This is a genomic window from Kitasatospora viridis, from assembly GCF_007829815.1.
Taxonomy (GTDB): Bacteria; Actinomycetota; Actinomycetes; order Streptomycetales; family Streptomycetaceae; genus Kitasatospora; species Kitasatospora viridis.
In genome coordinates this window covers 171046-285849 of the sequence record NZ_VIWT01000005.1, presented here as the reverse complement: position 1 = coordinate 285849, position 114804 = coordinate 171046, and the positions used below count along the sequence as shown (strand labels likewise).

Genomic DNA, 114804 nt, shown 5'->3' with positions numbered 1-114804 from the left:
GGCGGCTGTTCGTCGACGTCACCGCGCGGCTGGCCGCGCCCGCGAGCCGGGCCGCCCTGCTGGAGATCCAGGGCCGGGGCGACCCGCTGGTGCGGGACGCCCTGGAGACCATCCTCGAACGCGAGGACTTCGTCCCGCTCCTCCCACAGATCCCGCAGTCGGCGCCCGCCGGACCGCCGCCGGGCGGTGCGCGCGCACCGCTGGAGACCGATCCGGCCGTCGTCACCGCCCTGGTCGAGCGCAGCCGGGCGTCCATCGCCGCCCTGGAGCGCGACATCCAGGCCAAGAGCGGGCCGGCCCTGTTCGACTTCCTGCTGGAGGCCTTCGAGGAGCACCGGCGGGTGCTCGGCGACCCGGTGAGCATCCAGGCGATCATGGCGGGCATGGAGAGCACCTGGTGGCTCAACGACCAGCTGCGGGAGTGGCTCGGCGAGAAGAACGCGGCCGACACCCTCACGCTCTCCGCCCCCGGCAACGTCACCTCCGAGATGGGGCTGGCGCTGCTCGACGTCGCCGACGTGATCCGGCCGCTGCCCGAGGTGGTGGCGTTCCTGCGCAACGTCGCGGACGGGGAGCTCGCAGAAGCAGGCTCCCCGACCGGAGACTTCCTGGACGAGCTGGCCGGCCTCCCGGGCGGGCCCGCGGCGCGCGCGGCCGTCGAGTCCTACCTGGAGCGCTACGGCATGCGCTGCGTCGGCGAGATCGACATCACCAGGCCGCGCTGGCGCGAGCGCCCCGCCACCCTGGTACCGGTGATCCTCGACAACGTCCGCAACTTCGAGCCGGGCGCCGCCGCGCAACGCTTCGAGCAGGGGCGGCGCAAGGCGCTGGCGAAGGAGCAGGAGGTGCTCTCCCGCCTGCGGGCCCTGCCGGACGGGGAGGCCAAGGCGGCCGAGACCAAGCGGGTGATCGACCGGGTCCGCACCTTCATCGGGTACCGGGAGTACCCGAAGTACGGCATCATCAGCCGCTACCAGGTGTACAAGCGGGCGCTGCTGGCGGAGGCCGACCGCCTGGTGGCGGCCGGGGTGCTCGCCGACCGGGAGGACGTCTTCCACCTCACCTTCCAGGAGTTCCACGAGGCCGCGCGCACCCGGCGGGTGGACGCCGGGCTGGTCGCGCGGCGCAAGGAGGCGTTCCGCTCGTACCACGCGCTCACCCCGCCCCGGGTGCTCACCTCGGACGGCCTGGCGCTGTCCGGCGCCTACCGGCGGGCGGACGCGCCGGCCGGCGCCCTGGTCGGCGTCCCGGTCTCCGCCGGGACGGTGGAGGGACGGGCCCGGGTCGTCCTCGACCTGGCGCAGGCCGATCTGGCGGCGGGCGACATCCTGGTCACGCCGTTCACCGACCCCAGCTGGTCGCCGCTGTTCGTCGCGGTCGCCGGCCTGGTGACGGAGGTGGGCGGGCCGATGACCCACGGCGCGGTGATCGCCCGGGAGTACGGCCTGCCCGCGGTGGTGGGCGTGGCGGGGGCCACCCGGCTGATCCGGGACGGGCAGCGGATCCGGGTGCACGGGAGCGACGGCTACGTCGAGCTGCTGACCTGACCGACCCGCGACTTCCAGAACATAACGGTCTGTCATCTTCGCCTTGGCACATGCCTGTTGTGGGTAGGTACCCGGTCCGGCCCGCGGATCGCGGGCCGTCGGGATCGAGACGGCGTGCGAGGTGTCGGTGGCGAGTGGTCCAGGCAGCGCGGCCCGCGCGGACGCGCTGCTGCAGCTCAGGGGGGTCAACAAGCGCTACGGGCAGGCGCACGTGCTGCGCGACGTCGACCTCGACGTGGCCGCGGGCGAGGTGGTGGTGCTGCTCGGCCCCTCCGGGTCGGGCAAGTCGACGCTCTGCCGGTGCGTGAACCGGCTGGAGACCGTCGACTCCGGCGAGATCGTGCTGGACGGCACCCCGCTGCCCGCCGAGGGCCGCGAGCTGGCCCGGCTGCGCGCCCAGGTCGGCATGGTGTTCCAGTCGTTCAACCTGTTCGGGCACCGGACCGTGCTGGACAACATCACCCTCGCGCCGGTCCGGGTGCGCCGGCTGGCGCCCGACCGGGCCCGGGCCCGCGCGTTGGAGCTGCTCGACCGGGTCGGGCTGGCCGACAAGGCCGACGCCCACCCGGCCCAGCTCTCCGGCGGGCAGCAGCAGCGCGTCGCGATCGCCCGGGCGCTGGCGATGGACCCCCGGCTGATCCTGTTCGACGAGCCGACCTCCGCGCTGGACCCCGAGATGATCGGCGAGGTGCTGGAGGTGATGACCGAACTCGCGGCCGAGGGCATGACCATGCTCGTGGTGACGCACGAGATGGGGTTCGCCCGCCGCGCCGCCGACCGGGTGGCGTTCATGGACCAGGGCCGGATCCTGGAGACCGCGCCGCCCGAGGCCTTCTTCGACCGACCGGAGTCCGACCGCGCCCGCGACTTCCTGGCCAGGATCCTGCGGCACTGACGGCCGGCCCGTCCGGCCCGTCTGTCCCGTCCGCCTCGTCCGCCCGTCCGCCCCGTCTGCAAGGAGACCCGCGCATGACCACACGCTCCGCCCTGGCCGTTCCGGCGCTGCTGCTGACCATGACGGTCGCGGCCGGCCTGACCGCGTGCAGCAGCTCCAACTCCGAGCAGCTGCCACCCAAACCCGGTGCCTCCGGGGACAGTTACCAGCAGGTGATCGACGCCGCGCCGGTGGCCGCCGCCGCGGACATCCCGGCCGGCAGCCTGATGGCGAAGATCCGGGCCCGCGGCACCCTGAACGTCGGCGGCACCGACGCGGCCGCGCTGTTCGCGCTCAAGGACCCGGTGAGCGGCAAGGTGACCGGCTTCGACGCGGGCCTGGCCGACATGCTCGCCAAGTACATCATCGGCCGCCCGAGCACCAACCGGGTGCAGGTGGACGTGACGACCCGTGAAGTGCTGCTGCAGAACGGCACGGTGGACTCGGTGATCGCCACCTACACCATCACCCAGGCCCGCGCCCAGAAGGTCGGCTTCGCCGGCCCGTACTACTCCTCCGGCGACGCGATCCTGGTCAAGTCCACCGACCACAGCATCACCACGGCCGCCGACCTGAACGGCAAGTCGGTCTGCACCGAGACGAGTTCGACCGCCGCCAACGACATCAAGCAGTTCGCGCCGAAGGCCACGGTGGTGCTCTTCCAGACCAACGCCGAGTGCCAGCAGGCCGTCGAGCAGGGCCGCACCGACGCCTACGTGCTGGACCAGGCACTGCTGCTCGGCGACGCGGCCCGGGACAAGAACGTCAAGGTGGTCGGCCAGCCGTTCACCGACGAGCCGTACGGCATCGGCGTGCCGCTGAGCTCGCCCGACATGAAGGCCTTCGTGAACAACTGGCTGAAGCTGATCGAGTCGGACGGCGAGTGGGCCAAGCTCTGGAAGGCGACGATCGGCACCGCCCTGTCCGGTGACGCCCCGACGCCGCCCGCCATCGGCTCGGCCGCCGGGAGCTGAGCCCGGTGCCGACGCAGGTGCTCGGCCCGCTCGGCCACGGGCTGCTGACCACCGTGCTGATGACCGCGCTGGCCTTCGCGGGCGCGCTGCTGCTGGGCGTGCTGCTGGCGGTCTGCCGGATCAGCCCGGTGCCCCCGCTGCGGCTGGCCGGCGCGGCCTACGTCACGGCGTTCCGCAACATCCCGCTGCTGGTGCTGCTGGTGCTGTTCGTCTTCGGGCTGCCCGAGATCGGGCTGCTCTACTCGCTGTTCGCGACGGTGACGCTGACCATGGCGCTGTACTGGGCCGCCTTCGTCTGCGAGGTGGTGCGCTCGGGCGTGCGGACCGTGCCGCGCGGGCAGATCGAGGCGGCCCGGGCGCTCGGCCTGACCTTCACCCAGTGCCTGCGCCACGTGGTGGTCCCGCAGGCGCTGCGCTCGATGGTGCAGCCGCTGGGCAACGTCTTCATCGGCCTGGCGCTCGGCACCTCGCTGGCGGCGGCCGTCGGCGTGCCCGAACTGACCGGCCAGGCGCAGCTGGTGACGCTCAAGTACGACAACCCGTTGACCAGTTTCGCGCTGACCACGGCGGTCTACGTGGCGATCACCCTGACCTCCGGGCTGATCACCGGCCGGATCGAACGCAAGGTGGCCATCAAACGGTGAGGGGCACGCGGTGAACGACGACAGCCAGCTCTTCGATCCGCCGGGCCCGCGCGGCCGGCGCCGGATCCGCAACGCCACCGCCGTCTCGGTCCTGGTGCTGGCCGCGCTGCTGGCGCTGGCCCTGCGCCAGTTCGCCGCGCACGGCCAACTCGCCCCCGCCCAGTGGCAGATGTTCACCCAGTGGCCGATCATCCGGTTCCTGCTCGACGGCGTCGAGCAGACCCTGCTGGTCACCGGGGTCGCGGCCGGCCTGGCGCTGCCGCTGGGCGCGCTGATCGCGCTGGTGCGGCTCAGCCGCAACCGGCCGGCCCGGGCGCTGGCCCGGGCCTACGTGGAGCTGTTCCGGTCCGTCCCGCTGCTCCTGCTGCTGTACGTCTTCCTGTTCGGCCTGCCCCGGGCCGGGCTGACCTTCCCGGTGTTCTGGCAGCTGGTCATCCCGATCGTGCTGGGCAACGCCGCGGTGCTGTCCGAGATCTTCCGGGCCGGTGTGCTGGCCCTGGACCGCGGCCAGTCCGAGGCCGCGTACAGCCTGGGCATGACCTACTGGCAGGCGATGACCTGGGTGGTGGTCCCGCAGGCCGTCCGCCGGCTGGTCCCCACCCTGGTCAGCCAGTTGGTCCGGCTGCTGAAGGACTCCACCCTCGGCTACGTGGTCAGCTACCTCGAACTGCTGCACAAGGCCCAGGTGCTGGGCGAGTACTACCACAGCGTGCTGCCCACCTACCTGGTGGCGGCGGCCTGCTTCGTGCTGATCAACACCGCGCTGTCGGGCCTGGCGGGCTGGCTGGAACGCCGCACCGGCCAGCCGGCCCAGGGCAGCTGACCATCAGTCAGGTGTTCGACACGGAGTGCGGCGAAGCCGTTCCGCGCCCCCGGAAATCCCAGTAGCCTGAGCCCTCCCGCGCTACGGGGGACTCGATGTGCCACGGGGGGTGTGCGAATGAGCGTCCGGGAACCGCGCTCCGGGGGGATCCCGGCGGAGCATCCCGGGGACGCCGACGAGGACGAGCGGCGACGGCTGTCGGTCTTCGACCTGCTGGGCCTGGCCGCCGGCGGGGTGGTCGGCTCCGGCTGGCTGCTCAGCGCCAGCCGGGCCGCCGGGATCGCGGGGTTCGACGCCGTCTGGGCCTGGGCCATCGGCGGCGCGCTGATGCTGGTGATCGCGATCGTCATGGTCGAGCTCGGCACCGCCGCCCCGAAGACCGGCGGCCTGGTCTTCCTCCCGCTGCAGAGCAGCGGCGCCCTGGTGGCGACGGTGGTCGCGGCCGGCCTGTGGACCCTCTACGCGATCAACCCGGCCAGCGAGGCCGCCGCCATGACCGACGGCCTGTCCGCCTGGGTCCCCGGGCTCTTCGACCCGTCCGGCAACGCCCTGACCGTCGAGGGCTTCCTCTGGTCCACGCTCTTCATGGCCGTGATGGTCGCGGTGAACCTGCTCGCGCCCCGGCTGTTCGCGAAGGTCAACTTCCTGCTGACGGTGTGGAAGGTGCTCGTCCCGGTGCTGATCGTGGTGCTGCTGCTCGCCGCGGGGTTCGACACCCGCTGGGTGACGGCGCAGCGCCCGGGCGTCGGCCACGGGCTGGAGGCGGCGCTGGCCGCCGTGGTCGGCAGCGGGGTCATCTACGCCTACCTCGGCTTCCAGGGCCCGCTGGACTTCGCCGGGAACATCCGGCGGCGCGGCGTCGGCGAGGGGGCCCGGCTGCGCTGGTCGGTGTACGGCACCATCCTCGGCTCCATCGTGCTCTACCTCTCGCTCCAGGTGGTCTTCCTCGGCCACCTGAACCCCGCTCAGAAAGCCCCGCAGACCTCGCCGTACACCCAGTTCGCCGTCGCCGCCTCGCTCCTCTGGGTCACCCCCTTCATCCGGCTGGACACGCTGCTCTCCCCGCTCGGCGCCGGCCTGGTCTACACCCACGTGCTCACCGGCGAGGTCGCCGCGCTCAGCCGGGCCCACCTGACCCACCGCGGGCTCCAGGTCGCCCGGAACGCCTCGCTGCGCCTGGGCGGGCGGCTGGTGGACGTGTACTGGATGGTGCTGCTGGTCGACTTCGCGATCGGCTGGGTCGCGCTGCTGCTCGTCGGCGGCAGCTGGGGCACCCTGATCACGGCCAGCAGCGTGCTCACCCTGATCGTCTACGCCGTGCCGGGCGTGACCCTGGTGGCGCTGCGCCGACACCTGCCGCGGGTCTCCGGTAGGCGCACGACGGTGCGCCGGGTGCTCGCGCTGCTCAGCTTCCTGCTGACCGGTCAGGTGCTGTACTGGGCCGGCTGGTCCGCGCTGTGGCCGGGACTGGCCGCGCTCGCCGCCGGGTGCCTGCTGCTGCTCGGGCTGCCGATGCTGGCCCGCCGGCACCTGCCGCTGGTCGGCGGGTGGTTCCGGCGCTACGACGCCAAGGAGCACGTCACCAGGTTCCGCGACTGGCGCACGCCGAGCTCCGGGGCCGCGCCCGCGATCTGGCTGCTCGGCTACCTGGCCGTGCTCAGCCTGCTGACCCTCGCGGCGAACTCCCGGATCGGCTTCCGGGAGCACTGGGTCGGCAGCGTGCTGGGGGTGGCCGCCTCGGGGCTGGCCTTCCACCGGCTGGTGGTGCTCTCCGAGGACTACGCCGACCGGGTGCGGCCCTCGCTGCCGACCCCGACCCCGGCCCTGCCCCGGCCCCGCGCGGCGGGCGAGGACCCCGACCGGATCAGCGCAGCGAGCGGATGACGGCGCTGGCGGCCGCCTCGAACCCGCGCCGGCGCAGCACGGTGACCACCTCCTCCCGGCGCGGCCCGTCCGACCAGCGGCCCACCGTGGCCCGCAGCAGCAGGTAGCGGCGCTCCTCCGGCATCGCGCTGCCCTGCAGCCCGGCGACCACCTCCACCACGTCCTGCGTGGTGATCCGCTGCTCGTTCTCCAGGTAGCGCTCCAGCAGGTCCCAGCCGTCGTCCTGGAGGCCCTGCGAGTACAGCCGGTCGGCGATGTCCGCGACCACCGCGCGCCAGTGCCTGAGCTGCTCGGCCGAGCCGGACGGGTCGGCCAGCTCGCGCCGGGCCGCGTACACCGCCTCGGTGTCCCGCGCGGCCCGCAGCGCCTTGAGGTAGTCGACGAACACCTCGTTGCCGGTGCCGGTGGCGATCACCCGGGCGGCGAGCCGCTGCGCGATCCGCTGGGCGGCCCGCTCGTGGTCCGGCCGCCGGTCGACCCGGCCGAGCAGCACGGCCAGCTCCTGGCCCGACCGGCCGTCGACGTGCTCGGCGGCGGCCCGCCGGAGCAGCCGACCGCACCTGGCGCTGGCCTCGGAGTCGTCCAACCAGGCCGCCAGGTCGTCCAGTTCGGCGAGCGAGCGCGGCCCCTGGGCACTCTCGGCGCCCCGGGCCACGATCTGGGCGAGCAGGGTCTCGGTCGACCTGCCGAGCACCTTGGAGCCGTCCCACGCCCGGACGAGGTCGGCCAAGTCCTGCAGGTCGGTGCGGGCGGCGACGTGCCGGCCGACGTCCTCGTACCGGCCGCAGGACTGCCGGGCCAGCTGTTCGCACAGCCTGATCAGGTTGTCGCGCGACCAGTGCCGGCCGACGTGCTCGACCAGGGTGTCCGGGCCGCCCGGGCGGTCGGCCAGCAGCACGGCGGCCAGCTGGATCGCCGCCTTGCGGGTGGTCGGCAGCTTGAGCTCCGCGTCGATCCACTTCTCCAGGATCCGCTCGGAGGGGCTCAGGTGGTGCAGGGCGCCGACCAGGTCGTGCAGTTCCACCGGGCTGGTGTCGGGGTCCCGCTCGGTGCCGCCGGCCCGGCCGATCGCGTCCAGGGTGCGCCGCAGCAGCTCGTCCGCCTCCTGCTCGCAGCCCTCGTCGCGCAGCGCGAGGTAGAGCAGCGCCTTGTCCAGGTTGGTCCGCCCCGAGCTGGTCCGGGCGAACACCTGCACCGTCCGCTCGGCCAGTTCGGCCCGGCCGTGCCCGCGGCACTCCCGGATGAACGCGGCGACGTCCAGGGTGGTCCGCTGGCAGGCGACGTCGTGCACGATGCCGTCGCGCAGCGCCCGCAGCCGGGCCACCTCGGGATCGTCCAGCCCGGCCGCCCCGGCCGGCCCGCCCAGCCGGGCCTCGGCGGCCGGCACCGCGTCCCACTGACCGATCGCCAGCTCGGCGGCCTCGCTGACGGAGCGGCAGAGGGCGGCGATGGCCAGCACGTTGACGGCGTCCCGGTTGCGGAAGTGGGTGGCCGACTCGATCAGGTCAGCGACCGAACGGGTCAGCGCGAAGGCGTACAGCGCCCGGATCGCCGTGGCCGGCTGGGCCTGCTCGCTCCACGGGGTGGCCGGCTCCTCGCCCTCCCGGATCGCCTGCATCCGCCGCACGAAGCCGCGCACGTCGCCCCGGGTCACCCACTCGTAGCCGAACTCCGGGGACCGGGCGGCGGGCGGCCGCTGCTCCTGCGGCGTCATCCGCGCAGCGCCTGTTGCACGCGGTTCCAGTAGCGGGCGAAGTCATGCGGCTCCGCGTAGCGGGAGTTGGCCTCGGCGTCGATCCGCTGGGCGATCAGCCGGCTGCCCTCGTCCGCCTCCCGGTGCAGCAGTGCGACCACCTCGCCGGTCTTGCGCGGATCGGCCAGCAGCTCCTCCAACTCCGAGTCGTCGTAGGAGCGCAGGGTGCGCACCCACTGCTCGGCCTCGACCGGGCGGCGCGGCCGCTGGTTGCGGGCGGAGCTGGCCATCCGGTTGGTGAACAGCGGGGTGCTCTCCCGGGCGTCGTTCAGCGACATCCGCGGCACGTCGTGCGGGGTCGGGCAGACGTGCATCTGCTGCTTGACCGCGTCCCGCACCAGGCCGAGGGTGAGCCGGGCGTGGTGGTCCTGGGTGCCGGTCCGCAGGACGTTCAGCAGGTGGCCGCTGAACGGCGTGCACTCGGCGAGCTCCCCCGGCAGGGCCGAACACCCCTCGGCCGAGGCGTGGTCGGCGTTGCGCAGCGCGGTGAGCACGCAGGTGCCCTGGTCCAACTCGCCGAGCACGCCCGGCAGCAGCGGCTCGTCGCCGAGCTGTGGCAGCAGGTTGGAGCGGCAGCAGTCGGCGATCAGCACCTTGAGCCGGGCGCGGGACCTGCGCATGGTCCGGTAGACGTACCAACTCGACAGCCAGGTCCAGGGTTTGCCGTCGTACGAGGAGCCCACCGAGAAGTGCACCTGGGCGCCCGGCAGGTCGCCCCAGTAGGCGCCGTGGCCGACGTAGACGACCAGCAGGGTGTCCTCCGGGCCGGCCGCGTCGGCGGCCAGCTGGAGTTCGGCCATCACGCCGGCGGCGGTGTGCACCTGGGACTCGTCCAGCACCCGGCAGGCCCCGGGCCCCCACATCGGATCGCCGGTCAGCACCTCGCCGTACATCCGGGCGCTCGCGCCGATCCAGGAGTAGCCCGGTATCCCCGAGTCCGCGGCGTACCGGGCCGGAGCGATCACCACCGCCCGGGAGGCCATCTCAGTCGCCCGCGCCCTCGGCACCGCCCGGCGGTTCGGCCCCGCCGGCCTCGTCGACGCCGTCGGCTTCGTCCGGCAGTGGCTCCTCGCGGATCTCGGTCTCCGGCGGGTCGAGCCGCCCGCGCCGCCAGCGCGCCACGGCCGCCCGCACCTGGTCCACCGCCGCCCCGACCGCGATCTCGGTGCCCTTGCCGACCACGGCCACCAGCACGATCTCGGCGACCCCGCCGATCAGCACCGCGCCCTGGTCGACGGCCCGTGAACTCCAGGGCGCCCCGGTCGCGTTCGCCAGCTCGGCGAGCAACTCGTCGGGGTCGTCCAGGCCCAACTGGCCCTTCACCGTCACCGAGATCCTGGTCGCCACGCCCGAGCCCCCTCACCCTGGTACCAGTCGCCGACGGTAGCCCCGCCACCGCCTTGCGTCAATCGATCGGAGGGGCGATCGGAGGAGCGGGAGGAGGAGCGGAAGGACGGGCGTGCGGGAGCGGCTACGCCTTGGCGCTCGCCCGGGCCCGGTAGGCGGCGGCCTTGACCCGGTTGCCGCAGGTCCGCATCGCGCACCACTCGCGCCGGTGGCCGCGCGAGTGGTCGAGGTAGACCTGGGTGCACTCGGGGCGGGCGCACTCCCGCAGCAGTGCGCCGTCCGCGCCGCCGAGGATCTCCACCGCCTCGCGGGCGAGCGCGGTGAGCCCCTGGGCGACCGAGCCGGTGCGGGTCACGCCCCCGTCGCCGAGCCGCAGGGTGACCGGCAGGCCGGCCGCGTGCCGGTTCAGCAGCGCCACCGGCTGGGCGGGCAGCGGCCGTTCCTCGATCCGGGCGGCGACCAGCTGGTAGATCGCCTCGCGCACCTCGACGGCGATGTCGAGGTCGACCTGGTCGGCACCGGGCGCGGCGTCCAGCATCCCCGCCTCGACGAACCAGTCGTCGAGCAGTGCGGTGGTGGCGAGCTTCTCGGTCGGCGCCTCGCCCCGCCGGGCGCGCAGGGTGCCGACGAAGTCCAGCGGGAGCGTTCCGCAGGGAAAGGCATGATTCACGTCACCATGTTGACCGGTGACGCGGTGGGACGCAAGCCTGCGGCGGTCGGCCCGGGCGCACACAGCGCCCGGGCCGACCGACCGTCAGTCGTCAGCCGTCAGTGACCGACCGTCAGCCGACGGTGAGCCGGAACGGACCGGCCAGCACCGAGTAGCCGTCGTTGGCGAGGTAGTACACGTCGTACTGGCCCGCGCCGTTCAGCTTGCCGGTGGACAGGGTCACCGCGCCGCTCTGGTTCGGCGTGTAGGCCCAGGTCAGCGAGGACTGCGCGCCGGGGGTGACACCGGCCGGGTAGACGCCGACCCAGTTCTTCGCACCGGCCTGCGCGGCGGTCGGCACCGAGTAGCGCAGGGTGACGTTGCCGCCGTTGGCCACCGCGTTCAGGTCACCGGTCAGGGTGGGGGTGGTCGCGGTGGACGGCGCGAAGGCGGCGTTCAGCGGCGTCGCGTAGGTGTCGTTGGCGGTCAGGCCCGGCAGGCCGAGCGCCGACTCGATGGTGCGGCCGATGCTGTAGTGGTCGTAGTGCATCGGGCTGCTGGTGCCGGCCGGCACGGTGCCCTGCGAGCCGAGCACCACGGTGGCGACGTGGTCGTAGCCCTCGCTCTCGCTCTCGTCCCAGGTGAGCACCAGCAGCGAGCGCTGCTGGGTCCAGGCCGGGGAGTTCAGCACCGGGGCGAGGGTCTGCTTCAGCCAGCCGTCCTGGGTCTGCAGGCTGGTGGCGTTGCCGTTGCCGGAGGCCTCGCCGTCGTAGTAGTCGTCGGCGGCGATCCAGGAGAAGTTCGGCGTGGTGGCGGCCGACTGGAGGTCGGTGGTCAGCTGCGTGGTGTCGAACAGGTGGGCCGCGCAGCGGGCCGCGTTGCCGCTGATGTCGGTGTAGTTGATGAACGGCGCGTCGTCCGGCTCGTACTTCGCGTCGTACTGGGTGGTGGTGTTGCAGGGCGTGCCCATTCCCTGCTCGTAGGCCTTCCAGGTCTGGCCGGACGCCTCGATGGTGTCGCCCAGGTTGCGCTGGGGCGAGTTGATGTTGGGCCAGTAGGTGGCGCCCTTGGTGTAGGTGTCGCCGCCCGCGATGGCCAGGTAGTTCTCGTCGCTCGGGTGGTAGACGCCGTGGGCGTCGGTGAGGGTGGCGCCCTGGGACATCAGGCTGTGCATGAACGGCGTGTCCGCCGGGTCGTTCATGACCTCGGAGTAGTCGGTGTTCTCCATCATCACGTTGAACACGTGGTCGTAGCCGGGCACGGCCGACACCGGCGGGGCCAGCGGGGCCGGCGCGCTGACCGGGGTGTCGAGGCTGAGCGAGAGGTTGTCCAGGTAGCCGGTCTCGTTCGTGGTGGAGAGGAACTGCACCTCGACCTGGATCGAGCGGGTGCCGGCCGGGACGGCGCCGGTGCTGGTGCGGGCCAGGAACTTGGTCGCCAGGCCCCGGTCGGTGGCGGAGACGGTGGGCAGCTTGGCGGTGGCGCCGAGCGGCTGGCCGTTGCCGTCCTGGAAGTGCAGGCTGACCGCGGCGTAGCCGCCGTACGTGGTCCAACCACCCAGCCAGGCGCCGAGGTTGTAGTGCACCCCGCCGCCGTCGATGGCGGCGGCGGCCGAGGAGACGTCGACGGTCTGCGCCATCGAGCCGTCGCCGAAGTTGCCGGGACCGAAGAAGGCCTTGCCGAGGGTGTTGCCGTCGCTCGGCTGCCCGAAGGAGCCGACCGTGGAGCACATGACGTCGATGCCGCCGGCCTGGACCGTCCAACCGGGCACGGTGGTGGCCGCCGCCCAGTCGTTCGAACAGGAGCCGCCGGCCTCGGCGTTGCCGTTGACGATCAGGTTGCCGCTGCTGACCGCGGCCTGAGCGGTGCCGGGAACGGCGACCACCAGGGCGGCGAGCATGGGGAGAGCGGCGATCGGCCCGCCGAGGGAGCGCCAGCGCAGACTCATGGGGGATACCTCGTCCCGTTGAGGAGGGTGTGGTGCCCCGGCGGTGCACCAGGGCAGGACATGGGTATCGGCCGGTGCTGTCCAACGGAAGAACGCCGACCGAACTTGGTCAGACAAGTTCCCGCCAACGCCTCCGGACGGGCTCGAAGGTGGCCACGGCGTGGGTGAAAGGTGTCCACTCCGTGGGCCTGCCGCCAGGTCGGGAGCCGCGGACGGAAATTCGCACGGCCGCTCGATCGGCGGGTGGTAGGTTCTCCCCCGTGCCGAAGCTCAATCAGATCATCGCGGTGGAAAAGGGCGTCAAGTCCAAGTCGTTCCAGGAGCTGACCCAGGCTCACCACGACTTGCAGAAGCCCGCCCTGCTGGCCGGGATCTCCCGGACCTACCAGCCGAAGGACGAGGAGGGCGAGCAGCTGCCGCCCGAGTCCACCAAGGTCCAGGTCAAGGCCGAGGACGTGCTGCGCGCCACCTCGAAGACCCTCACCCGGCTCTTCGACGTGACCGCCACCAAGGACTGGGCCAACCTGGCCGCCCGCGCCGACGTGGTGGTGGACGGCGCCGTGCTGCTCCCCCAGGTGCCGGTGACCTACCTGCTCTTCCTGGAGAAGCAGCTCACCGACCTGCACACCTTCGTGCGCAAGCTCCCGGTGCTGGACGCCTCCGAGTCCTGGAACGTGGACCCCTCGACGGACTCCTGGAAGACCGACGCGGTCCGCACCATCCGCACCAAGAAGGTCCCGCGCAACCACGTGAAGGCCGAGGCCACCGAGAAGCACCCGGCCCAGGTCGAGGTGTACTACGAGGACGTCCCGGTGGGCTACTGGACCACGGTGAAGTTCTCGGGCGCACTGCCGGCCCGCCGGGTCAACGAACTGCTCGACCGGGTCGAGAAGTTGCAGCAGGCCGTGAAGTACGCCCGCGAAGAGGCCAACGGCGCCGAGGTCGACGACCAGCGGGTCGGCGACGCGGTGTTCGGCTACTTGTTCAAGTAGCCCCACGAACGCCCCTCGCTCGCAGCGAGGGGTGCGCTGAAGAGCGCAAGCTGAAACTGAAACGTTGAAGCTGATCACGGGGTATCGGTTGGGGGTTCGACTCCCTCCCCCGGCACACCTGCCGGGGTGGCCCAAGCTGGTAGAGGCGGGCCCCGTCAAACTCAGATTATCGCTCCAGTCTCAGCATTCGCCGCCGAACGCCGGATCGACCGGGTACGGGCGACCGTCGACGGATATGGGTTCAAGTCCCGTCTAACCCTCTCTCCTGGGTTGGTAGTTCAACGGTAGAACACGTCGACTTGAGAATGACCCGCACCCTTCAACGTGCCGGCGTCAGCAATTGGGTGGCACCTCAGGGGCCCGGGAGCTGGATATCGCTCCCGGGTCCCGTCACATCTGGCTCCCGTCAGGTGCGATGGTCCGGCCGGCCCCCTGGCCTCACCAGGCCGCCTCCCGGTAGTCCTTGAGGAAGACGCCGGCCACCGGGTCGCCGGCCTCGCCGCGGACGATGGGGTCGTAGACCCGGGCCGCGCCGTCGACGATGTCCAGCGGGGTGCGGAAGCCGTGCTCGGCGATCCGCGCCTTCTTCGGCGCCGGGTTCTCGTCGGTGATCCAGCCGGTGTCCACCGCACACATGTGCACGCCCTGCTCGGCCAGTTCGGCCGCACTGGTGCGGGTGAGCATGTTCAGCGCGGCCTTGGCCATGTTGGTGTGCGGGTGGCCGGAGGTCTTGTTGCGCACCTCGAACCGGCCCTCCACCGCGGTCACGTTGACGATGTAGCGGCGCGGGTGCGGGGAGGCCAGCAGCAGCGGCAGCAGCCGGTCGCAGAGCAGCGCCGGCGCCAGCGCGTTCACCAGCTGCGTCTCCAACACCTCCGCCGGATCCAGCTCGCCGAGCCGGGCCGACCAGGAGTTCGCCACCGCCGGATCGGGCAGCAGACCCGCCTCGTCCACCGGCAGCGCCAGGCCACCGGCCGGCCCGCCCATCGGCCGGAACCCGGGCGAGTGCACGACCGCGACACCGGCGGGCAGTTCGGCCCGCTCCCCCGCCGCCAGCAGCGCGTAGGCCTGCGGCGGGCGGCGCAGGGTCTGCGCGGCGTTGTTCACCAGCGCGTCCAACGGGCGGCCCTCGGCGCGCAGTTGCTCGCACAGCCCGAGCACCTGGCGCGGGTCCCGCAGGTCGATGCCGACCACGGTCAGCCGCCCCAGCCAATCCGCACTGCCCTCGGCGGCCGCGAACCGGCGCACCGTGTCGCGCGGGAAACGACTGGTGACGACCAGTTCGGCCCCGTCGCGCAGCATCATCAGCGCCAACTGGAAACCGATCTTCACCCGTCCACCGGTCAGCAGCACCCGACGACCCGTCAGATCGGTGCTCAGCGCGCGCCGGGCCGCGTTGTCGGCCGCGCAGCCCGGGCAGAGTGAGTGGTAGAAGTCGTCGACCCGGTGGAAGAACTCCTTGCAGACGTAGCAGCGCCGGGGCCGCCGCAGCTCGCCGACGGCGCCGGCCCCACGGGGTGCGGGCAGCGGGGCGTCCGCCACCCGCTCCGGCGCGCCGGTCGCGGTGGCGGCGAGCAGCGCGGCGTCGGCCTCGGCCGCCGCCTGGCGCCGCAGCTTGCGGCGGCGCTGCCGGCCGTCCCGCACCAGCACCGCGGCCAGCTTCTCGGCCCGCACCCGTGCCGGGTGGTCGACCGGCAGCGCCCGCAGCCGGTCCACCGCCCCTGCGTAGGCGGCCAGTTCTGCCTCGTCGAACCTTCTGTCGAGCTGTTGCACCGGCCCTCCCGTGGCTCCGCATGGTGGTCCCGGCCGCACGCGGGCGCGCGGACGGGGCCACCGGCCACCAGGGCGGGGCGCCCGCCTGCGCGGTTCGCCCCGGCCGGGTGCACCGGATGCTAGTGGCGCCGACGGGGCCGCGCCGAACGGATTTCCGGGCCCGCCGAATTGCGGGCCGACGGGCGCGGCCGGTCAGTGCTGCTGCGCGGCCTTGATCTGCTGCCAGGAACTGGGCTCCAGCGTCGCGGCGTTGGTGGCCAGTCGGGCCTTGGCCGCGGTCGGGAGGGCCGGCTTGCCCGCCGTGTAGAGCCAGGCCTGGAACAGGTCGCCGAGCTTCTTGCCGCTGATCCGCTCGGCCAGCGCCTGGAACTCGGGGATGGTGCCGTTGCCGTAGCGGTGCTCGGCGGGCCAGGCCTTGAGCAGCTTGAAGAAGGCGTCGTCCCCGATGGTGTTGCGCAGCACCTGGATGGCCAGCGCCCCGCGGTCGTAGACCGCGTCGTCGAACTGGTTCGCCGCGCCCGGGTCGCCCGGCTTGACGTTCCAGAACGGGTCGCCGGCCGGGTGCGAGCTGTACACGTAGTCGGCCAACTGCTGGGCGGTGCCCTCGTCCTGGTAGTCCGACCAGAGCCACTGGGCGTAGGTGGCGAAGCCCTCGTTCAGCCAGATGTCGCTCCAGCGCTCCAGCGAGACGTCATCGCCGTACCACTGGTGCGCCAACTCGTGCACCACGACGGAGGGGTTGGCGCCGTTCGCGAACTGGCGCGGGCTGTAGAACGGCCGGGTCTGGGTCTCCAGCGCGTAGTGGGTGGGCACGTTGGGCACGTAGCCACCGGCGGTGCCGAAGGGGTAGGGGCCGAAGTAGCCGCTCAGCCAGTCGACGATCTCGCCGGTGCGCTCGACGCTGGCCCGGGCGGCGTCCCCGTTGTCGCCGAGGTCGGGGCTGTAGGCGTTCAGCACCGGGATGCCGCTGGGGCTGGTGCCGGTGGTGATGTCGAACTTGCCGATCGCCAGCGTGGCCAGGTAGGTGGCCTGCGGCTTGTCCTGGCGCCAGTTGTAGCGGGTCCAGCCGAGTTGGGAGCTCTGCGAGCTGAGCACGCCGTTGCTGATCGCCTGGGTGCCGTCCGGCACCAGCACCGAGACGTCGTAGGTGGCCTTGTCCGAGGGGTGGTCGTTGCTGGGGAACCACCACCAGGCGGCCTCCGGCTCGTCCGCGATCACCGCGCCGTCGGGGGTGCGCTGCCAGGCGTCGAACCCGTAGGTGGAGATGGTGGACGGCACGCCGGAGTAGCGGACCACCACGGTGTTGCGGCTGCCGTCGGCCAGCGGCTTGTCGGGGGTGACCTGGATCTTCTGCACGCCGGTCACCGCGACCTTCGCCGGGTGCCCGTTGACCAGCACCTGACTGACCTTCAGCGCCAGGTCGAGGTCGAAGCTGGAGAGGTCCTGGGTCGCGGTGGTGAGCAGGGTCGCGGTGCCCTCCAGCTGGTCGGTGGCCGGCTGGTACTTCAGCCGCAGGTCGTAGTGCGTGACCCGGTAGCCGCCGTCCCCGTAGGTCGGGTAGTACGGGTCGCCGGCGCCCGGCGCCCCCGGTGTCGGGGTGGCGGCGGACGCCGGGACGGCGAGCAGCATGACGGCCGCTGCCGCGGCGGAGACGAGCAACTTCTTGCGCACGGGACCCTCCGGTTCGGTCGTGTGGTGACACCGGTTCAGATCCCTGTCCCGTCCGGGCATGGACTACGCGCGATTTATGAGGTGTTCACGCTAAGAAATGCGCCATTGTCGAACCGCCCGCCAGAACCGCCCGCCGGAACGGCCCGCCAGAACGGCCCGCCAGTGACGACCCGCCCGGACGGCCCGTCAGGACCGCCCCAGCCGGTGCCCGCCGAACGCGCTGCCGTGCCCGCCCTCCGCCTCCCGCCACCACGCGTCCAGCGCCGCCTGGTCCATCCCCGCCCACTCGGGCGTGCCCAGCACCATGGCCTGCCCCAGGCTGCGCCCGAGCTGCACGGTGGCCCGGCCGAGCGGCGCCCGGTCGGCGCTGTAGGCGGCCAGCGCCGCCGGCAGCTCCTGGTGCGCGCGCAGCGCCCGCTCCAGCGCGACGGCGTCCTGCAGCGCCTTCACCGCGCCGCTGCCGGTGGTCGGCCGGGCGATCGAGGCGGCGTCGCCGAGCAGCGCCAGCCGGCCGCCGGCGAACCGTGGCGCCGACATGTCGTACATCGGCTGGAGCAGCCGCTCCGCGTCCGCGGTCCGGCCGATCACCTCCTGCCAGAACGGCGGGAAGTGACGCTCCACCAGCTCCCGCTGGTGCTGCACCAGGTCCTCGGGGATCGCCTTCGGGTGGGTGGAGGCCGGGTCGGCGAAGCGCTGCGCGGCGGCGGCCGGCGGCGCGCTGTAGAAGACCCAGTTGACCACCGTGCCGGTGCCGTCGCGCCCGGGGATCCGGTAGGCGATCAGGTGCCCGCCCGGGAAGCCGACCGAGGTGGCGTCGGTCTCGGCGAAGGCCCCGGCCGGCTCCGGCAGCTCCGCCACCGGAAGCGTCCCGCGCCAGGCCAGGAAGCCGCCGAACTCGGCGACGGCCGTCGGGTCCAGCGCCGCCCGCACCCGCGAGCGGTAGCCGTCGGCGCCGATCACCAGGTCGAACCGCTCCTCGGTGCCGTCCGACAGCCGCAGCCGCGCCCCGTCCGCCGCCGGCTCGACGGCGGTGACGCCCACGCCGAGCCGGAAGTCCACGCTCTGCGGGAGCCGCCCGCGCAGCTCCCGCCAGAGCGAACCCCAGCTGTAGGAGCGGAACGGGAACGGCAGCTCCCCGATCTCCCGCCCGGCCCGCCGCTCCCCGTCCCGCACCACCCACGGCCGCCGGGTCAGCCGCACCCACGGCATCGCGCCGTCCAGGTAGCCGGCCGCGGCCAGCTCCGCGTACCGGTCCGCGTGCACCGCCAGCCCCACGCCCTGGTCGGCCAGCCGCTCGCCGGCCCGCTCGAAGACCACCACCTCGCCCGCCCCCGCCCGCGTGACCGCGAGCGCACCCGCACAGCCCGCGATGCTCCCGCCCACCAGTGCAACCCGTTCACCACGCACCGCGACCCCTCTCGGCAGACCTCGTCCCGTTCGGCGAGCAGCCCTACCCCGCCCCCGGCGGCGGGAAAACCTCGGGGCGCCCGAACGCGCGTCTGTTAGCGTCTGCGGTGGCCGGCCGCGGGCCTGTGGTGCGACTTCCGGAGATGCCTTTTCAGCATGAGTTCGCAGTTCGTTCCCGTTACTCCCCGGCCGGCCGACCTGACGGGAGCGGGAGTGGAGACCTACGAGGACCTGATCGCCGCGGACGACGTGCTGCTGTTCGTCAACGCCGCGATCACGGCCACCGGGCAGCGCGAGTTCCACAGCGGCGCCGGGGAGCAGCGGATGTCGCTGGACTTCCTGCACGAGTACCTGCTCGGGAACTACCGGGAGCTGTACGCCGCCGTGCTCGCCCTGGACATCAACGACCACAACGCGGCCCTGATGGTCCGCAAGCTGCTGGTCACGGCCGGCGACGCCACGCCCGGGCAGCGCGCGCTGGAGGGCCGGCTGATCGCCCGTCGGCTCTCGCTGCTGCCGCCGCAGCGGGTGTACCGGCTCTTCTCCGAGCTGCGCCGGGCCCGGGTGAACAACCGGCGCACCCGGGCGATCGTCCGGGACTGGCTGGCCGCCCGGCCGGACCCGGCGCTGGACGCGGTGAAGTACCGCGGCGGCCTGAAGCAGACCCTGCGGCACGCCCACCTGGCGCCGCCGCGCGCCGAGTTGGGCGGGTTCCTGTTCACGACCGCGGCCAAGCAGCCCGGTTTCACCGAGCCGCTGCTGGACGCCTGGCGGCGGGCGCACTACGAGCAGGCGGCGGTCTACGAGCTGCCCTACACGGTCGCCGAGGGCTTCGCCGCCAAGCACCGGATCCCGCGCGACGCCTTCCTGGAGCGGATCGCGCCCCGGCTCACCCGGCTGGAGCGGCTGCGGCTCCAGGAGTCCGGCGCGGCGGCCGACCTGGCGCGGATGCCACTGACCCGGCTGGCCTCCTACGTGCTCTCACTCCCGCTGACCGACCGTCAGCAGCGCCGGGCCGAGCTGACGGCCGCCCTGACCGCGGCGGCCCGCCGCGCCGCCGGTCCGCTGCACGGGAGTTGGGGCCGGGTGGCCGCGGTGCTGGACGACAGCTTCTCCAGCTACGGCTCCGGCCAGAAGCGCCGCCGCCCGCTGGCCGCCGCCCTCGCCTGCCACTACCTGCTCAAGGCGCTGGCCGGCGAGTACCGCGGCTACTGGACCTCGGGCCGCACCGACGCGCTGCTCGCCCACCCGAGCGGCCCGACCCCGCTCGGCCTGCGGATCCTGGACGCGCTGGAGGGCGCCCCGGACCGGCTGGTGATCGTCTCGGACGGCTGGGACAACGCGCCGCCCGGGCTGGCCGCCGAGGTGCTGCGGATCTGGCGCACCCGCCTGGACCCGCAGGGCCGCACGGCCGTGGTGCACCTCAACCCGGTCTACGACGCGGACGACTTCGACGTGCGCCGGCTCGCGCCCACCGTCCCGACGGCCGGGCTGCGCAACGCCGAGGACCTGCCCTCGCTGGTCGAGCTGGCCCGGTTCGCCGAGGGCCGCACCGGGCTGGCCGAGCTGCGCGCCCACCTGGACGCCCGGGTGGCGGCGTTCCTGGGAGACCCGTTGCCGGGCGAGGCCTTCCCGGCCGAGGAGGAGTCGTGACCAAGCTGGAGCTGACCGGGCTCACCTCCGGCCCCGCCCAGGTCTGGGGCGCGGTCCGGCTGGTGCCGCTGCTGCGCGCGGAGCCGATCACCGACCTGCGCCTGCACCGCCGGCTCTTCCCCGGCCAGGAGCTCGGGGTGGTCGAACTCGACGCGCGCACCGCGTACTTCTCCTACGTGCCGCACGGGTTCGTGGCGGACTGGACCGGCGACGGCAGCCCGGCCGCCGCCTACGGCACCCAGGTCACCCCGCCCGGCCCTGACCTGCCGTCACCCTCCGCGCTGCCGCTGCGGATGCACCGCCGGCTCGCCCGCCGCGAGGGCCCGGGCCGGCTGCGCTTCCTGCCCCAGCACCTGGCGCTGGAGGGCTACCTGGCGCTGCACTTCGGCGGGCCGGTGATCGCCTGGGCCGAGTGGTCCCAGCGGGCGGTCCGGCAGGGCCTGTCCCCGCGCGCCGAGGAGGCCTACCTGGGCCACTCGGTGCGCGGACTGGCCGACGCGCTGCGGGTGTTCGAGATCCACCCGGGCCAGTGCGGAATGCTGCTCTACCTGGCGGACGCGCTGGCGGCGGCCTTCGTGGTGCCGCACCCGGCCGACTACCGGGCCCTGCACACCAGCCTGTTGCACGACCTCTACGGCGAACTGGTCCACCACTACGCCACGCTGATGCCGGCCGTCACCGACTTCCGCCCCCAGCTGGGCGGTTCAGGCATCACGGGCTTGGCCGAGCTGCGCCGGGCCGCCGAGCGCGAGGCCGAGCACTGGCGCACCGCGCACGACCGGCTCTTCGCCGCCGACCTGCTGGAGACCGAGTACACCGCCCGGCAGGTCCACCGGATGGGCCCGTTCACGCTGCGCCGGCTGCTGCCCTCGCTGGTGCCCAAGCGGGAGAACCACCTCGGCGAGACCATCACCCACCGGGACGGCCGGCTGGCCTACCTGAAGACCTTCCGGCTCTCCGAGAAGCAGGTCCGCCGGGCCCACCTGCTCTCCCGGCTGGCCGCCAACGACTGGCACCTCGGCCGCACCGCCGAGGAGTTCGGCAGCTCCGAGGCCGCCTTCGGCCTGCGGCTGGAGTCGGCCGGCTTCGGCCTGCTGCTCCGCCAGGACGTGCTGGACCACTACCGGGCCGTGGTGCGTCGCGGCGGGTGACCGACGCCGACCGGCCGGCCCCCGCGAGCGGGGCCGGCCGGTTGACGAGTGACCGGACGGTCAGACCAGGTCGAACCGGTCCAGCTCCATGACCTTGGTCCAGGCGGCGACGAAGTCCGTGACGAACTTCTCCTTGGCGTCGTCGCTCGCGTAGACCTCGGCCAGCGCGCGCAGCTCCGAGTTGGAGCCGAACACCAGGTCGGCCCGGGTGCCGGTCCACTTGACCGCACCGGCGGCGTCGCGGCCCTCGAAGGTGGTGGAGTCCTCCGAGGTCGGCGCCCAGCTGGTGGCCAGGTCGAGCAGGTTGACGAAGAAGTCGTTCGTCAGCACGCCCGGGGTCGAGGTGAGCACGCCGTGCGCCGAGCCGCCGTGGTTGGCGCCCAGCACCCGCAGGCCGCCGACCAGCACGGTCAGCTCGGGGGCGCTCAGGGTGAGCAGGTTGGCCTTGTCCAGCAGCAGGTACTCGGCCGGCAGGCGGTTGCCCTTGCCCTGGTAGTTGCGGAAGCCGTCCGCGCTCGGCTCCAGCGCGGAGAACGACTCGACGTCGGTCTGCTCCTGGGTGGCGTCGGCGCGGCCGCCCCGGAACGGCACCTCGACCTCGAAGCCGGCCGCCTTGGCGGCCTGCTCCACGCCGACGCCGCCGGCCAGCACGACCAGGTCGGCCAGCGAGACCTGCTTGCCGCCCGCCTGGGCGGAGTTGAACGCCTGCTGGACGCCCTCCAGGGTGCGCAGCACCGAGGCGAGCTGGTCGGGCTCGTTGACCTCCCAGCCGATCTGCGGCTGCAGGCGGACCCGGGCGCCGTTGGCGCCGCCGCGCTTGTCGCTGCCGCGGAAGGAGGAGGCCGAGGCCCAGGCGGTGGAGACCAGCTGGGCGACGGTCAGGCCGGAGGCCGCGATCCGGGCCTTGAGGTCGGCCACGTCGGCGGCGTCGACCACCGGGGAGGTGACGGCCGGGATCGGGTCCTGCCAGAGCAGCACCTCGCTCGGGACCTCGGGGCCGAGGTAGCGGGCGATCGGGCCCATGTCACGGTGGGTGAGCTTGTACCAGGCGCGGGCGAAGGCGTCGGCGAACTCGGCCGGGTTGGCCAGGAACCGGCGGGAGATCTGCTCGTAGGCCGGGTCGAAGCGCAGCGACAGGTCGGTGGTGAGCATGGCCGGCTGGTGGGTCTTGGCCGGGTCGTGCGCGTCCGGCACGGTGCCGGCGCCGCCGTTGTCCTTCGGCTTCCACTGGTTGGCGCCGGCGGGGCTCTTGGTCAGCTCCCACTCGAAGCCGAACAGGGTCTCGAAGAAGCTGTTGTCCCAGGCCACCGGGGTCGCGGTCCAGGTGACCTCAAGGCCACTGGTGATCGTGTCGCCGCCCTTGCCGGTGCCGTAGCTGCTCTTCCAGCCCAGGCCCTGCTCCTCCAGCGGCGCGGCCTCGGGGTCCGCACCGACCTTGTCGGCCGGGCCGGCGCCGTGGGTCTTGCCGAAGGTGTGGCCGCCGGCGATCAGCGCGACGGTCTCCTCGTCGTTCATCGCCATCCGGCGGAAGGTCTCGCGGATGTCGCGGGCCGCCGCCAGCGGGTCCGGGTTGCCGTTGGGGCCCTCCGGGTTGACGTAGATCAGGCCCATCTGCACGGCGCCGAGCGGGTTCTCCAGCTCGCGGTCGCCGGTGTAGCGCTCGTCGCCGAGCCAGGTCTGCTCCGGGCCCCAGTAGACGTCCTCCTCGGCCTCCCAGACGTCGGGGCGGCCGCCGGCGAAGCCGAAGGTCTCGAAGCCCATGCTCTCCAGGGCCACGTTGCCGGCCAGGATCAGCAGGTCGGCCCAGGAGAGGTTCTGGCCGTACTTCTTCTTGACCGGCCACAGCAGGCGGCGGGCCTTGTCCAGGTTGGCGTTGTCCGGCCAGCTGTTCAGCGGCGCGAAGCGCTGCTGGCCGGCGCCGGCGCCGCCGCGGCCGTCGCTGATCCGGTAGGTGCCGGCGCTGTGCCAGGCCATCCGGATGATCAGCGGGCCGTAGTGGCCGAAGTCGGCCGGCCACCAGTCCTGCGAGGTGGTGAGCACCTCGGCGATGTCCCGCTTCACCGCGGGGAGGTCCAGCGAGTTGAAGGCCGCGCGGTAGTCGAAGTCACCACCGAGCGGGTTCGCCACGGCCGGGTTCTTGGCCAGGATCTTCAGGTTCAGGCGGTTCGGCCACCACTGGCTGTTGGCGCCGCTCTGGGTCGGGTGCGGCGCTCGGCCGTGCACGACCGGGCAGCGGCCCTCGGCTGCTTCAAGGTTCTCAGACATGGGAATCCTTCCTCCGCTCCCGCCCCTGACCGGCTTGCCGCCTGGTCCGGACCGGGATCGCTCTACCCCTTGGCTATCGCTGGAACCGATCCTACGATGGACAGGGTCTAAGTCAAGAAGAACACCAGCACCGGAGCCAATCGGAGCCCGGACATCCACTGATAAAATTCCGTGAATTCCCCTGAGCCCGAATAGGTGGACTGATATGAGCGACCTGCTGGAGCGACTGCGAGGGCGCGGCTGGCGACTGACCTCCCAGCGCCGTGTCGTTGCGGAGGTCCTCGACGGCGACCACGTGCACCTCACCGCCGACGAGGTGCACGCCCGCGCCGCGCAGCGGCTGCCCGAGATCTCCCGGGCGACGGTGTACAACACGCTGGGCGAGCTGGTCTCGCTCGGCGAGGTCATAGAGGTGTCCACGGACGGCCGGGCGCGCCGGTACGACCCCAACGCGCACCAGCCGCACCAGCACCTGGTCTGCTCCGAGTGCGGCACGATCCGCGACGTCCACCCGGCCGGCGACCCGATGGCGCAGCTGCCGGCCGCGGAACGGTTCGGCTTCTCGGTGGCCTCGGTCGAGGTCACCTACCGCGGGCTCTGCCCGGACTGCCGCGCCTGACGCCCCTGCCGCTCTCACTCGCACCGGCCCCTCACGGCTCCCAGCTGTGCAGGGGCCGGAACCGTTTCCTGCGCCCCAGGGTGTGAACTCGGCGGTCAGCGTACACCTGCGACCGCGCCGCACTCCGGTAATCGGCGAACCTTTCACCGTTTCGTCCGCCCTCGGCCCACCGGCGGACACTGCGTCACTCCGGCCCGCGCCGCGGCCCCTTCCGGCTGCCGCGCGCCCCGAGTGCGCCCGCGCGCGCTCGCGGCGCGCCCTGCGCACACGCGCCGGTTGGCCCATCAGGCTTGTGCGGAAACGAAGTTGAGGATCCGTCACATCTGAACCACGGCTCTGCAATAGCCGCTTCCGAACTGGTCGGATCCGGCCACTTCGGGTCTAGGATCTGCCAACACCACGGCCACGGTCGGTCGTTGATGATCACTTCGCGGATCGGCAGCAAATCCGATCAGGCATGTAAACCGTCACAGACAGCCGCCCCCGAGCGGCGAATGCTGGCTGGTGGGCCGCCCGCGAGCAGCACGCGGACGGCCGGCCGGTCCCGGACGAACGGTGGGAGTGCACGTGCAGGTGGAAGCAGTGGACGCGGTCTACGAGTTGGTGATCAACGTGGACGTCCGCCGGTCCACGTCCTACGACGACCCGGGCAAGTCGCGGATGCGCCGGCTGCTCTACCGGATCCTCGACGAGGCCTTCGCCGCCGCCGCGGTGCCGGCCGGCTCGGTGCACCGGGAGGACCGGGGCGACGGGATCCTGGCTGCGGTGGCCGGCTCGGTGCCGCCCGCCCGGGTGCTCGGCCTCTGGGTCACCGAGCTGCACGAGCAGCTGCGCCGGGAGAACCCCGGGCTGCGCGTGCCGCTCGGACTGCGGGTCGGGCTGAACGTCGGCCCGGTCACCCACGATCCGATGGGCATCTGCGGGCGGGCGGTGGACCTGGCCTGCCGGCTGGCCGACTCGCCGCCCGCCCGGCGGCTGCTCGACCGGGAGCGGGCCGACCTGGTGGTGGCCGCCTCGGAGCCGCTCTACCAGGACGTGGTCCGCCACGGCGGGCGGTTCATCGAGCCCGCGGACTACCTGCCCGCGCCGGTGCGGCTGAAGGAGCTGGACACCCGCGGCTGGTTCCTGTTGCCGGGGCGGGCCAAACCGGCGCCGCTGGCGGCGGACGCCGAAGGCCCGGCGGACGCCGCTCCCGGGCCCGTCGGCGCCGCCGAGCCGGCCCCGGCCCCGACCCCGACTCCCACCCGGGCCGCGCAGGTGACCGTGCACGGCGACCACAACGAGAGCCACGGCAACACCTACCTGGCCCCGGTGCACATCGGCCGCACCACCCCGGACGCCCCGAACGGCGGGCCGCGCCGTGCCTGAGCCCCAGCCGAGCCCGGAGCGCCCCGAACCCGACCACCCGCAGGCCGACCTCCCCCAGGACCCGCCCGAGCCCGACCCCGGGGACCGACCGGACGGCGAGCCCAGCGAGCAGGACCGGGCTGCCACCCGGTTCCGCGACCTGGCCCACGACCCGCTGTTCGCCGAGGCCGAGCAGGACGGGCCCGGCGACCTGGCCGCCGCCGCCCGGGCGCACCGGGAGGCCCGCGCCTCGCTCGGCGTCGGCGGCGACTGGAACAGCTTCGAGAACGCGCGGTTCGAGCGCGCCACCGTCGGCGGCCACCACCAGTACTTCTTCGCCACCCGGCAGAGCGCCGCCGTCACCGGCGGGCCGGTGCCGGAGGCCGAGCTGCGCCGGGTCCGCACCGTCTACCGCGAGCCGGAGGGCTACGTCGAACTGCGCCGGGCGCTGCGGGCGCAGCGCGTGGTGGTGCTCGGCGGTGCCCCGGGCACCGGCCGTACCTGCACCGCGCTGGCGCTGCTCGACGAGGTGACCGGCCGGCCCGGGTGGCCGACCGGCACCGACCGGGTGCTGCGGGTGGACCCGGCCCTCGACCTGGCGGCGCTGACCGAGCTGGTGACCGGCGCCGAGCAGCGCGAACACCTCGGCCACCTGCTCGAACTGCCCGCTCATGCCGATCTGACGGGTCATCAGGAGTTTCAGCTGGACGCCCTGTCGGCCGCGCTGCGCAAGCGCGACTCGTACGCGATGGTGGTGGTCTCCGGCGCCGGCACCCGGCCGGCCGGCCGCTACGGCCGGCTCTGCCCGCCCGCACCGACCGACCAGGTGCTGCGGGCCCGGCTCGCCGAGCAGCTCACCGAGAGCCCCGAACTCCTGCGCAGTGCCGAGCAGTTGGCCGAACTGCCGGAGCTGCGCGAGGCGATCGGCCTGGAGCGGCTGCGGCCGGTGGAGGCCGAGCACCTGGCCGACCGGATCGCCGGCCACCTGCTCGGCGCCCGGAGCCGCGACGAACTGCTGGCCGACTGCCGCGAACTGGCCCGGCAGCAGGCCCACGAGTGGTTCGCCGCCGTGGACCAGGAGCTCGCCGCGCCGGGCGACGCCGCGGGCCTGCTGCACCCGGCCGCGACCCGGATCGCGCTGGCCGTGCTGAACGGCGCCCCGCACAGCACGGTCACCGAGGCCGCGCACCTGCTGACCTGGGAGCTGGCCCTCGCCCGGTCCCCCGAGACGCCGCCCGCCCGGCCACTCTTCTGCGACGACCCGATCCGCGACCTCGCCCTGCTGCGCGCCGAGTTGGCCGACGGCGAGGTGGCGGCGGCGGGGCTGACCGTGCCGGCCCGGCTGGTCCGCTACCAGGGCCGGGCACTGCCGGCCGCCGTGCTCACCGAGGTGTGGGAGCGCCACCACGCGGCCCGCCCGCCGGTGGTGCGCTGGCTGCGGATGCTGGCCGACGACCCGCGCCCGCACCTGTGGATCCGGGCGGCGATCGCGGCGGGCGAGCTGTGCGCCCGTGACTTCTCCTACGGCTACCAGGAGTTGGTCCGCCCGCTGGCGGGCGCGGACACCCCGCGCCGCCGGGTCTTCGCCGCGCTGGCGCTCGACCAGGCCGCCCGCCACCCGAGCCACCGCGCGGTGGTGCACCGGCTGGTCCACGACTGGGCGGCGGGCGACCTGGACCGGCTGCGCTGGACGGCCGCCGTGGCGCTCGGCTACGGCAACGCGGCCGGCTCGGTGCGGCAGGCGCTCGACGCGCTGGGCCGGATCGGCACCCGGCGGGAGGGCGCGCAGGCCGCGATCGCCGCGGTCAACGTGGTCCGGCTGCTGGCCGGCGGCGAGGACGCGGCGGTGCTGCGCCGGATCGGTGAGTGGACCGGCCGCCGCCAGGCCGCCTACCAGGACCTGGGCCTGCTCTGCGTGGTGAAGCTGGCCAGCACCGAGCTGAGCGAGGTCTGGGACGACCAGGCCGCCCCCGAGCTGGCCCCGGCGCAGTCGCTGCCGCTGCCGTTGGCCCTCGCGCTGCTGCGCCCCGACCGGGCCCGCCCGCTGGCCGAGTTGCTCTGGACGGCGCTCAACACCCCGCGCTCCGCCGAGGCCGCCACCGAGGTGCTCCAGGACTGGCTGGACGCGGCCGCCGAGGAGCTCGCCGCCGCCGGAGAGCCGGCACCGGACGGCCCGACGGTGCTCGCCGGACTCGCCGCGCTGCTCCCGCCGCTGCTCACCGACCAGCGCGACCGCCGTCGGCTGGACTGGCTGCTGCGCCGGATGATGAACGACCCCGACGACCCGCTGCCCAAGGACCGGGCCCAGCAGCTCTGGCGCGCGGCGACCACCGGAACCACCCGCCCCGACCCGGGAGCGGCCCACCGCGGAGGTGAACCCGATGCCCGGGGATGACCACGACCTCAGCCTGCCCGACCAGTTGGCGGGCCCGTTCCTGCGCGAGTACGTGCCGACCGGCGGCCTGCCGCAGCCGCGCAGCCAGATCGCCTCGGTGGTCTTCTACGGCAAGGGCGCCTACAGCATCGTCACCGCCCGCGGCACCGAGCACTTCGGCAGGCGGCTGATGGCCCGTCCGGTGACCGTCTGCGAGATCGCCCGCGGCACCCATGTCACCAGGCTGGAAGTGGAGTTGCCCGCACGCGGCGGCGCCACCTTCTTCCGGGTCGAGGTGGACGCGCACTGGTCGGTGACCGACCACCTGGTGGTGGTCGAGGAGCGGGTCACCGACGTCGCCGAGCGGCTGCACGGACCGGTGGTGGAGCGGCTGCGCCAGATCTGCGAGCAGTACCGGGTCGACGAGGTCCCGGAGGCCGAGCGGGTGGTCGGCGCCCGCTGCCAGGACGGCGGCTGGGACGACCTCGGCCACGGACTCGGCCTGCGGGTGCGGCTGTTCGTCCGGTTCACCACCGACGAGAAGACCCTGGCCCAGGCGGACGGACGGCGCGACCTCGCCTGGGAGGACGAGCGGCGCCGGCACGCGCACGACGGCGACCTGGTGGCCGAGCGCCACCGGGTCGAGCTGCTGCAGATGCGCATGCGGGCCTTCCAGACCATGATCGAGCGCGGCCAGTGGAGCCAACTCGCCTACATGCTGGCCGAACGCCCCGAGGAGGCCCGCGCCTACCTCGAACTGCTGCGCCAGGAGGCCCGGGCGGACCGGCGCGGGCTGCTCGACACCACCCTGGGGCTGATCAAGGACGGGGTGATCCAGTCGCCCGAGCTGGAGGAGCAGGTGACCGGCCTGCTCAAGGAGGGCGGCTTCCAGATCCGGGGCAGCCTCAACCGTCCGCCCCGGCGCTCGCTGGAGCCGGGCCCGGGCCCGGGCAAGCAGCCGGGCCCGCCCGACTACACGCCGACCTGGGTGGACGGCGCCGGGCAGGGCGCGTGGGACGGTGCGCCGTCGCAGGAGTGGGACGCCGAGCCCGCCGGGCCCGACGAGGAGTGGCCCTGGGAGACCGGGGACGGTGCCCGATGAGCACCGACCCCGCCATCCCGGCCGCTCCCGTCATCAGCCCGGCCCTGGACCCCCGGGAGGTGGCCGAGCGCCTGCTGGCCACCGTGCGCGAGGACATCGGGCGCGCCGACACCAAGGCCGCCGTGCTGCTCTCCACCGCCCTGGCCCTGCCCGCACTGCTGCTGGACCACCACACGGACGGCTGGCCCGCCGCGCCCGCCACCGTCCTGCTCTCGGTCGGCGGCGCGCTCTGGGCGGCCGGCGCCTGGGCGCTGGTCCGCGCGGTGCTGCCGCGCACCGGCACGCTGCGCCCCGCGCCCGCCCGGCCCGCCGGCGGCCCGCCCGGTCCCGTACCGCCCACCGCCGCCACCTACTTCGGCGACCTGCTCGGCACCCGCGACCCACGGGTCCTCACCGCCCTGGTGGTCGAGGCGGCCCGCGACCCGCTGGCCTGGCTACTGGTGCAGGCAGTGGACGTCAGCGCCATCCTCGCCGCCAAGTACCGCCTGATCCGCCGGTCGGTCGCCCTGCTGGCCCCCGGCGCCCTGCTCACCGTGGCCGGCCTGCTGCTCGGCAGGTAGCCGCCCCCGAACCGCCCACGCACCCGCGCATCCACACACCTGCACACCCACACACCCGCACATCCGCACATCCGAGGAGCCAACGTGGGACACCTGGAGCCCCCGACCGTCCTGCGGCGGGCCCCGGCCGCCCGCCACCGCGTGCGGCGGGCCGCCGCACTGCTCGCCGCCGCCGTGCTCGCGCTCGCGCCGCTGACCGCCGGGGCCGGCCCGGCCGGCGCCGACGGCACGCCGGCCGCGCCACCCGCACCGATCGGGCCCGTCAACTACGTGGTGGCGGTGGACGAGTCGGGCAGCATCCAACCCGACGAGATGGCCCAGGAGAAGGACGCGGCGCTGCGGATCGCGCTCGGCGACGTCTCCCCCGCCTCCACCGTCGCCGTGCTCGGCTTCGCCAGCTCCAACACGCCGGACCAGCACGCGGTGGACGTGGTCTGCCCGCCCACCGCGCTGGACACCGCCGGGCGCGACAACCTCGGCGGCTGCGCGGGGCAGTTGCGCGGCCGGCAGCAGAGCGAGGGCTGGGACACCGACTTCCCGGCCGCGGTCTCCCAGGCCGTCAGCCTGCTCACCACGAACACCGACCCCACCACCCCGCGCGTGCTCTTCCTGCTCACCGACGGGAAGTTGGACGTGCCGAACAGCCCGCAGTACGGCGACCAGGCGCACCGTCAGCAGAACGCCCAGCAGGCCCTGGTGACGGAGCTGCAGCACGCGGCCGACGCCAAGGTGCAGGTGCGGCCGCTCGGCTTCGGCTCCGACGCGGACCAGAACGAGCTGAACCTGATGGCGGCTTCGGGCTACCAGAACGGGTGCGTCGACCTGCCGGACGCCAAGCCCCGGGCCACCCTGGTGCCGGACTCGGCCGCGGTCGGCGCCGCCCTGCAGACCGCCTTCGCCGCCGCGCACTGCCTGCAGAGCACCACCGGCACCAGCGGCCACCCGCCGGTCGACCTGTCGGTGCGGATCTCCCCGCTGGCCACCGTCGGCAGCATCGTGGTGGACAAGGGCGACCCGGCGGTCACCGCGACCTACTACGACCCGCAGGGCCACCAGATCACCGGCACCGGCGACGCCTACGGCTCGCACTTCGAACTCGCCGGGCAGGGCCAGTCGGTGGAGTCCCTGCGGATCACCGACCCGGCGCCGGGCACCTGGCGGATCCACCTGGACGCGCCGGACGGCCACCGCGGCCAACTCGCCACGGTCAGCGTGCTCTGGCACGGCGAGCTGCGCAGCTCGATCACCATGGACCCGCCCTCACCCGCGGCCGGCGCGCCGGTGACCGTGACGGTCCGGCTGCAGACCCGCGACGGCTTCGCCGTCACCGACCAGCAGGACCTGCAACAGCTGGGCATCACCGCCCAGTTGACCGGTGACGGGTTCTCCCCCGTGCCGATCCCACTGACCGACGCCGTCCCCGGCACCAGGAACGGCAGCTTCACCGGCAAGGTGACCGTGCCGACCGGCGCCACCGGCCGGCTGAACGTGACCGAGACCCTCACCTCACCCGGACTGACGGCCGATCAGGACCGCGCCGAGGGAAGCATGGTGGCACCACCGGTGAACCTGCTGAGCGCGGCGCTGACCCCGCCGACCGGCTCCGCGCACCCCGGCGACCACCTCACCGCCACCCTCGCCGTGCACAACGGCGACCAGGTGCCGCACACCCTGGCCCTGCGGGCCGAGGACCTGGCCGGCGGACTGCTCACCCCCTCCCCCGCCCAGGTCACCGTCGCGCCGGGCAGCTCGCCGGTGTTCCGGATCGCGCTGCTGGTCGGCTCCCGAGTTGCCTTCGGGCGTCAACTGGACGGCGGATCAGCCCGGTTGGGCGGAAAGCTGGTGGTGCTGGACACCACCGACCAGGGCCGGCCGCTGGCCGATCCCTCGATCGCGCTGACCGTCACGCCCCGGCCGAGCTTCGTCCAGCAGTACCAGTGGTACCTGCTGGCGGGCGCGCTGCTGCTGACCGCCCTGCTGCTGGCGGCCACGGCCGTGTTCCGGCACGGCGCGATCAGCCGCCGGCCGGTCGGCCTGGTGCTGGTGCTGCGCGACGCCGAGGGCCAGGAGGTGGTCCGCCGCGCGGCCCGCAACGGCCCGCACGGCTGGTTCGAGTTCGACATCCTCGAACCGCGCAGCCCGTTCCCGCAGATCGTCAACCGCACCGGCGGCGCCTACCGGGTGCAGCGCCACCGCGACGGCGGAGCGGTGCTGGAGGAGCGCGGCCGGCCCGGCGGACGGGTGCTGCCCGGCCAACCGGTGGCGCTCGCCAACGGCCTGGCGCTGGACCTGGCCGAGAGCCGGTCCGCCGCCCCACCACCGATCGACACGGACGAGGGCCTGCTCTGACCCGTCCCTCCGACCCGACCAACCACCCCAACTGCCAAGAGGCGGAACCATGAAGATCTTCCAGCCGATGCTCTTCGTCGGCCTGGGCGGCACCGGCACCCTGGTCGGTGCGGAGCTCGAACGCCGGCTGCGCGCCGAACTCTGCGGACCGGACGGCAGCGCGCTGAGCCACCTCGGCGGGCTCCAGCCCTACCAACTGCCGGACTGCCTGCAGTTCGTCTACGCCGACTACAGCGAGGCCGACCTGTCCCGGGTGCCGGTCAACACCGTCGACCAGTCGCTGCGCGCGGCCTACCGCCGCACCTCGCACATCACCCACGACCTGCTGCCCCGGCTGGAGTTCGACAGCTCGCCGGAGGTCACCAAGATGCTCCGGGCCCGCCAGCACAAGGAGACCGGCACCTGGCTGCCGCCGCGCGACGGCGAGCCCCGGGTCGCCCCGCTGCGCAGCGGCGCCGGCCAACTGCCCACCGTCGGACGGGCCGCGCTCTTCGCCACGCTGAGCAACGGGCCGCGCCCGGTGCTGGAGCCGCTGGACCGGGCGATCGACGCGATCGCCCGCTCGGCCGGCGTGCTCGGGCAGCTCGGCGGCGGCGAACTCACCGGCTGCGACGTGTTCGTGGCCTTCTCGGTGGCCGGCGGCACCGGCTCCGGCATCTTCCTGGACTACCTGCACCTGATCAGCCACGCCTTCCAGGAGAAGGGGTACGCCGGCGCCAAGATCTACCCGCTGGTGGTGATGCCCTCCGCCTTCCCGCAGGCCGGCGGTGGCGGGCGGGAGGCCGAACTCAACTCCGCCCGGGCGCTGGTGGACCTGTTCCGGCTGGTCGACGAGCAGAACGCGCCGACCGCCGGACCGGACGTGGGCCTGGAGCTGGAACAGGACTCCGCCCTGCGGATCCACTACCCCGAGCTGGCCCCGATCCGGCTGCGCTCCGGCACGGTGCCCACCGCCTTCCTGTTCAGCCGCACCGCCGGCATCGAACCGGAGGACCTGCGCCGCTCGATCGTCTCGCTGATGATGTCGCTGATCGGCACCGAACTCGGCGACGGCCGCGGCCCGGCCCGGGTGGACGACGACTCGCAGACCTTCGCCGCCAGCTTCATCAACGAGAGCGTGCGCCGCGCCTCGCCGGCCGCCTCCGGGATCGGCCGGCAGGGCGTCTCCACCAGCCTGGTCGCCTCGGTGACCGCGCCGATGGACGAACTGGCCTCGCTGATCTCCGGCCGGGTGCTGCGCAACGCGGTCGAGCAGCTCGGCGACCACGCCCGCCCGCCGGCCGTGCCGCTCGAACAGCTGGTCACCCAGGCCTTCGTGGACTCCGGCCTGGAGGAGCTGCTGCGCCGCGAGGCACTGCCGATCCCGCTCCCCGACCCGCTGCCGCGCGGCGGCGCCGCGATCGAGGCCGCGCTGGCCACCCGGCTGAGCGACATGCTGGCCCAACTCGACGACCTGCAGCGCCGGGTGTCCCAGCGCACCGCCGACCTGGCCGGCTCCTTCAACCCGCGCCGGGCGATCGAGCGGCTGCTCCAGCACGGCGACCCGTTCCTGCTCGACCGCGCGCTGAACGGCGACCCGCAGGACGGCAGCGAGATCGGCCGGCTCGGCTTCCTGCGGATGCTGGAGAGCCGGGCCGTGATGCCGGCCGCGCCCGCCGGGGTGCACGGCCAGCCGCCGAACGCGCCGCGGATCCGCCGCCGGCTGGCCGGGCTGGCCCAGGCCCGCTGGGGCGACGAGGAGGTGCGCACCGCGCTGAACGCCCAGGAGCGCTGGTACCGCTGGCGCACCCGGGTGATCTGGCACGAGGGCTGGCGGGCCCAGCAGCCGCGCTGGGAGCAGACCGCGCGCGGCGCCCGGGCCGAGGCGGCCCGCCTGGTGTCCGCCTTCCAGCGGTTCGCCGAGGCCGAGCGGCGCGCCTTCCGGGACCAGTCGATCACCCTCTACTCGGACCGCACCGGCGTCTCCTACCTGCTGCCGCCGCAGCGCGACCTTCGGCACTTCTACGAGGACCTGACGGCCCGCCTGATCATGCGCGAGGGCCTGCCGGAGACCGCCCGGGAGGCCGACCTGGTGCTGCGGATGGTCGACGGGCCGGCCTGGCAGCGGGCCCACCAGCGCAGCCTGCGCGACCCCGACGGCTCGGTCGCCGGCGTCAAGGGCCAGCTGGAGGCGGCGGTCCGGCGGCTCTTCGCGGAGAGCGGGCGGCTGCTGGAGGAGCTGCCGCTGCTGCCCTCGATGAGCGTGCTGCTGGCCGCGGCGGCCGGCGACCCGGAGGCCGGCGAGCAGGTCTCCCGGCAGGCCCGGGAGCAGTTCGACGGCAAGCTGCGCGGGCTGCTGCCGGCCGGCTTCACCCCGCAGGGCAGCGGGCCGCTCAAGGTGCTGGTGGTCTACCCGCGGGTCAAGTCCACCGACGAGGTGGAGACCTTCCTGCGCAAGGTGCTGCCGCTGCCCCGGGACCCCCGGATGACGGTGCAGTTCCGCAGCGTGGAGACCGAGTCGATCACCGTGGTGCTGTTCCGCAGTCAGATGAGCCTCACCCAGGTGCCGGAGGCCCGCGAGGTGCTGCGGCAGTGGGCGATCGCCAAGGACTCCGAGCGCTCCGAGGACGTGCTGCGCTGGCGCCAGCGCCTCGGCCACCAGGACGACTGGCTGATCAGCACCGAGACGGACCGGCAGGCGATCCTGCACCGGCTGCTCTGCGCCCTGTGGAACGGCCAGGTGGACGTGTTGGAGGGCACCGAGGAGTCGCCGGAGCGGATCCGGGTGCGGCTCTTCCCGGAGGACGGGCCGGACACCCCCGGCGTCTGGCTGCGCCTGGGCTCCTACCCGGACGGCATCTCCAGCTGGGCCGAGCTGCTGCGGGTCTACGAGCGCTGGACGGTGCTGGACGGCGAGCGGAACGTGCAGTTCTTCTGCCAGGAGCTGATGACCGCCCAGCCGGTCGACCTCAACCGGTCCGGCAGCAAGCCGCACCCGCTCTTCGTCAAGCTGGTGGAGGAGATCGCGCCGCACCAGCTGCGGCTGCTCGCGGAGCGGCGCGAGCGGGACGGCGCCCGGATCGACGGCTGGGTGGAACCGCTGCTGCAGTTCTGGCGCGAGACCCTGCCGGCCGCACTGGACCTCAGGTTCACCGACCGCAAGGCCGCCCAGCCGACCCTGCGCACCCTGCTGGAGGCGATCACCCTCGGCCGCCCGCCGGCCGCCCGGGAGCCGGAGCCCGCCCGGCGGTCGACCGGCGAGGAGTTCGGCACGGTGGGCGTGCCGGAGGAACCCGCCGGGCGGGCGCCGGGATTCGACGGGCCGGACACCCGTGCCCGCGACTACGGCTCCTCCGGTGATCACGGCTCCTCCCGGATCGAGCCCGGCACCGACGACTGGGAGCTGGAGAACGGCTGGGGCGGTGAGGAGCGGTGACGACCAGTCAGCAACCCGGCGGCCCCGTGCTCCGCTTCGACCTGCGCGCCGCCCCCTGGGACCTGGCGGACCGCGAGGGCCTGCGGTTCGCCATCGAGGACCAGCTCGCCGCGCTGGAGGAGCCGCTGCGCCCGTCCGGCACCCACCACCGGGTGCTCGTGGTGGACACCCCGAGCGGTCTGACGCTGCGTCAGACCTGGTACGAGCAGCTGCTCGCCTACCAGGCGACCGGACGGGTGCGGCTGCTCTGCCTGCTGGTCGGCCCGCTGCCCGAACGCGAGGCGCCGGACGGGTCGGACGGACCGGATGGGCCGGCCCAGGCGCCGGACGGCTGGCCGGGCGCCCGCCGCCTGCGCCGCCCCGGCCTGCTGCGCTCGACGCAGGCCGCCGTGCTCTGGGTCGGCGACCTGCGCGCCGCCCCCGCCGGCGGCGCCCGGACCGCGCCCGACGACCCGTACGCGCTGGCCGTGCTGGTCGACCTGCTGCTCGCGCCCGAGCTCTTCGACGAGGTGCTGGACCGCACCGCCGACGGCGCCCACGGGGTGGCCGCACCGGCCCTGCGGGTGCTGGAGCAGGACCTCGCCCCGCAGGCCCGGGCCCGGGCCTGGAGCGAGGCGCTGAAGCAGTTCGCCGGCGGCAACGAGCCGGCCGCCCCCGGCGCGCCGGCCCGGACCAGGACCAGCGAGCCGGCCCTGCTCACCGAGCTGCGCGCCGCCACCGCCGCCGGTGGCGCCCCCGTGCACCGCGACCCGGCCGGGCCGGTGGCCCGGGCCCGCGCGGCGGTGGAGGAGTCGCTGGCCGAGGCCGCCCAGGAGCTGGAGCTGCTCGGCGGCCCGGCCGGCCTGGCCACCGGCGCCGGCCGGACCGAGTACCGGGCGGCGCTGACCGACGCCGAGGCGGCGCTCGCCCGACTGCGCGGGTACGTCGCCCGGGCGCTCGCCGACGGCGGCCCCGGGCTGACCCCGTCCGGCGCCGAACTGACCCAGCGGCTGGCCGAGTTGGGCGTGCAGGTGGAGCCGCCCCGGGTGACCAGGGAGCGGATCGCGGAGAGCCTGCGCGGCTACGCGCTCGGCCTGCTCGGCGAGGGACTGCCGCTGCGCGCGGCGGCCGAGCGGTTCTCCCGGCTGGCCCACCAGGTGGCACCGCTGCCCACCGCCCGGCTGGCACCCCGGCTGGACGAACTCCAGCGCTCCCACCGGCGGGCGCTGACACCCGCACCGGTGCCGGTGCCCGGCGGGGCGGCGCTGCCGCTCGCCGCGCTGGCGGGGCTGCTCGGCGGGCTCTGGCCGTGGCCGCTCGGGCTGCTGGCGCTGCTGGCGCCGCTGCTGCTCGGCGGCGGCGCGCTGCTGGGCGCGAACCGGCTGGGCACCGCGCGCGACGGACTGCCCCGGGCGCTGCGGCTCGCGGCGGCCGGCCTCGCGGGCGCACTGCTCGGCGGGCTGCTCGGGGCGCTGGCCGACCCGCCACCGGTGTTCGGCGCCATCGCCCTGCTGGTCGCCCTGGTGCTCACCGGCTGGCTGCTGCTGCACTCCTGGCGGCGCGAGGTGCGGCGCTGGGGACTGGCCGGCGCGATCGCCCCGGCCCGCACCGAACTGGTTGGCCTGGAGACCCTGTTGACCGAGGTGGCGGCGGCCTGCTGGGCGGTCGAGGAGCGCACCTACTGCGCGGATGCAGCCACCGCCGTGGTCGGCGTGCTGCGGGCGGCCGCCCGGGCCGCCGAGCAGGAGGCGGCCGAACAGGAGGCCGTCGCCGAGGAGCAGCCGGCCGGCGACCCCTGGGCCGCTGACGACCCGTGGACCGCTGACGACCCGTGGACCGGCGACGACCCGTGGGCCGCGGCCGACCGCACCGACCGGGCCGGGGACACCGGAGCTGCCGAGCCGGGGAGCGACGACGAGTCCACGGGGGGAAGCTGGCTCGACACCGAGGGGTGGGGCGAGGAGTGGGACGAGCCCGCGCCCACCCCGACCGTCCCCACCGCCGCCGCCGGCGCTGCCGCGCCGGTGCCCGCGCCCGACCAGGCCTGCGACCTGCCGTTCGCCCTGCCGAGCCGCCCGCCCGGCAACGGCCCGCGCTGGCTGGAGCGGGACGACGGCGACGGCGGCGCCGAACTGGTCACCACCCTGGTCGGCGACCTGGCCGACGCGGCCGTGGCGGCCCTGGAGCCGTACTGGGGCGTGATGATCCGCGGCCGCACCGGCCCGCAGGCCGAGCGGCAGACCGCCGAGCGGGTGCGCGAGCTGCTCGCACTGGCCCGCACCCACCTGCACCGCCACGGCGTGCTGCCGCCCCCGCCGTTCGCCCAGCCGCACCGGCTGCGCAGCGGCCCGGCCGGGCTGCTCGGGATCGACGCCAACCGGGTGGCCGACGCGGCCGGCCCGCTGGCCGACCGGGCCGCCGCCGTCCAGCTCACCTCGGTGGACCAGCAGGCCCTGCTCAGCCGCGACCCGGCCGCCGCCCGCTGGGTGCACTTCGCCCCGGCCGCCGCCCGGCCCGCCATCGAACGGGCCGCCGGAACCGCCAAGGTCGCCGAGGGCACCGAGGTGTGGACCAGCACCGGCCGCTACGCCGGCCTGCTCTGCCTGCTCCCGCTGCGCCCGGACGCCGTCCTGACGGTCCACCAGCGCGAATCGGAGGACGACCCGTGGTGAACCCGCCCACCGAACCGGCCGTCCCGACCACCGAGGTCGCCGGGGACACCGAGCCGTGGACCAGCACCGGCCCGCTCCGCCTGCGCTGCCTGCTCCCGCTACGCCCGGACGCCGCCCTGACCGTCCACCAGCACGAACCGGAGAACGACCCGTGGTGAACCCACCCACCGAACTGGCCTTCCTGACCACCACGGGCGAACGCCGGCGACGGGCCGCCCGGTTCGGCCCCGACCGGCCCGCCGGGCCGCCGGGGCTGACCGCCCGGCCGGTGCTGCTGGACGGCGCCCGGACCTGCCTGCAGATCCGGGTGGCCGGCCCGGGCGACCGGACCCGGGCGCTCGACCTGCTCGCCACCCAGACCGCCACCGCCCTGCGACTGCACCGGCAGTTGGCCGGTGACAAGGCGGCCCTGCTCTTCCCGGAGCCGCTCGGCCACGACCTCGACGCGGCCGAGCCGTTCGTCCTCTACCGGCCGCCGCGCGGGCAGCGGGCGGCCGACCTGAGCGGCCTGTCCAACGGTGCGCTGCGCACCGTGGAACGGGACTTGGTGCGGGCGGTGCAGCTGCTGGAGCGGTTCGGCCTGGTGCACCACGGGATCACCCCGGGCACCGTGCGCTGGGACGGCAGCAGCGTGCAGCTCTGGGGTCTGCACGCGGTGACCCGCCCGGGCCGGCCGCGCGCGGCCGGCGGCGCGCCGCCGTACGCCGCGCCCGAGGTGCGGCTGGGCACCGGGGCGGCCGACCCGCGCGACGCGCTGTGGAGCTGCGCCCAGCTGATGTACCACCTGCTCACCGGCCGGCACGGCGACCCCGACCGGGCGCCGGGCGACCTGGCCGAGTACCCGGCCCTGGCCCACCCGCTCGGCCAGGCCTTCGCCCCGCGCGCCGCCGACCGCCCGACGCCCGCCGAGCTGCTCAAGCTGCTCGACCCGGCCCGCCTGCCGCAGGACCCGCCCCGGGACGAACTGGCCACCGGACAAGCCGAGTTCGACCGGGTCACGGCGCACAAGCGGTCCCTCCCCGCAGCCGGGGCACCGACACCGTCGAGCGAAGAGGCACCGGCACCGGCACCGGCCGCGGAGCCCCCGCGCCGCTGCCCGTACTGCCTGGAGCCGATCGCCTTCGACCCGCGCGCGCTGGTCGGCGCCGACGGCACCGGACCGGTCGACCCGGCCGCGGTGGGCGAGGGCCTGCGCCAGGCCGACCGGCTCTACGGGCTCTTCCAACGCTGCACCGCGGACCCGGAGATGGCCCCGCACGACGTGCCGGTGCCCTACCTGGTGAACGGCCGGCCGCTGACCATCGCGATGGTCGGCGAGACCAGTTCCGGCAAGAGCCACCTGCTGACCCAGATGATCGCCGAGATCACCGACGGCCGGCTGGAGCCCTACGGGATCAGCTGGCGGCCCACCAACCGCGACCTGACCGCCGAGTTCGCCCGCGACCGGGTGGCCCCGCTGCGCTCCGGCGAGGTGCTCGGGCACACCGCCGTCGCCGACGACCACGCCGAGTTCGTCGAGGCACTGCTGCTCACCGACGCGCAGCACCGCACCAGGCCGGTGGCCTTCTTCGACCTGGCCGGCGAGGACCTGGTCCGCACCAACCGGCTGCTCGGCTTCCTGCTCGACGTGGACGCGCTGATCTTCGTCGTCGATCCGGCGATGGCCCTGCCCTTCGCCGGGCTCGACGAGATCCGCTCGGAGACCGGAGTGGAGGTGCAGCCGAACGGCGACCAGGCCTTCGCAACCGTGCTCAACCGCCTGGCGAGCAAGGGCGCACTGCCTGACGTTCCGTCAGCCCTGGTGCTGGGCAAGGCCGATCTGCTGCGCCTGGAGCACCCGGTGGACCGCTGGCTGGACGCCCCGCCGAACCTCCCGTTCGACCCCGCCCGCCAACGCGCGGAGAGCCGGGACGTCTTCGCCCTGCTGCACCAGCACGCCGGCCGGGCCTGGCTGCGCCCGTTCGACTCGCTGCGCCGGTGCAGCCTGCACGTGGCCTCCGCCACCGGCGGCCGCCAGCACGACGGCCGCTACCGGCGCCGGGTCCGGGCCCAACGGGTGCTGGAGCCGCTGGTCTCGATCCTGGCCATGCACGGCATGGTCTCGGAGGTGTCGCGATGACCGACCGGGACGCACCGGGGCAGGTGGACCAACTGGTGGTCCGCTGGCTGGGCGGGCAGGACAAGGGGCTGGGCGCCGCCGGGTACTCCGTCACGCCCGAGCGGGCCGCCGAACTGCTCGACGCGCTGGGGCCGTTGCTCCGGGTCGAGGACAGCCGGGCGCAGCCCAGCCTGGTCCGGGCCAAGGTGGGCAGCGAGGTCGCGCTGGTGCGGCGCTGGCCGGTCCGGGACCGGCACGGGCGGCCCAGCACGGCCAGCCACCTGCTGGTCGGCCCGCTGGAGGCGCTGCCGATGCGCGAGTGCCTGCTGCTGCGCGACTGGCCGGTGGCGCCACCGGAGTTCGCCGAGCAGGAGTCGGGGCAGCTGCCCCGGCTGCCGGTGGCGCGACTGCGGGCCGCCGCCTGGGAGCGGCAGGCGCAGACCGAGGCGCAGCTGCCCGTCGTGCGCACCGCGCTGGTCGCGGCGACCGCCGCGCTGCTCGCCGACCCCCGGCGCCACCTCTCGCTGCTCGGCCCGGGCCTGCCCGACTGGCCGGCGCACAACCACGCCGCGCTGGTGGTCTACGGCCTGCACGGGATCTTCGGGCCGCGGTGGCTCCAGCAGCACTGGACCTTCGCCACCTACGACACCGTCGACTCCCACCGGCTGCTGGTCACCACGGTGCCGCAGTGGCGGCGGGCCGACGGCCGGGACCCGCTGCTGACCCGGCTGGATCCGTCCCAGCCGCTCCCCCGGGACCTGCCGCACGAGCTCGCCCGTCAGCTGGTCGGCCGGTTCCTGGAGCGCCCGCGGGAGCGGCCCCTGCTGGACGAGCTGGCCCAGCGCTGGAGCGAGACCCGCCGGCCCCCGGACCGCCGGCTGCCCGAGCTGGAGCGGGTCCTGCGGGCCACCGCCGACCGTGCGGCGACGCCCGGCGCGGGCCGGCCGGCCCAGCACCCCGATCCGGTCGGGCCGCCGACGCACCCCGAGCCGACGCATCACGAGCCGACCCGTCAGGAGCCGACCCGTCAGGAACCGGAGCGTCAGGAGCCAGCCCGTCAGGAACCGGCCCGTCAAGAACTGCCCCGTCAGGACCCCGAGCAGGCGCTGTTGGAGCAGCTGGCGGCGGCGGACGACGACTGGGCGGCGGCCGCTCCCGCGCTCGCCGCCGTGCGCCGGCTCGGTCTCGGCCAGGCGGGCGCCGCCGAGCTGTGCCGGCTGGTGCTGGCGCAGCAGCTCTGGTTCTACCCGGCCGGGCCGGACCCGCGCGACGAGCGCAGGCAGGTCACGGACGCGGCGGAGCTCTTCGCCTGGGCGGTCCGGCCGCAGCTGCGCGACCCCGCGCAGGAGCGGCGGGTGTCCGACTTCCTGCACGTGCTGGCCGAGCGGGCCGACGACGTCGACCGGGACCTGCTGAACCTGCTGCTGGACCGGGACGATCCGCCCGACCTGCCGCCGCGGGTCTGGTGCCGCCTGCTCCGCGACCTGGCGCCCCGGCCCGCACGGTCGGCCGCACAGTCGACCGCGCAGTCGGCCGCACAGCCCAGCACACAACCCGGCGAACCGTCGCCTACCCCGACCCCGGTGCTGGCCCCGGAGGACCCGGAGTGGGTCGACCCGGACTGGGCGGACCCGCCCGTCCCGTCGAACCCGCCACCCCCGCCGGCCCCGCCGCCGGTCCCCTCGGCCAGACCCTTCGCCTACCTGGACGACCACCCGCCGGCCCGCCGGGAGCAGTCGTCACAGCGGAGCCAGGGCTGGCTGATCACCGCCGCGGTCGGCGCACCCGTCCTGGTGGTGGTCCTGGTGCTGGTCCTGGTGCTGTCCGCCCTGTTCCACTGAAACGGGACCGGGCGGCCCCCACCAGGGGGACCGCCCGGGAGCGCGGTGGAACCGCGGACCGATCAGACCGCGGCCGGAGCCGGGAAGGTCGGGTACTCCACGCCGGAGACGTACTGGACGACCCGGACCACCTGGCACGAGTAGCCGAACTCGTTGTCGTACCACAGGTAGAGGATCGCGTTGTCGCCCTCGACCTTGGTGGCACCGGCGTCGACGATCGAGGCGTGCCGCGAGCCGATGAAGTCGCTGGAGACCGCGTCGGGCGCGCTGGTGAAGTCGATCTGCCGGCGCAGCGGCGAGGTCAGCGAGACCTCGCGCAGGTGCTCCAGCACCTCCTCGCGGCTGGTCTCGCGGGCCAGCTGCAGGTTGAGGATGGCGATCGAGACGTCCGGCACCGGCACCCGGATCGAGCTGCCGGTGATCTTCGCCTTGAGGTCGGGCAGCGCCTTGGCGACGGCCGAGGCGGCACCGGTCTCGGTGATCACCATGTTCAGCGGTGCCGAGCGGCCGCGGCGGTCGGCCTTGTGGAAGTTGTCCAGCAGGTTCTGGTCGTTGGTGAACGAGTGGACGGTCTCCACGTGGCCGCGCAGCACGCCGTACTCGTCGTTCATCGCCTTCAGCGGCGGCACGATCGCGTTGGTGGTGCAGGAGGCGCAGGAGATGATCTGCTCGTCCGGCTTGATGTCCTCGTGGTTCACGCCGTGCACGATGTTCGGCACGTCGCCCTTGCCGGGCGCGGTGAGCACGACCTTGGCGATGCCGGGCACCAGGTGCTTGGAGAGACCCGCACGGTCCCGCCAGCGGCCGGTGTTGTCGATCAGGATCGCGTCGTTGATGCCGTAGGCCGTGTAGTCCACCGTCGACGGGTCGTCGGAGTAGATCACGGTGATCTCGTTGCCGTTGGCAATGATCTTGTTGTTGGCCTCGTCCACGGTGATGGTGCCCTGGAACTGGCCGTGGATCGAGTCGCGGCGCAGCAGCGAGGCGCGCTTGACCAGGTCCTCGTCGCCGCTGCGGCGCACCACGATGGCGCGCAGCCGCAGGCCGTTGCCGGAGCCGGCCTTCTCGATCAGCAGACGGGTCAGCAGGCGGCCGATCCGGCCGAAGCCGTAGAGCACCACGTCGCGCGAGGCGGCGCGCTGCAGCTTGTTCTCACCGGTCGCGCCGGCCACCGCCTCGGCGGTGAACTCCGCGACCGACAGGCCGCGCGAGTCGGCCTTGTAGTTGGCCGCGAGCAGCGCCAGGTCGATCTGCGACGGGCCCAGATCGAGGGTGGTGAGGGCCTGAAGGAACGGCATGGTCTCGGTGACCGAGAGCTCCTCGCCGTCGATCTGGCGGGCGAAACGGTGGGTCTTCAGGATGCTGACCACCGACTTGTTCACCAGGGAGCGGCTGTGCAGCACGACATTGACATCGCGCTCACGGTGCAGCTTCCCGATGATCGGGATCATCGACTCCGCGATCTCCTCGCGGTGCATCCAGTTCGTGAACACGTCTTCGTTGACAGTCACAGGTTCAATCTTTCGAGGGTAGCCAGGCAGTACCTCCATGCTAGCCAGCGGCGGATCCGTACTCGGCACGGACCCCCGCTGACCAGCATCGCGGCCCCCGATCGGCCGCCGCGGGTCAGTCCCGGGCCCCGACCGGAACGGATTCCGCAGCCGGCGCGGGCGCGGCCGGCAGGGGCGAACCGACCGGCTTCAGCAGCACGGCGACGACCACCGCGGCGACCGCCAGGGCGCCCGCGCCGCAGCGCATCGCCAGGTGCAGGCCGTCCACGAACGACTCGGCGGCGGCGACCCGGACGGCACCCGGCAGCCCGGCCCCGGTGCCGCCGCTGAACGCCCGGGCGATCTGGTGGGCCTGCGCGCCGGTGCCGCCGAGCCGCTCCAGCGGCCCGGTGAGCGAGGCCGTCATCCGGCTGCTGAGCACCGCCCCGAGCGCGGCCACGCCGACCACCCCGCCGAGCTCGCGCATGGTGTTCACGGTGGCGGAGGCCATCCCGGCCTGCTGCGGCGGCACCCGGCGCAGCACGGCGATCGAGACCGGGGTGAAGGTGAGCCCCATGCCGAGGCCGAGCACCATCAGCACCCAGATGTACTCCAGGTAGTGCGCGTGGCTGCCGTAACAGGACAGGCCGGCCAGCGCGAGGGCGCCCAGCCCGAGCCCGGTGACCACCACGTACCTCGGTCCGAACCGGGTGCTGAGTGCGGAGGCCACCGGCGCCGCGACCACGATCATCGCCGTGTTGGGCAGCGCGGCGATGCCGGCGGCGGTCGGGCTCCAGCCCATCAGGCCCTGCATCAGCAGCGGGAGGAAGAAGAGCGCGCCGAACACCCCGAAGCTGATCACGAACCCGCTGAGCTCGGCCCCGACCAGCACCCGGTCGCGGACCATCCGCAGGTCGAACATCGGCTCCGCGGTGCGCCGCTCGACCAGCAGGAAGGCGAGCAGGCCGACCGCCGCGAGCGCGCCGGCGGCGAGCACCCAGCGGTCGGTCCAGCCCTTCCCGGGCCCTTCGACCAGGGCATAGACCAGGCCGCCGACGCCGAGCGCGGAGAGCAGCTGGCCGGGCAGGTCGAGCCCGCGGGCCCGGCCGGGCAGCCGGGGCAGCGTCCGGGCGGCGACGGGCAGCGCGGCCAGGCCGATCGGCACGTTGATCCAGAACACCCCGGCCCAGCCCACGTGCTGGACGATCGGCCCGCCGATCACCGGGCCGACGGTCAGTCCGAGCGCGGAGACGCTGGACCAGGTGCCGATCGCCTTGGCCCGCTCCCGCTCGTCGGTGAAGACCTGCCGGATGATCGCCAGGCTGCCCGGGGTGAGCAGCGCCGCGCCGACTCCTTGCAGGCCGCGGGCGGCGACCAGCGCGCCGATCCCCGGGGAGAGCGCGGCGGCGGCCGAGCCGGCGGTGAAGAGCCCGAGGCCGATCAGGTAGACCCGGGTGCGGCCGAACCGGTCGCCGAGGCTGCCGCCGGTGAGCAGCAGGGCGGCGTAGACCAGGCTGTAGCCCTCCACCACCCACTGCAGGCTGCTGACGCCGGCGTGCAGCCGCTCGCCGATCCGGGGCAGCGCGGTGTTGACCACGACGTTGTCCAGCATCGCCATGAACAGCGTGGCGCAGAGGCAGGCGAGCACCGTCTTGCGGCGCGCGGCGGGCATGTCCATCCCGTCCCCCTAACAGTGTTAGTTCCACTCGATGCCGCCAGCGTGCACCTAACACTGTTAGATTCGCAAGCCGATAGATTTCGCGGGGACGGCCGACGCAGGCGCGAGGAACGCGGGAGGTACTGGTGGACGGAGCCCTGACCAGGGAGGCGATCGCCCGGGCGGCGCGGCGGGTGCTGGAGCAGGAGGGCATCGCGGGCCTGTCCATGCGGAAGGTGGCCGCCGAGCTCGACGTCAAGGCGGCCTCGCTCTACTGGCACGTGCGCAACAAGGAGGAGCTGCTCGACCTGCTCGCCGACGAGCTGCTGGCCGACGCCGAGGCACCGCCGCGCGAGGGCCCCTGGCGGGACCAGTTCCGCGAGTACTGCGTGATCTACCGTCAGCACCTGCACGGCATCCGGGACTCGGCCAAGGTGGTCTGCGGGCGGTTCGTGCTCGGACCGAACATCCTGCGGCTGCTGGAGGAGCAGCTGGACCGGCTGCGCGAGGCCGGCTTCTCGCCCGAGGACGCCGCGCTCGCCACCTACACGCTGAGCGCCTACGTGCAGGGCGTGGTGCTCCAGGAGACGGCGCCGCTGGCCGCCGCGGAGACCACCGGCACCAGCCGCGGCGAGATCGCCGCCGCGGCCGGCGCCGAGCTGCGCGCGCTGCCGCCGGACCGGTACCCCAACCTGACCGAACTGGCCGACGTGATCAGCGGTCCGGCCATGGAGGCCCGGTTCCGGTACGGCCTGGAGCGGGTGCTGGACGGCCTGGAGGCCCGGCGGACCGCGGGCGGCTGACCCGTACCCGCCGGAACCGGGCGGAATCGGGCACGGTTCGTGCCGGTCCCGAACAGGTTCGGCCCAGGGATTGACACCCGTCTTCTGCCGGACGGGCGGCCGTGATACTGATCGGCTGACGCAAACGAACCGACCATCGGATCGACCGCCGAATCGACCATCGGACCGATCACCGGGCCGATCACCGGACCGACCACCGGTCCGGCCGGGGAGGAGCAGATGAACCAGGACCGATCGGGGCGCCGCCCGCCGGGCTTCGTCCAGTTCCGCCTGCTCTGCCCGTGCTGCGCCGGCGGCGTCCAGCACCGCGCCCGGGCCGGCCTGCGCCGCCACGGCGACGGCACGATCACCACCGGCAGCTACGACCTGCCGGAACGCTGCCCCGACTGCGACGGCGTCGGCTGGCTGATCCTCGGCTCCGGCGAGTGGAAGGTGCGCCGCCGAGCCTGAGCCCCGGCGTCAGGCGCGGTCCGCTTCGGTGGCCTCTCCCGGGTGCAGGCCCGGCCAGTCGAGGGCCAGCTGCTGACGGCGCGGCAGCTTGGCGACGATCAGGTCGTAGGAGTCCTCGATCAGCTCCGCCACCAGCCGGTGCGGCACCGAGCCGTCCAGCAGCACCGTGTTCCAGTGCCGCTTGTTCAGGTGCCAGCCCGGGGTGATCCCCGGGTAGTCGGCGCGCAGCCGGACGGCCAGGTCGGGGTCGCACTTCAGGCTGACCTTGAGCGGCAGCCCGTCCAGCGCGCTGATCGCGAAGACCTTGCCGCCGACCTTGAAGACGGAGGTCTCCGGGCCGAACGGGAAGGTCTCCTCGGCGCCGTTCAGCGCCAGGCAGGCGGCCTTCAGCTGATCGGCCGTCAGCTGGTCGGCCGTCAGGTCGGCGCTCATCGCAGTATCACCATGATCACAGTCTGCACCCCGACACCGACAGCCGACAGCCGGCGGCTCAGAGCTCGTCCAGCTCCCCCAGCCCGAGCACCCGCAGCGTGTGGTCGGCCATCTTCCGGTGGCCGACGGCGTTCGGGTGCGCCGGGTCGTCCAGCCAGGCGAAGGCCTCGCCGTCGGGGAACGCGGCCAGCCAGTACGCCTCGTGGTCGACCAGCAGCGCGCCGGTCTCGGCGGCCATCTCCCGCACCGCCTGGCAGTAGGCGGGCAGCTCGGAGCGGGCGGCCCGGCCGGCCAGCGCGACCACCGCGGGGGTGTGCAGCACGATCCGGGCGCCGGCGCTGCGGCGGACGATCTCCCGCAGCGAGTCGCGGAACTCGTCCAGGCCGGCCTGCCCGGCCCGCGCGTCGTTGGTGCCGAGCGAGATCGAGAGCACGTCGGGGTGGTAACGGCCGATCAGGTGGTCGTAGTGGGCCAGCACGTCGCGGGCCCGCCAGCCGGAGACGCCGGTGTTGATCACCGCGTCGGTGAGCCGGTCGAGCTGCCAGTGGATCCGCTCGCCCACGTGCTCGGGCCAGCTGCGCGCGCCGCGGGTGTGCAGCACGCCCTGGGTGATGCTGTCACCGGCGAACACCCAGGTCATGGGCTCTGCGGACAACGTGATCATGGATGGTTCTCCCCCGCTCGGTACGAGGCATGATCATATGCGGAACGACCCGGTCCGCCCAGGGGCGAGACCGGGCCGCCGGGGCCGCGCGGCAGGTCAGGACTCCAGGCTCAGCCAGGTGGTCTTGAGCTGGGTGTAGTTCTCGAAGGCCTCCGGACCGTTCTCCCGGCCGTAGCCGCTGGCCTTGAAGCCGCCGAACGGGGCCGACGGGTCGTAGAGGTGCCAGGTGTTGATCCACACCGTGCCCGCGTCCAGCCGCCGGGCCACCCGAAGCGCCTTGGCCACGTCCCGGGTCTGCACGCCCGCCGCCAGACCGTAGGGGGTGTCGTTGCCGAGCGCGACGGCCTCGTCCTCGGTGTCGAACGGGATCACCGGCAGGACCGGGCCGAAGATCTCCTCCTGGGCGATCCGCATGTCGTTGCGGGCGTCCGCGAAGACGGTCGGCCGCACGTACCAGCCCCGGCCGTCGACGGTCAGCGGCTCCCCGCCGGCCACCAGCCTGGCCCCGTCCTCCTCCCGGCCGATCCGGATGTAGTCCAGCACCTTGTCGAACTCGCGCTTGGTCGCGATCGGCCCGAAGTCGCTGGCCGGGTCGAACGGGTCACCCGTGCGGGCGGCCGCGCACATCGCGGTCAGCCGCTCCACCACCTCGTCGTAGACCGGCCGTTGGACCAGCAGCCGGGAGCCGGCCACGCAGACCTCGCCCTTGTTCCAGAAGATCGCGTAGAACGCGGTGGTGACCGCCCGCTCCAGGTCGGCGTCGGCGAAGACGATGTCCGGGCTCTTGCCGCCGAGCTCCATGGTGAGGTGCTTGAGGGTGTCGGCCGAGTCCCGGATGATCGAGCGGCCGGTGCCGGTGGAGCCGGTGAGCGCGATCTTGTCGATCCGCGGGTCGGTGACCAGCGCCCGGCCGACCTCCGCGCCGCCGCCGGTCAGCAGGTTGTAGACGCCCTCCGGCACGCCCGCCTCCAGCATGATCTCGGCCAGCGTGATCGAGGAGAGCGGGGTGTCCGAGGACGGCTTGTGGATGAAGGAGTTGCCGGCCGCCAGGGCCGGCGCGATCTTGCTGACCGTCAGGATCAGCGGGAAGTTGAACGGGGTCACGGCGGCGACCGCGCCGAGCGGCTGGCGCTGGGTGAAGGCCATGGTCCGGCCGTAGGCGCCGACCGGCTCCACGGTCTTGACCGCGCCCTCCAACTTGGTGGTCCAGCCGGCGAAGTAGCGGAACATGTTGGCGATGTGCGGGATGTCGATGGTCATCGCGTCCCGCCACAGCTTGCCCATGTCCACGACCTCGCGGAAGGCCAGCTCCTCGGCCCGCTGCTCGATCAGGTCGGCGACCCGGTTCAGCACCTTGGCCCGCTGAGAGCCGGGCATCTCGCTCCACCGGCCGTCGTCGAAGGCCTGCCGGGCGGCCTCGGCGGCGAGCGCCGCGTCGGCCGCACCGGCCCGGGCCACCGTGGTGGTCACCTGCTCGGTGGCGGGGTTGACGGTCTCCTGGCGCTCGCCGGAGAGCGCCTCGCGCCAGCTGCCGCCGATCAGCAGCCGCCCGGGCGCGACGGTGCGCGAGTCCGGGCCGAGCGGCGGCGAGCCGGGCAGGGTGGTGGTGGTCATCGTTTGCTTTCCCTCTTTCCAGGAGCTCTGAATTCCAGGCGTTCTGACGGTCGGTCAGCGGTAGCCGTACGCCTGCCAGTTGTCGATCACGTACTGCTGCAGCTCGGCCGGCCAGTTGTGCGCGAAGTCCGAGGCCACCGGCCGCCCGCCCACCGGGAAGCGGTCCGCGAGCAGGCAGTTGTAGACCACCTTGGTGGCGTGGTAGCTGAGCCGCTCGTGCTCGTCCAGGTAGACCGGGATGATGTTCTGCGACTGGTGGGGGAAGAGCGCCTCGCCGTGCTCGGGGTGCGAGCGGGTGGCGAAGGCCCAGATCAGCTGGTTCGGGTCGGCGATGTCGAAGTCGTGCTCCACCAGCAGCAGTTTGGGCACCCCGAAGGCCAGCTTGCCGGACCCGAAGACCACCTCGCCGACCCGCTGGGCCATCTCCTGCGAGGTCAGGCCGGAGCGCTCGTGCCAGTCCGGGGTGAGCGCCACCACCCACCAGTGGCAGGCCGACTCCAGCACGCCCCAGCAGGCGGAGACCGGCAGTTCGGCCTGGCGCAGCACGTGCACCATCTCGGCGGCGTGCGGCATGCCCCAGCCGGTGTGGTCCTCCTCGACCGGCGCGCCCGCCACCGCGACCGGCAGGATCGGGTCGTTGCGGTGGGTCACGGCGGTCACGTGCAGCACCGGCTTGGGCGAGTGGCTGCCCGCGTCGAGGTAGCCGGGGTACTCCCCCATCGGCCCCTCCTCGAAGGTGTCGGTCAGCGAGACGTAGCCCTCGATCACGATCTCGGCGGTGGCCGGCACCAGCAGGTCCACCGTCTCGGCCCGCACCAGCTCCAGCGGCTCGCCGAAGTAGGCGCCGAGGAAGGCCGATTCGTCCTCGCCCTCGGGGATCGGCATGCCGCCGACGAACGGCAGGCCCGGCTCCACCCCGAGCGCCACCGCGATCGGCATCGGCTCGCCCTGCCGCTCCCAGAGCGCCCGGATCATGCCCAGGTGCTGCGGCGGCGGGATCAGGCAGGCCAGCCGGTTGCGGTCGACCAGCATCATCCGGTTGATCGACCAGTTGGTCCAGGACCCGTCCGGGGTCTTGGCGATGTTCATCCCGAAGGACTGGATGTAGCGGCCGCCGTCGCCGTCGTGGATCAGCGGGGTGGGGAACTTCAGCAGGTCGACCTCGTCGCCCTTCATGATGTTCTCCTTGCACGGGCCGGTCTCCAGCACCCGCGGCGGGATCGGCTCGCGCTGCCGGGCGTCGGCCAGCGCGGTCACGATGTCCGCGCCCTTGGCATCGGCCGGCAGGCCCAGGGCCAGCGCGATCCGGCTGTAGACCTGGCCCGGCCGGGCGGACAGGCCGGCCGGGGCGCTGAGCACCCGGAAGCCCTTCTCGATGCCCTTGATGGTGTTGAACAGCGGTGCCGGGGCCCGCAGTTCGTAGGAGCGGCGGGCCACCGCGCCGATCTCCAGGCTCCAGTCCACCTCCTTGTCGATCTCCTGGACCTCGCCCGCTCTCGCCAGTTCGTCGATGAACTCGCGCAGGCTCTTCAGGTGCTTCATGGCTCTGGCCTCCGGTGTCGTACGGTCGGGCAAGGGGTCACTCGCCCCAGCGGGGCAGGTCCGGGACGTCGATGCCGAGCAGGTCCAGGGCCCGGCCCGCGGTGTGCTCGACCAACTCCTCGACGGTGCGCGGACGCAGGTAGAAGGCCGGCACCGGCGGCATCACGATGCCGCCGGACTCGGTGACGGCCGTCATCGCCCGCAGGTGACCGAGGGTCAGCGGGGTCTCCCGCACCAGCAGCACCAGCCGCCGGCGCTCCTTGAGGGTCACGTCCGCCGCCCGGGTCAGCAGGTTGTCGCCGTTGGCGTGGGCGATCGCCGACAGGGTGCGGATCGAGCACGGCGCCACGATCATGCCCATGGTGCGGAACGAGCCGGAGGCGATCGCGGCGCCGATGTCCGCCGGGCGGTGCACCACGTCCGCCATCGCCGCCAGGTCACGCGCCGTCAGGTCGGTCTCGTAGGCCCTGGTCTGCTGCCCGGCGGGGGTGACGACCAGGTGGGTCTCCACCCCCGCCTTGCGGGCCAGCTCCAACACCCGCGTCCCGTACACCAAGCCGGTCGCACCGCTGATCCCCACCACTAGCCGACGGGTCTCCATCGCTCCCCCTGTTCCGGTTTCAGTCAGCGACGCTAGGGGTAGGCAGTAACGCCGCACTATCGCGCGCGGGCGCGGCCGCCGCCGGGCCGAGCAGGCCGCGCAGGTGCGCGGTCTCCGCCGAGAGCAGCCGGCCCGGGTCGGCCGCCAGCACCTCCAGCGAGAGCTGCGGCCGCGCTGCGGCACCCGCCGCCACGGCGGCCAGCGCCAGCGGCAGCCGGCCGCACCGCTCCACCAGGGCGACCAGCGCGGCCTCCTGACCCGTCGTCCGGTCGGTGCCCAGCCGGTGCAGCAGCAGCTCGCGGGCCCCGTCCGGGGTCAGCGCGCCGAGCGGCAGCGGCTCCGCGCCGTCCAGCGCGACCAGGGGGTCGAGCGGGTGACGGCTGGTCACCACGGTCCGGCAGGACGGGCCGGCCGGCAGCAGCGGGCGGATCTGCGCGGCGTCCCGGGCGTCGTCCAGCACCAGCAGCAGCCGGCGGTCGGCGACCGTGCTGCGGTAGAGCGCGGCCCGGCCCGCCGCGGTGGCCGGGCGGCGGTCCACCGGCACGCCCAGGCAGTCCAGCAGCACCAGCACCGCGTCGTGCTCGTCCAGCGGGCCGTCCGGGGCGTGCGCGCCGAGGTCCAGGTGCAGTTGGCCGTCCGGGAAGTCGCCGGCCGCGCCGTGCGCCCAGGCCAGCGCCAGCGTGCTCTTGCCCACCCCGGCCGGGCCGGTCAGCAGCGCCACCTGGGCGCGCCCGGCGAGGATCGCCCGCAGTTCGGCCAGCTCGGCGTCGCGGCCGACCACCCGGCGGGGCAGCCGGGGCAGTTGGCGGGGCAGCGGCCGGTAGCCCGCCGCCCGGCCGGCCGGCAGCCGCTGGGCCACCCGCCAGGTCTCCAGCACGGCGGCCGGAGCGGCGTCGAGCAGCACCAGCTGGTGCACCTCCTGGAGCAGGCGGGTCGGGCCGACGCCGAGCTCCTCGCGGAGCAGCCCGCGGAAGCCGTGGTAGTCGGCCAGCGCCTCGGCCCGGTGGCCCGCCCCGTGCAGCGCCAGCAGTTTGCGCACCTGGAGCGGCTCGCGCAGCGGGTGACGGGCGGTCAGCTCCTGCAGCCAGGGCACCGCGCGGTCGAACCGGCCGGCGCCGAGCGCCGCGTCGATCCGCAGTTCGGCCAGCCGCAGCCGCAACGCCTCCAGGCCCGGCAGGTGCTCGGCGCGCAGCCGGTCGCCGGTGACGTCCTGCAACGGCTCGCCGCGCCACAGGCCCAGCGCGCGGCCGGCCAGCGCGGTGGCGGCGGACCAGTCGGCGCGGGCCAGCGCCTGCTGGGCGGCCCGCTCCAGGGCGGCGGCGTGCAGGTGGTCGGCCTCGGCGGGCTCCGGCAGCTCCAGCCGGTAGCCGCCGGCCTCGCTGCGCAGCCGGGCCGCCGCCTGCGGGCCGAGCCGGCGGCGCAGCCGGGCGAGGTAGTTGAACACCGCCGTCCGGGCGCTGGGCGGGGCGGCGCCGTCCCACAGCTGGTCGATCAGCACGTCCATGCCCACCGGCGTGTTCGCCCGCAGCAGCAGGCAGGCGAGCAGTGCCCGCTGCTTCGCCGCCGGGATCCCCGCAGTCCGCCCCGCCCGGTCCCACACCTCGACCGGCCCCAGCAACCCGAATCGCATGCCCCACGTCCCCCGTGCTCACCTCGTCGTGCCCCGCGCCGTCCAGCATCCGGGCGGGGCCTGACGGTTCGCGGACAGCGGGCTGACAACGGGGTGGGGGCCGGTCAGGCCGACCGGTCGTCACCGTCCAAGGTGACGGCGAGGCCCAGCAGGGTGGCCGCGTGGGCGGGGTCGCCGTCGGCGAGGGCGGCCTCGGCCAGGGTCCGCAGGGCGGCGCGGCGCCCGGGGGTGCCGGGCGCGGCCTGACTGCCGGGGGCGCCCCTGACGATCTCGACGCCCTGACGCAGCAAGTCCCGGGCACCGTCCGACCCGTCCTCGCGCAGCATCGCCGCGGCGGCCCGCGACAGCATCGCGGGCAGCAGCCCGGTCGCGCTCGGCCCGTGCGCCAGCGCCCGCCGCAGCTGCTCGAATCGCTGCCGGACCTCGGCGAAGTCCCCGGCTTGCTGCGCGAGTTCCATCATCCCGCTGCTCGCCCAGACCGCTGCGGCCAGGTTCTCGGTCTGCTCGGCGAGCGCCAGCGCCCGGGTCAGCTCGGCGCGGGCCCCGGCCGGATCGCCGGCCCGCAGCAGCTCGGTGCCCAGCTGTGCGACCACCACCGGCACGTGCCGGGTCATGCCCAACTCGGCCAGGCAGTCCAGCGCCTCGCGGTAGCAGTCGGCGGCGGCCGCCGGGTCGCCGGTGAGCGGGGCGAGCCACTGGGCGGCCAGGTAGCGGCCCCAGCGGTCGCCGAGCAGCGTGAACACCTCGCGGGCCCGCCCGACGTCCGCCCGCGCCCGGGCCGGTTCACCCAGCCCCGCCTCGACGAACCCGCGCAGCAGGAGCGCCAGCGCCTCGGTCCACGGCTCGGCCCCGACCAGCGCCGCCGTCAGCTCCCGGCGGGCCCGCACCGGGTCGCGGGCCAGCAGCGCGTCCAGCGGCTCCACGAACGCCAGCGCCGGGTGCGCCCCGGGCTCCGCACGGTCCGCGTGCTCCCGGGCCCGCACCAGCGCCCGCTGCCCCAACTCGGCCGCCCAGCCCGCGAAGACCATGAGCACCATGGCGTGCGCGGTGGCGATCACCGTCCGCTCGGTGGGCAGTTCGCCGCCGGGCAGGGCGAGCACCCGGTCCACCATCGCGTAGTCGTACCGCCCGCCCTGCAGCATCCACGGCCACATCAGCGCCGCGCAGAGCCGCAGTGCGGTCTCGTTCCGCTCGTCGTCCAGGGCGCGGCGCAGCGCCGCGAACAGGTTGGCGTGCTCGGCCCGCAGCCGGTCCAGCCACGGCAGTTGGTCGGCCGTGCGGAGCAGCGGCTCGGCGGCTCGGGCGAACCCGGTCCAGTAGTCGCCGTGCGCCCGCTGCCAGCGCTCGGCCTCGCCGGCCGCCGCCAACTCCTCGGCGCAGTAGGCGCGGATGGTGTCGAGCATCCGGTAGCGGGTTCCCGTGCCGGCGACGGCCGGCTCGGTGACCTCGACCAGCGACTTGTCGACCAGCGCCGCGAGCACCTCCAGCACGGCGGTGCGCGGGAGTTCGCCGTCCGCGCAGACCCGCTCGACGGCCTCCAGCGTCGCGCCGCCCGCGAAGACGGTCAGCCGGCGGGCCAGCGCCCGCTCCGGCCCGTCCAGCATCGACCAGCTCCAGTCGACCACCGCGCGCAGCGTCTGGTGGCGGGCCGGGGCGGTGCGGTCGGCGTTGGCGAGCAGGTGGAAGCGGTCGTCGAGCCGGGCGGCGATCTCGGCCGGGTCGAGGATCCGCACCCGGGCGGCCGCCAGCTCGATGGCCAGCGGCAGCCCGTCGAGCCGGCGGCAGATCTCCACCACCGCCGCCGCGTTGGCCGCCCGCACCGCGAAGCCGGGCCGCACCGCCGCCGCCCGGTCGGCGAACAGCCGCACCGCCGGCGCCCGCAGCGCCTCCTCGGCCGCGCTGCCCCGGGCGGGCAACCGCAGTGCGGGCAGCGGGAACTGCTGCTCGCCCGGCAGCCCGAGCACCTCGCGGCTGGTGGCCAGGATCCGCAGCTCCGGGCAGTCGGCGAGCAGCCGGACGACCAGCCGGACCACGGCCTCGGCCAGGTGCTCGCAGTTGTCCAGCACCAGCAGCGCGCTGCGGTGCCGCAGCGCCTCGACCACCCGGTCGGCCGGATCACCGGCGGTGCCGGTCAGCGGGGCCGGGCCGACGGTCACCAGCACCGCCTGGGTCAGGTAGGCGGGTTCGCCGACGGCGGCCAGGTCGACGAACCAGGCCTCGCCCGGGCGGGCGGCCAGCAGCTCGCGGACGAACCGGGTCTTCCCCGCGCCGCCGGGCCCGGCGACCGTCACCAAGCGGCCGCGCTCCAGCAGTTCGGCGACCTGACGCAACTCCTCCTCGCGGCCCACGAAGCTGGTCACGAGGGCGGGCACCCGCCGCTGCGGGGCGGGTGCCGGGGCGGGCACCTGGCGCAGCACGTCGAGGTGGATCGCCGTCAGTTCGACGCCCGGCTCCATGCCGAGCTGCTCGGCGAGGTCGGCGCGGACCCGCCGGTAGACCGCCAGCGCCTCGCTCGGCCGGCCCGTCGCCTGGAGCGCCCGCATCAGCTGCCCCTGCAACCGCTCGCGCCAGGGCTCGGCCGCCGCCAGCCGCTCCAGCTCGCCGACCAGCGCGGCGGCCCGGCCGAGGGCGAGCTCGGCGTCGAACCGGTCCTCGGCGGCGAGCAGGCGCTCGGACGCCAGCCGGCCCGCCTCCTCGGCGGCGAACGGCGGGTCGCCGAGGCCGGCCAACGCGGGCCCGCGCCACAGCTGTTCAGCCTCCCGGAGCAGGCTCGCCGCCGGTTCGTGGGCGCCTGCCGCGAGCGCGGCCCGGCCCTCTGCGGCCAGTCGACGGAAGCGCAGCGCGTCCACCTGCTCGGCGTCGACGGCGAGCCGGTACCCGCCGCCCTCGGAGCGCAGCACCCCGGGCTCCAGCGCCGCCCGCAGCCGCGAGACCCGCCGCTGCAGCGCGTTCCCGCCGCCGCCCTCGTCGCCCCACAGGTCCGCCGCCAGTGCCCGCCCGCTCACCACCCGCCCCCCGGCCAGCGCCAGCCGGGCCAGCACCGCCCGCACCGTCGCCCCACCCACGGCGACCGCCCGGCCGTCGCCGTCCCGCACTTCCAGTGGTCCCAGGAGCTCTATCCGCACATTGATCATCATCGCACCGACGAGTCCCGCCAGGGGGTCTGACGGTGCGCCGGCCCCTCCCCGCTACCGGAGCCGACGGTGCGCCAGCTCGACCATCCGCAGCATCACCGCCGCCGGGACCGCCCGGTTCGCGGCGGCGTCCCGTGCGCTCTCCGGCGCCAGCAGCAGGGAGAGCAGGACCGGCACCGGCAGCGCCGGGTGCCGCCTGGCCTGCCCGCGCACGGCGGAGTCGGCGTCCTTAGTCAGCCGGACGGCGGAGGCCGCCGACAGGCGCGGGTCCTCGGCCGCCCGCAGCCGCACCTCGGGGTCGGGGTCCCGGCCGAACCGTTCGACCAGTTCGGCCGTCGAGCGCTTGTCGTCGAGCGCCAGCAGCCGCATCCGGGGCTGCGGGTCCTCGGCGAAGCGCAGCAGGTCCTGCTCGGGGAAGTTGGGGTGGTTGCGCGGGCGCCCCGGGAAGGAGAAGCTGCCCTGCCACCAGGTCCAGACGTCCAGCAGCGCCTCGGGCGGTGCGTCCGCGCAGGACTCGGTGAGGAAGAGCCGCACGATCCGGTCCTCGTCCGCACCGAGCTGCCGGGCCACCTCCGCCGGCAGGTGCGGCGCGCGGGCCACGCTCCGGCGCACCCAGAGCTTCGGCGAGCCGGCCAACTGCCGCATGGCGTCCGGGTCCCCGTACAGGGCGGCGACCCACCACAGGGCGTAGGTGCGGTCCTCCGCCGGGATCTCGGGCACCTGCTCGGCCCAGGCGGCGATCTCGGCGGGCGTCGCGGGCGGCCGGGCGTCGACGGACGGCGGGCGCTCGATCCCCACGGCCCCGCGGCTGGTCAGCCTGGCGGACCGCTCCTCCTCCGCGATCTCGGTCAGCGCCTTGTGCAGGCCCAGGTGCGCGGTGGCGGCCAGCAGGCGGTCCCACTGCTCGGCCGTGAGCTGCCCCGAGTCCACGGCCGTCGCCCACACCCGCTTCACCGGGTGGGTGACGGCGGCGTCCAGCACCCCGTCCGGCAGGTCCCGCCGGAACAGGAAGGTGGCGTGCTCGGCGTCCAGCAGGGCGATCAGCACCTGGGCCGGGGCCGCCCGGTTGACCCCGAGGCCGTTCAGCCAGCCCTCGGCGACCTCTTCGGGGACCTCGGCCTCGCCGAACAGCGGCTCCCACTCCGTCGCGGTGCTCATGCGGCGACCTCCGCCAGGTACGGCCCGAACTGCTCGGCCACCAGCGCCGCCACGCCCCGCGCGTCCCGGCCGCCGTCCACCTCGATCACCCGAATCCCCGCCTCCCGCGCCCGCTCCGCCGCGTCCTGCGCGACCAGCCGGTCGCGCGCCACCCGGTTCCGGTGCGCCCGCACCGGATCGCTCGTCGTGGTGTGCAGCCGCGCGGCGCGCGGGACGGTGCGCAGCTGGTGCTGCCGGAACTCCTCGGTCGGCACCAGCACCACCATCCGCCGCGGGTCGTCCAGCAGCGGCGCCACCAACTCCGGCCGCAGGCCCCAGCCCTCGGCGATCGCCGGCCGCCCGGTGGTCAGCGCCCGCAGGTCGTCCAGCACCCACTCGAACCGGGTCGGGAACCCCGCGAGCACCCCGTCCGCCATCTCCCGCGGCGTCCGCCGCAGCCACACCTCGTCCGGCGCCGGATCCCCCACCGCCTCGCCCAGCGCGAGCCGCCGGGCGACCCGCCGGTCCTGGTGGCCGCGCGCGTCGTGGTAGTCGTAGTGGTAGACCGTCAACCCGAACTGACGGGCCATCAACTCGGACACCGTGGTCTTCCCGGCCCACTGCGCGCCGCCGATCCAGAGCATGCGGTGCAGGCTGCCGTGCGGATCCCAGAAATCGGACATGCGGAACTCCTCCCGTCGGATCCCCCGTGGATCCCCTCCCGAGGAAGCCAAGTGTCCCGATTTGCCCGTGAAAATTGCAGTCTTGTTTTCAGGGGGCGCTCTGACGCAGAGTAGAAGAGTGGCCACCCGTCACGAACCGGCCCGCCCGCCGGCCCCTTCGGACGGCGGCGTGATCCCGTACTCGGCGAGCCACCCGAGCAGTTCCCGGTGCTCGGCGCGGACCAGCCGGCCGCCGGTGAACCGGGCGTCGTCCGTCACCTCGGCGACGGTCCCCTCGGGCGGGCGGAAGGACGCCGCCTCCTCGTCCGTGCCGAACTCGGCCTCGGCCAGCACCAGGCCGTGCAGGGGCGGCTCGAAGACGTCGACGCCCACCGACCCGGCGGCGTAGCGGGTCTTGGACAGCTCCACGGCCGGGAGCACGGTGAGCCGGTCGTACTCGGCGCGGGTCAGGTACATGTTGGTGATCAGCCCCTGCACCGCGCCCGTCCCGCCTGCGGGCACCTTCTGGGTCAGCTTGAACTCCCAGGTGCCGGCCTCCAGGTGCTCGACCCGCCGCAGCCGCAGGCGCATCCCGTCCAGGTAGCGGTCGGTGATCCGCCGGGTGGCGGTGACGGCGGCCACCGCCGGCGGGGCCGCCAGCAGGAACCGGCGCTCCCGCTCGACCAGCGCGTACTTCCCCGCGCGCACGGGCTCCGGCGAGCTCGGCTGGTACTGCTCGGACATGCGGCTGCCCCCTCGGATCGTTCGACGGGCTCGACCCTATACGGAACCACCTGCCTCACTTCCGGGCCACTGCGCCGGTGACGGACGGCCCGCGCCGACTCGGCACTGCGGACGGGCGCCACCCCGGTCATGTTCCGCCTGCGGGGCCTCCCGGAGAGCTGCGCCGAGGCGGTGGACCGGACCTGACGCGAGCTCTGGCTGACGCCGCATCAGGCCTCGGCGTCCTCGCCCTCTGGTCCGCCGCCGCGCTGCTGCTGGGCGGCACCCTGCTACGCGTCCGCGACGCCTGACGCCGCCCAGGCCGCCTCGACCATCCGGAAGACCTCGTCCACCGCGCCCGCCGGGTCGGCCGCGTCCCGGGCCAGCGCGTAGGCGTCGATCGCGAACGCGGCGATCGCCCGGCAGGCGGTGGTGCTCCGCGCGCGCGAGAGCTCGGGATCGGCCGCGATGGCCGCTGCCAGCGACTCGGCGTGACGCAGCCTCATCGACTCCTCGTACGCGCGCAGGGCGGGCGACTCGTCGATCATCTGCCAGACCGGCCCGGCACCCTCCCCCGAGCAGTGGCGCACCAGGGCGTGCACCTCGCGCCGCAGCGCCGGCATCAGCGGCTCGTCCGGCGCCCGGTCGGTGACGGCGCGCACGAGGCGGTCCTCGAAGTCCGCGTCCTGCTCGAACACCAGGGCCTCCTTGGAGGCGAAGTGCGAGAAGACGGTGGTGACGGCGACGTCGGCCTCGGCGGCCACGTCGCGGATGCCCACCGCGTCGTAACCGCGCTCCAGGAAGAGCCGCAGGGCGGTGTCGGCGATCTTCTGGCGGGTCGCGGCCTTCTTGCGCTCACGGCGTCCGGGGGGCACCACAGTCATGCCCTGACGCTACCAGGAACGAACTCCTAACCGTTCCGAAACACTAACCGTTAGTGTTACGGTCGCCGCATGAAGATGGTGAACTTCGCCGAGTTCGGCGGACCCGACGTGCTGCGACTGATCGACGCCGAGAAGCCCCACGCAGGCCCCGGCCGCGTGCGCATCGCCGTGCGGGCGGCGGGCGTGAACCCCGTCGACTGGCGGATCCGGGAGGGCCAGGTCATCGGCGCCCACCCGACCACGCTGCCCGCCGGCCTCGGGCTGGACGCCGCCGGAGTGGTGGACCAGGTGGGCGAGGGCGTCACCGGGATCGCCGTCGGCGACCGGGTGTTCGGCGAAGGCGGCAACACCTACGCCGAGTTCGCCGTGCTGACCGCCTGGGCCCGGATGCCCGAGGGGCTGAGCTTCGAGGAGGCCGCCGGCTACCCCTCGGTGGTGGAGACCGCGCTGCGCGTCATCCGCCAGGTCGGCGTGCGGCCGGGCCAGACGCTGCTGGTCAGCGGCGCGGCCGGGGGCGTCGGATCGGCCGTGCTGCAGATCGCCCGGGTGCGCGGCATCGCGGTGATCGGCACGGCGAGCGCCGCGAACCAGGACTACCTGCGCGGCCTCGGCGCCACCGCCACCACGTACGGCGAGGGTTGGGTCGAGCGGGTGCGCCGGCTCGGCCGCGTCGACGCGGCCCTCGACCTGGCCGGCTCGGGCGTGATCCGCGAACTCGTCGAGCTGACCGGGGATCCCGGCCGGGTGGTCTCGATCGCCGACCTCGGCGCGCCGGAGCTCGGCGTCCGCTTCTCCGGCACGGCGGGCAGCGTCCCACAGGCCCTCGCCGAGGCCGCCCGCCTGATCACCCGCGGCGACCTGCACATCCCGGTCGCGAAGTCGTACCCGCTCTCCGAGGCCGCGGCGGCGCACGCCGACAGCCAGGCGGGCCACACCCGGGGGCGACGGGTCATCATCCCCTGACCCGCGCCCGACCAGGCGTCAGTTCAGCGCCGCTTCACGCCCCAGCGGCCGCCCGCGCCCGCTGCTCGGCGTAGAAGCGGCGCTGCGCGGGCCACATCGCGAGCACCAGCCCGACGCCGAGCACGAGACTGAGCGGCACGCACACCTCCCCCACCGGCCACCTCGTCAGCACGTGGAACGGGATGCCGGCCACGATGCCGAAGAAGACCGTCGACATCGCGTACCCGAGGAACACGAAGGCGAAGTACAAGAATGCGCGGAACTGACGTCGACGCGTCACGGTCATCCGCGTGAGCAACATCGCCGGCACCCACCACGAGTAGAGCGCCACGGCCTCGCCCAGCCCCCACCACTTACCCGAGGCGCCCGCGACGAACGCGCCGAGCAGCAGCGGCCAGAGCCCGAGGACGAGACGGCGCCTGATCAGCGCGATGATCTTCACGGGCCTGATACTTCCCATACACACCTGTGCCGTCAAGGGGATTACGCACCGCGCGGAGTTGGCCCCACAACTCACCAGATCGTGTGCTCGCCGATGATCTCCGCGCCCACCTGCTCGGCCACCCACACGGCGCGCTCCTCCTCGCCCACGTGCACGAAGAGCGTGTGCTGCGGTGTCCACGGGCTGTCGAGCTCCGTGCCGTCGTGGTGCAGGCTCAGCTGGAGGCGGGCGTACTTCCAGGTCCGCTCCAGCCCGAGCTCCGGCACCTCCGGCCAGCAGAACGCGTCCCAGTGCACCGCGATCCGGTCGTGGACGGCGAGCGCGGCCCGCGCCGCGCTCGCGGCACGGGCCGCGCCGGGCAGCTCCAGGAAGAGCGAGTAGGGCCCGAACGGGAGCGGCGAATCCCCCGGCGTCGCCGCGTCCGCCCTGCTTCCCGCTCCGACCTCCGCCTCCGGCACCGCCGCCAACAACCGCCGCACCTCCGCCCGGGTCGCCACGTGCGCCCAGAGCTCGGTGCCGCCGCGCGTGTCCGGCTCGGAGAGCGCCAGGATCCGCCCGGCGAGCGCGAGGATCTCGTCGAGGTCAGCCGTCCTGAGCAGCGGAAACGCCGCGGTGTGTCCCATGGCCCCAGTAGTACCGCCCGTCGCGCCCACCGGACCACCGGTTAACCCGGGTCAGTTCTGGTTCACCGGCCAGACGGCAGCCGGATCGCAGTGAGCCGGACAGGCCAGCAGGTACACCTCGTTGCCGAGGAAGAGCCCGTACCCGTCCCCGAACCCGTACGGCTGCTCCGGCTGGCCGGGATGAACGGCGAACTCCGTGTACTCCCGCACGTGGCAGAGGAACACCAACTCCGCACCGCACGCGCACTGGTACAGCTCGGGCCCCTGCGCCCAGAACGGCGCACCGCCCACCTTGAACGCCAGGGCGCCGTTCCCGTTCTCGTCGGGCGCATCGGTGAACGGACGCAGCGTCAACGGCAGCGCCCGGACGGACGGTTCGACCTCCGCCGGCCGGGTCGCACGACGCTGGAGCAGGATGCGCCAGAACGGTCCCGGACAGGCCGGCTGCGGCGCGTCCCAGAACCGCGGGGCGAGCTGCCGGTCGCCGGACAACGGCGGGTCGGAGGCCTCGTTGTGCACACGGCAGTGGAACACCAACAGGTGATCCCCACCGAAGTGCGCCACGTCCCCGGGGACGTCCAACTGGAAGAACAGCGCCAGCCGCTCCCCACAGAAGCACTCGGGCCACCCCTGCCCCTCATCGAGGAACGGCCACCCTCCCACCGAATCCCGCACCGGCCCGCCCAACGGCTCGACCCCGACCTCGACCGCATAGGCCGGCAACACAACGTCTTCGATCACCCGTTCACTCTAGGACGCCCCACCGACGGGCGATCACCGTGTACGTAGCACACGCCACTGGTCTGCTTCCGCGCGCTCTTGACGATTAGTCAGCTGCGACGGGAACGTGATGCGAGGCCGGGTGGCGGAGGTGCCGCCTCCGCAGACGGGAGAACACCGCAAGTGACGCCGATCTGAAGGGACCCACATGGAACGCCGACCGATGGACCTGGCCACCTACAGCGAATACGCCCAACACGGGCCCTGCTTCATCTGCCGTCTGGTCGACGGCGACCCGGCCTACGCGCACGAGATCGTCTACGAGGACGAGCAGCACCTGGCCTTCCTCGACAAGTGGCCCGTCCTGCCGGGCAAGCTGCTGGTCGTCCCGAAGCGGCACCTGGAGCACGTGGTCACCGACCTGACCGAGCAGGAGTACCTCGCCATCATGCGCACGGTGCGGCTGGTCGCGCTGGCCGCCGAGGACGTCCTCGCCGGCGAACGGACCTACCTGTTCTCGCTGGGGTCGCAGAGCGGCAACAGCCACCTGCACTGGCACATCGCCCGACTGCCCCACGGTGTGCCGTACGAGCGGCAGCAGTTCGACGCCCTCGCCTTCGAGAACGGGGTGCTGGCGTACACCGAGGCCGAGCGAACCGACCTCGCCGAGCGGCTGCGACGGGCCGTCATGGCGAGGGTCGGCGAAAATAACTGACGACCCGTCAGGCTCACGCACGACGGGGCCCGCTGCTCCTGCGCCGGAGCAGCGGGCCCTATGACCGGAGAACTGATCAGGCATCCGGGAACGCCCAGGCCTCGCCCGCCGAGCTCGGCGCCATGAAGTCCCTGCACGAGCTGGCCCTGGCCGAGTTGAAGCCCACTCACACATCGCGCCCGAAAAGCGAGTGACCGTCACCCCGTCCACGGAGTAAGGTATCCACCCGTCAAGTGAGCCTTACACCTGGAGGTCACGTGCTCCCCGAACTCACCCGCACCTGGGCGAACGGCTGGGCGGTCTCGCGCCGTACCCCTGCGCCCGTCGATCACCCCTGGGGGCTCTACCTGGAGGTCAACGCGCCGGGCCAGGTGGGGCGTCACGTGATCACCGATCCGACGCGGGAGGGCGTGCGCGCCGCCGCGGCGACGGTCACCGTTCCCGACACCTGGCTCAAGGTGCCCGCTGACCCGGAGCTCGTCGCCGAATGGCTGCCGGAGGGCTGGGTGGTGGACTTCCCGGAGTGCGGGCACCTCATGGCCACCGACCTCGTGGCCTCCTCCCCCACGCCGCCCGCCGGCTACACCGCCACGCTCGCGACCACCGACGACGTCGTGCACGCGCGGGTCAGCGACCACCGGGACGAACCCGCCGCCCGGGGCCAACAGGCACTCCTCGGCGGGGCGGTGGTGGTGGACCGGGTGTCCACCGAGCCGGCCCACCGGCGCCGCGGGCTGGGCGGCCTGGTGATGCGCAGCCTGGCCGACGACGCGGTCGCGCGCGGGGCGGTGCTCGGCGTGCTCGGTGCGACGGACGCCGGGCGGGCCCTGTACGAGACGCTCGGCTGGCGCGCGCACTCCCGGCTGTCCGCCTGCGTCTACCGTCCCTCCCGGCGCGGCTGACCGCCCCATCCGTCCGCAACCTGCCTGGCAGGAAGGTGGCGCATCGAACCCGTCGACCGCACCCGCACCGACTGGCAAGGTCGGACGCAGCCCGCGAACAGCGGGAGCACCGCACCGGCGGGCTCATTGGGCGGACCGAGGGGACTGAGAGGCGCATCATGGACGACCGCTACGAGCGCCACTGCCTCGCCGACCCGCTGTTCTACGAGGACCCGGCCCGCGCCGAGCGGGCGGACGACCGGTTCGCCGCCGCCACCGTCCCGCTCCCGCCGGGCTGGTCGCGCCACGAGCACGGGCCCTGGGTGAACCTGCGGCCGCCGCACGCGCAACTGCCCGACCAGGGCTGGAAGGTGCACGTGTCGGCCACGCCCGAGGAGGCCGAGCGGGTGGTCGACCTGGTCCTGGCCTACTGCCTGGAGCACGGGCTGACCTGGAAGTTCCTGCGCGGCCGGGGCACCGTGCTGATGCTCAACGCCAAGTACGCGGACCGCCGTTCCAGCGGCAAGCTGATCACCCTCTACCCGGAGGACGACGCCCGGCTGGCCCAGGTGCTGGACCAACTGTCCGCGCTGCTCAAGGGCGTGCGCGGCCCGTACGTGCTGAGCGACCTGCGCTACCGGGACGGGCCGCTCTACCTGCGCTACGGCTCGTTCGTCGAGCGGTACTGCACCGACGAGCACGGCGAGCGGGTGCCCGCCATGCGCGGACCGGACGGCGGCCTGGTGCCGGACACCCGGGGCACGGTCTTCGCCGTGCCCGACGGGGTGCCGGTGCCGGAGCCGGTCGCGGCCCAACTGGCCGCCGACCGCGAGCGGGAGGCCGAGGCGGCCGACGAGTTCCCGTTCTCGGTGACCAAGGCGCTGCACTTCTCCAACGGCGGCGGGATCTACCTGGCCACCGACCAGCGCGACGGCCGCCAGGTGGTGCTGCGCGAGGCCCGCCCGCACGCCGGTCTCGACCACACCGGACGGGACGCCGTGCAGCGCTTGCTGAGTGAGCGTCAGGTGCTCGAATCCCTAGACGGGTTGGACTTCGTGCCCACGCTGTACGAGTACCGGCAGGTCTGGGAGCACCACTTCCTGGTCGAGGAGCACATCGAGGGCGAGCGGCTGGAGGACGTCTTCACCCGCACCTGCCCGCTCGCCCACCCGGCCCCGGACGAGGCGGAGTTGGCCGAGTACACGGCCTGGGCGCTGGACGTGGTCGAGCAGTTGGGCGGCATGCTGGCGGTGCTGCACGAGCGCGGGGTGGTCTTCGGCGACCTGCACCCCAACAACGTGCTGATCCGGCCGGACGGGCGGTGCGCGCTGGTCGACTTCGAGATCAGCTTTCCGGCCGACGGCACCACCGCTCCCCCGCTGGGCGCGCCCGGCTTCGTCTCCTCGGCGGCCCGGCGCGGCACGGCGGTGGACGCGTACGCACTCGCCGCGGTGCGGCTCTATCTGTTCCTGCCGGTGAACAACCTGCTCGCGCTGGACTCGGGCAAGGCCGAACTGGCGGGCCGGGAGATCGTCCGGCGCTACCCGGTTCCGGAGGGCTTCGAGGCCGACCTCACCGGCGCGCTGCGCCGGGCCACGGGCGGCGAGCTCCCGCTGGGCGCAACCGAGTTGGACCAAACCGCACCCCGGCCGGCCTGGCCGCAGGCACCGGCGGCGGACACCGCGGCCTGGCGCCCGGTGCTGGACTCGCTGGCCGCGGGCATCCTGGCCACGGCCACCCCGGACCGCTCGGACCGTCTCTTCCCGGGCGACATCGAGCAGTTCGGGCCGGGCCACGGCGGTCTGAGCCTGTCCTACGGCGCGGCGGGCGTGCTGCACGCGCTGCGGGCGTGCGGCGGGTCGGTCCCCGCCGAGCACGTCGAGTGGCTGGTGACCCGGGCGAACACGGCGCCGGACCTGCCGCCCGGGCTGTACGACGGGCTGACCGGCATCGCCTGGGCGCTTGCCCGGTTGGGTGCGCCGGAGGCGGCCGGCGGCCTGGTCGAGCGGCTGCTCACCACCGCACTGCCGGCCGATCCGGGGCTCGGCTCGGGGCGGGCCGGTCTGGCGATCGGGCTGCTCGACCTGGCCGGCCCGCTCGGCCACCCGGAGTTCGCCGACCGGGCGCTGGAGCTCGGGCACCGGCTGGCCCGGGAGGAGCGGGCGCCGCGGTTGCGTGGCCTGCTGGACGGCTGGAGCGGGCAGGCCGCGCTCTTCCTGCGGCTGCACGCGCACACCGGCGAGCCGAGCTGGCTGCGGGCGGCCGAGGCGGCGCTGGGCCGGGAGTTGGACGAGGCGGAGATCACCGACGGGATGCTCTTCCTGGTCGAGGACCGCTACCACCGCAAGCTCCCCTACCTGGCCGCCGGCGGGGTCGGCACCGCGGGCCTGATCGCCGAACTCGCCCGGCGCACCGGCCCGGAGCGGCTGCCTAACCGGTTGCCGGCCCGGTTCGCCGAGGCGCTCACGGCGGCCGAGCGGGCCTGCCTGCCGGAACTGGTGGCAGCGGCGGGCCTGTTCGAGGGCCGGGCCGGACTGCTGCTGCACCTGGCCAGGACCGGGCGCACGGACGCGGTGGACCGTCAGCTGCGGCTGCTGGAGTGGCAGGTGATGAGCCACCAGGGCCACTTCGCGTTCCCGGGGCGCCGCTCGCTGCGGCTCTCGACGGACCTGGCCACCGGCGCTGCCGGCGTGCTGACCGCCCTGCACGAGGCGGTGCTCGGCCCGGTGCCGCTGCCCGGCATCACCGACCTGGCCGCGCGCCCCGAGCACCTCGACCCGGCCGACCTGCTCACGGCCCGCTGAGACCGGCGGTGCCGGTCGTCCCGGGCGTCCCCCGACCGTGCACGACCGGCACCGCCCACACCCCACACCCCACGCCCCACGCCCCGGCACCTCCACGCCCCAACCCCCACCGACTTCCCCCGGCCCAGTGCCGGGGGAGCACCCGGCCACCGCCCGGTGGCCGGAACCACCACCGAAAGGACCGGATCATGACCCAGATCCTCGCCCTGCAGGGCCTGAAGAGCGAGACCGACTCCACCGCCCTGGTCACCATCACCACCGTCGGCAGCCACTGGAGCAGCGTGGCCCACCTGCGCGTCGAGCTCCCCGTTCCGGACGACGCGGCGCACTGACCCCGCGGCCTCCGGCCGGCCGGAGGTGACGGTTGCCCGCCGACCCCCAGCGGCGGGCAACCGTCCCCCTCCACCAGTCACCGGCGCACACCGCCGGGCGCAGCGGCTCATGCACCCGCTGCGCCCGGCTTCACAGCGTCACCGACACGTCCACCCCGGCTACCCCGGCTACCCCGGCGACCCCGTCCACCGCCTCCGCCGTCGCGTCCGTCACCGCCTCCGCCGTCGCCTCCGCCGTCGCGTCCGCCGGCACGGTCAGCCCCGCGCGCTCGGCCAACGCGCCCGCCTGGAAGCGGCTCTGCGCCCCCAGCCGCTGGAGCAGCTCGGCGATGTGGCGCCGGCAGGTACGGGTCGACATGCCGAGCCGCCGGGCGATGGTGTCGTCCTTCTCCCCGGCGGCGAGCAGCACGGCGATCGTGTCCTCGACCTCGCGGGAGACGGTGCGGGCCGCGGTCGGCGCGGTGTCGTACGGGATCGCCTGGTTCCACTCGTGCTCGAAGAGCCGGACGAAGTAGGCCACCAGCGACGGTTCACGGACCATCAGCGCGCCGCCGCTGGCGAGCCGGGCCGGCACGAAGGCGGTGGCCCGGTCCACCACGACCAGCTGGGACGGCACCTCGGCACGGGTGCGGATCTGCGCCCCGGCGCCGATGATCAGCTCCGCGTAGGAGCGGGTGGGCGGGTCGAACCGGGTGAGGTGCTGGTAGACGCTGCGCAGCCGGACACCGCGCTCCAGCATCCCCAGGTCCCGGGGCAGCGACTCCATGAGTGCCGCCTTGGGGTGCCCGCCGCCCGGCTGGACCGCGAGCACCTCCTCCTCGGCGGCGCCGACCACCGAGGCGAGGGAGGACCGGACCAGGTGCATGTCGTCGAGCACCTGGACCAGTCCGTCACCACCTCCACCCTGCGACTGGTAGACCGGTTCCAGCGAGGCCACCGCGGCGCGCAGCCGGGCAAGCTCCGCCTGGCGGCGGCTCAACTCGGCTTCCTCCAGCCGAAGTCGGGCCTCCTCCTGCCCGGTCAGCCGGGCCGCGGCGGCTCCGGGGCCGACGGGCGCGAGGCTGCCCGGCTCGCCGCCCGGACACGGGATCAGCAGGCAGAGCGCCACCAGTTGGTCGACGGCGCGACGGCACCGCTCCTCGGTGAGCCCGAGTTCCCGGGCGATCCGCGGCGGGTCGGGGGGCTCGATCCGCCGGCTCCGCACCGTCCACTCGTAGACGAGCCGCACTTCGTGATCGAGCAGGGCCCCCTGCCCCGACATCTGGATCGTGTCCGAATTGAGCTGATTCATCCACCCCTCCACAGTCGGCCATCATCTTCCTGTCCCCCACACCCCCCTGGCAAGATCCGCCCGTCGTCGCGACTATCGAACAACTGCTCCGGGGACGACCCGATCACCGGACGCGACCAACGACCGCACCAGCCGTCAAGAGGGATGCCATGAAGGAACGTAGAACCGTAGGCCTCGCGTTCACCGCGCTCGCGCTCGCGGCGGCGATCGGCTCGACCGTGGGCCTGGCGGGCTCCCTCCACCCGTCCGGCGGCCGGGCCACCACCGTTCAGGCCAACACCAGTTGGGGCTGGCCGGCCTGCCCGCCGCCGGGCTGGACCGGGCCGAGCCCGTGCAAGCACACGCCGAGCCCGACGGTGCCCCGCACCAGCTGACCGGCGTCACGCACAGCCAGGGCGGGCCCTCCGGATCACGCCCTGGCGCGACCGCCGGCACCGCCCCTGCCCAGACCCAGCGAGGTACCCAACGGTGGACAACCAGGTCACCGCCGACCCCACCCCGGGGATCGACCACGACACCATCACCTTCTACGGCTGGGCGGTCCGGCAGAGCCGGTTCGACACGGCCGACCTGCCCCGGGCCGGCGCGGAGGCCGGGCTCAGCGCGACCTCCTGCCGCGCCGCCATCGCCGCGCTGCGCCACCGGGGTCTGCTGCGCTCCACCCACGACGACGCCCTGGTGGCGACCGGACCGCAGGAGGCCGCGGCGGCGCTGAGCCGGGAGCAGGCGGAACTGGAGCGCAGCGCCGCCGAGCTGCTGGTCCGCCAGGACCGGATCGAGCAGGCCTGGACGGCCGTGCAGGCGGCGGTGCTCCCGCCGCCGGAGGCCGCCGGTCCAGCTGGTGCCGCTACTTCGGCTGGTTCGGCCGGGCAGGTCGCCGTGCTGTCGGACGCCGCCGTGGCGCGCGCCGCGGTGGGCGACCGGCTGCTGCGGGCCCACCGGGAGGTCGCGTTCAGCTTCCCGGGCGGCGACCCGGGCGCGGCGGCGCTGGCCGCCCTGGTGCTGGGCGAACTGCCGCACGCCGCCCCCGGCCTGCGGGTGCGGATCATCCACCAGCATCCGGCGCGCTTCCACCCGCCCACCCAGCAGTGGGCCAGGGAGGCACTGCGGACCGGCGCCGAGGTGCGGACCAGCGGGGAGAGCTGCGGCCCGCTGCTGGTGATCGACGGGGAGGCGGCCGTGCTGCCCGAGCGGGGGCAGCCGGCGGGTCTGGTGCTGGTCACCCAACCCGCCCTGGTGGCCCACCTGGCGGACTCCTTCGAGACGCTCTGGCACCAGGCCAGCGACTTCCGCAGCGGGCCGGCGGCCGCCCGCACCGTCTCCGACGAGCTGCGGACCACGGTGCTGCGGCTGCTCGCCGACGGACTGAAGGACGAGGTGATCGCCCGCCGGCTGGGCATCTCGCTGCGCAGCTGCCGGCGGCACATCGCGAGCCTGTACAGCTCGCTGGGCGCCGACAGCCGCTTCCAGGCCGGCGTGTTGGCGGAACGCCACGGTCTCACCGGCCACCCGGCGGGCGAGGCGGTCGGCTGGCCCGCGCACTTCGCCCCCACCTGAACGCACACTTCAACCACCAACGCGTGAGCGGCTGCTGACGTATCGTCAGCAGCCGCCCACGGTCAGCCTCTTACGCTTGCGCCACGCGCGCCAGCACGGCCTCGCGCAGTCCGCCCCGGTCCACTTCGAGTGCGGTCAGCACCTCCAGACCCCGGCCCTCGCCGACCGCGAGCAGCCCGAGCAGGATGTGCTCGGTGCCGAACCGCTCCTGGCCCAGCGCCTTCGCCTCGCGCAGCGTCTGCTCCAACGCCCGCTTGGCGTCCGGGGTGTAGGCCGGTCGCGGGTACTGGAACGCCCCGGGGCCGAAGGCGTCGTCGGCCTTGCGCTGGATCTCGGCGACGTCGATGCCGATCGCCGCCAACGCGTCCTTCGCCGGCTGCCCGCCGGCCGCGACCACCCCGGCCTCGTCCAGGATCCGCACCGTCTCGGCGCGGGCCCGGTCCAGCTCGACGCCCTGCTCGCGCAGCACTTCGGCGGCCGTGCCGCTCTGCGCCCCGATCAGACCGAGCAGGATGTGCTCGGTCCCGATGAAGTCGTGCCCCAGGGCGATCGCCTCGTCCTGTGAGAGCACCACGGCGCGGCGCGCGCCGTCGGTGAAGTACTCGAACACCCCTACTCCTCCTTGCCCGTGGCCTTGCGCCTGGTTGCGTGCTTCTCGTGCACCGACTGCCTGCTGACCTGCAGCGAACTGGCGATGCTCTGCCAGGACCATCCCTGGTCCCGGGCGCTGTCGACGTGCACCCGCTCCAACTCCTCCAGCAGTCGGCGCAGTGCGACGACGGCCTGGAGTCCGACAGCGGGGTCCCGACTCGTGACTTGTCCGGCCAGTTTGGCCGTGGTGTCCTCGGCTCCCATGCGTGTCAGGTTGCCCTGACAGACCGTCGGCTGTCAAGGAACCCTGACACGCTCGACGGGACGGGATGGCGGCCCAGATGACTTGGCGGGACTGGGCGGGGCGGGACGCGACGGGACGGCGGCCCAGATGACGCGGCGGGACGAGAAGTCAGACGTGCGGCAGGATCCGGTCCAGCCACCGCGGCAGCCACCAGTTGGCCTTGCCGAGCAGCTCCATGATCGCCGGGACCAGCACCATCCGGACCAGCGTCGCATCCAGGAAGACCGCCACCGCGAGCCCGAGCCCGAACTCCTTGACCGCGATGTCGGGCGTGGCGAGCACCGAGAGGAAGACCGTCACCATGATCGCCGCCGCGGCCGTGATCACTCGGGCCGTCCGCCCGAGACCGCGGGCCACGGCCTCCCGGGTGTCGGCCCCGGCGTCGTACTCCTCCCGGATCCGGGAGACCAGGAAGACCTCGTAGTCGGTGGAGAGGCCGAACAGGATGGGGAAGATGAACAGCGGCACCCAGGCGGTGATCGGGGCGCTGGTCGGGAAGCCCAACTGCGCGTTGAGCCAACCCCATTGGACGATCATCACCAGCACGCCGAAGGCCGCGCCGACCGAGAGCAGGGTCATCACCGCGGCCTTGACCGCGATCACCACCGAGCGGACCAGCACCAGCAGCAGGACCAGCGCCAGCCCGATCACCGCCGCGATCAGCCACGGCAGCCGGGTGCTCACCTGGCTCGCGAAGTCGACGTCACCGGCCGTCGGCCCGCCGACGTGCACCACCAACCCGGTGCCGGCGACGGCGGGCGGGATCACCTGGCCGCGCAGCCGGTCCAACAGCTTCGGCGTGGCCGCGTCCTGGTGCGAGGTGGTCGGGTAGGCGACGAAGAGCTCGGCCGCGCCGTCCGCACTCAGCTCCGGCGGGGTCACCTGCGCCACCCCCGGCGTCGCCGCGACCGCCTTGACCACTGGCTCGATCGCACCCGCAGCGCCGGGCGAGGGCAGCTCGGCCACCACCACGAACGGCGCGTCGAAGCCCGGCCCGAAGCCCTCGGTGAGGATCCGGTAGGCGGTGTAGCCGCTGGTGTCGTGCGGCTCGGTGCTGTTGTCCTCGAAGCTGAGCCGCATCGACAGCGCCGGGATCGCGAGCAGGATCATCACCGCCGCGCCCGCGACCAGCCCGGTGACCGGGCGCCGCTGGATCACCCGGGCCCAGCGCTCGGCCAGCGGGCTGCGCGAACCGGTCCGGCCCAGGTAGGGCAGCTTGAACCGGTCGATGCCTCGGCCCGCGAAGCCGAGCAGCGCGGGCAGCAGGGTGACGGCGGCGACCATGGTCATCAGCACCGTCACCGCGGCTGCCACCGCCGTGGCGTTGAGCAGCTTCTGCTGCACCACGAAGAGCCCGAGCATCGCGATCACCACGGTGGCCCCGGCGAACAGCACCGAGCGGCCGGCCCGGGCGATCGCCACCACCACCGCCTCCTGCGGCTCCGCGCCGTCCGCCAAGCCCTCGCGGAACCGGGTGACGATGAACAACGCGTAGTCGATGCCCACGCCGAGCCCGAGCAGGGTGGCCACGATCGGGCTGAACGAGGGCGCCGGGAAGGCGTACCCGAGCAGGAAGGTGAGGGCCAGTCCGCTGAGGATCCCGAACAGCGCGGCCAGCATCGTCAGGCCCATCGCCAGCAGTGAGCCGAACGCGATCAGGATCACCAGCATCGCCGCGATCCCGCCGATCGCGTCCGCCGCCCCGCCGTACGGGGTCTCGGCGGTGACCACGTCCGCGCCACCGAAGGCGAAGGTGACGCCGGCTCCGCTCGCCGCCTTGGCCTGCGAGATCAGGTGCTTCACCTCCGAGGTGTCCATCGGGTTCTTGTCGGAGGTGGTGGTGGCGAAGCCGATCGTGCCGTCGTGGGAGATCTGCCCGGGGACGTCGTACGGCGAGCGGACGCCGGTGATGTGCGGGGCGGCGGCGACCTGGCCGATCATCGCCTCCACGCGCTGCTTCACCGCAGGGTCGGCGAGCCCGGCCGGCGCCTGGACCGCCAGGGTGAGCGAACTGCCCTGACGCTCCGGGAAGTGCTGCTTGATCAGGCTCTGTGCCTGGCCGGACTGCGAGTTGCCGCCGGTGAAGTCGTTGTCCACCGGCGCCTTGAATCCGAACCCGACCACCAGCAGCACCAGCAGGCCCAGCACCCAGGAGACCAGCACCAGTCGCCGCCGCCGGTAGCAGAACCGGCCCAGCCGGGCGAGGGCAGTCTCGGGCTGGGGGTTCATCGCGCTGCTTTCACTTGAGGACGAAACGTGGGTGGTTTCGCGTGGGGGCGAAACGTGGGCGAGTTTCGGGCGTGGGCGAAACGTGGGTGAGTTTCGCTCTGCCGCGAAACCTCGGGGCGGGCTGGAGTAGGTCGGGGAGTTTCGCTGGTGGGCGAAAGGTGGGGAATTCGGTCCGAGGTGAAGTGAAGCCTCGACGTTTCGCCTGGTGGCGAAGGTCAGTGCTTTCGCTGGAGCGCGAAACGTGGCCGACCCCGCTCAGCGGCGACACCCCCGTTCTGTACTTTCGCCGGAGCACGAAAGGTCACCACTTTCGCCACAGCGCGAAAGGTCGCCCCCCACCCCCACTCCGCGGCCACACCCCACCCTTTCGCACCACGGCGAAACCTCGACCTTTCGCGTGGTGACGAAACGTCAGTCCAGCGCCTCCACCTGAGCCGGCCCGCCCAACGCGTTGCGCCGCTCCGGCATCTTGAGCGTGGTCATCCGCCGCCAGCCGCCCGCCCGCTCGTACAGGTAGACGGCGTGGATACCGGCGGCCAGCGCCATCCGCTTCGCCGTCGGCCAGCGCAGGATGGCGCCCATCTGGCCCATCACCGCCAGGCTGACGTCCCGGTAGGTGCGGATCTCCGCCTTCGCCGTCTCGTTCAGCGTGTCGAGGATCCGCCGGCCGTGACCCCGGGCGGCCAGCCGGAGCAGCTCCTCGTGGCAGTAGGCGAGGTGGTTGTCCTCGTCCGCCGAGATCATCCGCACCGCCCGCCCGAGCTCCGGGTGGTCGCCGAACACCTTGCAGAGCAGCTGCATCTGCTCGGCCGCGCGCTGCTCGGTGACCCGGCTGTGCGCCAGGTAGGTGATCACGTCCGCCTCGGTGAGGGGCTCGTCGCGGCGCAGCCGGGAGTGGGCCAGGCCGATGCCTTGGCGTTCCAGGATCATCGTGTAGTCGGTCGAGTCCGGCACCGGCAGCGGGCTGAGACCGCGCTTGCGGAGCAGCGCGTTGAAGATCCGGCCGTGCTTCTCCTCGTCGGCGCCGTGCCGGGCGATCTTCGGAGCGAGCTCCTGGTCCTCGACCAAGCGGGCGATCCGACCGTTCTCCCATCCGCCCTGGTCCTCGCCCTTGGCGGCGATGGAGCAGAACAGACCGAACGCCTCGTCGTCGGCGTGGATCTCCTGGAAGAGAGTGCGAGCTGAGAGCATGTCAACAAGTCAACGGTCCGTCAGCTGACCCGGCAACAGCTCGCGTCCATCAGGGTCACGGCGGCTCCTACGAGGGTTCGAGGCACCACGGCTCCAGGCCCCGCGGTTCCAGGCCCCGCCGGCCCCGCCCGGACTCAGGCGAGCCTTCAGACCACCTGCGCCACCTTGTACGCGATCCCGCCCTCGACCAGGTAGCCCGACCCCACGCAGACGATGTCGTTCAGCCATGCGTACTCCGGTGCGCCGGTCTCGAAGAGCGGGCTGGTCCGGAAGTAGTAGCGCGCCGGGTCGATCTCGTACCTCTTGGCCGGATCGGCGAGGTCGGCCCGCAGCTCGGGCGGGGTGACCCAGCGGCCGCCGTAGGTGAGGTGCACCAGGGCGCCGTCGTGGGTGCGCAGGGTGAGGCGGACGTCCAGTGCCATCGTCCCGTCGGGGCGGAACAGGGCCCAGTCGCCGCCGCCCGGCAGCACCTCGCCGTGCAGTCGGGGCCCGTGGAAGGTGCCGCCCACGGCGCCGAAGAGGGTCCTGCGGCCGAGCGGGCCGGTACCGAACTCCAGCCGGGGGCTCAGGTCGACGACCAGGTCGAAGAGGTGGCACGTGGTGATGTCGCCGACGGCCTTCACCCGGGGGTCGGGGGGCGTCACGCTGCACGCCCGAAGAGCGTGTGCCGGACCTGGTCGGTGGAGACGCCCGACTGGGCGCAGAGCTCCGACAGGTCGAAGGAGAACCGCTCGCCGGCGATCAGGCCGTCGGCGAAGGAGAACTGGATGAACACCGGCAGTTCGGCGCGCCTGCCGTTGGGCGTCACGCCGAACCGGTCGCCGGTCATGGTCATGCGCGCCGTCCCCCAACAGACCAGGACCAGGGTGTCGTCGGTGACCGCGTGCCCGTCGAGGGTGACCTCGTAGTCGGGGAAGGACGCGAAGAAGCGGGTCAGCGCCTTCTCGTTCGCGGGCAGGCCACGGGCCCTGCTGCCGAGGGGTGGTGACTCCAGCACCATGTCCTCGTGCAGGAGCCGTAGCGCTGCGGGTACGTCCTGGCGGCTCTTGGCCTCGGCCAACGCCTGTGCCAGATCCAGCATCTGATGGCTGTTCATAAAGTAACCGTACGGTCGTCCGTACGTATTTCGCAAGGGTGTGGCAGGATGAGGCCGATGAGCGAGGTTGTGCATGACGGGCGCCTGCTGCGCGGCGCGCGGTCCCGCCGGACGATCGTCCGGCACGCCGTTGACACGGCGTCACTGGAGGGGCTCACCGGGCTCAGCTTCGGTCGGCTCGCGACCGACCTGAACGTGAGCAAGAGCACCGTCCAGACGCTCTTCGCCACGAAGGAGAAGCTCCAGCTGGCGGTGGTCGAGGCTGCGCGCGAGGCGTTCGAGGAGGCCGTGGTGCGCCCCGCACTGGTGCGGCCGCCGGGGGTCGCGCGGGTGCGCGCCTTGGGCCACCAGTGGATCGCCTACGCCGAACAGCCGCTGTTCGCGGGCGGCTGCTTCTGGGCGGCGAACCTGCCCGAGTTCGACAGCCGGCCGGGCCCGGTGCGGGACGTGTTGGCCGGTCAGCAGCGGGCCTGGCGCGAGCTGATCGCCGCCGAGCTGCGCCAGGCCGTCGCCGCGCGGGAGATCGCCGCGCTCGATCCCGAACTCGCGGCCTTCCAACTCGACGCCGTGCTCAACGCCACCAACACCGCGCTGCGCCTGGGCGACGACACGGCCGTGGCCATGGTCCACCGCGTCGTCGACGGGCTCCTCGCGCCCGCGCCCGAAGCCGACTGAGGCACCAGCGCGTAGAGGTGCGGTGCCACGAACACGCCAGCGCTCAGGGCTGGTACGCCAGTTGGGGCACGTCGAAGCAGTTGGTGTCCATGTCCGGCACCTGGGTCACCCAGGTGCCGGGGCCGCCGCCCGGGGTGGTGTCCTGCCAACGGGCGGCGTTCAGGCAGGCGCGGGTGAGGCCGGACGGGCGCGGCTCGGGGGTGAAGTCGGTGGGGATCAGCAGGCCGTGGGCGTCGTAGGTCTGGGGGCGGTTCATGAACCGCTCGGCGCAGGCCCGGGTCGGTGCGGCGCCGCACGAGGCGATCGCGTCGGTCAGCCACTGGGCCGCCGCCCAGCCCTCCAACTCCCAGGCGGAGAGCAGGGGTTCGCGGTCGGGGTAGTAGCGGTGCATGGCGGCGCGGAAGGCGGAGACGGCGGGGTAGGAGGTGTCGGCGTAGTTGCGGCTGGCCGAGGTGGCCCAGAGCACCGAGCGGCAGCCGGGCGCCGACTGGTAGTCGCGGGACACCGTCTGGACCCAGTTCTGCACGTTGGTGACCTTGGCCGCCAGGTGCACGCCGGCGGCGTCCAGGGCCTGGCACAGGCCGGTGTTGCCGCGGGTGTCGAGGGCGTCGAAGAGCACCTGGGTGTGGTCGGCGGCGAGCGCGGTGGCGACGTCCTGGAAGGCGGGCAGGGCCAGGTCCAGCGTCCGGGTCAGCACGTGGTAGCCCTCGGCGGCCAGGCCCTGGGCGACCTGGCGGGCGTAGGAGAGCGAGTCGGCCTGGTTGTAGGCGACCACGGCGGCCCGGTCGGCGTTCAGCCGCTGCTTGAAGAACCGGTAGACCTCGGTGCTCTGGTAGAGCGTGCCGTCCCAGCCGACGCTGCGGCCGTCGCGCGGCGCGTTGCTGCCGTAGATGCCGTAGAGGTGCGGGTAGCGGTCGTACTCGGTGCCGATCGGCTGGCCGCCGACGTCCGGCACCGCCTTGCCGCTGACGTAGGGCGCGCCGGCGTAGTCCAGCGAGCTGCCGGCAGTGAGGGCGAAGACCTGGTCCTGGTCGATCAGCTGGTGCGCGCAGTTCTGGTTGCCGATGCCGCTGCCACCGTCGTCGCAGGTGAACACCTGCACGGTGCGCCCGTGCAGGCCGCCGGCGGCGTTCAGGGCCTGGAAGAAGGCGAGCGCGCCGTAGCGGGGACCGGAGAGCACCTCGGTGCCGAGCGGGCTGGTCAGCGAAGTAATAATGCCGATTCTTAACTGACTGGACGTCACACCCGTGTCACTCGCCGGGTTTCCCGCGCCCGCCGAGGCGCCGACCGTGGGAGCCGCGAAGTCCCGGGCGGGCAGCCGGGTGCCGCAGCCGGCGAGCAGCAGCGCGGCCGCCGCGAGGCCGGCCGCCGCCGCCCGACACCGGATCAGCTGCACCCGGGCAGGCCGGTGGCGCCGCTCAGCGTGACCAGGCCGCAGAGCGTGGCCTGCGAGACCTTCCAGGTGCCGTTGTCCAGCACCGCCTGGCCGGAGGCGTTCGGCTGCACCGTCTGCCCCTGGAGCGAGAGGTTGTAGGTGACGATCGCGGTGGTCGCCGAGGTGAACTGGACGTTGGTCACCTGGGCGCTCACCTGACCCACCCGGGGGTCGCTCGCGAAGCCCTGGAGCAGCGCCTGGAGCTGCTGCCCGTTCTGCAGCAGGGCGGCCTTGGCGCTGAGCGAGGTGCTCGGCGAGAAGAAGCTCTGCCAGTTCTGCGTCACCTGGGTGGTCGCGGCGGCCACATCGGCGGGCGCGGTCCCGGTGGCGGACGCCGAAGCCGAAGCGGACCCCGACGCGGACGCCGACGCGGACGCCGACCCGGAAACCGCCCCCGAAGCCGACGCGCTCCCACTCATCGCACTGGACGACGCCGCCGAAGGGGTGGAGCTCGCGGCGCTCTTGCTCTTGCCGCTGGAGCAGGAGGACACCAGCAGTGCGGCGCCGAGCACGGCCGCCACCGCCTTGAGCACGGGGTCCGTCGGCAGGGTGCGCATCAGGGTTCTCTCCGCCCGGTGGTGCCGGTTCTCGGTCGTGGTGACGCCGCATCAGCTATGACGCGGGTAACACTATGAAGGCCGACCGGCGAACCACGCGCAACAGGAGGGCAGCGGATGGACGGCACCGGCCCCGACCGGTCACCCTCGGCGCTCGCCGCCCGCCTGCTGGCCGGCACCGGCCTCGGCTGGCTGCTGGTGGCGGTGGGCGCGGCGCTGTGCGTGCTCGGCTGGTACGCCGTCTCCGGCGAGTCCCTGACGGCACGCCAGCTACCGTACCTCGCCTCCGCCACCGTGCCCGGCGCGGCCCTGCTCACCGGCGGCGTGGTCTGGGCGGCTGTGCGGGGCCTGGCCCTGGTCGCCGCCCGAGGCCCCGCGCCCGCCTCCGCCACGCCCGCCTCCGCCACCCCCACCACCGACGCCTCCACCGCCCCCGCCCCCGTCACCGCCGCGTCCACCGGCTGGGCGGCCCCGGAGGCGGCGGCCGACCCCGGCGTCCTCGGCGCCACCCTGGTCGCCGCCCCCGGCGGCACGCTCTGCCACCGCCCCGGCTGCCCCCTGGTGGCCGGCCAGGACCGGGCCGTCCCGGTGGACGCGGCCGCCGTGCGCGAACGCGGCCTGGCCCCGTGCCCGGTGTGCGAGCCCGACCTGCTGGCGGACCCGTGACGAGTGCCCCGGACGCCCCCTGATGGCCGCCTGATGGCCGCTCCCGGGCTGGCGATCGACTTCGCGCTCGCAGGGGTGGCCGTGGGGAGCGCGGCGGCGCTCAGCGGGGTCGGGCTGGTGGTCTGCTACCGGCTCACCGGTGTGCTCAACCTCGCGCAGGGCGGCATCGCCGTGCTCACCGCCTACCTGCTGCGCGAGCTGGTGGTGGTGCGGGGCTGGCCGCTCTGGCTGGGGGCGGTGCTCTGCCTGGCGCTGGTCGCACCGGGGCTGGGGGTGCTGCTGCACCTGCTGGTCTTCGGTCCGCTGCGGCGGCGCGGCGCCGGGGTGGGCGAGGTGGTGGTGGCCGGGGTCGGGGTGCTGGTGCTGCTGATCGGGCTGGTGGCCGCCGTCTGGGGCACCGCGCCGCTGGCCGACGTGCCGTCACTCGTGCCCGCGCGCAGCCTCACCCTGCCCGGCGGCCACCTGCTGCGGCTGGACACCGTCGCCCAGTTGGCGGCCGTCCTGCTGGTGACCGCCGTGGTCTGGGCGGTCGGCCGGTTCACCGGGTTCGGCGTCCGGGCCCGGGCGGTGGCCGACGACCCCCGGTTGGCCGAGCTCGCCGGGGTGGACGCGAACGCGGTGGGCGCCGTCGGCTGGGCGTTCGGCGCGCTGACGGCGGGTCTGGTCGGCGTGCTGCTGGCGCCGTTCGTGCTGCTCGACCCGTACGGCCTGCCGCTGCTGGTGCTGGAGACCCTGGCCGTCGCGGTCGCCGCCCGGTTCCGCAGCCTGCCGGTCGCGGTGGTCGTCGGGCTCGCGCTGGGCGTCGGCCAGGCGGAGCTCACCTGGCTGCGGCCGCCCGGCACGCTCGGCCCGGTGGTGGACGCCGCGCAGTCCAACCTCTTCGCCGTCGCCCTGCTGGTGGCCGCGCTGGTGCCGTGGGGCGCGGCCGAGCAGGGGCTGCTCGGCGGCGGCACTCCGCTGCCAACGCTGCCGACGGCCCTGCCACCGACCCTTCCGACGACGCTACCGACGGCCGTGCGGGCCCGGGTGGACTCGTGGTCGGCGGGCCTGGTCGTGCTCGTGCTGCTCACCCCGCTGGCGCTGCGCGGCGACGGGATCCGGGCCGTGCTGACCGTCCCCGGGCTCGGGCTGGTGCTGCTCTCCACCGTGCTGGTGACCGGCGACGGCGGGCTGGTCTCGCTGGCCCAGGGCGCGTTCGCCGGCCTCGGCGCGCTGGGCACGGCGCAGTTCGCCTCCGGCCAGCTGCCGAGCGGGGCGGCGCTGGTGGTCGCGGCGCTCGGGCTGGCGGCGATCGGGGTGCTGGCGGGGTGGCCGGTGGTGCACCGGCGCGGGCTGGTGCTGGCGCTGGTCACCTTCGCGCTGGCGGTGGGGCTGAGCCGGTTCGTCTTCGAACAGCCGTACGCGACGGCCGGGCTGACGGTGCTGCGGCCCGCGCCGCTGCGCGGTGACCGGGCGCTGTACGCGGCCGAGCTGGTGGTGCTCGGACTGGGGGTGCTGCTGGTCGCGGCGGTGCGGCGGGGACGGCTGGGGCGGGCGCTGCTGGCCACCCGCGACCACGAGGCCGGGGCCTGGGCGGCCGGGGTGCCGGTGCCGGGGCTGAAGCTGCTGGTCTTCGCGCTGGGCGCGGCGCTCGCCGGAGCGGGCGGGGTGCTGCTCGCGCTGGCCGGCGGGGCGTTCGACGCCTCGGTCTTCGACCCCGTGCAGGGGCTGGTCTGGTTCGCGGCGATCGTGGTGGCGGGCGTGGACAGCGTGGCGGCGGCCGTGCTGACCCCGTTCGTGCTGACCGGGCTGGACGCGGCCACCGTCCCGGGCGTGTCGGCGGTCGCGGTCGGCGCGCTGGCGGCCGTGGTGGGCCGGCTGCCGGGCGGGCTCGCGGGCTGGGCCCGCCGGGTGCGGCGGGCGGGGGCGGGGTGAGCGCCGCGCTGCGCGCCGAGGGGGTGCGGCGCCGGCTCGGCGGGGTCGCCGTGCTGGACGGCGTGGACCTCGCCGTGCCGGCCGGGCAGGTCACCGCGCTGGTCGGGCCGAACGGCGCGGGCAAGAGCGTGCTGCTGGACTGCCTGGGCGGCGCGGCCCGTCCGGAGGCCGGCCGGATCCTGCTGGCCGGACGCGACGTCACCCGGGCGCCCTGCCACCGCCGCTCGCGGCTCGGCCTGGCCCGCACCTTCCAGCAGGTGGCGGTCTTCCCGGGGCTGACGGTGGCACAGAACCTGCTGGTGGGCGCGGAACAGCACGGCGTGCCGCCGGCTGTGGCCCGGGCGCGGACGGCGGGCGTGCTGCGGCTGCTCGGCCTGACCGCGCTGGCGGCGCGCCCGGCCGCGGGCCTGCCGCTCGGCGTGCTGCGCCTGGTGGAGCTGGCGCGGGCGCTGGCGGGGGCGCCCCGGGTGCTGCTGGTGGACGAGGTGTCGGTGGGGCTGGACGCCGCCCAGGTGGCCTGGGTGGCCCGGGTGCTGGCGATGACGGCGCGCGAGGGGGTGGGGGTGCTGCTGGTCGAGCACGACCTGGCGCTGGTCGCCCGGCTGGCCCGGGAGGCGTACGTGCTGGACGCGGGCCGGGTGGTCGCGTCGGGGCCGGTCGAGCGGGTGCTGGCCGACCCCCGGGTGCGGCGGCTGTGGTGAGCGCCGGGATCGAGCTGCGCGGCGCGCACCTGCGGGAGGGTCAGGTGGTGCGGCTCGCCGGGGTAGACGTGTACGGGCCGGCGGGGCGGCTCGGGTTCCTGATCGGGCGCAACGGCTCGGGGCGCTCGGCGGTGCTGGAGTCGCTGGCCGGCCTGGCCCGGCCCGCGCCCGGCACCGTGCTGCTGGACGGCCGGGACATCACCGCCGTCCCCGCGCACCGGCGGGCCGCGGCACTCGGCGTGGTGCTGGTGCCGGCCCGGCGCGCGGTCTTCCCCGCGCTCACCGTCGCCGAGCACCTCGCCCTCGGCGGTGCCGGGCGCCCGGAGCCGCCGTTCGCCGAACTGCGCCCGCTGCTCCGGCGGCAGGCGGGCACCCTCTCCGGCGGGCAGCAGCAACTCCTCGCGCTCTCCCGGGCGCTGCTCACCGACCCGGCGGTGCTGCTGCTCGACGAGCCGGAACGCGGCCTGGCTCCCGCCGTGCTGACCCGCCTGCACGCCGAACTGCTGGGCCGAACCGCCCTGTTGACGGCCCGCACGCTGCCCGCCTGGGCCCCGCCGGGCGCCCTGGTGCACGTGCTGGAGCGCGGCCGGATCGCCTGGCGCGGCGAGGCGGGGGAACTGCGGCGGCGCCCACACCCCTGACGGCGCGTCATCCGACCCTCAGGGGATCCCCCACCTCCCGTGGGGGATCGTTCAGGGCCGTTCCCGGATGGCCGGGCCCCGCCGGGCCCAGCAGACTCGTCCCCGGCAACCAGGAACGACTCTCGCAGACCGGAGACCCACACCGTGAACACCCGTACCGCTCGCAGCCGTTGGACCGCCCTCGCACTGACCGGCGCTCTCGCCGGGTCGCTGGCGCTGGGCGTCGGGGCGCCGGCCTTCGCCGCGGCGCCCGCCGCGTCCCCGGCGGCCACGGGTGCGAGCACGGCGCTGCCGCCGCTCGACCCGGCCGCGATCCGCGCCGTGCTCGCCGCCCGGCCCGGTGACGTCGTGTCGGGGGCGTTCGTCCGGGTGACCGGGAAGGCCGGCCACTTCACCGGGACCTCCGGCGACGTGAACCCCGACGGCGAGTTCCGGATCGGGTCGATCTCCAAGGTGTTCAGCGCCGCCGTGGCGCTCCAGCTGGCCGCCGAGGGCACGTTGGACCTGAACGGGACGGTGCAGCACTACCTGCCCGGGGTGCTGCCCGCCGACTACCCGCCGATCACGGTGGGCGAACTGCTCAACCACACCAGTGGGTTGCCGGGCGGCACGGTCGGCTGGGGCGACCCCTCGACCAACTGGTTCGCCGACCACCGGTTCGACAGCTGGACGCCGGAGCAGATCGTCGGCGGCCTGGCCGGCCAGCCGATGGGCTTCCAGCCCGGCACCGCGCAGCAGTACAACGGGATGAACACCTTCCTGGAGGGGCTGGTGATCGAGAAGGTCACCGGCGACAGCTACGCGCACCAGGTGCAGCAGCGGATCATCCGGCCGCTCGGGCTGCACCACACCTCCGTGCCGGAGGCGGACGACCCGCGCCTGCCGCACCCGGACGCGCACCCGTACCTGAACATCACCGAGCCGGACGGCAGCACCGGCCGGGCCGACGTCACGGAGCAGAGCCCCTGGCCGTGGGCCGAGGGCGGGCTGATCTCCAGCTCGGGCGACCTGGACCGGCTCTTCACCGCGCTGTTCGGCGGCAAGCTGCTGCCGCCCGCCCAGCAGGCCCTGCTCTTCACCGTCCCGGACGTGCCCAACTTCAACAGCTCGCACTGCGAGACCGGTCCCGGTTCGCGCGCGTGCATGAGCATGGGGCTGGAGAGCATCGTGCTCCACGGCGTCACGCTCTGGGGCAAGACCGGTTCGCGGCCGGGCTGGACCAGCGGGGTGTTCGCCACCCGCGACCTGTCCCGGACCTTGGTCTACTCGGTCAACCCCACCGGGATCAACGGCGAGGAGACCCCGTACATGATGAAGCTCGCCACCACCGCGGCCGGGCTGTCGAACTGACGCGGCGTCAGTCTGCGCGGACGAGGTCGGGTTCGGGGTCCAGGTTGCCCAGCACGGCCGCCAGCAGGCCGGGGAACCGCTCCTCGAACTCGTCCGCGCGCAGCCTGGCGCTCTGCTGCTGGCCCTGCTGGGTGCGCCGGATCAGCCCGCACTCGCGCAGCACCCGGAAGTGGTGCGAGGCGTTCGACTTGGTGATGCCCAGGGCCTGGTAGATCTGCGAGCACTCGGTCTCGCCCTGCCGGGCGAGCAGGTCGACGATCCGGAGCCTGAGCGGGTCGCTCAGCCCCTGCATCACACCGGCGAGGGTGACGTCGGGCAGGTCGGCGTGGAACGTCTCTCTCATGGCAGGCCTTCTCGTGACGCGGGGTGATGCTCCGCCAGATTACGCCAACCCGCCTTCCAATGGTTCAATGATTCTTGTACCGTCGGACCATGAATCCACGGATCTACCTCCTGGCCCTCGGCACGTTCACGGTCGGGACCGAGGGCTACGTGATCGCCGGGGTGCTCCCGGACGTCGCGCACGACCTGCACACCTCGGTCGCGGTCGGCGGGCAGCTGGTCACCGTCTTCGCCCTGGTCTACGCGCTCGCCGGGCCGCCGCTGATCGGCCTACTCCAGGGCGTGCGCCCGAAGCGGCTGCTGATCGGCGCCGCGTTAGCCTTCGCCGCGGCCAACCTGGTCGCCGCCGCCGCACCCGACGTGGCCGCGCTGGCCGGCGCCCGGGTGCTCGCCGCGGTGGGCGCCGCGCTCTTCGCCGCACCGGCCGCCGCCACTGCAGCCGCACTCTGCGGGCCCGGGGAACTCCCCCGGGCGATCGCCGTCACCGCGGGCGGCAACGCGATCGCGCTCACCCTGGGCGCGCCGATCGGCACCGTGGTCGGCGCCGCGCTCGGCTGGCGGGCCGCCTTCTGCTTCGTCGCCGGACTCGGCCTGCTCACCGCGGCGGCCGTCGCACTCGGCCTGCCCGAGGTGCCGGGCTCCCCCGCCGGCGGCGCCGGACGCCTCGGCCTGCTGCGCCGCCCGCCGATCCGCTGGGGCCTGGCCGGCACGCTCGGGCTCTTCCTGGCCGCCTACGCCCTCTACACCTACCTCGCCCCGGTCGCCCGGCGCGCCACCGGCTTCGGCGGCGACGGCTTGGCCGCGCTGATGATCGTCTTCGGCGCGGGCGGCTTCCTCGCGGGCCGGCTGATCCACGCCGTGCTGGCCCGCCGCTCGCTCGCCGTCGTGCTGCGCACCGCGCTGCTGGTGATCGCCGGCCTGCTCGCGGCGCTCACCCTCGCCACCCTCGTGCCCCGGCCGGCGGTGACCGGGGTCATCGCCTTCCCGCTGCTCTTCGCCTTCGGCGCCGCCTGGTGGTCCGGCGGCATCGGCCAGCAGACCCGATTGGCTGCCCTGGCACCCCAACAGCGCACGCAGGCACTCGGGTTGCACTTCTCCGCGCAGTACCTCGGGGTGGCGATCGGCGGCGCGGCCGGCGGCCTGGCCCTCTCCCTCGGCGGTCCCGCCGCGGTGCCGGCGCTGGCCGGAGTGGTCGCCCTGGCCACGATCCTGACGGTCCGTCAGGTCTCACCCGGGCCGACCGCCGGAGCCGGCTCGGTGGTGCCGCCGCAGCGCACGACGGCCACCCGGTGACCGATGCCGACCGCCGCGTCCCGGCGAGCCGACGAGTGCCGCCTCAGGCCGCCACGTCGAACAGCGCGGTGCCGTTGCGGCGGATGTACGCACCCAGCCGGGCCAGCGAGTCGGGCACCGCGGCGCGGTAGGCGGTGTCCAGCTCGCGCATCGCCGTCCGGTCCAGCAGGTCCAGCATCCGCCCGGTGGTGGTGCCGTCCCAGTCGCCCCGCACCGGCGTGCTGGCCCGGTAGGCCGACTGGGCCCGGCTGATCTCCCGCTGGAAGCGGCGGAACACCTCCAGCAGCGGCCCGTCGCCGAGCGCCAGCAGGCTGCGCTCGGTGAGCGCCCAGAAGTCCGGGTCCACCGTGCGGTGCGGGAGCTCGGCGCAGAAGCCGGTCAGCGCGTTGCCGCCGTGCGTGTGCAGCACCCAGTAGCCGAACAGCGCGCCGCGCACCGGGTCCAGGCCGGCCACGATCTCCTTGCTCCGCTCCGGCCCGGCCACCGCGAACTGACGGATGATCAGCGAGACCGAGCGGGCGAGCAGCCGGTCCGGGGTCAGTGAGTCCAACTCCGTGGCGGTGATCGGGACGAGGGGCACGGTCAGGGTCACGGCGACTCCGTTTCGGGCGGGCGGCACGCTTCCAGCCGCCTCCTGCGGGGGAGCATACGCCCGCGCCGACCGGGCGGTCTCAGCCTCGCATGATCCCGCCGACGATCCCGCCGAGCCCCGCGCCCTCGGCCGCGGCCGTCGCGCCGTCGCGGGCCAGGTAGGGCTCCAGGGCGTGCGCCAGGTTGGGCAGCGGCATGCTCTGCAGCCAGATCTGGCCGGGCCCGGTGAGCGCGACCAGGTGGTAGCCGTCGCCGCCGAAGATCTTGTTCGCGATGCCGGGCACGGTGGTGATGGTGAACTGCACCGACTCGTCGAACATCCCGACGTGGCCGGGGTGCACCAGCATGGTCTGGCCGGCCCCGAGGGTGTACTGGGTCAGCTCGCCGGAGAGCTCGATCCAGGCCCGCCCCTGGCCCTCCAGGCGCTGCAGCACGAAACCGTCGCCACCCCACAACCCGCCCCGGAAGGACTGCTGGAGGGCGATCGTCGGGGTGATGCCCGGGGTGCCGCAGACCCAGCCGTGCCGGTGCACCAGCACCGCGCGCCCGGGCGCCACGTCCACCGGCACGATGTGCCCGGGCACCTTGGCGGCGAAGGCCACCAGCCCGGCGCTGCCGTGCGCCTGGTAGCGGGTCAGGAAGATCCCGCCGCCGCTGACCGCCCGCTTGAGCGTGCCGAGCAGTCCGCCGCCGCGCGGCCCGCCGCTGTTGGTGGTCTGCGACATCTGGATGTTGGCGGTCATCCAGGAGAGCTCGCCGTGCGCGGAGACCACCTGCTCCCCCGGCGCCAGCTGGATCTCCAGCACCGGCATCGTGCTGCCCTTGACCTCGGCCTGCATCACACCACCCCCTGGCTCCGGCCGTGCCGGCCGGCGACTTGCGCGGGCTCCCCCCGCTGACGGCCATTGTGCCCAGTCGTGAGCACGGTCCAGCCGTTCGGGACGGGATCGGTACAGAGTGCGGAGGATCCCTTGACCATTTTCTGACATACCGTGAGGAAAACCTTCCTGTATGAATTATTTTTCCTCCGCACGCCACCAACCGCTCCCGGCCCGCGTCTGAGTTGTAGGTGGGGGCCCCGGGATCCGCGGTGCCCCCAGCACAGCCACCCGGGAGGGTCCCGGGGACTGAGGAGGACCGATGAGCGAGCAGGACCCGAGCACGGCCGAGGACGAGGCGCCGCGGAGCACCCGTCGGCAGCGGCGGCGCACCGCGCCGATCGCCCTGGCCGGGCGCACCCTGGTGCTCGGCGTCTCGCTGGCCGTCTTCGGCACCTGCGGGTTCAGCTGGTACACCTTCCACTCGCTCACCACCGGGATCACCACCTCCGACGCGCTCGCCCCGGTCAAGCAGGCGGCCCCGCCGCGCCCCACCGACAGCGCCGGCCACCTGGACAACTCGGTCAACCTGCTGCTGATCGGGCTGGACAGCCGGCGAGACCAGGACGGCAACGCGCTGCCCTCGGACGTGCTGCAGAACGACCTGCACGCCGGCTCCACCTCGGACATCGGCGGCTACAACACCAACACGCTGATCCTCATGCACATCCCGGCCAACGGCGGCAAGGTCGAGGCCTTCTCCATCCCGCGCGACGACTACGTCGACCTGATCAACGCCCCGGGGCAGCCGAAGCTCGGCAAGCACAAGGTCAAGGAGGCCTACGACCGGGCGAAGTACCAGGCCGTCAAGGAGCTGACCGCGAAGGGGGTCACCGATCCGGTGGAGTTGGAGCACCAGAGCCGCGAGGCCGGGCGGCAGGCCACCCTGCTGACGGTGCAGAACATGCTCCAGGTGCCGATCGACCACTTCGCCGAGGTCAACCTGATCGGCTTCTACGACGTGGCCCAGGCGCTCGGCCCGATCGAGGTCTGCCTGAAGAAGGCGGTCAAGGACCCGATCGTGGCGCGCACCGCGACCCGGGCCGGCCACGGCTCGGGTGCCGACTTCCCGGCCGGGCCGCAGCAGCTGAACGCCGCCCAGGCGCTCTCCTTCGTCCGCCAGCGCTACAACCTGCCCAACGGCGACCTGGACCGGACGCACCGTCAGCAGGCCTTCCTGGCCGGGGTGACCAAGAAGCTCAAGGACCAGGGCGTCTTCGGCGACCTGGGCAAGATGCAGAGCCTGCTGGACGCGGTGAAGAAGGACGTGGTGATCGACAGCAGCTGGAACGTGCTCGACTTCGCCCAGCAGGTGCCGAACCTGACGGGCGGCAACGTCGAGTTCAACACCCTCGGCTCGGTGATCAGCCAGCCCGACCTGGGCGGCGGCGACGGGGACGTGAACATCGTCGACGTGGACAAGATCCGCGCCCAGGTGAAGCAGACCATCGGGTACGCCGACGCCAGCCCGGCCGCGCCCACCTCGTCCCCGTCCTCGTCCCCGGATGCGCCGACGTCCTCGGCCGAGCCGTCGCCGTCCCTGTCCGCAACGTCGGCGGACCCGACGTCCGGCGCCTCGGACGGCCCCACCGCCTCCGCCGGAGCCGGCGCCGACAGCACGGACGACGCGACCGGCAGCTCCACCGCCGGCCCCACCAGCAGCCCCAGCGGCGATTCGATCGCCGACGAGTTCAGCGGCAACGCGGTCGAGGGCGGCAGCATCCCCTGCGTGTACTGACCTGCGTCAAGGCCGTGTCAACACCCCGGGCGGCGGGGTCAAGGAGCCGTCAGGAGCGGGCGCCGGGTGGCCGGTGGCGGGGTTAGCGTCGATGGGCGCCCCGCCGCCGCGAGGCCCGAACCGCACCTTAGAACCGCTCCTGGAGCAGCCATGGACCAGCGCAGCACCACCGGCGCCGAGGAACCCGAGCTAGTCATCCCGGTCAGGCCCGGTCCGGCGGGTCTCACCCTCCGCCTCTTCCGCACCCCGCTGGGCGAGCGCACCGCCGTCGCCTTCAGCACCGTCGAGCGGCTCGGCGCCGCGCTCGGCCCGGAGCAGCCCTGGACCACCCTGTGCCCGACCGCGCTGCGCGAGCTCGCCGAACCGCTCGGGGTGGCGCTGCTCACCGTCGACCCGCAACTGGTCGCCCCCGCCCCGCGCCCGCTGGCCCCGACGCCGCTGCCGGCCCCGGTCCCGGCCGGGTAGCAGCCGCGGCTCACGGCCGCAGCGCGGCCCGCACGGCGGCCGCCACCCGTTCGGCCGCGGCCCGGTCCGGGTAGCGGGTGCGCGGCCAGAAGAAGCCGCGCAGCCCGTCCTTCGGGTTGCGCGGCACCACGTGCACGTGCAGGTGCGGCACCGACTGGCTGACCCGGTTGTTCATCGCCACGAACGAGCCCCGCGCGCCGGTGCCCTCCTCCACCGCCGCGGTGAGCCGGCGCACCCGCTCGAAGAACGGACCGGTCAGCTCGGCCGGCAGCTCGGTCAGCACCGCCACGTGACGCACCGGCACCACCAGCAGGTGCCCGGGGAAGAGCGGCCGGTGGTCCAGGAACGCCAGCGCCACCTCGTCGCGGTGCACCTCCACCAGGTCCGAGCCGGCCGGATCCGCCACGAAGGAGCAGAACAGGCAGCCGGTCACGGGTCGTCACCTCCCGCCCGCAGTTCGCTGATCACCGCCCAGAGCACCGAGACCAGCGGCAGCGCCACCACCGCGCCGATCACCCCGGCCAGGATGCCGCCGGCGATCACCGAGAGCGCCACCGCCACCGGGTGGATCCGGATCGCCCAGCTCATCACCACCGGGTGCAGCACGTGGCCCTCGATCTGGCCGATCACCACGATCAGGACGAGCACGACCGCCGCCGTCACCGGCCCGCGCGAAGCCAGCGCCACCACCGCCGCGATCACCATCGCGATCGGCGAGCCGATCAGCGGCACCAGGGTGGCGAAGAACTCCAGCACCACCAGCGGCACCACCAGCGGCACCCGCAGCAGCGCCAGCGCGATGCCGACCAGCACCGCGTTGCTGGCCGCGACGATCACGATGCCGCGGGTGTAGCCGGCGAAGGTGCGCCAGGCGGTCCGCCCGCCGCGGTCCCAGGTGCCGCGGACGCCGGACGGGAGCTGGCCCAGCAGCCAGGCCCACATCCGGTCGCCGGAGTGGGTGAAGAAGATCGAGCAGAACAGTGCCAGCGCCGCGCCGGTGGCCGCCTCCACCACCTTCCCCGCCTGGCTGACCGCGGTGTTGATCAGGGTGGCCTTGTGCGCGGACAGGTAGGAGCCGAGCTTGTTCTGCAGCTGGGTGGCGGTCTGCGGGCGGACGTGGAACGGCGCGCCCTCCAGCCAGTGCTCGATCCGCCCGACGCCGCCGCGGAACTCGTTGACCAGGCTGTTCCACTGGTCGGCCACCGAGGCGCCGATGCCCGCGAGCAGCCCGGCGAGCAGCAGCAGGGAGCCGAGCACCGCCACCGCGACGGCCAGCGAGCGGGGCAGTCGGCGGGCCGCCAGGTCGGCCACCGGGCGCAGCACCGAGGTGAACACCAGCGCGACGAAGACCGCCACCACCGGCAGCACCAGCCGGCCGAGCACCAGCAGCACCAGGTAGAGCGCTGCGGCCAGCACCAGCAGCCGCCAGGTGTACCCGGCCGCGCGTTGCAGCCCGGGCGCCACCGGGCGGCCGCCCCTGCTCGATCGCTCCATGACGGCAGTCTGCGGTCCGGACCGGCGGGTGCCCCCGCACCGCGCGGTACGGGGGCACCGTGTTAATCCTATTGACGGAGCATCACGGCAGCGGGGTGGGCGCGGCCAGGTAGGACTGGGTGCGGGTGGCCCAGTACCCGAAGTCGCCGGGCGCCGTCTGGTCGGCCCCGGAGGTCTCCGGCACGCCGTAGGTGCTGGTGCCGGTGCCGGCCCCGAACAGGATGGCGACCACGCCGGCGGCCGCCGCCTCGGGCAGGTGCGAGCCCCAGGTGACGGTGCTTCCGTTCACCGACACCTTGGGGTCGTTGCCCGGGTTGCTGGAGTAGAAGGCCAGGTTGTTTCCGCTGGAGGTGAAGGAGTCGCCGTACCAGAAGGTCGAGGAGGAGTCCTCGGCCTGCTCCTGGGTGACGTTGTCCAGGTCGGGGAAGGTGCCGGAGGCGTTGAAGTACGTCGGGCTCGGGGTGTGCGTGGAGTTGAGGTGGCCGACCGCGAGCTGCCAGAGCACGGCGGGCAGCCCGAGGTCCTGACGGATCGTCTGGACGTAGAGCAGGTAGTTGCTCCAGTGCGCGGCGTTCAGGTAGCGGACGTCGCCGGCCGGGTTCGGGTCGCGCAGCACGCCGTAGTCCTGGCCCCACTGGTCGAAGGCGACGAAGTCGGCCTGGTAGCCGAGGTCGGCGGTCTTCAGGAAGGCGGCCACCTGGTTCGCCGTGTTGACCACCGACTGGCGGCCGGCGGTCCAGCCCATGGTGTCGGTGTCCTTCAGCGCGTCGCGCACGCCCCAGGTGTTGACCTCCCAGCCGAGGAAGGCGCTGGGGTCGTACTTCTTGACGGTGTAGCTGATCGCCTCGACCAGGCCCTTGAGGGTGTTGTCGAAGGCCGGGTCGGTGCCGCTGGTGAGCACTCCGGAGGAGTAGACGGCGCTGGTCGCGGCGGCCATCTTGGTGGCGTCGCTGCCGTAGTTCTGCTGCAGGTAGCCCATCATGTCGGGCTCGATCACCCAGCCGACCGGCTTGCCGCCGGAGGCCGCGTTGGCGGCGGTGGCGGCGTTCTTCAGGGCCTGGAAGTAGCTGGTGAGCCAGCCGGAGTTCTGCATGTTGGTCCAGTCGACGCTGGTGCCGTCGATGTTGCCGTTCATGCCGTACTCCGTCAGCACCGGGGTCATGCCGAGCTGTTCGGAGTGCTGGACCATCGTGGTGGTGGTCGCGGCCCAGTTCGGCATGTCGTTGCCGACCAGGTACTCGTACCCGTAGTCGGGCAGCTTGCCGTGGGTGCCCCAGCTGCTGAAGAACGAGTCCACGTTCGGGCCGGGGGTGTAGACGCTGCCGATCGCCAGGTAGTTGGGGTGCCAGGGCGCGGTGCCACCGCCGCCGGAGCCCTGGGTGGTGGCGGTGACGGCGGCGGAGGGGGCGGACTCGTGGCCGGCCGCGTCCAGGGCGGTGACGGTGTAGCTGTGGGTGCTGCCGGCGGCCAGGCCGGTGAGGGTCGCCGAGGTGGTGCTCGGGGTGGCTACGGCGGTCGAGCCGTCGTAGACCTTGTAGCCGGTGGCGGCGCTGCCGGTGGCCGGCTCGGTCCAGGCGAGCGAGACGCTGGAGCTGGTGGTGGCGGTGACGGCGAGTCCGGTCGGGGTGGCGGGGGTCTGGTTGCCGCCGCCCCCGCCGGCCGGGCCGGTGAGCTGCACGTCGTCGGCGTAGTAGCTGCCCTCGCCGTACCAGCCGTGCAGGTAGAGGGTGACCGAGGTGGTGGTCGCGCCGGTGGTGAAACCGGTGCTGAGCTGCTGCCAGCCGGTGGCCGACGGGGTCCAGGCGGCGTTGCCGAGGTTCTGCGCGCCCAGGTAGACGTAGGCGCCCTGCACCCAGGCGCTCAGCGTGTAGGCGGAGTTGGGCTGCACGGCGACGGTCTGGGTGCACTGGGCGTCGTCGGAGCCGCTCGCGGCGCCGGCCAGGGCGTCGTTGCCGGAGTGCACCGGCGAGTGGACCACGGTGGCGGTGCCGGCGTCGCAGCTCCAGCCGGTCAGGTCACCGGTCTCGAAACCGGGGTTGGTCACCAGGTTGGCGCTGTCGGCGCGGGCGGCGCCGGTGGCCGCGAGCGAGCCGCCGAGCAGCAGGGCGCCGCTGGTCAGCAGGGCGAGCAGGGAGCGCGGGCGCCGGCGGACGGCATGGCGGGGCAATGGATCCTCCTGCGAGCGAACGGTGGGGGCGACGCGTGGCAGTTGATACGGGCTTGACAATGGACTAGACCTATCGCGCCGTCAAGGGCCGTTCCCACGCGCTGCCTTGACCACCGCGCCGACCGCCGCGGTGGCGACCGCGGCGACCACCGCGTTGGCCACCGCATTGGCCACCGCGGCGGCGGTCGCAACCAGTCGGTCCACTGACGGGTCCACCTCGGCTTCCACCAACTGAACCCCTTTCCGACGGCTCCCGGTCACCTCCGCCGCCCGGACCGAGCCGACATACTGTCCCTCAGACGTGGAAGCGGGCCGCGTCCGTTAACGTGATCACCTATCAGGGCAGCTCACCGACGGTGGAGGAGGTGGCGGGTGGACCCTGCGGATCCAGACCGGCGGGCCGACGGGGGACTGATCGAGGCGGCCGCCGCCGAGTTGGGTGCCGATCCGGTGGACCTGCTGTCGGCCCTCACCGACCAGGCGCCGTTCGGGCTGGCCCTGCTCGACCTCCGGCTGCGCTGGCGGTACGTCAACCCGGCCGTGCAGCGGCTGACCGGCCACCCGGCCGAACAGCTGACGGGCAGTGTGCTGGGCCCCCGCTCGGCCCGGACCCTGGAACGGGTGCTGGCCGACGGCCGCACCCGGACGCTGCCCGTCAGCGACCTGCTGCCGCTGCCCCACCCCGGCGACCGGGCCAGGCGCCCGCTCACCGCCGTGGCCCGGCGGCTGGAGCTGCACGGCCGCCCGGTCGGCCTGGTGATCGCGGTGACCACGGTCGAACCGGCCCCGGACCGCCACGACCTGGAGCACGCCCGGGCCCGGCTGACCCTGCTGGACGCCGCCGCCGAGCGGATCGGCACCACCCTGGACATCGGCACCACCTGCACCGAACTGGCCGACTTCACCGTGCCCCGGCTGGCCGACCTGGCCACCATCGACGTGCTGCCGCCGGAGGCGGCCGTGCGGGACAGCGGAGCCGGCGGCAGCGTGCCCCGGCTGCGGCGCACCGCCGTGGCCCGCGCCCCGCACCTGCGCGGCCGGCTGGCCGAGCTGGCCCTGCCGGGCGAATCGATCCGCTACCTGCCCGGCACGGCCGCCGCCCGCTGCCTGGCTACCGGCAAGCCCGTCGCGGTCAACCAGCTGACGCCGCAGGAGCTGACCGGCGCCGCCGCCGACCCGGCCACCGCCGCCGCCTACCGGGCCGCCGGGGTGGACGCGCTGCTGGAGGTGCCGCTGACCGCCCGGGGCCAGCTGATCGGCATGCTCTCGCTGGCCCGCACCGGCGAGGCCTCGCCCTCCGGGTTCACCGACGACGACGTGGTGCTGGTCCAGGACCTGGCCGGCCGGGCGGCGCTCAGCATCGACAACGCCCGCCGCTACACCCGCTCCCAGGGCATCGCCCTGGAGCTGCAGCGCGCCCTGCTGGCCGAACCGGGCAGCCCGCACCCCAACCTGGAACTGGCCTCGCGCTACCTGCCCTCCGGCACCAGCTCGGTGGTCGGCGGCGACTGGTACGAGACGGTGCGGCTGCCCTTCGGGCGCACCCTGCTGGTGATGGGCGACGTGATGGGGCACGGCGTGGAGGCCGCCGTGGACATGAGCAGCTACCGCTCGATGCTGCGCTACGTGGCCTCGATGGACCTGCCGCCGCACCGGATCCTGCGCCAGCTGGACCACCTGATCTCGGAGAACGAGTCCGCCCGGCCCGCCACCTGCCTGCTGGCGCTGGCCGACCCGGCCCGGCAGCGCTGGACCCTCTCCAGCGCCGGCCACCTGCCGCCCGCGCTGCTCACCGCCGACCGCCCGATCGAGCTGCTGGACGTGCCGACCGGACCGCCGCTCGGCACCGGCCTGGGCGGCTACGAGCAGACCACCCGCGAACTGGCGCCCGGCCAGGTGCTGATGCTCTACACCGACGGCCTGGTGGAGCGCCGGGGCGAGGACATCGACGCCTCGCTCGCCCGGCTCGCCGGGCTGCACCTGCCGGTCGGCGGCGACCTGGACGACCTGCTGGACGCCACCCTGCGCGGGCTCACCCCGCAGGACGCCGAGGACGACATCGCGCTGCTCGCCGCCCGGGCCCGGATCCGCTCCTGACGGGCCGTCGTGCCCCGTGCTCCTGACGGCCCGTCAGCGGGTGCGGTAGCCCAGCTCCGGGCGCCCCACCTGGCCGTAGCGCGGCTCGCGGACCGCCAGGCCGACGGTCACCAGGTGCTCCAGGTAGCGGCGCGCGGTGATCCGCGAGACGCCGGCCGCCGCGCCCGCCTCGGCGGCGGTGACGCTGCCCGGCGCCGCGCGCAGCACCCGGGCCACCGCGTCCAGGGTCTCCGCGCTCAGGCCCTTGGGCAGGGCGGTGCGCTCGGCGGTGCGCAGCACGGCGAAGGCCTGGTCCACCTCGTCCTGCCCGGTCGCCACGCCCGGGCCGGCCAGGGTGGCGCGGTAGCGGGCGTAGCGCTCCAGCCGCTCGTGCAGGGTGGCGGCGCCGAACGGCTTGAGCAGGTACTGCACCACGCCGACCGAGACGGCCCGGCGCACGGTCTCCAGCTCCCGGGCCGAGGTCACCGCCATCACGTCCACCTGGTGCCCGGCGGCCCGGAACAGGCCGACCAGGCGCAGGCCGTGGCCGTCGGGCAGGTGCAGGTCGAGCAGCACCAGGTCCACCGGCCGGCCCTCGGCCCGGGCCCGGTCGAGGAAGCGCAGGGCGTCGCGCGCGGAGTGCACGGCGCCGGCCGCGTGGAAGCCCTCGGCGCGGTTGACGTAGAGCGCGTGGGCGTCGGCGGCGACCGGATCGTCCTCCACGACCAGGACCTCGATCACCGGACCACCGCCTGCTCCGCCTGCTCGGTCTGCTCGGCCTGGTCGACGTGTTCGACTTGGTCGACCTGTTCGAGCGGGAGGCGGACGGTGAGCACCGCGCCGCGCTCCCTCCCCACCTCCACCGTGCCGCCGTTGCGCCGGGCCGCCTGGGCGACCAGGGCCAGCCCGAGGCCGTGGCCGGCCTGCTGCTTGGTGGACCAGCCGCGCCGGAACACCTCGCCGACCTCGGCCGGGTCGATCCCGGGGCCGCTGTCGGCGACCCGCAGCAGCAGTTCGCCGTCGGCCGCCCTGGCGGTGACCACCACCTCGGGCGCGGCGCCGTCCGGCGAGGCGGCCAGCAGCGCGGCGTCCAGCGCGTTGTCGATCAGGTTGCCGAGGATGGTGACCAGGTCGCGGGCGGGCAGCCGGGGCGGCAGCACCCCGTCGTCGATCCGGCTGTCCGGGGTGAGGTGGAACTCGACCCCGCTCTCGGCCGCCTGCGCCGCCTTGCCCAGCAGCAGTGCGCTCAGCACCGGTTCACCGACCGCCGAGACGACCTGGTCGGTGAGCCGCTGAGCGAGCGCGAGTTCGGTGGTGGCGAACTCCACCGCCTCCCGGTGGCGGCCGAGTTCGACCAGCGAGACGACGGCGTGCAGCCGGTTGGCCGCCTCGTGCGCCTGCGCGCCGAGCGCCTCGCCGAAGCCGCGCACCGTGTCCAGCTCCCCGGCCAGCGACTGGAGTTCGGTGTGGTCGCGCAGGGTGACCACGGTGCCGAGGGCGTTCGGCCCGATCGGCGTCGCGTTGACCACCAGCACCCGGTCCCGGGTCAGGTGCACCTCGTCGTGCACCGGCTCGCTGCCGAGCACCGCCGCGACCAGCGACTCGGGCAGCCCGCAGGAGCCGAACTCGGCACCCGGCTCGGCAATCTGACGGCCCAACAGGTCGCGCGCCGCGTCGTTGCAGAGCACCACCCGGCCGGCCGGGTCGAGCAGGATCAGGCCCTCGCGCACCGAGTGCAGGGTGGCCTGGTGGTACTCGTAGAGGTGGCTGAGCTCGGCCGCGCCCATGCCGTGGGTGTGCCGGCGCAGCCGGGCGTTGGCCAGGTAGGTGCCGATCCCGCCGACCAGCAGCGCGCCGCCGGCCACCCCGACCAGGGCGAGCAGCGGTCCGTGCAGCCGGTCGCTGATCGAGTGCACCGTGATCCCGACGCTGACCAGGGCGGTGACCCGGCCCTGGTCGTCCAGGACGGGGGTGACGGCGCGCACCGAGGGGCCGAGGGTGCCGGTGTAGGTCTCGGTGAACGTCCGCCCGCGCAGCGCCGGGCCGGTGTCGCCGAGGAACGGCTTGCCGATCTGCGCCGGGTCGCGGTGCGCCCAGCGGATGCCGTGGGTGTCCATCACGGTCACGAAGTCCACCGCGGTGTCCACCCGGACCCGCTCGGCGTACGGCTCCAGCACGGCCGTCGGGTCCGGCCCGGTCACGGCCGCCCGCACGCTCGGGGTGTCGGCCACCGCCCGGGCCACGGCGGTGACCTGGCGCGCGGCGGTGTCCCGGGCCTGGTCGGCGGTGAACACGTAGGCCAGCACCGCGCCGCCCGCCACCACCACGGCGACGATCACCACCTGCACCGCGAAGAGCTGGCCGGCCAGGCTGCGGAGCAGCCGGCGCGGGGCGGGGAGGCGTGTGGTGGGCATGTCGGACAGTCTGCCGCACCGCGCGTGAACTCAATGACCGCAAACGTGACCGGCACCACATCCGCCTGGAGCATCTAGACCGCCCCCACCCAGGCGAAGGAGCCTCCCGATGACCGACTCCCCCTCCGCTGCCGCGCGCAGAGCCGGCCGCGACCGCACCCAGTACCTCTACCTCGCGGTGCTCGGCGCCGTGCTGGCCGGGATCCTGCTCGGTCTGGCCGCGCCCGGCTTCGCGGTGCAGTTGAAGCCGATCGGCACCGGCTTTGTGAACCTGATCAAGATGATGATCAGTCCGGTGATCTTCTGCACGATCGTGCTGGGCGTCGGCTCGGTCAGCAAGGCCGCCAAGGTCGGCCGGGTCGGCGGGCTGGCTCTCGTCTACTTCCTCGCCATGTCCACGGTGGCGCTGGCCATCGGCCTGGTGGTCGGCAACCTGCTGGAGCCCGGCTCCGGCCTGCACCTGACCACCGCGCTGGCCAAGGCCGGCCACGCCCAGGCGGCCCAGGGCGCCACCCACACCACGGACTTCCTGCTCGGGATCATCCCGACCACGCTGCTCTCGGCCTTCACCGAGGGCCAGGTGCTGCAGACCCTGCTGGTCGCCCTGCTCACCGGCTTCGCCCTGCAGGCCCTCGGCCCGGCCGGCGCACCCGTGCTGCGCGGCATCGAGCACCTGCAGAAGCTGGTGTTCAAGATCATGTCGATGATCATGTGGGTCGCCCCGGTCGGCGCCTTCGGCGCGATGGCCGCCCTGGTCGGCGCCACCGGCGTGGACGCGCTGAAGAGCCTCGCCGTGATCATGATCGGCTTCTACCTGACCTGCGCGATCTTCGTGGTCGTGGTGCTCGGCCTGCTGCTCCGGCTGGTCGCCGGGGTGAACGTGCTGGCCCTGCTGCGCTACCTCGGCCGGGAGTTCCTGCTGATCCTCTCCACCTCCTCCTCCGAGAGCGCGCTGCCCCGGCTGATCGCCAAGATGGAGCACCTCGGGGTGAGCCGCCCGGTCGTCGGCATCACCGTGCCGACCGGCTACAGCTTCAACCTCGACGGCACCGCGATCTACCTGACCATGTCCTCGATCTTCATCTCGCAGGCGATGGACAAGCCGATGGCGCTCGGCCAGCAGATCTCCCTGCTCGTCTTCATGGTGATCGCCAGCAAGGGCGCGGCCGGCGTCACCGGCGCGGGCCTGGCCACCCTGGCCGGCGGCCTCCAGTCGCACCGCCCCGAGCTGGTGGACGGGGTCGGCCTGATCGTCGGCATCGACCGCTTCATGTCCGAGGCCCGCGCCCTCACCAACTTCGCGGGCAACGCGGTGGCCACCGTGCTGATCGGCCACTGGACCCGCGAGCTGGACCACGACCGCGCCCGGCTGGTCCTCGCCGGCGACCTGCCCTTCGACGAGTCGGCGGTCGGCGACCACACCGCCGCCGTGCCCGAGCAGGGCGCAGCACCCGAGGCGGTCGGCAGCCCGGCCTGACACGCGTCGACCCCGCCTCGCAGTCGAGGCGGGGTCGACGCCCGGTCAGCGCAGTGGCTCCCTCACCGGGCCCAGTCGCCGTCCCAGCCGGTCCCGCGCTGCTGCTCCTCGATGGCCTTGAGCGCGGACTTCATGCCCGGTGACATTCCGCGGTACTTCGTCCTGTCCTCGTAGAACTCGTGCGCGGCGGCCGCCTCCATCGCAGGGGTGGCATCGGGATGCGCACGTCGGTACGCCGCGAGCCAGGCGTCGGACTCGCGGTGCGAGGCGGGCTCGCCCGTGGGGCTGGGAGCCGGCGCCGGCGCCGGGCTCGGCGGGGGCGCCGGACGCGGCGCCGGGTAACTGCGCGCCGGCTTCGAGGGGTTGAGCGCCACGATGATTGCCACCACGGCATACAGCACAGGCAGTGCCAGCACCGCCAGCAGCGTGATCCACGCGGAGACCATGGGGGCCACCTCACTTCCCTCGCCCCGGGTCTACCCGCTCGGCCCGCACTCAGCCCACCACCCCCGCAGCGGGCACGGGCGCCGCGCACCCTGGTCACCGGAGCGGACCTGGCGACGGCCGCAGGGGGCACCTTCGTCCTGGATCGAGCAGCCACCGCCGGCTGTCGGTGCCCCGGCCTAGCCTGGGCGGTATGTCCGACCTTCCACCCGCCCGCCACCTCCTCCGTGCCAAGGACCTCGCCGACGCCAGGTACGCCGAGCCCCTCGGGGTGGGCGACCTGGCGGCGGCGGCCGGGCTCTCCCGGGCCCACTTCAGCCGGGCGTTCCGGCAGGCGTTCGGCGAGTCCCCGCACGTGTACCTGCTGACCCGGCGGCTGGAGCGGGCCGCGCACCTGCTGCGGTTCACCGACCGGCCGGTCGCCCAGATCTGCCTCGACGTCGGCCTGAACAGCCTCGGCTCCTTCACCACCAGCTTCACCAGGATGTACGGCCGCTCCCCCGCCGCCTACCGGTCCGCCTTCCCGCCGGCCGCCGCGCACGCGATGGTGCCCGGCTGCGTGCTGCGCGCCTACGGCCGCCCGCAACACCGCACGTTTCGAGAAGACGGCGCCGACGGGCCCGCAATAGATTGACGGTACGTCCTGCGGGCGGGCGAACGACCGCCGCAGGAGTTACCAGAACTAGTGGGAGAACAGAGCCATGAGCATGAAGATCGCCACGGTGCAGCTGTGGGTGCACGACCAGGACGCGGCGCTGGAGTTCTGGACCAAGAAGGTCGGCTTCCAGGTCACTTCCGACGTCACCGTGCCGGAGATGGGCAACTTCCGCTGGCTCGCGGTCGGCCCGGTGAGCCAGCCGGACGTCTCGATCTGCCTGATGGCGCTGCCCGGCCAGCCGATCATGGACGACAAGACCCAGGAGCAGGTGCTCGACGTGGTCGGCAAGGGCTTCGCCGGCAGCGTCTTCCTGACCACCGAGGACGTCGACGGCGACTACGCCCGACTGGTCGCCCAGGGCGTCGAGTTCGTGGACAAGCCGGAGGACCGCCTGTACGGCCGGGACTGCGGCTTCCGCGACCCGTCCGGCAACCACGTCCGGCTGACCCAGCTGAACCCCGACTTCCCGTCCTGACACCACGTCATCCAGGGGCCCCGCCGCTCGGCGGGGCCCCTGACGGCTGCTCAGACCCGACGGACCGGCTGCGCGGTCTCGATCACCACCTTGCCGAACGCCGCCCCCGAGGCGTAGTGGCGGAAGGCCTCCGGCGCCCGGTCGAACGGCACCACCCGGTCGACCACCGGGCGGATCCGGTGCTCCTCGATCACCCGGTTCATCGCCGCGAACTGCGCCCGGCTGCCGACCGCCAGGGCCCGGACGGTGGCCCCTGAGGCGAACAGCCGCCCCGGATCCAGCGCCGGGGTCCGCCCGGAGAGCAGCCCCACGAAGGCGACCTGCCCGCAGGCCTTCACGGCGGCGAGCGACTGCGCCAGGTCACCCACCACGTCGACCACCCGATCGGCGCCCCGGCCGCCGGTCAGCTCCCGCACGACGGACGGCCAGTCGGGGTCCGCCCGGTAGTCGACCACCTCGTCCGCGCCCAACTCGACCAGGCGGCGCGCCTTCTCCGGCCCGCTGGTGGTCGCGATCACCCGCGCCCCGAGCGCCTTGGCGAGTTGCAGCGCGAACAGCGAGACGCCGCCCGTGCCGAGCGTCACCACGGTCTCCCCGGGCCGCAGCCCCGCACCGCCGTCGCCGGTCAGCGCGTTCCAGGCGGCGACCGCCGCGCAGGGCAGCGTGGCCGCCTCCGCGAAGGACAGGTGCGCGGGCACCGGCACCAGCGCGCGCTCGTCCAGCAGCGCCAGTTCGGTCAGCATGCCGTCCAACGAGCCGCCGAGCTGCGCCAGTTGCCCGACCTCGAACGGGCCGTCCTGCCAGTGCGGGAAGACGGTGGCCGCGACCCGGTCCCCGATCCGCACCAACCGGACGCCCGCACCGACGGCGACCACCTCGCCCGCGCCGTCCGCCACCGGCACCACGTCGGGCTTCACCGGCAGCACGTAGTCGCCGCGCAGCACCATCAGGTCGCGGTAGCTCAGCGCCGCCGCCCGGACGGCCACCAGGACCTGGCCGGGCCCCGGCGCCGCGACCCGGTGCCGGCGCAGCGTCAGCCCGTCGATCCCGGCGCCGCTGTCCACGTGGTAGCTGCGGCCGTCCCAACCGGCGTCCACGGCCGCGTCCGGGGTGGCGAGCGGTACCTCGCCGGCCGTCTTGCCGTAGCCGAACGCCTCGACGATCCGGCCGTCCCGCACCCGCATCAGGTTGACGCCCCGGACCGAGTCGGCCGGGCCGTCGCCGAAGTGGTAGCGCCAGCGGATCGTCGCGTGCTCACCCGCGACCACGACCTCCTCCGGCGCGAACCTGGTGCCGCGGTCGGCGGCCAGCGACCGCCAGAACGCCAGGCACGCCTGCCGCCCCTCGTGGCGGTCGCCGTCCGGCGCCGGCTGGATACCCTCCAGCACGCACTCCTCGCCGACCAGTTCGTCGAGCTCGTCGGGGAGGTGGTGGACGAAGGCGTGGTTGAACTGTTCGATCACGGCCGCTGTGCCGCGCACTTCCGACATGAGGGGTCCCCCCAGTAGATGGATCGCTAAATAGATAGATCAGTCGGTCTACTTCTGGCCGCGACTATATAGACCGGTTGATCTACTCGACAAGAGCTGGCAGGCTGGTCCCATGACCGCCCGCACCACGCCCGGCCCGCGCGACCGCCTGCTCGACGCCGCACAGGAGTTGACGTACCGCCAGGGCGTCGGCGTCGGGGTGGACACCCTGCTCAAGACGGCCAACGTGGCGCGGCGCTCGCTTTACGAGCACTTCGGCGGCAAGGACGGCCTGGTCGCCGAGGTGCTGCGCCGCAGCGCCGCCGAGGACGCGGCCGCCTACCGGGCGACCATGGCGGCGGCCGGCGAGGATCCGACCGCCCGCCTGCTCGCGGTGTTCGACACCCTTGCGTCCGTCGTCGGCCAGGCCGACTTCCGGGGCTGCCGCTACCTGGCCGCGGACCTGGCGCTGACCGACCCCGACCACCCCGGGCACGCCGTCACCCGGGCGTACCGGGCGGAGGTGACCGCCCTCTTCGAGGCCGAGCTGGCCCGGCTCGGCCACCCCCGACCGGCCGCCGCCGCGGACCAGTTGCTGCTGATCATCGACGGCATCATGGCCGCCGGCGCCACCCGCCCGGCCAGCGATCCGGCCGCCGCCGGGCGGGAGCTGGCACTGCTGATCCTGACCCCGGCAGGCTGACCGACCATCAGCAGGGGCTGTGCCGTTGACGGCACGGTCCCTGATCCTGCTTCAGGAACGACGCGCCTTGATGGCGATCCCGATCAGGACGACCGCCAGGAACAAGACCACTGCGAGCCACAGCGGAACGCCCGCTCTGTACAGGAGGACGAACAGGCGGAGGAACCCGGCTAAACGCATGCGGGAATCGTAGCGTCAGCCACCCCCCGCCCGGCAGGCCTCAGACCCCCCGCACCGCCTCCCGCACCGGCACCTCGCCGCCGATCAGCTCCAGGGTCCGGCCCGCCGTGCCCGGCTCGTCCAGCAGGGCGGCCAGCACCGCCGCCACGTCGTCCCGGGAGACCGAGCCCCGCCCGGTGGACGCGGCCAGGTTCACCAGCCCGGTGCCGGGCGCGTCGGTCAGCGCGCCCGGGCGCAGGACCGTCCAGTCCAGGCCGGACCGGGAGCGCACGTCGTCGTCGGCCGCGCCCTTGGCCCGCAGGTAGGCGGCGAAGACCGGGTCGGCGCCGCCGCTCGCCCCGGCGTCCGCGCCCATCGAGGAGACCACCAGGAACCGCCGCACCCCGGCCGCCTCGGCCGCGTCGGCGAACAGCGCGCAGGCGCCCCGGTCCACCGTGTCCTTGCGGTCCGCACCGCTGCCGCCGCCGGCGCCGGCCGCGAAGACCGCCGCGTGCGCGCCCGCCAGGTGCCGGGCCACCTCCGCCACCCCCGCCGACTCCAGGTCGCAGACCAGCGGCTCGGCGCCGCAGGCCTCCAGGTCGCCGCCCTGCTCGGGCCGCCGGATCAACCCCGCGACCTCGTCCCCCCGCGCGCTCAGCAGCCGCTCCAGCCGGCGCGCGATCTGACCGTGTCCACCCGCGATGACGATGCGCATGCGCCCGAGGCTAGCCGCACTCCCGCCGACGGCCCGTCAGGCACTCCGCCGCGCCGCCCACCGGACACCCCCGCGCCACCGGCCGCACCGCAAACCGTTTCCCCCGCGCACCACGGCGCTGGCATGCTGGCCGGGTGGAGAAACCCGAGATCACCATCGGCTTCGCGGCCGAGCTGCACGTGTTCGTCCCGGCCCGCCAGCGCGGCGAGGCCTCGGCGGTCCAGGTGGACGGCGTCTCCTCGCTCGGCCACGTCGTGGAGTCGCTCGGCGTGCCGCTGACCGAGGTCGGCGAGCTGCTGGTGGACGGCGCGGCGGTCCGCCCCGGCCACGTCCCGGCAGCCGGCCAGGAGATCGAGGTGCGCGCCTTCCAGCGCCCGCAGCAACTGCCGGGCCCGGCCCGCTTCCTGCTCGACGTGCACCTGGGCACGCTGGCCCGCCGGCTGCGGCTGCTCGGCGTGGACACCGCCTACGAGAACCTCGACATCGGCGACGCCGCGCTCGCCGCCCGCTCCGCCGCCGAGCAGCGGGTGATGCTCTCCCGCGACCGCGGCCTGCTGCGCCGCCGCGAGCTGTGGGCCGGCGGCTACGTCTACAGCCACCGGCCCGACGAGCAACTGCGCGACGTGCTCTCCCGGTTCGCGCCCGCCCTGGCGCCGTGGACCAGGTGCACCGCGTGCAACGGGATGCTCCGGCCGGCCACCAAGTCGGCGGTCCAGGAACGGCTGGAGGACGGCACCGAGCGCTCCTACGACGCCTTCGCCCAGTGCGGCGACTGCGACCAGGTCTACTGGCGCGGCGCCCACCACGCCCGGCTGGACGCGATCGTCGAAGAGGCGCTGCGCGAGTACGCCTGACGGACTGTCGGCGGCGGTGGATAGCCTGCGCACCATGTCCATGCACCTGCAGTTCCAGTCAGCCCCGGCCGCCGAGCTCCGGTCCGACGAGGCGTGGCTCACCGAGTACATGCTCCGGATCTGGCGGGAGGACGGGCCCACCCCGCACGGTCACTCGATGGACTCGGACTTCATCTGCCTGCAGGAGCTCTACGACGGGGCCACGGGCTTCCCGGCCGGCGCCGCGAGCCTGGCGATCAACGGCGGGCAGCCGGTCGGCGACCCCGCCGAGGCCGAGGTCCCGCTGGTCCTGCTCACAGCCGACGCGGTGCGTACCGCGGCCGAGTTCCTCGCCGCGGTCTCCTTCGAGCAGCTCTGGGCGACCGGCGGCGCGGCGGCGCACGCCCGCTACGGCCCCCGCTGGGCGGAGGCCGACGTGCGGCGGATCTTCCGGCAACTGCACGCGGACCTGGCGGAGTTCTACGGCGTGGCGGCGGCCGCCGACCACGTGGTGGTCAAGGCCGCCTGGGTCTGACCGCTCAGTCCTGGCTCGCCTGACCCGCCTGACCCGGCGCCGCCGGCGGCTGCGGCTGCGGCTGCGGCTGCGGCATCCGGGCCGTGCCCTGGCGCAGCGCGTCCAGGATCGCCAGGCCCTGGCCGACGATGCCGGAGGTCACCTGGGAGAGCCCCTCGCTGCCGTTCAGCACGGTGAGGTTGGCACCGGCCAGGCCGCGGGCCGCCGCGTCCACCAGGGTGGGCAGGTTCTCCACCACCCGGTTCGCGGCGATCAGCTCCTGGGCGCCCCCGCGCAGCGAGTCGGCCCGCAGGGTGTTGGCGGCGGCCTGCGCCTCGGCCGTGGTGCGCTCCGCGTAGGCGGCGCCGTCGGCCTGCACCCGGACCGCCTCCGCCTCCGCGGTGGCCAGCGTGGTGCGCCGGTACGCCTCGCCCTCGGCCTCGAACTTGGCCTGGTCGCGCTGCGCCTCGGACAGCGTGCGCTTGCGGTAGGCCTCCGCGTCGGCCGGGCGGCGCACCTCGGCCTCCAGCCGCTGGGCGGCCAGGTCGGCCTGCCGGCGGGCCAGCTGGGTCTGCTCCTCGATGACCTCCTGGGTGGCCCGGGCCTCGGCCAGCGGACCGGCCTGCGCCGCGGCGGCGTTGGCCCGCTCGGTCTCGGCCACGAAGCCGGCCCGCTTGATCGCGGTGTCCCGCTCGTACTGGGCCTTCAGCGCCGCGGCCTCCTGCTCGCGCTCGGTGGCCTCCTGGTCGGCCCGGGCCTGGGCGATCCGGGCCTGACTGGCCACCGCGGCGGCGTGCGGGGCGGCCAGGTTGGTGATGTAGCCGGTGGCGTCCTCGATCTCCTGGATCTGCAGCGCGTCCACCACGATGCCGAGCTTCTCCATCTCGGAGTGGCTGCCGGCCTTGACCTCCTGGGCCACCCGGTCGCGCTCCCGGATGATCTGCTCCACCGTCAGGCCGCCGACGATGGACCGCAGGTGGCCCGCGAAGATCCGCCCGACCAGCTCCTCCATCCGCTGCTGCTCGGCGAGGAAGCGGCGGGCCGCGTTGGCGATCGAGACCGGGTCGTCGCCGACCTTGAAGACGGTGACCGCCCGCACGGTCAGCCGGATGCCCTGCTGGGTCACGCAGTCCTCGGAGATCTCCGCCTCCCGCAGCGCCAGCGAGAGCATCCGGGCCTTCTGCTTGACCGGCATCACGAAGCTGCCGTGTCCGGTGACGATCCGGAACTGGGTGTCCTGGCCCTGCCGTTTCGATCCGGAGATCAGCAGGGCCTCGTTGGGTGCGGGCACGTACCAGAACAACATGGCCGGTCTCCTCAGCTGCCGGGGAACGGAACGACGACGACCGAACGGGCCGAGGTGTGCTCGACCACCATCACCATGGTGTGCCGCGGGATCGGACGGTCGGCCCAGGCGGCGAACGCCTCGCTGCCGCCGCGCACCGGAACCAGCACCTCGCCGGGCCCGTCCGCGGGGATCGATACGGTGATCCGCCCGACCGCGCCGACCGGGCTCTGGTCCGCACCGTCCGGTACACCCATCAGGCTCACCCGCTCTCGGACCGTCGGCGCCAGCGGTCATCGCTCTCTGTTCTCCAATCTAACGATCCCGGGCCGGAAAGGAGCCGGACCGGAACGCGGCGCTTCGCCCCCACCTCACCCGGGCGGCCCAGCACCGCGCGCGCCGCCCGCCCCGGGCGGCCCGGCCGTGCCAGGGTGGTGCGCGCCCACCGTCCCGGCCGCAGGGAGTTGACGCAGTGTCGGAGCAGGATCCCCCGGCGCAGGATCCCCCGGCCGCCCGCCCGCACATGCCGGGCTACGGGGTGCTGCCCGCCGACCAGGGCCGGGGGCTGCTGCCGTGGTTCTGGGCCGAGCGGCGCCTGGCCGACTCGCACGAGTACTGGGTCAGCTCGGTGCGCCCCGACGGCCGGCCGCACGCGATGCCGGTCTGGGGCGTCTGGCTGCGGCGCTCGCTCTGGTTCAGCAGCAGCGTGCGCTCGCGCAAGTACCGCAACCTGACCGGGCGGCCCGCCTGCACGGTGACCACGGACGACGCGCACCAGCCGGTGGTGCTGGACGGGGACGCGGCGGTGGTGACCGACCCCGGGCCGATCGCGCTCTTCCTGGCCGCGCTCAACGAGAAGTACGCGACCGCCTACGCCCCGGAGTTCCTCGACCCGGCGGTGAACGCCACCCTGCGGGTCGTCCCGCGCTCGGTGTTCGCGCTCGACGACGCCGACTTCACCGGCTCGCCGACCCGCTGGAGCTTCCCGCGCGGGTGACCGGCGTTTGCGCTCCCCGCCGGGGTACGAACGGGCCCTGACAGGACTACACTTGTGCGTACACCAGACAACCGGAGAGAGCCGCACCGCCCCCGGAGACGTCCGCCGGCCGTCCGAGCGACTCCCGTGTCCAGGAGGCCTGGCCAGGCCCCCGGCAGGACCACCCGACAGCGCCGCCCTGAGCGACGGCAAGGACGCGCCGTGTCGCAGGTGGACCGTGCCGGGGACTGCTCATGTCCGGCAGCCGGATGCCCTTCGTGTCACTCCGGGAGCTCCTGCTCGGTCCAGATGGTCTTCCCGGACGCCGTGTACCGGCTCCCCCAACGGCTCGTCAGCTGCGCCACCAGGTAGAGCCCGCGCCCGCCCTCGTCGGTCAGCCGGGCCCGGCGCATCCGCGGCTGGGTGCTGCTGCCGTCGGAGACCTCGCAGGTGAGCGTGTCGGCCCGGATCAGCCGCACCAGCACCGGGCCGCCGGCGTACCGGATCGCGTTGGTGACCAGCTCGCTCAGCACCAGCTCGGTGGTGAAGGCCAGTTCGGTCAGTCCCCACTCCTCCAGGGTGGCCGTCGCGTCCTCGCGGACCTTGGCCACCGCGGCCGGATCGGGGTCCACCGACCAGACCGCGGTGTCGGCCGGCGGCACCGCCTTGGTGCGGGCGAGCAGCAGCGTCACGTCGTCGTGCAGCCGGGTCGGCGGCAGGCCGGCCACCAGCCGCTGGCCCGCCTCCCGCAGCGGCACGTCCAGGCTCCGCACGGCGGCCAGCCGGCGCAGCAGTTCGGCGGTGCCCGCGTCGATGTCCCCGTCGCCGCGCTCGATCAACCCGTCGGTGTAGAGCGCGAGGACGCTGCCCTCGGGCAGCTCGACCGGGGTGGACTCGAACGGCAGGCCGCCCACCCCGAGCGGTGGCCCGGGAGCCACCGGGAGCACCGCCACGCTGCCGTCCGGGTAGGCGACGGCCGGCGGCGGGTGACCGGCGCTGGCCACCGTGCAGATCCGCGACACCGGGTCGTAGACCGCGTACAGGCAGGTCCCGCCGAAGGAGCCGGGTTCCGGCCGGCCGGGCCGGGCGGGGCCGATCGGCTCCGGCGGCTCCGCTCCCCCGACCCCCTCCAGGCCGGCGTCCACGTCGGCCACCAGCTCGGCCTCCACCAGCAGTTGGGCCACCAGGTCGTCCAGGTGCACCAGCAGTTCGTCCGGTTCCAGCTCCAGGTCGGCCAGCGTCCGCACGGCGGTGCGCAGCCGGCCCATGGTGGCGGAGGCGTGCAGCCCGTGGCCGGTGACGTCACCGACCACCAGCGCGACCCGGGCCGAGGAGAGCGGGATGACGTCGAACCAGTCGCCGCCGACCCCGCCGACGGTGTCGGTGGGCAGGTAGACGCTGGCCGTGGAGACCGCCGCCACCGAGTGCACGGCCGGCGGCAGCAGGCTGCGCTGCAGGCCGATCGCGGCCCGGTGCTCGCGGGTGTAGCGGCGGGCGTTGTCCAGCGCCAGCGCGACCCGCACGGCCAGCTCGCGCATCAGCACCCGGTCCTCCTCCTCGAACGGGTCCTTCCAGCGCTCCCGCCGCACGGTGATCCGCCCGAGCAGCACCCCGCGGGCGACCAGCGGCACGGTGATCTCCCAGTCGTGCGCGGGGTCGGGCGGCTCGGCGGCGCCCTCCCCGTCCACCAGCACGGTGTCGCCCAGCTCCATGCCCCCCGGCCCGGTCCGCGCCTCCGGCGGGTCGCCGGCCACCGCGAGCCGGCGCAGCAGCAGCCGCCCGTCCGCCTGCGGCACCGGCTCCTCACCGGTGGAGACGGCGGGGGCGATCTCCACCGCGGCCACGTCGGCGAAGCCGACCGCCAGCGCGTCGGCCATGTGCCGGGCGCTGTCGGCGACCGAGAGCGAGTGCCCGGCGGCGGCCGTGACCTGGTGCAGCAGGGCCAGCCGGCGGCGCGTGCGGTACTGGTCGGTGACGTCGTTGAAGAGCGCGGTCACCCCGATCACCGTGCCGTCGGTGCCCTGCAGCCGGAACGCGGAGATCGCCAGCATCCGGCCGCTGCGCTGGTCGACCAGGGTGCGCACCAGCTCCTCGCCGACCAGCGGGCGCCCGGTGGCCAGCACCTCGCGCAGTTGGGCGTCGACCGAGTCGGCGTCCTCGGCCTGCAGGAAGTCGCCGAGCCGGCAGCCGGCCAGGTCCTGCGGCATCCCGGAGTAGGGCAGCAGGTGGGCGTTGGTGCGGATGATCCGCAGGTCGGCGTCGAGCACCACCAGGCCGATCCGGTCCTGGAGGAAGAGCTCCCGGGTGAACGCCTGGTCCTGCCGCCACCGGTCGGCCTCCCGGGCGGCGGCGGCGAGCACCACGTGGTGGGCGGCGCGCCGGTCGACCGGCGCGCCGTCGCCGAGCCGGAGCACCCGCACGTCGAGTTCGGCCGGCTCGCCGTCGCCGGTGCGGACGGTGACCCGGCCGCGCCAGCTGGCCCCCGTCCGGTCCACCGCCCGGGGGCCGCCGGCCAGCACCAGGTCGCGCAGCGCGCGCCCGCGCAGGTCGTCGCCGGTCATGGCGAGCAGCCGCTCCGCGGCCGCGGTGCCGTCCAGGACCCGCCCGTCGCCGTCGACCAGCACCGCCGCCACTCCGCTGAGGAACGGGAAGCGGGAGTCGTCCAAATCGTCCACCTCGTCCGGTTCTGCTCTCCCCGTCCTGCTCCGATGGCCCATCCTGGCCCGGCGGGTGGGCGGGCGGGGTCGCGGCACTCCGGTGATGGGCCAACTCGGGTGCGGGTGCTCCGCGCCCGCGGTGCGGGTTCAGTGCCCGCCCGCGTCCAGCACCTCGACGTCGGCGATGTTGCGTTCGATCTCCTCGGCGGGCAGCGCCACGGCCAGCGCCCAGTAGTAGACGGCCAGCGAGAAGCCGGCCACGGCCAGCAGGTCCCACCAGAGCGGCAGCCGGCCGGTGGCGCCGGCGCCGAACTGGCCCTGCCAGGAGAGCAGTCCCATGCCGACCAGGTAGACCGGCAGCCACTGGCCGGCCCGGAAGTCCATCCGGGGCGCCTGCGGCAGGCCCTTGGCCCGGGCCCGGAAGGCGTAGCCGCCGAGCAGCAGGTAGCCGAGCAGGATCGAGGCGCCGAGCCGCCACAGGGTGTCCCAGCCGGACCAGTAGATGACCAGCCCGGCGATCACGAAGGAGACCGGCGAGACCACCTCGCCGGCCGGCAGCCGGTAGGGGCGCTCCAGCTCGGGGAAGCGGCGGCGCAGCACGCCGAAGGCGAGCGGCGCGCCCGCGTACATCAGCACCACCGCGGAGGTGATGAAGCTGACCAGCCGCTGCCAGCTGGGGAACGGCAGGAAGCAGAGCACCCCGGCGACGAAGGCGACCAGCAGCCCGGCCCACGGCACCGCCCGCCGGTCGGTGGCCTGCATGACCTGCGGCGCGTAGCCGTTGCGGCTCAGGCCGTAGCTGATCCGGGAGCTGGAGGTGATGTAGACCAGGCCGGTGCCGGCCGGCGAGATGACGGCGTCGATGTAGAGGACGGTGGCCAGCCAGCCGAGCCCGATCAGGGTGGCGAGCCCGGCGAACGGGCCGCTGATCCCGTGGTAGGTCAGCGTGCCCCAGCCGCCGGCGAAGGCCGACGGCGGCACCGCCCCGATGAACACCACCTGGAGCAGCAGGTAGATCACCGAACCGATGAACACCGAGCCGAGCACGGCGCGCGGGATGTCCCGGCGCGGGTGGCTGGACTCGCCGGCCCACTGGATCGCCTGCTCGAAGCCGAGCAGCGCGAAGATCACCCCGCTGGTGCTGATCGCCGAGAGCACGCCGCGGGCACCGAACGGGGCGAAGCCGTGGCTGTGGAAGTTGGCGCCGTGGAACTCCTTGACCGCGAGGACCAGGATGGTGAGCAGCGGGATGGCCACCTTCCACCAGGTGGCCGCACTGTTGGTGCGGGCCAGCCATCTGACGCCGAGGAAGTTGACGGCGACGAAGATGGCGAGCAGGGCGGCGGCGACCGCGAAGCCGGCCGGGGTGAGGGTCTGGTCCTTGTGGTGCTGCAGGCCGTCGGCCCAGGTCCAGTGCTGGGCGTAGCCGATCATCGCCTGCACCTCGATCGGGGCGATGGTGGCGGCCTGCAGCCAGGTGAACCAGCCGAAGCTCATCCCGGCGAAGCCGCCGAAGGCGTAGTGCGGGTAGCGGGCGGTGCCGCCGGCCACCGGGAAGAGGCCGCCGAGTTCGGCGTGCACCAGGGCGAGCAGCACGATGGCGACGGCGCCGATGCCCCAGGAGATCACCGCGGCGGGCCCGGCCGCGCGGACCGCCTTCTCGGCGCCGAACAGCCAGCCGGAGCCGATGATCGCGCCGACCGAGGCCCAGAGCAGGCCGGCCAGGCCGACCTCGCGGCGCAGCGCGTGCCGCCCGCCGCCTCGACGGATGCCGGGCTGGGGTGCGGCCATGGCGGCGGGTCCTCCGATCCTCGCGGATCCGTCAACCACGATTGACGGTCGGTCGGGGACGACGGTGCCGCAGATCAGCGGCCGGACGGGCGCCGCGCGCGGGAACGGTGACGGAGCATCAACCGTCCGGCGCACCGGCATTGGCTGAGATGAATGTGATTCAGCCAGTGATCCATAGTGGTTGCTTTTGCCGAAGGGCCCGTGCCAAGCTCGACGGCATGGCACTCCGCACGACGCCCGGGGCGCCGACGGCCATCCGAATCGCCTGGACCGGGTCCCCCGCCCGGTCCAGGCCCCTGGCCACCGAAGGCCGTTCCCGAGCCGTTTCCGGTTCGAGCACGTCGCACGGCGTTCGAAACCGACCGCCGCACCGCACTCAGGCCTGGCCGCGGCACCGCGTTCAGGCCCGGCAGCCGGACCGCACCCAGGCCCAGCCACCGCACCGCATTCAGGCCTGGCCGCTCAGGTTGCGCTCCACCGCCGCCAGCAGCCGGACCAGCTCCGCGCACTCCTCGGGCGCCAGCCCCGCCAGGGTCAGCCGCTCCAACTCCTGCCAGAGCTCGCCCACCTGCTCGCGCAGCGCCCGGGCCGCCGCGGTGGGCTCCACGATCACCGCCCGCCGGTCGGCGGAGCTGCGGCTGCGACGGACGAAGCCGGCCTGCTCCAGCCGCTGCACCATCCGGGTCACCGTGGAGGCGTCCAGGCCCAGTTGCTCGATCAGCTCGCCCTGCGGGAGCGCCCCGCGCTCCCAGAGCAGCATCATCAGCAGCTCCTGCCCGGCGTGCAGCCCGGCACGCCGCAGCAGCCGCTCGGCGGCGGCCCGGTGCAGTCGGGCGACCCTGGCGATCGCATGGCTGGTGCTGTCAGTGGCGGCGCTCACACGGTGATTGTACGCACAAATGGATGCCCTCCAGGGCACCCTTCGGACCCTCGATTCTCCCTTGCCCTAAAAGGATCTTAAGCGTTTACTTGGCCGCACAAGCATTCGTGACAAGCATCCGCTGGTCTCCGACCGGCAGTCGATCCGAGGGGGCATCAGCCGTGCCGGAAATCAGTGCGAGCGTGCGGGTCAACGCGCCGGAGCGGGGCGGGGGAACCGTGCTGGACCGGGACGCCGTCTGGGCGGGCCTGCTGCGCAAGGCCGAGGACGCGACGCTGGTCGTCGCCGGGATGAGCTCGTGCCGGGTGCTGGAGCGGACCGGGCACGGTCTGGTCCGCGAGGTGGTGATCCGCGGCGAGCGGGTGCGCGAGGAGGTGCGCTTCGAGCCGAAGCGCCGGGTCAGCTTCCACCGCTCGGACGAGCGGGCCCGCTGGACGATCCACAACGACATCGAGGAGGACGCGGACGGCGAGCTGCTGCTCACCTTCCGCGCCGAGCTCGACCTCGGCGACGGCCCGGCCGACCCGGCCCGACTGGAGCGGGCACGGGCGGGCTACGTCGCGGCCATCGAGGCGACGTTGGCGCTCTGCCGGTCGGTCCGATGACCGGTCAGGGAGCCTGCTGGGTCACGGGGTCTGGCCGTAGTACCGCTCGACGTGCAGCGAGAGGCAGCGCCGCCGATCCTTGACCATGGTGGCGCGGAACTCGTCCCAGTCCGGGTGCTCCCCGTTGACCTGCCGGTAGAGGTCGACCAGTTCCTCCACCGCCGCGTCGTCCGGCTGCTGGGCGACGGCGGACAGCTCGGCGGTGCCCTCGGCGACCGCCCAGGTGAAGAAGTCCGCGCTGGTGACGTGCAGGCTGACCCGGGGGTCGCGCTCGGCGTTGCGGGCCTTGACCCGGTCGGCGGTGACCGAGATCCGCACCAAGTCCCGCTCGGGGTCGTAGCCGTAGAAGATGTTGGAGAGCTGCGGCCGCCCGTTCTGCTTCAGCGTCACCAGCACCCCCTGCTTCCCCGATGCGAACAGTTCCTTCATCCTCGCCTCGTCGGCCATGGAATCCTCCTGCGTCTCGGTGGCGCCTGCTGACCCGTCCAATACATCGCGCCCAATGCATCGCGCTCAGTACATCGCGCTCAGTACATCCCGCACGGACGATCCCTTCACCGACGTGATTCTGATGTGATGTTCGCGATGCGGGCTTGTTATCGAGCTGATCATCCGTCTATCGTCCCGTCAAGCCCATCCCTACGGGCTCACGGACGCGGCACGCCGAACCCTGCCCACCTCGTCCGTGCTTCCGACACCACGACTCGTCAGGGCAGGGACGGGGGACCCAGGTTCTCCACGCCGTCCCCACGGCTAGGGGTGAAGCCGACCGCCGGAGCGATCCGCGCGGCCGGCCGGGCCAACCTCACCGGCCCGAACCCGACAGCTCACCTCGCAGGCGTGCGGAGAGGGACACTCCCATGGTCTTTTCCGGACCGGGCCGCCACCGCCGCCCGACCCAGGCCGACCGGGCCGTCGCCACGGCCACCGCCCTGGGCGCGGGCCTCGCCCTGCCGCTGCTCGCGGCGACCGGCGCGCACGCGGCCCCCGCCACCACCTGGGACGCGGTCGCCCAGTGCGAGACCGGCGGGAACTGGACCATGGACACCGGCGACGGCTACTACGGCGGCCTGCACCTGACCGAGCGTCAGTGGGAGGCGCACGGCGGCGACCTGTTCGGCGCCGAGCCCTCGCACGGCACCAAGCAGCAGCAGATCAGCGTCGCCGAGGCGGTGCTGGCGTCCGACGGAGCGGGCGTCTGGGGCTCGTGCGCCGCCACGGCCGGCCTCACCTCGCCGGACGGCAGCACCACGCCGAGCGTCCCGGCTGCGCCGGCCTCGCCGTCCGCGCCGGCCGCTCCCGGCACGCCCGCCTCCCCGGGCAGCCCGGCCACTCCGCCCGCGCCGGGTACGCCTGTTGTGCCCGTTGTTCCTGTTACGCCTGTTGTGCCTGTGGTGCCGAGTGCGCCTGTCGCGCCGACCCCGTCCGGTGCGGTGTCCAACCCGGCGCCCGCGACCGGTGGCACGCCCTCCGGCGCGGCCACGCCGGGCACCCCCGCGCCGACGGCCGCCACCCCCGGCGCGCCCGCGTCCACCGTCCCGGCCCCGACCACCCCCGGCGCGACCCCGAGCGCCGCGCCCACCCCCGCGCCGAACACGCCGACCGCAGCGCCCTCCACGCCCGGCACCCCGACGCAGTCCGCGCCCCCGGTCGCGAACCCGGTGCCCGGTCCGGCCGTCCCCGGCCAGCCCGCGCCCGTCCCGACCACCAGCACCCCGGCCGCGCCCGGCGGCGACTACACCGTGGTCAGCGGCGACACCCTCTCCGGCATCGCCTACGGCCACCACCTGGACGGCTGGCAGCAGCTCTACCAGCAGAACAGCAGTGTGGTCGGTGGCAACCCGAACCTGATCTTCCCGGGCCAGCAGCTGCAGCTGCCCTCCTGACCGCCCGCGCGGCGGGCGGGCGGTGCGTGGGCGGTCCGACGGACCGTCACAATGGGGCCATGTCCCGACGCACCGCCCGCCCCGCCAAGCGCTCCACCCCCGCCCGGCCCAGCACTGCCGCCGCCGCCCAACCCGCCGCCGCGCTGCCGAAGGCCTGCCCCTGCGGCCTGCCCGCCGACTACGCCGACTGCTGTGGCAGGCTGCACCGGGGACTCGCCCGGGCGACCAGCGCCGAGCAGCTGATGCGCTCGCGCTACAGCGCCTTCGTCGTGCGGGACACCGCCTACCTGCTGCGCAGCTGGCACCCCGACACCCGGCCGGCCGAGCTGGAGCTCGGACCGGAGCCGGTCTGGGAGCGGCTGGAGATCCTCGGCAGCACCGAGGGCGGCCCGTTCCACACCGCGGGCACCGTGGAGTTCCGGGCCCACTTCCGCGAGCACGGGGTGGCGGGCAGCCTGCACGAGAACAGCCGGTTCCTGCGGCACGAGGGCGACTGGGTCTACCTGGACGGCGACCACACCGTCGACTGAGCCGCCGTCAACCGAGCCGCCGTCACCCCGCCCGTCCGTCAGCTCGTCCGCCTTTTCCAGGAGCCCCCATGGCCCAGCTCCCGCTCGCCGATCACCTGCGCACGCTGCCGCACGGCATCCTCTTCGGCCTGGTCCACTTCACCGACACCGCCGGCAACCCGCTGCTGATGGAGTCGGTCTACGACCCCGAGGTCTGGCAGTTCGTCGGCGGGAACATGGAGTTCGACGGCGAGCCGTGGCGCTGCGCCCGGCGCGAGGTGCTGGAGGAGACCGGGCTGGTACTGCCGGCCGAACCGGTCCCGCCGCTGCTCGCACTCGTCTTCCGGCCCGCCGCGGACGGCTGGCCGTTCCGGGTCGGCGTGGTCTTCGACGGCGGGGAGCTCTCCGCCGAGCAGTTGGCCGGCCTGGTGCTGGACC

103 protein-coding genes and 1 riboswitch (2 of these 104 cut by a window edge) are annotated in these 114804 nt (G+C 74.1%); of the genes, 51 read left to right on the top strand and 52 right to left on the bottom strand.

Going from position 1 to position 114804, the window contains the following annotated elements; genetic code table 11:
- The 6 genes from rph to FHX73_RS37855 all read left to right on the top strand — a co-directional run.
- Window positions 1–1547: the 3' portion of a rifamycin-inactivating phosphotransferase gene (rph, locus tag FHX73_RS37880; RefSeq protein WP_145910584.1), read on the top strand. Its footprint begins 1090 nt before the window's first position; the window shows 1547 of its 2637 coding nt (coding positions 1091–2637); the start codon falls outside the window, past its left edge; the stop codon is at window positions 1545–1547.
- Window positions 1548–1674: 127 nt separating this feature from the next.
- A complete protein-coding gene (locus FHX73_RS37875) occupies window positions 1675–2442 on the top strand; it encodes an amino acid ABC transporter ATP-binding protein (RefSeq protein WP_281292779.1) in 768 nt (255 codons plus the stop codon).
- Window positions 2443–2516: 74 nt separating this feature from the next.
- On the top strand, window positions 2517–3455 hold the full coding sequence (locus tag FHX73_RS37870) for a glutamate ABC transporter substrate-binding protein (protein ID WP_145910583.1): 939 nt from the start codon (window positions 2517–2519) through the stop codon (window positions 3453–3455).
- Window positions 3456–3460: 5 nt separating this feature from the next.
- Complete coding sequence (locus FHX73_RS37865) at window positions 3461–4099, top strand: amino acid ABC transporter permease (protein ID WP_246214135.1); 639 nt, start codon at window positions 3461–3463, stop codon at window positions 4097–4099.
- Window positions 4100–4109: 10 nt separating this feature from the next.
- On the top strand, window positions 4110–4922 hold the full coding sequence (locus FHX73_RS37860) for an amino acid ABC transporter permease (protein ID WP_145910581.1): 813 nt from the start codon (window positions 4110–4112) through the stop codon (window positions 4920–4922).
- Between the two features lie 117 nt (window positions 4923–5039).
- Window positions 5040–6806: an APC family permease gene (locus FHX73_RS37855; RefSeq protein WP_145910580.1), complete on the top strand. Its 1767-nt coding sequence runs from the start codon at window positions 5040–5042 to the stop codon at window positions 6804–6806.
- Here FHX73_RS37855 and FHX73_RS37850 read toward each other — a convergent pair.
- The 5 genes from FHX73_RS37850 to FHX73_RS47425 all read right to left on the bottom strand — a co-directional run bounded on the left by FHX73_RS37850 (window position 6787) and on the right by FHX73_RS47425 (window position 12503).
- Entirely contained in the window at window positions 6787–8520 is a 1734-nt protein-coding gene (locus FHX73_RS37850) for a hypothetical protein (protein ID WP_145910579.1), read from the bottom strand. The two genes, FHX73_RS37855 and FHX73_RS37850, sit on opposite strands and share 20 nt — an antisense overlap.
- Window positions 8517–9542, bottom strand: coding sequence for a caspase family protein (locus FHX73_RS37845; protein ID WP_145910578.1), 1026 nt, complete (start codon window positions 9540–9542; stop codon window positions 8517–8519). The genes FHX73_RS37850 and FHX73_RS37845 overlap by 4 nt, the downstream gene beginning before the upstream one ends.
- A 1-nt stretch (window position 9543) precedes the next feature.
- A complete protein-coding gene (locus FHX73_RS37840) occupies window positions 9544–9906 on the bottom strand; it encodes a hypothetical protein (RefSeq protein WP_145910577.1) in 363 nt (120 codons plus the stop codon).
- Between the two features lie 124 nt (window positions 9907–10030).
- The gene (locus FHX73_RS37835) at window positions 10031–10576 is read right to left on the bottom strand and encodes a CGNR zinc finger domain-containing protein (protein WP_145910576.1); all 546 of its coding nucleotides are present in this window, start codon (window positions 10574–10576) and stop codon (window positions 10031–10033) included.
- 112 nt (window positions 10577–10688) lie between these two features.
- Window positions 10689–12503, bottom strand: coding sequence for an alkaline phosphatase family protein (locus tag FHX73_RS47425; protein ID WP_145910575.1), 1815 nt, complete (start codon window positions 12501–12503; stop codon window positions 10689–10691).
- A gap of 260 nt (window positions 12504–12763) precedes the next feature.
- Here FHX73_RS47425 and FHX73_RS37825 point away from each other — a divergent pair, with 260 nt between their 5' ends.
- A complete protein-coding gene (locus FHX73_RS37825; protein ID WP_145910574.1) occupies window positions 12764–13495 on the top strand; it encodes a DUF7873 family protein in 732 nt (243 codons plus the stop codon).
- Between the two features lie 438 nt (window positions 13496–13933).
- Here FHX73_RS37825 and FHX73_RS37820 read toward each other — a convergent pair whose 3' ends face one another.
- The 3 genes from FHX73_RS37820 to FHX73_RS37810 form a co-directional block, all read right to left on the bottom strand.
- Window positions 13934–15268: an SDR family NAD(P)-dependent oxidoreductase gene (locus tag FHX73_RS37820; protein WP_145910573.1), complete on the bottom strand. Its 1335-nt coding sequence runs from the start codon at window positions 15266–15268 to the stop codon at window positions 13934–13936.
- 192 nt (window positions 15269–15460) lie between these two features.
- Window positions 15461–16897, bottom strand: coding sequence for a M1 family metallopeptidase (locus tag FHX73_RS37815; protein ID WP_246214167.1), 1437 nt, complete (start codon window positions 16895–16897; stop codon window positions 15461–15463).
- 228 nt (window positions 16898–17125) lie between these two features.
- On the bottom strand, window positions 17126–18322 hold the full coding sequence (locus FHX73_RS37810; RefSeq protein WP_246214134.1) for an FAD-dependent monooxygenase: 1197 nt from the start codon (window positions 18320–18322) through the stop codon (window positions 17126–17128).
- Window positions 18323–18502: 180 nt separating this feature from the next.
- Between FHX73_RS37810 and FHX73_RS37805 the strand changes: the two genes are divergently transcribed.
- Together FHX73_RS37805 and FHX73_RS37800 are read left to right on the top strand one after the other, a co-directional pair.
- The gene (locus FHX73_RS37805) at window positions 18503–19999 is read left to right on the top strand and encodes a hypothetical protein (protein ID WP_246214133.1); all 1497 of its coding nucleotides are present in this window, start codon (window positions 18503–18505) and stop codon (window positions 19997–19999) included.
- Window positions 19996–21150 carry an ARPP-2 domain-containing protein gene (locus FHX73_RS37800; protein ID WP_145910570.1) on the top strand — a complete coding sequence of 385 codons (1155 nt, stop codon included), beginning with the start codon at window positions 19996–19998 and terminating at the stop codon, window positions 21148–21150. Before FHX73_RS37805 ends, FHX73_RS37800 begins: the two co-directional genes overlap by 4 nt.
- A 60-nt stretch (window positions 21151–21210) precedes the next feature.
- Here FHX73_RS37800 and katG read toward each other — a convergent pair whose 3' ends face one another.
- On the bottom strand, window positions 21211–23415 hold the full coding sequence (katG, locus tag FHX73_RS37795) for a catalase/peroxidase HPI (protein ID WP_145910569.1): 2205 nt from the start codon (window positions 23413–23415) through the stop codon (window positions 21211–21213).
- A 205-nt stretch (window positions 23416–23620) separates the two neighbouring features.
- Between katG and FHX73_RS37790 the strand changes: the two genes are divergently transcribed.
- The 11 genes from FHX73_RS37790 to FHX73_RS37745 all read left to right on the top strand — a co-directional run bounded on the left by FHX73_RS37790 (window position 23621) and on the right by FHX73_RS37745 (window position 41771).
- Entirely contained in the window at window positions 23621–24034 is a 414-nt protein-coding gene (locus FHX73_RS37790; protein WP_145910568.1) for a Fur family transcriptional regulator, read from the top strand.
- A gap of 567 nt (window positions 24035–24601) precedes the next feature.
- Entirely contained in the window at window positions 24602–25402 is an 801-nt protein-coding gene (locus FHX73_RS37785; RefSeq protein WP_246214132.1) for a nucleotidyl cyclase domain-containing protein, read from the top strand.
- Window positions 25395–27776 (top strand): hypothetical protein, encoded by a 2382-nt coding sequence (locus FHX73_RS37780; protein WP_145910567.1) that lies wholly within the window; start codon window positions 25395–25397, stop codon window positions 27774–27776. The genes FHX73_RS37785 and FHX73_RS37780 overlap by 8 nt, the downstream gene beginning before the upstream one ends.
- Window positions 27763–28857 (top strand): hypothetical protein, encoded by a 1095-nt coding sequence (locus tag FHX73_RS37775; protein ID WP_145910566.1) that lies wholly within the window; start codon window positions 27763–27765, stop codon window positions 28855–28857. The genes FHX73_RS37780 and FHX73_RS37775 overlap by 14 nt, the downstream gene beginning before the upstream one ends.
- Entirely contained in the window at window positions 28854–29417 is a 564-nt protein-coding gene (locus tag FHX73_RS37770) for a Pycsar system effector family protein (RefSeq protein ID WP_246214131.1), read from the top strand. Before FHX73_RS37775 ends, FHX73_RS37770 begins: the two co-directional genes overlap by 4 nt.
- Before the next feature lie 84 nt (window positions 29418–29501).
- Window positions 29502–31766 carry a vWA domain-containing protein gene (locus tag FHX73_RS37765; RefSeq protein WP_145910565.1) on the top strand — a complete coding sequence of 755 codons (2265 nt, stop codon included), beginning with the start codon at window positions 29502–29504 and terminating at the stop codon, window positions 31764–31766.
- Window positions 31767–31815: 49 nt separating this feature from the next.
- Window positions 31816–35181: a tubulin-like doman-containing protein gene (locus tag FHX73_RS37760; protein ID WP_211786459.1), complete on the top strand. Its 3366-nt coding sequence runs from the start codon at window positions 31816–31818 to the stop codon at window positions 35179–35181.
- The gene (locus FHX73_RS37755; protein WP_145910564.1) at window positions 35178–37832 is read left to right on the top strand and encodes a hypothetical protein; all 2655 of its coding nucleotides are present in this window, start codon (window positions 35178–35180) and stop codon (window positions 37830–37832) included. Before FHX73_RS37760 ends, FHX73_RS37755 begins: the two co-directional genes overlap by 4 nt.
- A complete protein-coding gene (locus FHX73_RS45200) occupies window positions 37826–37990 on the top strand; it encodes a hypothetical protein (protein ID WP_170305261.1) in 165 nt (54 codons plus the stop codon). Before FHX73_RS37755 ends, FHX73_RS45200 begins: the two co-directional genes overlap by 7 nt.
- Window positions 37984–39951: a TRAFAC clade GTPase domain-containing protein gene (locus FHX73_RS37750; protein ID WP_145910563.1), complete on the top strand. Its 1968-nt coding sequence runs from the start codon at window positions 37984–37986 to the stop codon at window positions 39949–39951. The genes FHX73_RS45200 and FHX73_RS37750 overlap by 7 nt, the downstream gene beginning before the upstream one ends.
- Window positions 39948–41771, top strand: a complete 1824-nt coding sequence (locus FHX73_RS37745) for a hypothetical protein (RefSeq protein WP_145910562.1) — start codon at window positions 39948–39950, stop codon at window positions 41769–41771. Before FHX73_RS37750 ends, FHX73_RS37745 begins: the two co-directional genes overlap by 4 nt.
- Window positions 41772–41833: 62 nt before the next feature.
- On the opposite strand, the gene FHX73_RS37740 is transcribed toward FHX73_RS37745, so the two are convergent.
- Window positions 41834–43282 carry a glyceraldehyde-3-phosphate dehydrogenase gene (locus tag FHX73_RS37740; protein WP_145910561.1) on the bottom strand — a complete coding sequence of 483 codons (1449 nt, stop codon included), beginning with the start codon at window positions 43280–43282 and terminating at the stop codon, window positions 41834–41836.
- 115 nt (window positions 43283–43397) lie between these two features.
- Window positions 43398–44939, bottom strand: coding sequence for an MFS transporter (locus FHX73_RS37735; RefSeq protein WP_145910560.1), 1542 nt, complete (start codon window positions 44937–44939; stop codon window positions 43398–43400).
- 125 nt (window positions 44940–45064) lie between these two features.
- Here FHX73_RS37735 and FHX73_RS37730 point away from each other — a divergent pair, with 125 nt between their 5' ends.
- The gene (locus FHX73_RS37730) at window positions 45065–45721 is read left to right on the top strand and encodes a TetR/AcrR family transcriptional regulator C-terminal domain-containing protein (RefSeq protein WP_145910559.1); all 657 of its coding nucleotides are present in this window, start codon (window positions 45065–45067) and stop codon (window positions 45719–45721) included.
- Between the two features lie 219 nt (window positions 45722–45940).
- On the top strand, window positions 45941–46171 hold the full coding sequence (locus FHX73_RS37725; RefSeq protein WP_145910558.1) for a hypothetical protein: 231 nt from the start codon (window positions 45941–45943) through the stop codon (window positions 46169–46171).
- 9 nt (window positions 46172–46180) lie between these two features.
- Here FHX73_RS37725 and FHX73_RS37720 read toward each other — a convergent pair whose 3' ends face one another.
- The 11 genes from FHX73_RS37720 to FHX73_RS37665 form a co-directional block, all read right to left on the bottom strand.
- Window positions 46181–46603, bottom strand: a complete 423-nt coding sequence (locus FHX73_RS37720) for an MmcQ/YjbR family DNA-binding protein (RefSeq protein WP_425461476.1) — start codon at window positions 46601–46603, stop codon at window positions 46181–46183.
- Between the two features lie 58 nt (window positions 46604–46661).
- The gene (locus FHX73_RS37715) at window positions 46662–47267 is read right to left on the bottom strand and encodes an SGNH/GDSL hydrolase family protein (protein WP_145910557.1); all 606 of its coding nucleotides are present in this window, start codon (window positions 47265–47267) and stop codon (window positions 46662–46664) included.
- A gap of 96 nt (window positions 47268–47363) precedes the next feature.
- Complete coding sequence (locus tag FHX73_RS37710) at window positions 47364–48881, bottom strand: aldehyde dehydrogenase family protein (RefSeq protein ID WP_145910556.1); 1518 nt, start codon at window positions 48879–48881, stop codon at window positions 47364–47366.
- Window positions 48882–48935: 54 nt separating this feature from the next.
- Window positions 48936–50423 (bottom strand): UbiD family decarboxylase, encoded by a 1488-nt coding sequence (locus tag FHX73_RS37705; protein ID WP_145910555.1) that lies wholly within the window; start codon window positions 50421–50423, stop codon window positions 48936–48938.
- 37 nt (window positions 50424–50460) lie between these two features.
- Window positions 50461–51024, bottom strand: a complete 564-nt coding sequence (locus FHX73_RS37700) for a UbiX family flavin prenyltransferase (RefSeq protein WP_145910554.1) — start codon at window positions 51022–51024, stop codon at window positions 50461–50463.
- 19 nt (window positions 51025–51043) lie between these two features.
- Window positions 51044–52654 carry an AfsR/SARP family transcriptional regulator gene (locus FHX73_RS37695; protein WP_145910553.1) on the bottom strand — a complete coding sequence of 537 codons (1611 nt, stop codon included), beginning with the start codon at window positions 52652–52654 and terminating at the stop codon, window positions 51044–51046.
- A gap of 104 nt (window positions 52655–52758) precedes the next feature.
- Window positions 52759–55779 (bottom strand): ATP-binding protein, encoded by a 3021-nt coding sequence (locus FHX73_RS37690; protein ID WP_170305260.1) that lies wholly within the window; start codon window positions 55777–55779, stop codon window positions 52759–52761.
- A 63-nt stretch (window positions 55780–55842) separates the two neighbouring features.
- The gene (locus FHX73_RS37685) at window positions 55843–56946 is read right to left on the bottom strand and encodes a hypothetical protein (RefSeq protein ID WP_145910551.1); all 1104 of its coding nucleotides are present in this window, start codon (window positions 56944–56946) and stop codon (window positions 55843–55845) included.
- Window positions 56943–57608, bottom strand: a complete 666-nt coding sequence (locus tag FHX73_RS37680) for a hypothetical protein (protein ID WP_145910550.1) — start codon at window positions 57606–57608, stop codon at window positions 56943–56945. The genes FHX73_RS37685 and FHX73_RS37680 overlap by 4 nt, the downstream gene beginning before the upstream one ends.
- Window positions 57609–57737: 129 nt before the next feature.
- Window positions 57738–58331, bottom strand: coding sequence for a CYTH domain-containing protein (locus tag FHX73_RS37675; protein ID WP_145910549.1), 594 nt, complete (start codon window positions 58329–58331; stop codon window positions 57738–57740).
- Window positions 58332–58600: 269 nt separating this feature from the next.
- Window positions 58601–59194 carry a TetR/AcrR family transcriptional regulator gene (locus FHX73_RS37665; RefSeq protein WP_145910548.1) on the bottom strand — a complete coding sequence of 198 codons (594 nt, stop codon included), beginning with the start codon at window positions 59192–59194 and terminating at the stop codon, window positions 58601–58603.
- 69 nt (window positions 59195–59263) lie between these two features.
- Between FHX73_RS37665 and FHX73_RS37660 the strand changes: the two genes are divergently transcribed.
- Window positions 59264–60157, top strand: a complete 894-nt coding sequence (locus FHX73_RS37660) for an NADP-dependent oxidoreductase (RefSeq protein ID WP_145910547.1) — start codon at window positions 59264–59266, stop codon at window positions 60155–60157.
- A 34-nt stretch (window positions 60158–60191) separates the two neighbouring features.
- Here FHX73_RS37660 and FHX73_RS37655 read toward each other — a convergent pair whose 3' ends face one another.
- The 3 genes from FHX73_RS37655 to FHX73_RS37645 form a co-directional block, all read right to left on the bottom strand.
- The gene (locus FHX73_RS37655) at window positions 60192–60599 is read right to left on the bottom strand and encodes a hypothetical protein (RefSeq protein WP_145910546.1); all 408 of its coding nucleotides are present in this window, start codon (window positions 60597–60599) and stop codon (window positions 60192–60194) included.
- 71 nt (window positions 60600–60670) lie between these two features.
- Complete coding sequence (locus FHX73_RS37650; RefSeq protein ID WP_145910545.1) at window positions 60671–61222, bottom strand: hypothetical protein; 552 nt, start codon at window positions 61220–61222, stop codon at window positions 60671–60673.
- A 51-nt stretch (window positions 61223–61273) separates the two neighbouring features.
- A complete protein-coding gene (locus FHX73_RS37645) occupies window positions 61274–61963 on the bottom strand; it encodes a hypothetical protein (RefSeq protein WP_246214130.1) in 690 nt (229 codons plus the stop codon).
- A gap of 187 nt (window positions 61964–62150) precedes the next feature.
- Between FHX73_RS37645 and FHX73_RS37640 the strand changes: the two genes are divergently transcribed.
- From FHX73_RS37640 to FHX73_RS45195, 4 genes are all read left to right on the top strand, one after another.
- Window positions 62151–62657 carry an HIT family protein gene (locus FHX73_RS37640; RefSeq protein WP_246214129.1) on the top strand — a complete coding sequence of 169 codons (507 nt, stop codon included), beginning with the start codon at window positions 62151–62153 and terminating at the stop codon, window positions 62655–62657.
- Between the two features lie 257 nt (window positions 62658–62914).
- Window positions 62915–63559, top strand: coding sequence for a GNAT family N-acetyltransferase (locus FHX73_RS37635; RefSeq protein ID WP_145910544.1), 645 nt, complete (start codon window positions 62915–62917; stop codon window positions 63557–63559).
- Between the two features lie 158 nt (window positions 63560–63717).
- Window positions 63718–66342 (top strand): class III lanthionine synthetase LanKC, encoded by a 2625-nt coding sequence (gene lanKC, locus FHX73_RS37630; protein ID WP_145910543.1) that lies wholly within the window; start codon window positions 63718–63720, stop codon window positions 66340–66342.
- Between the two features lie 188 nt (window positions 66343–66530).
- Window positions 66531–66674: a hypothetical protein gene (locus FHX73_RS45195; RefSeq protein WP_170305259.1), complete on the top strand. Its 144-nt coding sequence runs from the start codon at window positions 66531–66533 to the stop codon at window positions 66672–66674.
- Between the two features lie 130 nt (window positions 66675–66804).
- On the opposite strand, the gene FHX73_RS37625 is transcribed toward FHX73_RS45195, so the two are convergent.
- Window positions 66805–67965 (bottom strand): helix-turn-helix transcriptional regulator, encoded by a 1161-nt coding sequence (locus FHX73_RS37625; protein WP_145910542.1) that lies wholly within the window; start codon window positions 67963–67965, stop codon window positions 66805–66807.
- Window positions 67966–68114: 149 nt separating this feature from the next.
- Between FHX73_RS37625 and FHX73_RS37620 the strand changes: the two genes are divergently transcribed.
- Window positions 68115–68339 (top strand): hypothetical protein, encoded by a 225-nt coding sequence (locus FHX73_RS37620; protein ID WP_145910541.1) that lies wholly within the window; start codon window positions 68115–68117, stop codon window positions 68337–68339.
- Between the two features lie 94 nt (window positions 68340–68433).
- Window positions 68434–69522, top strand: a complete 1089-nt coding sequence (locus tag FHX73_RS37615) for a helix-turn-helix transcriptional regulator (protein ID WP_145910540.1) — start codon at window positions 68434–68436, stop codon at window positions 69520–69522.
- A gap of 70 nt (window positions 69523–69592) precedes the next feature.
- Here the strand turns inward: FHX73_RS37615 and FHX73_RS37610 are convergent, their stop codons facing one another.
- The 6 genes from FHX73_RS37610 to FHX73_RS37585 form a co-directional block, all read right to left on the bottom strand.
- A complete protein-coding gene (locus FHX73_RS37610) occupies window positions 69593–70132 on the bottom strand; it encodes a Clp protease N-terminal domain-containing protein (protein ID WP_145910539.1) in 540 nt (179 codons plus the stop codon).
- Window positions 70133–70134: 2 nt separating this feature from the next.
- The gene (locus FHX73_RS37605) at window positions 70135–70377 is read right to left on the bottom strand and encodes a hypothetical protein (RefSeq protein ID WP_145910538.1); all 243 of its coding nucleotides are present in this window, start codon (window positions 70375–70377) and stop codon (window positions 70135–70137) included.
- Between the two features lie 148 nt (window positions 70378–70525).
- Entirely contained in the window at window positions 70526–72646 is a 2121-nt protein-coding gene (locus FHX73_RS37600) for an MMPL family transporter (protein ID WP_145910537.1), read from the bottom strand.
- Between the two features lie 411 nt (window positions 72647–73057).
- Window positions 73058–73837 carry a ferritin-like domain-containing protein gene (locus tag FHX73_RS37595; RefSeq protein WP_145910536.1) on the bottom strand — a complete coding sequence of 260 codons (780 nt, stop codon included), beginning with the start codon at window positions 73835–73837 and terminating at the stop codon, window positions 73058–73060.
- A 146-nt stretch (window positions 73838–73983) separates the two neighbouring features.
- Window positions 73984–74481, bottom strand: a complete 498-nt coding sequence (locus FHX73_RS37590; RefSeq protein WP_145910535.1) for a DUF3237 domain-containing protein — start codon at window positions 74479–74481, stop codon at window positions 73984–73986.
- Entirely contained in the window at window positions 74478–74933 is a 456-nt protein-coding gene (locus FHX73_RS37585) for an ester cyclase (protein ID WP_211786458.1), read from the bottom strand. The genes FHX73_RS37590 and FHX73_RS37585 overlap by 4 nt, the downstream gene beginning before the upstream one ends.
- Before the next feature lie 57 nt (window positions 74934–74990).
- Between FHX73_RS37585 and FHX73_RS37580 the strand changes: the two genes are divergently transcribed.
- Window positions 74991–75608, top strand: a complete 618-nt coding sequence (locus tag FHX73_RS37580; protein ID WP_246214128.1) for a TetR/AcrR family transcriptional regulator — start codon at window positions 74991–74993, stop codon at window positions 75606–75608.
- Between the two features lie 43 nt (window positions 75609–75651).
- Here FHX73_RS37580 and FHX73_RS37575 read toward each other — a convergent pair whose 3' ends face one another.
- Entirely contained in the window at window positions 75652–76995 is a 1344-nt protein-coding gene (locus FHX73_RS37575; protein WP_145910813.1) for an ABC transporter substrate-binding protein, read from the bottom strand.
- Window positions 76995–77348, bottom strand: coding sequence for an MTB12 C-terminal domain-containing protein (locus tag FHX73_RS37570; protein WP_145910533.1), 354 nt, complete (start codon window positions 77346–77348; stop codon window positions 76995–76997). Before FHX73_RS37570 ends, FHX73_RS37575 begins: the two co-directional genes overlap by 1 nt.
- Before the next feature lie 19 nt (window positions 77349–77367).
- Here FHX73_RS37570 and FHX73_RS37565 point away from each other — a divergent pair, with 19 nt between their 5' ends.
- From FHX73_RS37565 to FHX73_RS37540, 6 genes are all read left to right on the top strand, one after another.
- Entirely contained in the window at window positions 77368–77661 is a 294-nt protein-coding gene (locus FHX73_RS37565; RefSeq protein WP_145910532.1) for a hypothetical protein, read from the top strand.
- 56 nt (window positions 77662–77717) lie between these two features.
- Window positions 77718–78266, top strand: a complete 549-nt coding sequence (locus tag FHX73_RS37560) for a hypothetical protein (protein ID WP_145910531.1) — start codon at window positions 77718–77720, stop codon at window positions 78264–78266.
- 33 nt (window positions 78267–78299) lie between these two features.
- Complete coding sequence (locus FHX73_RS45745; protein WP_145910530.1) at window positions 78300–80180, top strand: ABC transporter permease subunit; 1881 nt, start codon at window positions 78300–78302, stop codon at window positions 80178–80180.
- Complete coding sequence (locus FHX73_RS46820) at window positions 80177–80881, top strand: ABC transporter ATP-binding protein (protein WP_246214127.1); 705 nt, start codon at window positions 80177–80179, stop codon at window positions 80879–80881. Before FHX73_RS45745 ends, FHX73_RS46820 begins: the two co-directional genes overlap by 4 nt.
- Window positions 80878–81522 (top strand): ATP-binding cassette domain-containing protein, encoded by a 645-nt coding sequence (locus FHX73_RS37545; RefSeq protein WP_145910528.1) that lies wholly within the window; start codon window positions 80878–80880, stop codon window positions 81520–81522. The genes FHX73_RS46820 and FHX73_RS37545 overlap by 4 nt, the downstream gene beginning before the upstream one ends.
- A 144-nt stretch (window positions 81523–81666) precedes the next feature.
- On the top strand, window positions 81667–82872 hold the full coding sequence (locus tag FHX73_RS37540) for a serine hydrolase domain-containing protein (RefSeq protein WP_145910527.1): 1206 nt from the start codon (window positions 81667–81669) through the stop codon (window positions 82870–82872).
- A gap of 7 nt (window positions 82873–82879) precedes the next feature.
- Here the strand turns inward: FHX73_RS37540 and FHX73_RS37535 are convergent, their stop codons facing one another.
- Entirely contained in the window at window positions 82880–83215 is a 336-nt protein-coding gene (locus FHX73_RS37535; RefSeq protein WP_145910526.1) for an ArsR/SmtB family transcription factor, read from the bottom strand.
- Window positions 83216–83304: 89 nt separating this feature from the next.
- Between FHX73_RS37535 and FHX73_RS37530 the strand changes: the two genes are divergently transcribed.
- Window positions 83305–84507, top strand: coding sequence for an MFS transporter (locus FHX73_RS37530; protein WP_145910525.1), 1203 nt, complete (start codon window positions 83305–83307; stop codon window positions 84505–84507).
- Window positions 84508–84550: 43 nt separating this feature from the next.
- On the opposite strand, the gene FHX73_RS37525 is transcribed toward FHX73_RS37530, so the two are convergent.
- Together FHX73_RS37525 and FHX73_RS37520 are read right to left on the bottom strand one after the other, a co-directional pair.
- Window positions 84551–85099 carry a hypothetical protein gene (locus FHX73_RS37525; protein ID WP_145910524.1) on the bottom strand — a complete coding sequence of 183 codons (549 nt, stop codon included), beginning with the start codon at window positions 85097–85099 and terminating at the stop codon, window positions 84551–84553.
- 79 nt (window positions 85100–85178) lie between these two features.
- Window positions 85179–85937, bottom strand: coding sequence for an AIM24 family protein (locus FHX73_RS37520; protein WP_145910523.1), 759 nt, complete (start codon window positions 85935–85937; stop codon window positions 85179–85181).
- Window positions 85938–86238: 301 nt separating this feature from the next.
- On the opposite strand from FHX73_RS37520, the gene FHX73_RS37515 reads away from it, so the two are divergent.
- A complete protein-coding gene (locus FHX73_RS37515; protein ID WP_145910522.1) occupies window positions 86239–87714 on the top strand; it encodes an LCP family protein in 1476 nt (491 codons plus the stop codon).
- Between the two features lie 150 nt (window positions 87715–87864).
- Window positions 87865–88179 (top strand): SAV_915 family protein, encoded by a 315-nt coding sequence (locus FHX73_RS37510; protein WP_145910521.1) that lies wholly within the window; start codon window positions 87865–87867, stop codon window positions 88177–88179.
- Window positions 88180–88189: 10 nt separating this feature from the next.
- On the opposite strand, the gene FHX73_RS37505 is transcribed toward FHX73_RS37510, so the two are convergent.
- The 4 genes from FHX73_RS37505 to FHX73_RS47575 form a co-directional block, all read right to left on the bottom strand.
- Entirely contained in the window at window positions 88190–88612 is a 423-nt protein-coding gene (locus tag FHX73_RS37505; RefSeq protein WP_170305258.1) for an HIT family protein, read from the bottom strand.
- Entirely contained in the window at window positions 88609–89673 is a 1065-nt protein-coding gene (locus tag FHX73_RS37500; RefSeq protein WP_145910520.1) for an AI-2E family transporter, read from the bottom strand. The genes FHX73_RS37505 and FHX73_RS37500 overlap by 4 nt, the downstream gene beginning before the upstream one ends.
- Before the next feature lie 82 nt (window positions 89674–89755).
- Window positions 89756–91840 (bottom strand): carbohydrate binding domain-containing protein, encoded by a 2085-nt coding sequence (locus tag FHX73_RS37495; RefSeq protein WP_170305257.1) that lies wholly within the window; start codon window positions 91838–91840, stop codon window positions 89756–89758.
- An 81-nt stretch (window positions 91841–91921) separates the two neighbouring features.
- Window positions 91922–92044, bottom strand: a complete 123-nt coding sequence (locus FHX73_RS47575; RefSeq protein WP_342795359.1) for a hypothetical protein — start codon at window positions 92042–92044, stop codon at window positions 91922–91924.
- A gap of 168 nt (window positions 92045–92212) precedes the next feature.
- Between FHX73_RS47575 and FHX73_RS37485 the strand changes: the two genes are divergently transcribed.
- Complete coding sequence (locus tag FHX73_RS37485) at window positions 92213–93937, top strand: SpoIIE family protein phosphatase (RefSeq protein WP_145910517.1); 1725 nt, start codon at window positions 92213–92215, stop codon at window positions 93935–93937.
- A 33-nt stretch (window positions 93938–93970) separates the two neighbouring features.
- Here the strand turns inward: FHX73_RS37485 and FHX73_RS37480 are convergent, their stop codons facing one another.
- Window positions 93971–94657 carry a response regulator gene (locus FHX73_RS37480; protein WP_145910516.1) on the bottom strand — a complete coding sequence of 229 codons (687 nt, stop codon included), beginning with the start codon at window positions 94655–94657 and terminating at the stop codon, window positions 93971–93973.
- The gene (locus tag FHX73_RS37475) at window positions 94654–96330 is read right to left on the bottom strand and encodes a sensor histidine kinase (RefSeq protein ID WP_145910515.1); all 1677 of its coding nucleotides are present in this window, start codon (window positions 96328–96330) and stop codon (window positions 94654–94656) included. The genes FHX73_RS37480 and FHX73_RS37475 overlap by 4 nt, the downstream gene beginning before the upstream one ends.
- Before the next feature lie 109 nt (window positions 96331–96439).
- Between FHX73_RS37475 and FHX73_RS37470 the strand changes: the two genes are divergently transcribed.
- Window positions 96440–97807, top strand: a complete 1368-nt coding sequence (locus tag FHX73_RS37470; protein WP_145910514.1) for a cation:dicarboxylate symporter family transporter — start codon at window positions 96440–96442, stop codon at window positions 97805–97807.
- A gap of 62 nt (window positions 97808–97869) precedes the next feature.
- Here FHX73_RS37470 and FHX73_RS37465 read toward each other — a convergent pair whose 3' ends face one another.
- Window positions 97870–98253 (bottom strand): hypothetical protein, encoded by a 384-nt coding sequence (locus FHX73_RS37465; RefSeq protein ID WP_145910513.1) that lies wholly within the window; start codon window positions 98251–98253, stop codon window positions 97870–97872.
- A 191-nt stretch (window positions 98254–98444) separates the two neighbouring features.
- Here FHX73_RS37465 and FHX73_RS37460 point away from each other — a divergent pair, with 191 nt between their 5' ends.
- Together FHX73_RS37460 and FHX73_RS37455 are read left to right on the top strand one after the other, a co-directional pair.
- On the top strand, window positions 98445–98885 hold the full coding sequence (locus tag FHX73_RS37460; protein ID WP_145910512.1) for a helix-turn-helix domain-containing protein: 441 nt from the start codon (window positions 98445–98447) through the stop codon (window positions 98883–98885).
- Window positions 98886–98952: 67 nt separating this feature from the next.
- Window positions 98953–99384: a VOC family protein gene (locus tag FHX73_RS37455; protein WP_246214126.1), complete on the top strand. Its 432-nt coding sequence runs from the start codon at window positions 98953–98955 to the stop codon at window positions 99382–99384.
- A gap of 50 nt (window positions 99385–99434) precedes the next feature.
- Here FHX73_RS37455 and FHX73_RS37450 read toward each other — a convergent pair whose 3' ends face one another.
- Window positions 99435–100874 (bottom strand): zinc-binding dehydrogenase, encoded by a 1440-nt coding sequence (locus FHX73_RS37450; RefSeq protein ID WP_145910511.1) that lies wholly within the window; start codon window positions 100872–100874, stop codon window positions 99435–99437.
- Between the two features lie 112 nt (window positions 100875–100986).
- Between FHX73_RS37450 and FHX73_RS37445 the strand changes: the two genes are divergently transcribed.
- Window positions 100987–101556, top strand: coding sequence for a TetR/AcrR family transcriptional regulator (locus FHX73_RS37445; RefSeq protein ID WP_145910510.1), 570 nt, complete (start codon window positions 100987–100989; stop codon window positions 101554–101556).
- 220 nt (window positions 101557–101776) lie between these two features.
- On the opposite strand, the gene FHX73_RS37440 is transcribed toward FHX73_RS37445, so the two are convergent.
- Window positions 101777–102430: an NAD(P)H-binding protein gene (locus FHX73_RS37440; protein WP_145910509.1), complete on the bottom strand. Its 654-nt coding sequence runs from the start codon at window positions 102428–102430 to the stop codon at window positions 101777–101779.
- Window positions 102431–102564: 134 nt separating this feature from the next.
- On the opposite strand from FHX73_RS37440, the gene FHX73_RS37435 reads away from it, so the two are divergent.
- Complete coding sequence (locus FHX73_RS37435; protein ID WP_145910508.1) at window positions 102565–103284, top strand: Mut7-C RNAse domain-containing protein; 720 nt, start codon at window positions 102565–102567, stop codon at window positions 103282–103284.
- 34 nt (window positions 103285–103318) lie between these two features.
- On the top strand, window positions 103319–103798 hold the full coding sequence (locus FHX73_RS37430) for a DUF1877 family protein (RefSeq protein WP_145910507.1): 480 nt from the start codon (window positions 103319–103321) through the stop codon (window positions 103796–103798).
- A gap of 4 nt (window positions 103799–103802) precedes the next feature.
- Here FHX73_RS37430 and FHX73_RS37425 read toward each other — a convergent pair whose 3' ends face one another.
- Both FHX73_RS37425 and FHX73_RS37420 read right to left on the bottom strand, forming a co-directional pair.
- Complete coding sequence (locus FHX73_RS37425) at window positions 103803–105083, bottom strand: SPFH domain-containing protein (RefSeq protein WP_145910506.1); 1281 nt, start codon at window positions 105081–105083, stop codon at window positions 103803–103805.
- Window positions 105084–105094: 11 nt separating this feature from the next.
- Entirely contained in the window at window positions 105095–105319 is a 225-nt protein-coding gene (locus FHX73_RS37420) for a hypothetical protein (protein WP_145910505.1), read from the bottom strand.
- Window positions 105320–105534: 215 nt separating this feature from the next.
- Here FHX73_RS37420 and FHX73_RS37415 point away from each other — a divergent pair, with 215 nt between their 5' ends.
- Window positions 105535–106059: a pyridoxamine 5'-phosphate oxidase family protein gene (locus FHX73_RS37415; protein WP_211786457.1), complete on the top strand. Its 525-nt coding sequence runs from the start codon at window positions 105535–105537 to the stop codon at window positions 106057–106059.
- Between the two features lie 260 nt (window positions 106060–106319).
- Here the strand turns inward: FHX73_RS37415 and FHX73_RS37410 are convergent, their stop codons facing one another.
- The 3 genes from FHX73_RS37410 to FHX73_RS37400 form a co-directional block, all read right to left on the bottom strand.
- Complete coding sequence (locus FHX73_RS37410; protein WP_246214125.1) at window positions 106320–108713, bottom strand: SpoIIE family protein phosphatase; 2394 nt, start codon at window positions 108711–108713, stop codon at window positions 106320–106322.
- A 129-nt stretch (window positions 108714–108842) separates the two neighbouring features.
- A complete protein-coding gene (locus FHX73_RS37405) occupies window positions 108843–110486 on the bottom strand; it encodes an APC family permease (RefSeq protein WP_145910503.1) in 1644 nt (547 codons plus the stop codon).
- Window positions 110487–110934: 448 nt separating this feature from the next.
- Window positions 110935–111366, bottom strand: coding sequence for a MarR family winged helix-turn-helix transcriptional regulator (locus FHX73_RS37400; protein ID WP_342795358.1), 432 nt, complete (start codon window positions 111364–111366; stop codon window positions 110935–110937).
- Between the two features lie 161 nt (window positions 111367–111527).
- On the opposite strand from FHX73_RS37400, the gene FHX73_RS37395 reads away from it, so the two are divergent.
- On the top strand, window positions 111528–111971 hold the full coding sequence (locus FHX73_RS37395) for an SRPBCC family protein (protein WP_170305256.1): 444 nt from the start codon (window positions 111528–111530) through the stop codon (window positions 111969–111971).
- 21 nt (window positions 111972–111992) lie between these two features.
- Here FHX73_RS37395 and FHX73_RS37390 read toward each other — a convergent pair whose 3' ends face one another.
- Window positions 111993–112418: a PPOX class F420-dependent oxidoreductase gene (locus tag FHX73_RS37390; protein WP_145910500.1), complete on the bottom strand. Its 426-nt coding sequence runs from the start codon at window positions 112416–112418 to the stop codon at window positions 111993–111995.
- A 238-nt stretch (window positions 112419–112656) separates the two neighbouring features.
- Window positions 112657–112826: riboswitch (cyclic di-AMP (ydaO/yuaA leader) on the top strand.
- Between the two features lie 5 nt (window positions 112827–112831).
- On the opposite strand from FHX73_RS37390, the gene FHX73_RS47420 reads away from it, so the two are divergent.
- From FHX73_RS47420 to FHX73_RS37375, 3 genes are all read left to right on the top strand, one after another.
- Complete coding sequence (locus tag FHX73_RS47420; protein WP_145910499.1) at window positions 112832–113857, top strand: transglycosylase family protein; 1026 nt, start codon at window positions 112832–112834, stop codon at window positions 113855–113857.
- A 59-nt stretch (window positions 113858–113916) separates the two neighbouring features.
- Window positions 113917–114387: a YchJ family protein gene (locus FHX73_RS37380; protein WP_145910498.1), complete on the top strand. Its 471-nt coding sequence runs from the start codon at window positions 113917–113919 to the stop codon at window positions 114385–114387.
- Between the two features lie 68 nt (window positions 114388–114455).
- A protein-coding gene (locus FHX73_RS37375; RefSeq protein WP_145910497.1) for an NUDIX domain-containing protein crosses the window boundary here: on the top strand, window positions 114456–114804 show its 5' portion. Its footprint extends 155 nt past the window's final position; 349 of the gene's 504 nt are visible here — the first part of the coding sequence; the start codon lies at window positions 114456–114458; its stop codon lies off the right edge, out of view.

Bases quoted from the DNA above. Each gene is read 5' to 3' on its own strand.
- FHX73_RS37870 (WP_145910583.1), top strand. From the start codon at position 2,517: ATGACCACACGCTCCGCCCTGGCCGTTCCGGCGCTGCTGCTGACCATG.
- FHX73_RS37855 (WP_145910580.1), top strand. From the start codon at position 5,040: ATGAGCGTCCGGGAACCGCGCTCCGGGGGGATCCCGGCGGAGCATCCC.
- FHX73_RS37850 (WP_145910579.1), bottom strand. From the start codon at position 8,520: ATGACGCCGCAGGAGCAGCGGCCGCCCGCCGCCCGGTCCCCGGAGTTC.
- FHX73_RS37845 (WP_145910578.1), bottom strand. From the start codon at position 9,542: ATGGCCTCCCGGGCGGTGGTGATCGCTCCGGCCCGGTACGCCGCGGAC.
- FHX73_RS47425 (WP_145910575.1), bottom strand. From the start codon at position 12,503: ATGAGTCTGCGCTGGCGCTCCCTCGGCGGGCCGATCGCCGCTCTCCCC.
- FHX73_RS37815 (WP_246214167.1), bottom strand. From the start codon at position 16,897: ATGCTGCTCGCCGTCCCGGCGTCCGCCGCCACCCCGACACCGGGGGCG.
- FHX73_RS37805 (WP_246214133.1), top strand. From the start codon at position 18,503: ATGAGTTCGCAGTTCGTTCCCGTTACTCCCCGGCCGGCCGACCTGACG.
- katG (WP_145910569.1), bottom strand. From the start codon at position 23,415: ATGTCTGAGAACCTTGAAGCAGCCGAGGGCCGCTGCCCGGTCGTGCAC.
- FHX73_RS37790 (WP_145910568.1), top strand. From the start codon at position 23,621: ATGAGCGACCTGCTGGAGCGACTGCGAGGGCGCGGCTGGCGACTGACC.
- FHX73_RS37775 (WP_145910566.1), top strand. From the start codon at position 27,763: ATGCCCGGGGATGACCACGACCTCAGCCTGCCCGACCAGTTGGCGGGC.
- FHX73_RS37770 (WP_246214131.1), top strand. From the start codon at position 28,854: ATGAGCACCGACCCCGCCATCCCGGCCGCTCCCGTCATCAGCCCGGCC.
- FHX73_RS37760 (WP_211786459.1), top strand. From the start codon at position 31,816: ATGAAGATCTTCCAGCCGATGCTCTTCGTCGGCCTGGGCGGCACCGGC.
- FHX73_RS37745 (WP_145910562.1), top strand. From the start codon at position 39,948: ATGACCGACCGGGACGCACCGGGGCAGGTGGACCAACTGGTGGTCCGC.
- FHX73_RS37735 (WP_145910560.1), bottom strand. From the start codon at position 44,939: ATGGACATGCCCGCCGCGCGCCGCAAGACGGTGCTCGCCTGCCTCTGC.
- FHX73_RS37725 (WP_145910558.1), top strand. From the start codon at position 45,941: ATGAACCAGGACCGATCGGGGCGCCGCCCGCCGGGCTTCGTCCAGTTC.
- FHX73_RS37720 (WP_425461476.1), bottom strand. From the start codon at position 46,603: ATGAGCGCCGACCTGACGGCCGACCAGCTGACGGCCGATCAGCTGAAG.
- FHX73_RS37715 (WP_145910557.1), bottom strand. From the start codon at position 47,267: ATGATCACGTTGTCCGCAGAGCCCATGACCTGGGTGTTCGCCGGTGAC.
- FHX73_RS37710 (WP_145910556.1), bottom strand. From the start codon at position 48,881: ATGACCACCACCACCCTGCCCGGCTCGCCGCCGCTCGGCCCGGACTCG.
- FHX73_RS37705 (WP_145910555.1), bottom strand. From the start codon at position 50,423: ATGAAGCACCTGAAGAGCCTGCGCGAGTTCATCGACGAACTGGCGAGA.
- FHX73_RS37700 (WP_145910554.1), bottom strand. From the start codon at position 51,024: ATGGAGACCCGTCGGCTAGTGGTGGGGATCAGCGGTGCGACCGGCTTG.
- FHX73_RS37695 (WP_145910553.1), bottom strand. From the start codon at position 52,654: ATGCGATTCGGGTTGCTGGGGCCGGTCGAGGTGTGGGACCGGGCGGGG.
- FHX73_RS37685 (WP_145910551.1), bottom strand. From the start codon at position 56,946: ATGAGCACCGCGACGGAGTGGGAGCCGCTGTTCGGCGAGGCCGAGGTC.
- FHX73_RS37680 (WP_145910550.1), bottom strand. From the start codon at position 57,608: ATGTCCGATTTCTGGGATCCGCACGGCAGCCTGCACCGCATGCTCTGG.
- FHX73_RS37675 (WP_145910549.1), bottom strand. From the start codon at position 58,331: ATGTCCGAGCAGTACCAGCCGAGCTCGCCGGAGCCCGTGCGCGCGGGG.
- FHX73_RS37665 (WP_145910548.1), bottom strand. From the start codon at position 59,194: ATGACTGTGGTGCCCCCCGGACGCCGTGAGCGCAAGAAGGCCGCGACC.
- FHX73_RS37660 (WP_145910547.1), top strand. From the start codon at position 59,264: ATGAAGATGGTGAACTTCGCCGAGTTCGGCGGACCCGACGTGCTGCGA.
- FHX73_RS37650 (WP_145910545.1), bottom strand. From the start codon at position 61,222: ATGGGACACACCGCGGCGTTTCCGCTGCTCAGGACGGCTGACCTCGAC.
- FHX73_RS37640 (WP_246214129.1), top strand. From the start codon at position 62,151: ATGGAACGCCGACCGATGGACCTGGCCACCTACAGCGAATACGCCCAA.
- lanKC (WP_145910543.1), top strand. From the start codon at position 63,718: ATGGACGACCGCTACGAGCGCCACTGCCTCGCCGACCCGCTGTTCTAC.
- FHX73_RS45195 (WP_170305259.1), top strand. From the start codon at position 66,531: ATGACCCAGATCCTCGCCCTGCAGGGCCTGAAGAGCGAGACCGACTCC.
- FHX73_RS37625 (WP_145910542.1), bottom strand. From the start codon at position 67,965: ATGAATCAGCTCAATTCGGACACGATCCAGATGTCGGGGCAGGGGGCC.
- FHX73_RS37620 (WP_145910541.1), top strand. From the start codon at position 68,115: ATGAAGGAACGTAGAACCGTAGGCCTCGCGTTCACCGCGCTCGCGCTC.
- FHX73_RS37605 (WP_145910538.1), bottom strand. From the start codon at position 70,377: ATGGGAGCCGAGGACACCACGGCCAAACTGGCCGGACAAGTCACGAGT.
- FHX73_RS37600 (WP_145910537.1), bottom strand. From the start codon at position 72,646: ATGAACCCCCAGCCCGAGACTGCCCTCGCCCGGCTGGGCCGGTTCTGC.
- FHX73_RS37595 (WP_145910536.1), bottom strand. From the start codon at position 73,837: ATGCTCTCAGCTCGCACTCTCTTCCAGGAGATCCACGCCGACGACGAG.
- FHX73_RS37585 (WP_211786458.1), bottom strand. From the start codon at position 74,933: ATGAACAGCCATCAGATGCTGGATCTGGCACAGGCGTTGGCCGAGGCC.
- FHX73_RS37580 (WP_246214128.1), top strand. From the start codon at position 74,991: ATGAGCGAGGTTGTGCATGACGGGCGCCTGCTGCGCGGCGCGCGGTCC.
- FHX73_RS37560 (WP_145910531.1), top strand. From the start codon at position 77,718: ATGGACGGCACCGGCCCCGACCGGTCACCCTCGGCGCTCGCCGCCCGC.
- FHX73_RS45745 (WP_145910530.1), top strand. From the start codon at position 78,300: ATGGCCGCTCCCGGGCTGGCGATCGACTTCGCGCTCGCAGGGGTGGCC.
- FHX73_RS37535 (WP_145910526.1), bottom strand. From the start codon at position 83,215: ATGAGAGAGACGTTCCACGCCGACCTGCCCGACGTCACCCTCGCCGGT.
- FHX73_RS37530 (WP_145910525.1), top strand. From the start codon at position 83,305: ATGAATCCACGGATCTACCTCCTGGCCCTCGGCACGTTCACGGTCGGG.
- FHX73_RS37520 (WP_145910523.1), bottom strand. From the start codon at position 85,937: ATGCAGGCCGAGGTCAAGGGCAGCACGATGCCGGTGCTGGAGATCCAG.
- FHX73_RS37515 (WP_145910522.1), top strand. From the start codon at position 86,239: ATGAGCGAGCAGGACCCGAGCACGGCCGAGGACGAGGCGCCGCGGAGC.
- FHX73_RS37510 (WP_145910521.1), top strand. From the start codon at position 87,865: ATGGACCAGCGCAGCACCACCGGCGCCGAGGAACCCGAGCTAGTCATC.
- FHX73_RS37500 (WP_145910520.1), bottom strand. From the start codon at position 89,673: ATGGAGCGATCGAGCAGGGGCGGCCGCCCGGTGGCGCCCGGGCTGCAA.
- FHX73_RS37475 (WP_145910515.1), bottom strand. From the start codon at position 96,330: ATGCCCACCACACGCCTCCCCGCCCCGCGCCGGCTGCTCCGCAGCCTG.
- FHX73_RS37470 (WP_145910514.1), top strand. From the start codon at position 96,440: ATGACCGACTCCCCCTCCGCTGCCGCGCGCAGAGCCGGCCGCGACCGC.
- FHX73_RS37465 (WP_145910513.1), bottom strand. From the start codon at position 98,253: ATGGTCTCCGCGTGGATCACGCTGCTGGCGGTGCTGGCACTGCCTGTG.
- FHX73_RS37460 (WP_145910512.1), top strand. From the start codon at position 98,445: ATGTCCGACCTTCCACCCGCCCGCCACCTCCTCCGTGCCAAGGACCTC.
- FHX73_RS37455 (WP_246214126.1), top strand. From the start codon at position 98,953: ATGAGCATGAAGATCGCCACGGTGCAGCTGTGGGTGCACGACCAGGAC.
- FHX73_RS37450 (WP_145910511.1), bottom strand. From the start codon at position 100,874: ATGTCGGAAGTGCGCGGCACAGCGGCCGTGATCGAACAGTTCAACCAC.
- FHX73_RS37445 (WP_145910510.1), top strand. From the start codon at position 100,987: ATGACCGCCCGCACCACGCCCGGCCCGCGCGACCGCCTGCTCGACGCC.
- FHX73_RS37440 (WP_145910509.1), bottom strand. From the start codon at position 102,430: ATGCGCATCGTCATCGCGGGTGGACACGGTCAGATCGCGCGCCGGCTG.
- FHX73_RS37430 (WP_145910507.1), top strand. From the start codon at position 103,319: ATGTCCATGCACCTGCAGTTCCAGTCAGCCCCGGCCGCCGAGCTCCGG.
- FHX73_RS37425 (WP_145910506.1), bottom strand. From the start codon at position 105,083: ATGTTGTTCTGGTACGTGCCCGCACCCAACGAGGCCCTGCTGATCTCC.
- FHX73_RS37420 (WP_145910505.1), bottom strand. From the start codon at position 105,319: ATGGGTGTACCGGACGGTGCGGACCAGAGCCCGGTCGGCGCGGTCGGG.
- FHX73_RS37405 (WP_145910503.1), bottom strand. From the start codon at position 110,486: ATGGCCGCACCCCAGCCCGGCATCCGTCGAGGCGGCGGGCGGCACGCG.
- FHX73_RS37390 (WP_145910500.1), bottom strand. From the start codon at position 112,418: ATGGCCGACGAGGCGAGGATGAAGGAACTGTTCGCATCGGGGAAGCAG.
- FHX73_RS47420 (WP_145910499.1), top strand. From the start codon at position 112,832: ATGGTCTTTTCCGGACCGGGCCGCCACCGCCGCCCGACCCAGGCCGAC.
- FHX73_RS37380 (WP_145910498.1), top strand. From the start codon at position 113,917: ATGTCCCGACGCACCGCCCGCCCCGCCAAGCGCTCCACCCCCGCCCGG.